Source organism: Enterococcus sp. DIV0436a (genome assembly GCF_051711605.1).
Lineage (GTDB): Bacteria > Bacillota > Bacilli > Lactobacillales > Enterococcaceae > Enterococcus_B > Enterococcus_B faecium.
In genome coordinates, this window is the sequence record NZ_JBIONA010000001.1 from 230685 (window position 1) to 346027 (window position 115343).

The 115343-nt window shown below is 35.5% G+C and carries 104 protein-coding genes, 2 pseudogenes and 1 other annotated feature (2 of these 107 cut by a window edge); of the genes and pseudogenes, 79 read left to right on the top strand and 27 right to left on the bottom strand.

The genetic code is table 11. The annotated features are described in order from the left end of the window. Both mvaD and mvk read right to left on the bottom strand, forming a co-directional pair. Window positions 1-550: the 5' portion of a diphosphomevalonate decarboxylase gene (gene mvaD, locus IGL15_RS01110; protein ID WP_002288232.1), read on the bottom strand. It extends 428 nt beyond the left edge of the window; 550 of the gene's 978 nt are visible here — the first part of the coding sequence; the start codon lies at window positions 548-550; the stop codon falls past the left edge of the window. Beyond that, a complete protein-coding gene (mvk, locus tag IGL15_RS01115; protein ID WP_002288231.1) occupies window positions 543-1487 on the bottom strand; it encodes a mevalonate kinase in 945 nt (314 codons plus the stop codon). The genes mvaD and mvk overlap by 8 nt, the downstream gene beginning before the upstream one ends. Before the next feature lie 315 nt (window positions 1488-1802). Between mvk and IGL15_RS01120 the strand changes: the two genes are divergently transcribed. Then, entirely contained in the window at window positions 1803-2462 is a 660-nt protein-coding gene (locus tag IGL15_RS01120) for a deoxynucleoside kinase (protein WP_002307422.1), read from the top strand. Between the two features lie 84 nt (window positions 2463-2546). Continuing rightward, window positions 2547-3452 (top strand): magnesium transporter CorA family protein, encoded by a 906-nt coding sequence (locus IGL15_RS01125; protein WP_002294163.1) that lies wholly within the window; start codon window positions 2547-2549, stop codon window positions 3450-3452. 1 nt (window position 3453) lies between these two features. On the opposite strand, the gene IGL15_RS01130 is transcribed toward IGL15_RS01125, so the two are convergent. Continuing rightward, window positions 3454-4086 carry a pentapeptide repeat-containing protein gene (locus tag IGL15_RS01130; RefSeq protein WP_002294161.1) on the bottom strand — a complete coding sequence of 211 codons (633 nt, stop codon included), beginning with the start codon at window positions 4084-4086 and terminating at the stop codon, window positions 3454-3456. 150 nt (window positions 4087-4236) lie between these two features. Beyond that, window positions 4237-4362, top strand: a sequence feature (ribosomal protein L20 leader region). A gap of 43 nt (window positions 4363-4405) precedes the next feature. Here IGL15_RS01130 and infC point away from each other — a divergent pair. The 6 genes from infC (at window position 4406) to IGL15_RS01160 (ending at window position 10044) form a co-directional block, all read left to right on the top strand. Continuing rightward, window positions 4406-4930, top strand: a complete 525-nt coding sequence (infC, locus tag IGL15_RS01135; RefSeq protein WP_002293357.1) for a translation initiation factor IF-3 — start codon at window positions 4406-4408, stop codon at window positions 4928-4930. Window positions 4931-5001: 71 nt separating this feature from the next. After that, a complete protein-coding gene (rpmI, locus tag IGL15_RS01140) occupies window positions 5002-5202 on the top strand; it encodes a 50S ribosomal protein L35 (RefSeq protein ID WP_002289309.1) in 201 nt (66 codons plus the stop codon). A 52-nt stretch (window positions 5203-5254) separates the two neighbouring features. Next, window positions 5255-5614 (top strand): 50S ribosomal protein L20, encoded by a 360-nt coding sequence (rplT, locus tag IGL15_RS01145; protein ID WP_002293355.1) that lies wholly within the window; start codon window positions 5255-5257, stop codon window positions 5612-5614. A gap of 251 nt (window positions 5615-5865) precedes the next feature. Further along, window positions 5866-7203 (top strand): hypothetical protein, encoded by a 1338-nt coding sequence (locus IGL15_RS01150; protein ID WP_010777022.1) that lies wholly within the window; start codon window positions 5866-5868, stop codon window positions 7201-7203. A 47-nt stretch (window positions 7204-7250) separates the two neighbouring features. Further along, the gene (locus IGL15_RS01155) at window positions 7251-9380 is read left to right on the top strand and encodes a hydantoinase/oxoprolinase family protein (RefSeq protein ID WP_104765303.1); all 2130 of its coding nucleotides are present in this window, start codon (window positions 7251-7253) and stop codon (window positions 9378-9380) included. Beyond that, on the top strand, window positions 9355-10044 hold the full coding sequence (locus IGL15_RS01160) for a hypothetical protein (RefSeq protein ID WP_002289315.1): 690 nt from the start codon (window positions 9355-9357) through the stop codon (window positions 10042-10044). The genes IGL15_RS01155 and IGL15_RS01160 overlap by 26 nt, the downstream gene beginning before the upstream one ends. A gap of 407 nt (window positions 10045-10451) precedes the next feature. Here IGL15_RS01160 and IGL15_RS01165 read toward each other — a convergent pair whose 3' ends face one another. The 4 genes from IGL15_RS01165 to IGL15_RS01180 form a co-directional block, all read right to left on the bottom strand. Next, a complete protein-coding gene (locus tag IGL15_RS01165; RefSeq protein WP_002289316.1) occupies window positions 10452-11138 on the bottom strand; it encodes a GntR family transcriptional regulator in 687 nt (228 codons plus the stop codon). A gap of 135 nt (window positions 11139-11273) precedes the next feature. Continuing rightward, entirely contained in the window at window positions 11274-11468 is a 195-nt protein-coding gene (locus tag IGL15_RS01170; RefSeq protein WP_002315615.1) for a hypothetical protein, read from the bottom strand. 49 nt (window positions 11469-11517) lie between these two features. Then, window positions 11518-11958, bottom strand: coding sequence for an acyl-CoA thioesterase (locus IGL15_RS01175; protein ID WP_002289317.1), 441 nt, complete (start codon window positions 11956-11958; stop codon window positions 11518-11520). 3 nt (window positions 11959-11961) lie between these two features. Beyond that, window positions 11962-12807, bottom strand: coding sequence for an NAD(P)H-hydrate dehydratase (locus IGL15_RS01180; protein WP_002351294.1), 846 nt, complete (start codon window positions 12805-12807; stop codon window positions 11962-11964). Window positions 12808-12955: 148 nt separating this feature from the next. Between IGL15_RS01180 and pepV the strand changes: the two genes are divergently transcribed. Then, entirely contained in the window at window positions 12956-14374 is a 1419-nt protein-coding gene (gene pepV, locus IGL15_RS01185; protein WP_002294157.1) for a dipeptidase PepV, read from the top strand. Between the two features lie 56 nt (window positions 14375-14430). Here the strand turns inward: pepV and IGL15_RS01190 are convergent, their stop codons facing one another. Both IGL15_RS01190 and IGL15_RS01195 read right to left on the bottom strand, forming a co-directional pair. Further along, on the bottom strand, window positions 14431-15378 hold the full coding sequence (locus IGL15_RS01190) for a glycosyltransferase family 2 protein (RefSeq protein WP_002289860.1): 948 nt from the start codon (window positions 15376-15378) through the stop codon (window positions 14431-14433). A 222-nt stretch (window positions 15379-15600) separates the two neighbouring features. Further along, entirely contained in the window at window positions 15601-15951 is a 351-nt protein-coding gene (locus tag IGL15_RS01195; protein ID WP_002289862.1) for a PepSY domain-containing protein, read from the bottom strand. A gap of 199 nt (window positions 15952-16150) precedes the next feature. On the opposite strand from IGL15_RS01195, the gene pepA reads away from it, so the two are divergent. The 4 genes from pepA to ytpR all read left to right on the top strand — a co-directional run bounded on the left by pepA (window position 16151) and on the right by ytpR (window position 19342). Further along, window positions 16151-17230 (top strand): glutamyl aminopeptidase, encoded by a 1080-nt coding sequence (pepA, locus tag IGL15_RS01200; protein ID WP_104765302.1) that lies wholly within the window; start codon window positions 16151-16153, stop codon window positions 17228-17230. 142 nt (window positions 17231-17372) lie between these two features. Beyond that, on the top strand, window positions 17373-17693 hold the full coding sequence (locus IGL15_RS01205; protein ID WP_002287837.1) for a thioredoxin family protein: 321 nt from the start codon (window positions 17373-17375) through the stop codon (window positions 17691-17693). Between the two features lie 21 nt (window positions 17694-17714). Further along, window positions 17715-18179, top strand: a complete 465-nt coding sequence (locus IGL15_RS01210) for a universal stress protein (protein WP_002287838.1) — start codon at window positions 17715-17717, stop codon at window positions 18177-18179. Between the two features lie 557 nt (window positions 18180-18736). Next, window positions 18737-19342, top strand: a complete 606-nt coding sequence (gene ytpR, locus IGL15_RS01215; RefSeq protein ID WP_002325235.1) for a YtpR family tRNA-binding protein — start codon at window positions 18737-18739, stop codon at window positions 19340-19342. Between the two features lie 163 nt (window positions 19343-19505). On the opposite strand, the gene IGL15_RS01220 is transcribed toward ytpR, so the two are convergent. Next, on the bottom strand, window positions 19506-20795 hold the full coding sequence (locus tag IGL15_RS01220; RefSeq protein ID WP_002319485.1) for a S1C family serine protease: 1290 nt from the start codon (window positions 20793-20795) through the stop codon (window positions 19506-19508). A 426-nt stretch (window positions 20796-21221) separates the two neighbouring features. Here IGL15_RS01220 and rlmH point away from each other — a divergent pair, with 426 nt between their 5' ends. Together rlmH and IGL15_RS01230 are read left to right on the top strand one after the other, a co-directional pair. Continuing rightward, complete coding sequence (gene rlmH / locus IGL15_RS01225) at window positions 21222-21701, top strand: 23S rRNA (pseudouridine(1915)-N(3))-methyltransferase RlmH (RefSeq protein ID WP_002287841.1); 480 nt, start codon at window positions 21222-21224, stop codon at window positions 21699-21701. Window positions 21702-21737: 36 nt separating this feature from the next. Beyond that, window positions 21738-22502, top strand: coding sequence for a hypothetical protein (locus IGL15_RS01230; RefSeq protein WP_096705433.1), 765 nt, complete (start codon window positions 21738-21740; stop codon window positions 22500-22502). A gap of 399 nt (window positions 22503-22901) precedes the next feature. On the opposite strand, the gene IGL15_RS01235 is transcribed toward IGL15_RS01230, so the two are convergent. Beyond that, the gene (locus IGL15_RS01235; protein ID WP_002323245.1) at window positions 22902-24074 is read right to left on the bottom strand and encodes an IS256-like element IS1542 family transposase; all 1173 of its coding nucleotides are present in this window, start codon (window positions 24072-24074) and stop codon (window positions 22902-22904) included. Window positions 24075-24498: 424 nt separating this feature from the next. Continuing rightward, complete coding sequence (locus tag IGL15_RS01240) at window positions 24499-26316, bottom strand: AAA family ATPase (protein WP_096705434.1); 1818 nt, start codon at window positions 26314-26316, stop codon at window positions 24499-24501. 204 nt (window positions 26317-26520) lie between these two features. On the opposite strand from IGL15_RS01240, the gene IGL15_RS01245 reads away from it, so the two are divergent. The 6 genes from IGL15_RS01245 (at window position 26521) to IGL15_RS01270 (ending at window position 30297) form a co-directional block, all read left to right on the top strand. After that, window positions 26521-26829: a DUF960 domain-containing protein gene (locus IGL15_RS01245; protein WP_002334080.1), complete on the top strand. Its 309-nt coding sequence runs from the start codon at window positions 26521-26523 to the stop codon at window positions 26827-26829. Between the two features lie 26 nt (window positions 26830-26855). Then, window positions 26856-27155 (top strand): hypothetical protein, encoded by a 300-nt coding sequence (locus tag IGL15_RS01250; RefSeq protein ID WP_002333863.1) that lies wholly within the window; start codon window positions 26856-26858, stop codon window positions 27153-27155. A 173-nt stretch (window positions 27156-27328) separates the two neighbouring features. Further along, window positions 27329-27874: a DUF1643 domain-containing protein gene (locus IGL15_RS01255; RefSeq protein WP_002333864.1), complete on the top strand. Its 546-nt coding sequence runs from the start codon at window positions 27329-27331 to the stop codon at window positions 27872-27874. A gap of 154 nt (window positions 27875-28028) precedes the next feature. Continuing rightward, complete coding sequence (locus tag IGL15_RS01260; RefSeq protein WP_002324318.1) at window positions 28029-28325, top strand: hypothetical protein; 297 nt, start codon at window positions 28029-28031, stop codon at window positions 28323-28325. Beyond that, on the top strand, window positions 28318-29208 hold the full coding sequence (locus tag IGL15_RS01265; protein ID WP_002324319.1) for an EcsC family protein: 891 nt from the start codon (window positions 28318-28320) through the stop codon (window positions 29206-29208). The genes IGL15_RS01260 and IGL15_RS01265 overlap by 8 nt, the downstream gene beginning before the upstream one ends. An 81-nt stretch (window positions 29209-29289) precedes the next feature. Further along, window positions 29290-30297 carry a DUF4767 domain-containing protein gene (locus tag IGL15_RS01270; RefSeq protein ID WP_104817301.1) on the top strand — a complete coding sequence of 336 codons (1008 nt, stop codon included), beginning with the start codon at window positions 29290-29292 and terminating at the stop codon, window positions 30295-30297. A gap of 334 nt (window positions 30298-30631) precedes the next feature. Here the strand turns inward: IGL15_RS01270 and IGL15_RS01275 are convergent, their stop codons facing one another. Next, entirely contained in the window at window positions 30632-31861 is a 1230-nt protein-coding gene (locus IGL15_RS01275) for a hypothetical protein (protein WP_033627961.1), read from the bottom strand. A 107-nt stretch (window positions 31862-31968) separates the two neighbouring features. Between IGL15_RS01275 and IGL15_RS01280 the strand changes: the two genes are divergently transcribed. From IGL15_RS01280 to IGL15_RS01305, 6 genes are all read left to right on the top strand, one after another. After that, entirely contained in the window at window positions 31969-32802 is an 834-nt protein-coding gene (locus tag IGL15_RS01280; protein ID WP_096573302.1) for a replication initiation factor domain-containing protein, read from the top strand. 43 nt (window positions 32803-32845) lie between these two features. Beyond that, complete coding sequence (locus IGL15_RS01285; protein WP_002340116.1) at window positions 32846-33010, top strand: hypothetical protein; 165 nt, start codon at window positions 32846-32848, stop codon at window positions 33008-33010. Further along, window positions 32985-33251, top strand: coding sequence for a hypothetical protein (locus tag IGL15_RS01290; RefSeq protein ID WP_002340115.1), 267 nt, complete (start codon window positions 32985-32987; stop codon window positions 33249-33251). Before IGL15_RS01285 ends, IGL15_RS01290 begins: the two co-directional genes overlap by 26 nt. Before the next feature lie 266 nt (window positions 33252-33517). Beyond that, window positions 33518-34891: a recombinase family protein gene (locus IGL15_RS01295; RefSeq protein ID WP_104771064.1), complete on the top strand. Its 1374-nt coding sequence runs from the start codon at window positions 33518-33520 to the stop codon at window positions 34889-34891. Between the two features lie 3 nt (window positions 34892-34894). Continuing rightward, entirely contained in the window at window positions 34895-36532 is a 1638-nt protein-coding gene (locus IGL15_RS01300; protein ID WP_438766409.1) for a recombinase family protein, read from the top strand. 237 nt (window positions 36533-36769) lie between these two features. Beyond that, window positions 36770-38533 (top strand): DNA methyltransferase, encoded by a 1764-nt coding sequence (locus tag IGL15_RS01305; RefSeq protein ID WP_043952095.1) that lies wholly within the window; start codon window positions 36770-36772, stop codon window positions 38531-38533. A gap of 49 nt (window positions 38534-38582) precedes the next feature. Here IGL15_RS01305 and IGL15_RS01310 read toward each other — a convergent pair whose 3' ends face one another. Together IGL15_RS01310 and IGL15_RS01315 are read right to left on the bottom strand one after the other, a co-directional pair. Then, a complete protein-coding gene (locus tag IGL15_RS01310; RefSeq protein WP_052410490.1) occupies window positions 38583-39365 on the bottom strand; it encodes a DNA-methyltransferase in 783 nt (260 codons plus the stop codon). Beyond that, on the bottom strand, window positions 39366-42041 hold the full coding sequence (locus tag IGL15_RS01315) for a DEAD/DEAH box helicase (RefSeq protein WP_052410491.1): 2676 nt from the start codon (window positions 42039-42041) through the stop codon (window positions 39366-39368). Between the two features lie 513 nt (window positions 42042-42554). Between IGL15_RS01315 and IGL15_RS01320 the strand changes: the two genes are divergently transcribed. The 10 genes from IGL15_RS01320 to IGL15_RS01365 all read left to right on the top strand — a co-directional run bounded on the left by IGL15_RS01320 (window position 42555) and on the right by IGL15_RS01365 (window position 51409). Next, window positions 42555-43604: a dsDNA nuclease domain-containing protein gene (locus IGL15_RS01320; protein ID WP_052410492.1), complete on the top strand. Its 1050-nt coding sequence runs from the start codon at window positions 42555-42557 to the stop codon at window positions 43602-43604. Further along, window positions 43604-45292 (top strand): hypothetical protein, encoded by a 1689-nt coding sequence (locus tag IGL15_RS01325; RefSeq protein WP_043952096.1) that lies wholly within the window; start codon window positions 43604-43606, stop codon window positions 45290-45292. The genes IGL15_RS01320 and IGL15_RS01325 overlap by 1 nt, the downstream gene beginning before the upstream one ends. Window positions 45293-45591: 299 nt before the next feature. Beyond that, complete coding sequence (locus IGL15_RS01330; protein WP_002333860.1) at window positions 45592-46875, top strand: PD-(D/E)XK nuclease family protein; 1284 nt, start codon at window positions 45592-45594, stop codon at window positions 46873-46875. Window positions 46876-46905: 30 nt separating this feature from the next. Beyond that, window positions 46906-47523: a hypothetical protein gene (locus IGL15_RS01335; protein WP_002333861.1), complete on the top strand. Its 618-nt coding sequence runs from the start codon at window positions 46906-46908 to the stop codon at window positions 47521-47523. A gap of 108 nt (window positions 47524-47631) precedes the next feature. Further along, the gene (locus IGL15_RS01340) at window positions 47632-47940 is read left to right on the top strand and encodes a DUF960 domain-containing protein (protein ID WP_002333862.1); all 309 of its coding nucleotides are present in this window, start codon (window positions 47632-47634) and stop codon (window positions 47938-47940) included. Between the two features lie 26 nt (window positions 47941-47966). Then, window positions 47967-48266 carry a hypothetical protein gene (locus IGL15_RS01345; protein WP_002340122.1) on the top strand — a complete coding sequence of 100 codons (300 nt, stop codon included), beginning with the start codon at window positions 47967-47969 and terminating at the stop codon, window positions 48264-48266. A 173-nt stretch (window positions 48267-48439) separates the two neighbouring features. Then, complete coding sequence (locus IGL15_RS01350) at window positions 48440-48985, top strand: DUF1643 domain-containing protein (protein ID WP_104817299.1); 546 nt, start codon at window positions 48440-48442, stop codon at window positions 48983-48985. Window positions 48986-49140: 155 nt separating this feature from the next. Further along, window positions 49141-49437: a hypothetical protein gene (locus IGL15_RS01355; protein WP_002324318.1), complete on the top strand. Its 297-nt coding sequence runs from the start codon at window positions 49141-49143 to the stop codon at window positions 49435-49437. Continuing rightward, entirely contained in the window at window positions 49430-50320 is an 891-nt protein-coding gene (locus IGL15_RS01360; protein ID WP_002324319.1) for an EcsC family protein, read from the top strand. Before IGL15_RS01355 ends, IGL15_RS01360 begins: the two co-directional genes overlap by 8 nt. A gap of 81 nt (window positions 50321-50401) precedes the next feature. Further along, window positions 50402-51409 carry a DUF4767 domain-containing protein gene (locus IGL15_RS01365; RefSeq protein WP_104817301.1) on the top strand — a complete coding sequence of 336 codons (1008 nt, stop codon included), beginning with the start codon at window positions 50402-50404 and terminating at the stop codon, window positions 51407-51409. A 334-nt stretch (window positions 51410-51743) separates the two neighbouring features. On the opposite strand, the gene IGL15_RS01370 is transcribed toward IGL15_RS01365, so the two are convergent. Beyond that, window positions 51744-52973, bottom strand: coding sequence for a hypothetical protein (locus IGL15_RS01370; protein WP_033627961.1), 1230 nt, complete (start codon window positions 52971-52973; stop codon window positions 51744-51746). 107 nt (window positions 52974-53080) lie between these two features. Here IGL15_RS01370 and IGL15_RS01375 point away from each other — a divergent pair, with 107 nt between their 5' ends. From IGL15_RS01375 to IGL15_RS01420, 10 genes are all read left to right on the top strand, one after another. After that, window positions 53081-53914: a replication initiation factor domain-containing protein gene (locus IGL15_RS01375; RefSeq protein ID WP_096573302.1), complete on the top strand. Its 834-nt coding sequence runs from the start codon at window positions 53081-53083 to the stop codon at window positions 53912-53914. Between the two features lie 43 nt (window positions 53915-53957). Further along, entirely contained in the window at window positions 53958-54122 is a 165-nt protein-coding gene (locus tag IGL15_RS01380; RefSeq protein ID WP_002340116.1) for a hypothetical protein, read from the top strand. Then, the gene (locus tag IGL15_RS01385; RefSeq protein ID WP_002340115.1) at window positions 54097-54363 is read left to right on the top strand and encodes a hypothetical protein; all 267 of its coding nucleotides are present in this window, start codon (window positions 54097-54099) and stop codon (window positions 54361-54363) included. Before IGL15_RS01380 ends, IGL15_RS01385 begins: the two co-directional genes overlap by 26 nt. 266 nt (window positions 54364-54629) lie before the next feature. Continuing rightward, complete coding sequence (locus tag IGL15_RS01390; RefSeq protein WP_104770710.1) at window positions 54630-56003, top strand: recombinase family protein; 1374 nt, start codon at window positions 54630-54632, stop codon at window positions 56001-56003. Window positions 56004-56006: 3 nt separating this feature from the next. Beyond that, window positions 56007-57644, top strand: a complete 1638-nt coding sequence (locus tag IGL15_RS01395; protein WP_438766416.1) for a recombinase family protein — start codon at window positions 56007-56009, stop codon at window positions 57642-57644. A 459-nt stretch (window positions 57645-58103) separates the two neighbouring features. Further along, window positions 58104-61322 carry a type I restriction-modification system endonuclease gene (gene hsdR / locus IGL15_RS01400; protein ID WP_438766418.1) on the top strand — a complete coding sequence of 1073 codons (3219 nt, stop codon included), beginning with the start codon at window positions 58104-58106 and terminating at the stop codon, window positions 61320-61322. Window positions 61323-61411: 89 nt separating this feature from the next. Then, window positions 61412-62851: an N-6 DNA methylase gene (locus IGL15_RS01405; protein ID WP_104873968.1), complete on the top strand. Its 1440-nt coding sequence runs from the start codon at window positions 61412-61414 to the stop codon at window positions 62849-62851. Further along, window positions 62848-64203, top strand: a complete 1356-nt coding sequence (locus IGL15_RS01410; protein ID WP_438766421.1) for a restriction endonuclease subunit S — start codon at window positions 62848-62850, stop codon at window positions 64201-64203. The genes IGL15_RS01405 and IGL15_RS01410 overlap by 4 nt, the downstream gene beginning before the upstream one ends. A 433-nt stretch (window positions 64204-64636) precedes the next feature. After that, complete coding sequence (locus IGL15_RS01415) at window positions 64637-65188, top strand: PD-(D/E)XK nuclease family protein (RefSeq protein ID WP_002299296.1); 552 nt, start codon at window positions 64637-64639, stop codon at window positions 65186-65188. A 70-nt stretch (window positions 65189-65258) separates the two neighbouring features. After that, the gene (locus tag IGL15_RS01420; RefSeq protein WP_002351288.1) at window positions 65259-66428 is read left to right on the top strand and encodes an IS256 family transposase; all 1170 of its coding nucleotides are present in this window, start codon (window positions 65259-65261) and stop codon (window positions 66426-66428) included. A gap of 110 nt (window positions 66429-66538) precedes the next feature. Here IGL15_RS01420 and IGL15_RS01425 read toward each other — a convergent pair whose 3' ends face one another. Next, window positions 66539-67741, bottom strand: a complete 1203-nt coding sequence (locus tag IGL15_RS01425) for an IS256-like element ISEfm2 family transposase (RefSeq protein ID WP_192182394.1) — start codon at window positions 67739-67741, stop codon at window positions 66539-66541. Window positions 67742-67871: 130 nt separating this feature from the next. Here IGL15_RS01425 and IGL15_RS01430 point away from each other — a divergent pair, with 130 nt between their 5' ends. The 6 genes and pseudogenes from IGL15_RS01430 to IGL15_RS01455 form a co-directional block, all read left to right on the top strand. After that, entirely contained in the window at window positions 67872-68120 is a 249-nt protein-coding gene (locus tag IGL15_RS01430; protein ID WP_002292290.1) for a GlsB/YeaQ/YmgE family stress response membrane protein, read from the top strand. Between the two features lie 199 nt (window positions 68121-68319). Continuing rightward, on the top strand, window positions 68320-68724 hold the full coding sequence (locus IGL15_RS01435; RefSeq protein WP_002292291.1) for an organic hydroperoxide resistance protein: 405 nt from the start codon (window positions 68320-68322) through the stop codon (window positions 68722-68724). A 192-nt stretch (window positions 68725-68916) separates the two neighbouring features. Further along, on the top strand, window positions 68917-69960 hold the full coding sequence (locus IGL15_RS01440; RefSeq protein WP_049142433.1) for a hypothetical protein: 1044 nt from the start codon (window positions 68917-68919) through the stop codon (window positions 69958-69960). A 14-nt stretch (window positions 69961-69974) separates the two neighbouring features. Continuing rightward, entirely contained in the window at window positions 69975-70538 is a 564-nt protein-coding gene (locus tag IGL15_RS01445) for a restriction endonuclease subunit S (protein WP_002294754.1), read from the top strand. Window positions 70539-71091: 553 nt separating this feature from the next. Beyond that, window positions 71092-72732, top strand: coding sequence for a membrane protein (locus IGL15_RS01450; protein WP_002294751.1), 1641 nt, complete (start codon window positions 71092-71094; stop codon window positions 72730-72732). Window positions 72733-72985: 253 nt separating this feature from the next. Next, window positions 72986-73300, top strand: a pseudogene (locus IGL15_RS01455) (hypothetical protein); the annotation flags it as partial. Window positions 73301-73604: 304 nt separating this feature from the next. On the opposite strand, the gene IGL15_RS01460 reads toward IGL15_RS01455, so the two are convergent. Then, window positions 73605-74165, bottom strand: a complete 561-nt coding sequence (locus IGL15_RS01460; protein ID WP_002294749.1) for a TetR/AcrR family transcriptional regulator — start codon at window positions 74163-74165, stop codon at window positions 73605-73607. A 141-nt stretch (window positions 74166-74306) separates the two neighbouring features. Here IGL15_RS01460 and IGL15_RS01465 point away from each other — a divergent pair. From IGL15_RS01465 to IGL15_RS01485, 5 genes and pseudogenes are all read left to right on the top strand, one after another. Then, window positions 74307-74921 (top strand): annotated as a pseudogene (locus IGL15_RS01465) (GNAT family N-acetyltransferase). Between the two features lie 189 nt (window positions 74922-75110). Then, window positions 75111-76991, top strand: coding sequence for a heavy metal translocating P-type ATPase (locus IGL15_RS01470; protein WP_104765330.1), 1881 nt, complete (start codon window positions 75111-75113; stop codon window positions 76989-76991). 78 nt (window positions 76992-77069) lie between these two features. Continuing rightward, window positions 77070-77297, top strand: coding sequence for a heavy-metal-associated domain-containing protein (locus IGL15_RS01475; protein ID WP_002294740.1), 228 nt, complete (start codon window positions 77070-77072; stop codon window positions 77295-77297). A 4-nt stretch (window positions 77298-77301) separates the two neighbouring features. Beyond that, window positions 77302-77844, top strand: coding sequence for a ferritin-like domain-containing protein (locus IGL15_RS01480; protein WP_002298699.1), 543 nt, complete (start codon window positions 77302-77304; stop codon window positions 77842-77844). Window positions 77845-78085: 241 nt separating this feature from the next. Beyond that, a complete protein-coding gene (locus IGL15_RS01485; RefSeq protein WP_010727259.1) occupies window positions 78086-78802 on the top strand; it encodes a DUF4767 domain-containing protein in 717 nt (238 codons plus the stop codon). Window positions 78803-78861: 59 nt separating this feature from the next. Here the strand turns inward: IGL15_RS01485 and IGL15_RS01490 are convergent, their stop codons facing one another. Beyond that, window positions 78862-81855: an LTA synthase family protein gene (locus IGL15_RS01490; protein ID WP_308722788.1), complete on the bottom strand. Its 2994-nt coding sequence runs from the start codon at window positions 81853-81855 to the stop codon at window positions 78862-78864. A 254-nt stretch (window positions 81856-82109) separates the two neighbouring features. Between IGL15_RS01490 and sstT the strand changes: the two genes are divergently transcribed. The 3 genes from sstT (at window position 82110) to truA (ending at window position 85043) form a co-directional block, all read left to right on the top strand. Continuing rightward, complete coding sequence (gene sstT, locus IGL15_RS01495) at window positions 82110-83330, top strand: serine/threonine transporter SstT (protein WP_002304113.1); 1221 nt, start codon at window positions 82110-82112, stop codon at window positions 83328-83330. 146 nt (window positions 83331-83476) lie between these two features. Then, window positions 83477-84112, top strand: coding sequence for a DUF998 domain-containing protein (locus IGL15_RS01500; RefSeq protein ID WP_002294730.1), 636 nt, complete (start codon window positions 83477-83479; stop codon window positions 84110-84112). Between the two features lie 190 nt (window positions 84113-84302). Further along, entirely contained in the window at window positions 84303-85043 is a 741-nt protein-coding gene (truA, locus tag IGL15_RS01505; RefSeq protein WP_104765329.1) for a tRNA pseudouridine(38-40) synthase TruA, read from the top strand. Between the two features lie 144 nt (window positions 85044-85187). On the opposite strand, the gene IGL15_RS01510 is transcribed toward truA, so the two are convergent. After that, entirely contained in the window at window positions 85188-86825 is a 1638-nt protein-coding gene (locus IGL15_RS01510) for a membrane protein (RefSeq protein WP_002297448.1), read from the bottom strand. A 145-nt stretch (window positions 86826-86970) separates the two neighbouring features. Here IGL15_RS01510 and IGL15_RS01515 point away from each other — a divergent pair, with 145 nt between their 5' ends. The 11 genes from IGL15_RS01515 to IGL15_RS01565 all read left to right on the top strand — a co-directional run bounded on the left by IGL15_RS01515 (window position 86971) and on the right by IGL15_RS01565 (window position 99246). After that, window positions 86971-88659 carry a hypothetical protein gene (locus tag IGL15_RS01515; RefSeq protein WP_010728044.1) on the top strand — a complete coding sequence of 563 codons (1689 nt, stop codon included), beginning with the start codon at window positions 86971-86973 and terminating at the stop codon, window positions 88657-88659. Next, window positions 88646-90280, top strand: a complete 1635-nt coding sequence (locus tag IGL15_RS01520) for a 6-pyruvoyl-tetrahydropterin synthase-related protein (protein ID WP_104765327.1) — start codon at window positions 88646-88648, stop codon at window positions 90278-90280. The genes IGL15_RS01515 and IGL15_RS01520 overlap by 14 nt, the downstream gene beginning before the upstream one ends. A 174-nt stretch (window positions 90281-90454) precedes the next feature. Continuing rightward, complete coding sequence (gene msrA / locus IGL15_RS01525) at window positions 90455-91288, top strand: peptide-methionine (S)-S-oxide reductase MsrA (protein ID WP_002338584.1); 834 nt, start codon at window positions 90455-90457, stop codon at window positions 91286-91288. 113 nt (window positions 91289-91401) lie between these two features. After that, a complete protein-coding gene (locus tag IGL15_RS01530) occupies window positions 91402-92358 on the top strand; it encodes an aldo/keto reductase (RefSeq protein WP_181045224.1) in 957 nt (318 codons plus the stop codon). A 288-nt stretch (window positions 92359-92646) separates the two neighbouring features. After that, on the top strand, window positions 92647-93345 hold the full coding sequence (locus IGL15_RS01535) for a FadR/GntR family transcriptional regulator (RefSeq protein WP_002331959.1): 699 nt from the start codon (window positions 92647-92649) through the stop codon (window positions 93343-93345). 149 nt (window positions 93346-93494) lie between these two features. Further along, window positions 93495-94811 (top strand): PTS sugar transporter subunit IIC, encoded by a 1317-nt coding sequence (locus IGL15_RS01540; RefSeq protein WP_002307860.1) that lies wholly within the window; start codon window positions 93495-93497, stop codon window positions 94809-94811. Between the two features lie 16 nt (window positions 94812-94827). Then, window positions 94828-96243 (top strand): glycoside hydrolase family 1 protein, encoded by a 1416-nt coding sequence (locus IGL15_RS01545; RefSeq protein WP_104765325.1) that lies wholly within the window; start codon window positions 94828-94830, stop codon window positions 96241-96243. 463 nt (window positions 96244-96706) lie between these two features. After that, window positions 96707-97027 (top strand): PTS sugar transporter subunit IIB, encoded by a 321-nt coding sequence (locus IGL15_RS01550; protein WP_002287582.1) that lies wholly within the window; start codon window positions 96707-96709, stop codon window positions 97025-97027. 25 nt (window positions 97028-97052) lie between these two features. Next, window positions 97053-97370 carry a PTS lactose/cellobiose transporter subunit IIA gene (locus IGL15_RS01555; RefSeq protein ID WP_002307863.1) on the top strand — a complete coding sequence of 106 codons (318 nt, stop codon included), beginning with the start codon at window positions 97053-97055 and terminating at the stop codon, window positions 97368-97370. A 28-nt stretch (window positions 97371-97398) separates the two neighbouring features. After that, window positions 97399-98652, top strand: a complete 1254-nt coding sequence (locus IGL15_RS01560; protein ID WP_002307864.1) for a PTS sugar transporter subunit IIC — start codon at window positions 97399-97401, stop codon at window positions 98650-98652. A 129-nt stretch (window positions 98653-98781) separates the two neighbouring features. Further along, entirely contained in the window at window positions 98782-99246 is a 465-nt protein-coding gene (locus IGL15_RS01565; protein ID WP_002299899.1) for a GNAT family N-acetyltransferase, read from the top strand. A 57-nt stretch (window positions 99247-99303) separates the two neighbouring features. Here the strand turns inward: IGL15_RS01565 and IGL15_RS01570 are convergent, their stop codons facing one another. The 5 genes from IGL15_RS01570 to IGL15_RS01590 form a co-directional block, all read right to left on the bottom strand. Then, the gene (locus IGL15_RS01570; RefSeq protein WP_002319496.1) at window positions 99304-99594 is read right to left on the bottom strand and encodes a YrhK family protein; all 291 of its coding nucleotides are present in this window, start codon (window positions 99592-99594) and stop codon (window positions 99304-99306) included. A 30-nt stretch (window positions 99595-99624) separates the two neighbouring features. Continuing rightward, window positions 99625-100758, bottom strand: coding sequence for an alcohol dehydrogenase catalytic domain-containing protein (locus IGL15_RS01575; protein ID WP_002299903.1), 1134 nt, complete (start codon window positions 100756-100758; stop codon window positions 99625-99627). Window positions 100759-101135: 377 nt separating this feature from the next. After that, window positions 101136-101459, bottom strand: coding sequence for a hypothetical protein (locus IGL15_RS01580; protein ID WP_438766437.1), 324 nt, complete (start codon window positions 101457-101459; stop codon window positions 101136-101138). Window positions 101460-101652: 193 nt separating this feature from the next. Further along, complete coding sequence (locus tag IGL15_RS01585) at window positions 101653-103347, bottom strand: oleate hydratase (RefSeq protein ID WP_002299871.1); 1695 nt, start codon at window positions 103345-103347, stop codon at window positions 101653-101655. 56 nt (window positions 103348-103403) lie between these two features. Beyond that, entirely contained in the window at window positions 103404-103532 is a 129-nt protein-coding gene (locus tag IGL15_RS01590) for a hypothetical protein (protein ID WP_002287569.1), read from the bottom strand. Here IGL15_RS01590 and IGL15_RS01595 point away from each other — a divergent pair. The 3 genes from IGL15_RS01595 (at window position 103531) to IGL15_RS01605 (ending at window position 104698) form a co-directional block, all read left to right on the top strand. Further along, a complete protein-coding gene (locus IGL15_RS01595; protein WP_002321251.1) occupies window positions 103531-103779 on the top strand; it encodes a hypothetical protein in 249 nt (82 codons plus the stop codon). The genes IGL15_RS01590 and IGL15_RS01595 overlap by 2 nt on opposite strands. Before the next feature lie 191 nt (window positions 103780-103970). Next, window positions 103971-104336 carry a DUF1622 domain-containing protein gene (locus tag IGL15_RS01600; RefSeq protein WP_002287567.1) on the top strand — a complete coding sequence of 122 codons (366 nt, stop codon included), beginning with the start codon at window positions 103971-103973 and terminating at the stop codon, window positions 104334-104336. Beyond that, on the top strand, window positions 104333-104698 hold the full coding sequence (locus IGL15_RS01605; RefSeq protein ID WP_002307868.1) for a DUF1622 domain-containing protein: 366 nt from the start codon (window positions 104333-104335) through the stop codon (window positions 104696-104698). The genes IGL15_RS01600 and IGL15_RS01605 overlap by 4 nt, the downstream gene beginning before the upstream one ends. A 91-nt stretch (window positions 104699-104789) precedes the next feature. Here the strand turns inward: IGL15_RS01605 and IGL15_RS01610 are convergent, their stop codons facing one another. Further along, window positions 104790-106217 carry a helix-turn-helix domain-containing protein gene (locus IGL15_RS01610; RefSeq protein WP_002287562.1) on the bottom strand — a complete coding sequence of 476 codons (1428 nt, stop codon included), beginning with the start codon at window positions 106215-106217 and terminating at the stop codon, window positions 104790-104792. Between the two features lie 468 nt (window positions 106218-106685). On the opposite strand from IGL15_RS01610, the gene tdc reads away from it, so the two are divergent. The 4 genes from tdc to IGL15_RS01630 all read left to right on the top strand — a co-directional run bounded on the left by tdc (window position 106686) and on the right by IGL15_RS01630 (window position 114267). Further along, window positions 106686-108521, top strand: a complete 1836-nt coding sequence (tdc, locus tag IGL15_RS01615; RefSeq protein ID WP_104765324.1) for a tyrosine decarboxylase — start codon at window positions 106686-106688, stop codon at window positions 108519-108521. A gap of 304 nt (window positions 108522-108825) precedes the next feature. Next, window positions 108826-110304: an amino acid permease gene (locus tag IGL15_RS01620; RefSeq protein WP_104765323.1), complete on the top strand. Its 1479-nt coding sequence runs from the start codon at window positions 108826-108828 to the stop codon at window positions 110302-110304. After that, window positions 110270-111601 carry an amino acid permease gene (locus tag IGL15_RS01625; protein ID WP_002287558.1) on the top strand — a complete coding sequence of 444 codons (1332 nt, stop codon included), beginning with the start codon at window positions 110270-110272 and terminating at the stop codon, window positions 111599-111601. The genes IGL15_RS01620 and IGL15_RS01625 overlap by 35 nt, the downstream gene beginning before the upstream one ends. A gap of 113 nt (window positions 111602-111714) precedes the next feature. Next, entirely contained in the window at window positions 111715-114267 is a 2553-nt protein-coding gene (locus IGL15_RS01630; RefSeq protein WP_104765322.1) for an HAD-IC family P-type ATPase, read from the top strand. A 6-nt stretch (window positions 114268-114273) separates the two neighbouring features. Here the strand turns inward: IGL15_RS01630 and IGL15_RS01635 are convergent, their stop codons facing one another. Beyond that, a protein-coding gene (locus IGL15_RS01635) for a helix-turn-helix domain-containing protein (RefSeq protein ID WP_104765321.1) crosses the window boundary here: on the bottom strand, window positions 114274-115343 show its 3' portion. It continues 370 nt past the right edge of the window; only the last 1070 of its 1440 coding nucleotides appear in the window; the start codon falls outside the window, past its right edge; its stop codon occupies window positions 114274-114276.

Consider the following 115343-nt stretch of genomic DNA (forward strand, 5'->3'; position numbering starts at 1 on the left):
CGTTGATCAAAACGAAAACCATTGCTAAATCGTCTTCGAAAGAATCGGAAGGGACTGGCTTAGCGTAAGAACTTAAGTCGTCATGGCCTTTTTCCCATTCGACGAAACCACCGAAAATACTTCGGCAAGCTGAACCAGACCCGCGTCGAGCAAATCTTGAAAGAGAGAGATCGTCTAATCCAAGCTTAAGAGCAGTATTACAAGCTCCTGCTAAAGCAGCTAGCCCGCTGGCAGAGGAGGCTAATCCAGCTGCGGTAGGAACGAAATTCTGACTGATTACTGAAGCTTTTAGTGAGAGGCCGGCTTCTTTACGAAAAAGGTCAAGAAACTGACTGACTTTTTTTGTTGCTTTTTCGTCTTGCAAGGTGCCATCTAGATAAAATTCATCTACCATATAGCTATCAGAAAAGATGACTTCTGTCTCTGTATAAAATGCATCCAATGTTAACGAAAGGCTGTTGTTCATTGGAAGGATGAGTTCTTCATTTTTCTTACCCCAATATTTGATTAGAGCAATGTTGGTATATGCGCGTGCTTTGCCTTTAAACATAGGTATGTACTCCTAATCCTTGTATCCAAGTTTCAGCAGCACCCGCATCTTCAAGTGCTTGACTGATTTCTTGGGCTTTTGTTTTTGTTTGTGCTAATGCAATCATACAGCCACCGCGTCCACCGCCAGTTAATTTGGCACCCAATGCCCCGGTATCTTTTGCTGTTTGGATCAATAGATTAAGAAAATCATTGCTGATTGTCAGCTTTTCCAGAAGTGATTGTGATTCATCCATTGTCTGTGCCAACGTTTCTGGTGAATTTTCAATGATTGCTTGTTTTGCTTGCTTCGTCAAGTATCCTAATTTTTGGATCATTTGTCCAGTTTCATGAGGCTGGGTTTCAAAGAGGTGAGCGACATCTTTGACGGCTTCTCTTGTTTGTCCTTTGATTCCTGTATCAGCGACAATCAAAAAAGCATCGATGTTCAAAGAAAAGTAGTCGAAAGGATGCCCTTTTGTAAAATAAATCGGCTGCAAGCTGCTAGTAGCGGCTGCATCGATTCCACTAGGATTACCGTGGGCGATTTTTTCCGAAAGCTGGACATTTTCTAATAGTATTTCACGAGACAAAGGAAATGCTAAGTAATCATAAAAAGCACGAGTGACTGCTGTGGCGACTGCAGCGCTTGATCCCATTCCACGTTCAGCAGGAATCGTGCTTTCAATGGTCAGTTGCAAGTTTTTTTGGATGTCATGCTGTTTTTTTAAGTGAATGAATAATTTTTTGATATTTTTTAATGCATGAGGAGCTTCGGCTAAATTTCCTGAATAGTAGGAAGAAACCAGTTGATCGTCCATTGCATCCAGCTCTTCAAGGAATGCGGTGACTTTTGTTGCATAGAAAGGAAAGGCAATCGCTGGTTCTCCATAAACAACCGCGTGCTCGCCCATCAATATGATCTTTCCGCTTGATTCTCCTTGGCCATAGTTTGCCATAATCTAACTCCTTCTCACGTAAAAGTGATTTTTAAGCAAAAAATAAAGCGCCCAAAACGAGTTGCGCTGCTTCACGAATTTTTTTGTCCACTAAGGGTCTCAAAAAACATTCCTCCTTTATTTTACTAAAACCATCTCAGAAGTAAAACTAAGAATACGTTTTCTAAAGAAAAAACACTTTTTTCTTAAGAATTTTTTGACTTTTTTTCTTCTTTGACTAGAAAAAAATACAATTGACACTACTAGATATTGGGGGTATATTTAAAAAGGTTGGAGTTAAACACAATATTTAGTGATGAAGTGAGCTGGAGGTAAATGAGCGTGATCGTTTTAGCAGGTACAATTGGTGCCGGAAAATCAAGTTTAACAGAAATGATGGCTGAACACTTTGATAGTCAGGCATTTTATGAATCGATTGATGATAATGAAGTCTTGCCCTTATTTTATGCAAACCCCGAACAGTATGCTTTTTTGCTGCAAATTTATTTTTTGAATAAACGTTTTGCAAGCATCAAACAAGCAATGAAAGATGACAATAATGTATTGGACCGTTCGATTTATGAAGATTCACTGCTTTTCCATCTAAATGCAGATCTAGGAAGAGCAACAGAAACGGAAGTTCGTGTGTATGATGAACTGCTGAAAAACATGATGGAAGAACTGCCCTATGCTGCCCATAAAAAACACCCGGATTTATTAGTTCATATTCGTGTATCTTTTGATACGATGTTAGAGCGTATCGAAAAACGTGGTCGTTCGTATGAACAATTGTCCTTTGACCCAAGTCTGTACGATTATTACAAAGAATTGAACAGACGTTACGATCAATGGTATGAAGAATACAAAGAAAGTCCAAAAATCCAAATCGATGGAGACCGCTATAATTTTGTGGAAGATCCTCAAGCAAAAGAAGAAGTCTTGAAGATGATCGAAGAAAAATTAGCAGAGATTCGCCAAACCAAAGTAGCCATTTGATTTACAGTTGCTCAAATAAAGGGTAAACCTTTATTTGAGCGACTTTTTTCTTTATACTGGAAACAAATGTCAGGAGGATAGAGTATGCGGGAAAAACACTATTTTAATCAAGACCGTAATTTTTGGATCAATGTACAGCAAAACGATGTGCTAGCTGTTAAAAACTTAAAAGAAGAATATGGCATTAGTGACGAGATGCTGACTTATTCTCTAGATAAAAATGAACGGGCGCGCGTAGAGTACGATTCTTTTGATGAAGCGTTACTGCTTGTATCAAATGTTCCGCACCAGCAAAAAGTCGATAATCATTATGAAACTAGTCCTATCGCTTTTATTTTAAAAGAAGACGGTTTGTTTACATTTACCACGCCGAATACCGAGTACGTGATTCGACTAATTCGATCGCTTTTGGAACGAATGCCAGACATGAGTGTATACAGTTTATTGTTTCGTACATTGTTTTTGATTTCTGATTCCTTTTTTCCTTTAATCGAGGAAGTAAATAGCGAACGTCAACGGCTCAACCTAAAGTTAAGGGAAAAAACAACGAACAAGAATCTGCTGCAACTTTCAGATTTAGAGATCGGTTTGGTTTACTTAGTTACAGGAACAAAACAAAATGTAGTACTTTTAGAACAAATCAAGGCATTGGCTATTTATCGCAAGTTGTCAGAAAAGGAAAAAGAAGAGTTGGACGATGCACTGATCGAAGCACGACAAGCAGTTGAAATGACGAACTTAGCTTCGCAGATTTTAGACCAGCTCTCTGGCACTTATAATAATTTGCTGAATAACAACTTGAATGACACGATGAAATTTTTGACGGTCTGGTCGCTGATCTTGACCGTTCCAACTATTGTGACAGGATTCTTCGGAATGAATCTCCAGTTACCCTTTACCCATTCCGTTTTCGGATGGGGAATTGCCTTGATCATCAGTTTGGTCTTATCTATTTGGATGCTTATTGCACTGTGGCGGCGGATTCGTTGATCTAGTCTTTGATCTGCAAACCAAGGGCTTGGGCGATCACAAGTGCTTGCTCTTGGTTGACGATTAGTCCCGCCAAAGAATCTTGAGATAAAGCGATTGCTGTGAAGAAATTAGTCGTAAAGTCTAATCCCTTCAGAGAAGTTCGAAACCAGTTCGAACCGGTTAACTGATTGTCAGACAAAAAAAGGTTTTTCCAAGTGACCTCATAAAATTCGCTGTCTTCTAATTGACAATGATCGAAGGAGACAGCTTTCAAGTTTGTACTACTAAAGGAAGCCATCGAAGCAATACAATCAGTGAAAGTACAGTCTCGAAGATAACTTTCGGCAAAATTCGTACCTGTTAATTTACATTGATGAAACACGACTTGGTGGAAACTGCCACCAATCCACTCCAGATTGGAAAAATCACATTTTTCAAAAATGACATTACTGCATTCAAAATGACGTAAAACTGTTTTTTGCATCGTAAGTTTTTGGATATGACTCTCTCTTAATACCATATTTTTGGCATCGAGATAGCTTTGGTCACCCCCGTTGATCAGAAGACCAGAGAAGATCTCCTCATCTTCTAAATAAAACTCTCCCTTTGTAAGAAGAGGAAGAGAAGGTGGAATAGGTTCGATTTTTTTCATGTGGGTTCACCTCGTTTTTCTTTAGTATAGCAAAGAAGCGGGAATCACTGCTAGAAAGTCTGCTAATCTAATCATTTTCAGAAAAGGAAGACAAACTGTATGAAAAACATTGACAAAAAGATTAGTTTTTGCTATACTATGATGGTTGAGAAATAAAAGCAGAAGCACCCGCTTCTCGCCTTAGTTGATAATGTCACTGGGCTAGATAGTTTTCACTGGTTCTATTAGGTGAAGTACACGCGGGTTCTGTAAGAGAACTCGTTTTTTTATTGCCGTTTATTCGGTAAGCTTTTCTTTCTCTCATAATATTTGGAGGTGAATGACCATAGCAAAGGATATGATGGTTAACGACGGCATTCGTGCACGAGAGTTACGATTGATCGGTTCAGATGGTGAGCAATTAGGAGTTAAGACAAAAGCAGAAGCATTGAATATTGCAGAACAAGCAAACTTGGATCTTGTGTTAGTTGCCCCTGGTGCGAAACCACCAGTTGCGCGAATCATGGACTACGGTAAATACCGTTTCGAACAACAAAAGAAAGACCGCGAAGCGCGTAAAAAACAAAAAGTGATCAATGTAAAAGAAGTTCGCTTAAGTCCTACGATCGACTTGAATGACTTCAATACAAAACTTCGTAATGCACGTAAGTTCTTGGAAAAGGGCGATAAAGTGAAAGCTTCTATCCGTTTCAAAGGCCGTGCCATTACCCATAAAGAAATTGGTCAAAAAGTCTTGAATCGCTTAGCTGAAGAAACTGCGGATATTGCAACAGTGGAACAAAAAGCGAAAATGGACGGACGCAGCATGTTCTTGACGCTGGCACCGAAAAACGACAGTAAGTAATTTGAATGACTAACTGGCTGTTGGACAGCCGATAGTCGGATAACGAAAGATTTTGAGGAGGAAATATAGTCATGCCAAAACAAAAAACACACCGCGGATCAGCAAAACGTTTCAAACGTACTGGTAAAGGCGGATTGAAACGCTTCCGCGCGTTTACAAGTCACCGTTTCCACGGCAAAACAAAAAAACAACGCCGTCAATTGCGTAAAGCAAGCATGGTTTCTAGTGGCGACTTCAAACGTATTCGCCAACAACTAGCAAAAATGAAATAAGAAGTACAAATAACAGAATCTGAAGATTTATTTTTATTAGGAGGAATTATACATGGCACGTGTTAAAGGTGGAACAGTAACTCGTAAACGTCGTAAAAGAGTGCTAAAATTAGCAAAAGGTTACTACGGTTCAAAACACACTTTATTTAAAACAGCAAAAGAACAAGTAATGAATTCATACAACTACGCATATCGCGATCGTCGTCAAAAGAAACGCGACTTCCGTAAATTGTGGATTGCTCGTATCAACGCAGCAGCTCGTATGAATGGCTTGAGCTACTCAAAATTAATGCACGGTTTGAAAGTTGCTGAAATCGACATCAACCGTAAAATGTTAGCTGACTTGGCTGTTAACGATGCAGCAGCATTTACTGCATTGGCTGACCAAGCAAAAGACGCTTTGGCTAAATAAGTTAAACAATTATAAAGAGGAAAGAAGATAACGAAAAGTTATGTTCTTTCCTCTTTTTTTATTTACAATCCTCCATCAAATGAAACAGGACAATAACGTATAAGTCTAAAATAGCATAATTAAGGTTTTTTAATTGAAAACTGAACATTTATGGTCATCCTTTAATGAAAGCGCTAACTACATAAGTTAGAATGAGTTTGACTGATATATTAGTTTGCTTATCAGAAAAACAAAATGGACGGAGGAATAACATGAGTGATATTATTATTGGTATTTTGTTAGTTATCTCATTCTTTTTCATGGTCTGGTACTGTGTAAAAGGCTACAACTTGATGGTCGGCTTTGCCATCATGGCTACTGTATGGATGGGATTAGCGCTAGTCGGAAACACGTTTTCACCAAACCCGGCGATGGAAGGGCAAGGAGTAATTGATGTGTTGACGCATATCTATACGACGGGGCCAGCTGAGTACGCCAAATCGATCTTGGTAAATGTCTTCTTTGGTGCCTTTTTCGGGCGTGTTCTAGTAGATAGCGGAATCGCAGCTACCCTGATTCGAAAGGTAGTTGAACTTGGAGGGGACAAGCCAAGAATCACGATGAGCTTACTATGTATTGTAACCGCTGTTATATTCATGTCGATGACAGGAATCGGACCAGTGATTTCTATTGCAGTTATTGTGTTGCCAATCTTGATGTCATTAGGTATTTCAGTACCGGTTGCACTGTTCTCATTTATGGGCTCGATTATGGCTGGAATCTTTGCTAATATCGTCAATTTCAAACAATATCAAACGATTTATGCTGGTTTCAATCCATCGGCTGAAAGCTATACTTATAATGACTATTTCCAAATTGGTATGATTGGGATGATTGTAAGCTTAGTTGTGGTACTAACGGTCGCTAATATATCAATGAACAAAAAGAAACGCTATGCAATGGCAGCAAACGTACCAGCTGAAGGTGGCGACGCACCAATGATCTCATGGTTAGCCGTATTATTACCAGTTTTAGGGGTCGTTCTTTTAGATCTTCCAATCATCTTAGGTTTTATTCTAGCAGGTATCTGGGCATTGCTGTTTACTGGAAAATTGCGCGGAGGTTATAAAGAAATCTGTCGTCAGTTTGCGAAATTATTTACAGATGGCGCAGTAGATGTTGCACCAATGGTTGGTTTCTTGATGACCTTAGCGATGTTCAATAATTCAGCTGCGTATGCTTCTCCTTATTTTTCAGCTATTTTTGGAGATTGGATACCGCAATCACCATTAGTCTTGGCAATCGTATTTGCTATATTGACACCACTAGGATTTTTCCGCGGTCCAATGAATCTAGTCGGTTCAGGCTCAGCTATTTTAGCTGTCGTATTAGCTGTTAATCCAACGATGTCGCCAGCCTTTTTGTTCCCGTTATTTGCAATCACAACGATTGCTCCTCAGCATTTAGATATTACACAATCTTGGGTTGCTTGGGGATTAGGTTATACAAAAGTAACTTCTCGAGAATATATGAAGAAATCCATCCCAACTGGTTGGATCATCGGAGCGATCTTATGCCTGATCACGTTCTTATTGTACGGGAACGCCTAGTAAACAAAACGTCGATAAAAACGATTAGATGAATGGAGGAAAAGAAAATGAAACGTTTTGTGCGAATGGGAATTGATGTTGGCGGTACACATACGAAAGCAGTCGCAATCGATAATGCGACGCACGAAATCATCGGAAAATCTTCAGTGAAAACAACCCACGATGATGTCCATGGAGTAGCCGCAGGTGTCGTTCAGTCTTTTCAAAATTGTTTGCGGGAAAATAATATCAGTCCAGAAGATGTTGTGTTTGTTGCACATTCTACCACACAAGCGACTAATGCACTGATTGAAGGAGACGTAGCAAAAGTCGGCGTAATCGGGATGGCAAAAGGTGGATTAGAAGGTTTTTTAGCAAAACGACAAACTAGATTGAACGATATCGATTTAGGGAATAAGAAAAAAATAGAGATTGTCAATGCATTCTTACCTGTCAAACACTTAAATGTAGACCGTGTTTCAGAAACGATTTCTTCTTTAGAAAGAGAAAGAGCGGAGGTCTTGGTTTCTTCTATGGCATTTGGAGTAGATAATGGGGAACCAGAACGAGTTGTTTATGAAGCAGCATCTGTGAAAGCGATCCCTACAACGATGGCTTCTGACATCACAAAATTATATGGATTGACAAGAAGAACTCGGACAGCAGCAATCAATGCATCTATTTTACCAAAAATGCTAGATACGGCAACCTCTACAGAAGATTCCGTACGAGAAGCAGGGGTCAATGTTTCTTTGATGATTATGCGCGGAGACGGCGGAGTAATGGAAATCAATGAAATGAAAAAACGACCTGTTTTAACCATGCTTTCCGGTCCAGCAGCATCAGTCATGGGCTCTTTGATGTACTTGAGAGCGTCTAATGGTGTTTATTTTGAAGTAGGCGGAACAACAACCAATATCGGGGTCATTAAAAATGGACGTCCAGCAATCGATTATTCAATTGTAGGTGGCCACCCAACATATATCTCTTCATTAGATGTTCGGGTTCTAGGTGTGGCAGGCGGTTCGATGGTACGGGCTAATCAGTCAGGAATCATCGATGTCGGTCCACGTTCTGCACATATTGCCGGTCTAGATTATGCAGTATTTACGGAGACAGAAAAAATCAAAGGTCCTAAGGTTGAATTTTTCTCTCCTAAAGAAGGAGACCCTGCTGATTACGTCAAGGTAGTGATGGAAGACGGAGAAGAAGTGACTATTACAAATACATGTGCAGCCAATGTCCTTGGATTAGTGCAAGAAGAACATTTTTCTTATGGAAATGTCCCATCTGCACGAAAAGCCATCCAAGCATTAGCTGATTATTGTCATACGACGGTTGAAGACATCGCAGAACAGATCATGGAAAAATCCTATGCTAAGATTGAACCGGTGATTTTAGAATTGGCAGACAAGTATCACTTGGAGAAAGATCAGATTTCTCTTGTAGGTGTAGGGGGCGGCGCTGCCTCATTGATTACTTACTTTAGTAATAAAATGGGTGTGAAATATTCGATTCCTGAAAACGCCGAAGTGATTTCTTCTATTGGTGTAGCACTTGCAATGGTCCGAGATGTTGTAGAACGTATCATCCCTTCGCCAAGTAAAGAAGATATACGATCGTTGAAAAATGAAGCGATGAATAAAGCGATTGAATCAGGCGCTACACCAGAATCGATCGAAGTCCACGTAGAAATCGATCCACAGACTTCAAAAGTAACGGCTATCGCTACTGGTTCTACGGAAGTGAAAGCAACCGATCTAACCAAGGAGATCACAACAGAAGAAGCACTAGAGCTTGCTGCAGAGGATATGCGATTAAATAAAAATGAAGTTTGCTTATTGGAAAATACACCTTTCTTTTATGTATGCGGCGAACAGAATCGTTCAAAAAATGCTGGAAGTCTTCGGATCATCGATCAAAAAGGATTTATCAAGGTCCAACGTGGACATGCTTCATGTATGAAAACAACTGCAGCCAATTATATGACAGCTGTCGAACAACTTTGGGAAGATATGGCAGTTTATCAAACTGAATTGATTGCCCGACCAGAATTTTATCTCTGCTTAGGAGCAAGAGTCTCTGATTTTACAGCGACGGATCTGGAACAACTACAGCTTTTGATGGATCTGGAAGTATCTACTATGGAACCGGAGGAAGAAGTGATCGTCGTTGCCGGAAATATCAAACAAACATAAGTTAGAAGAGTTACTAAACGAATTACAACAGATCCCCGAAGAAATTTGGGGATTCTACCAGTTTCGGCGAGATTTATTTTGGAAAAAGATTCCTTTGTCCAAGCAGAAAATTCTTATACAACAATCAATCGATTGTGGTATCGAAACGGCATGTAGCATCAAAAAAAAGTACCCTTTTGCCGATGTAGGAGAAATTTGTGAACAAATGGCTGTTCCAATCGTTTCCTGTGAATCAGAGCAAATAAACGAACGAATCACTTTTGCAACTTATGCAGAAGATGAAGGGATTCGATTGATGACGGAGCCGTTAGAAAAATTAAAATGTTCAGGACTAGCTTCGATCTCTAAAGAAACAGCGCAAGCTTTGATTATTGGACATGAACTATTTCACCACATCGAAGCTTCTGTTAAGGGAATTTATACGCAAAGCGAAAAAATTGTGCTGTGGCGGTTGCCTTTTTATACACATCAATCAAACATTCGTGCATTGAGCGAGATAGCAGCGATGAGTTTTTCAAAAGAGATGAATCAAAGCGATTTTTCGCCTTATGTATTAGAGGCAGTCTTACTTTGGCCATATAATGAAATTCGTAGCCAAGGGATCTTAGAAGAAATAAAAAAAATAGAAAAAAGATGTACGGAGTATGATTTAGATTACAAATAAAGAGACTGTGACAAAAGTCGTGTCACAGTCCTTTTTTTCCGAATAAACGGTGTTCTCCTGTCAACTCCTCGGTCACAAGTCAAAATATTCAACAAACATGAGAAGCTGTTTTTTGAAATTGTTCCTTGTGACTCGGAGATGAACGGCAGGCTCACGACCTCTTGGAAAACGGTGTTCAAAAGCTTGCATCTGCGGTAATAAGTCCAGCCAAGTTAAAAACATAAGAAGCTATTTTTACTTGGCTGTTCTTATTACTTGATGCAGGGCAGCTTTTTCACAACCTCTCAATAAACGGTGTGCAATCAGCTGACCCTCGGTATTAGCTCAAAAAAAACGGCAAAATATGAGGAACTATTTTGCCGTTTATTTCTCTAATACTCAGGTCAAAACGCTGATTCCAAAACCTCTTATTTGATGGGTCTGTCCTGAATATCTTCAAAATAATCGGGGTAATTATGAATCACGTATTCTTGCTCCTCGATAATCATATGTAAATGCATCGTGCAAAGAAATCCGACTTCATCAAAGTTATGATCAATCATTGATTGAAGCATTGTCTGATGTTCATCTAATACTCGACCCCAGTCTAATTCTGAAATCGTCAAACGTAACCATCTGAAACGGTTCAAGTGCGTACTATAACTTTCTAGCCAATCCCAAATTTCTCGTTTTCCAGCAATTTCATAACAAGTTCGGTGAAAATCAGTATCCAAATCAAAAAAAGCTTTTTTATTTTGAGCGATCACTGCCTGATCGGTTTGTTCTAGTATTTTTTCTAGTTTAGCTTGATCTTGCTTGGTCATTTTCGCACTGCATTCTTGCAGGATCGGTTTTTCCAACTTTTCCCGCGTATAACGGGCTAATGAAGCAGATCGGATATCGATTTTTGAAACATAAGTGCCGGACTGTGGAATGGTTTTTACAAGCTCTTGATTGCGCAGTTGGATCAGTGCTTCTCGAATCGGTGTACGCCCGATAGCTAGTTGTTCTTCTAACACTTTATCGGAGATTTTACTTCCAGGTGCTAACTCGGAATAAATGATTTGTTTACGTATAGATTCATAAGCTTGCTGTTGCAAATTATTGATAACCATTTAACCTTCCTTTCTATGCAGATATAATCTATTATAACATAAATCGCTTACAAATCGTGTGGGCATAAAAAAACAGTCTGCAAAAAAAGCCCTGATAGGCATGCCTATTAGAGCCTCGAAAAGAAAAATATTGAATCAATCTGGTCGTACCTCTTGGATCGGTTTGACACGACCGCCGATTCTTTTAGCAAAAGCTTCGGATTCTTTTTTGTCTTTGAAAATGAGCAGATTGTCTAAGTTTTTTTCCCGAGTGCGACAGCCAGTTTTATCGATGTAACCGTGCATTACTTTAACGACATACATGGGGATCACCTGCTTTTTTCTTTTCATTATACGAACTACTCGACACAATACAAGAAAAATGCTTAGACGGTCTTTATTAAGAATTTACATCATCCAAAGAAGCGTACGCTTGGAATAACTGATCTAACTCCGGATTGACTTTGCTCAGCTTCACTAATCGTTGCGAATCAGAAAGTAAAAAACAGTGTTTACTACTGCCAGTAGTTTTTAATTTTTTGTCTTCAGTTCCCACAATTTCGTAGCTAAAATCCAACCGTGTCCCCGTATACTTTTGGATAGTTGGATGGATGCTCACTTTTTCTCCGTAATGGATCATTTCTTTATAGCTGCAATTTACTTCCAGAACGGGGATGATGATCCCAGATTCTTCGATTTTTTTATAGGGAAACCCTAGATGTACCAATAAGGCTACCCGAGCCTCTTCAAACCAGCGGATATAATTGCTGTGATGAATAATCCCCATTTGATCTGTTTCATAATAAAAAGGTTCTCGCACATAACCTGTAAATTTCTCCATGACTCATGCCTCGTTTTCCATTGATTTTTTACAAAAATAATTCATCCATTTCGGAAGTGCTTCGCTGATTTGTGTCGGCAAAACAATATATTGTTCTTTTGCCAGCTGGTCTCCAATGAAACTATGAAGATAAACAGCTGCTGCAATCGTTTGGTCATTTTGAGGAAACTGGGCTAAAAATCCTGTGATCATCCCAGCTAAAGTGTCACCCATGCCGCCTGTTGCCATAGCAGCAGAACCTAAAGGATTGGTGTAGAAGTGCTGGTGACCATAAATTTTTGTCTCATGACTTTTCAAAACGAGCACAGCACCGATTTCCTGTTGCTTCTTTTTGTTTTCTTCATCCCGTTGTTCTTGTATCGGTAGAGAACTCAACCGTTGCCACTCCATTTGATGAGGTGTAAGTACAGTTTGTTCGGGATAGGGTAGCAAAAGATGATTAGCAGCAAGTAAACTTAAAGCAGAGCCATCAATCACCAGCCATTGTTCTTTTGATTGGTTTTCTAGTACTTGTTTGAACCGTTCCAAACTCTTAGAAGAAGTACCCAATCCGGGACCAATCAAGAGTACATCTGCTTGCTTTATTACGGAAAGAAACTGGTCAGTATCCGTCCAATCTACAATCATTGCTTCTGGCAGATGACTGTGAAGAGCACTCCGATTTTTTTCATCAGTTACTACAGTCGTGAGACCCGCTCCGCTGTGTACGGCAGCTAAAGCACTCATAATGATTGCTCCGCCATATTGTTCATTGCCGCCAATCAAAACGATACGTCCAAATGTTCCTTTATGTGAAATTTTTGGACGAGGTGTGATGACTCTTTTCACTAGTTGTTCGTTTATCAGCATCGAAAAACCTCCTTTTACTCATTATAGCGTATATTTTTTTTAGAGAAAAACAGATAAGAAAAGGAATTGTCAGATTTTTTGAACTATTTTTTTCTGTAATTTGTGGTATCATGAACACGAAGACTTAAATAAGTGGAGGATTAACTTTATGACAATTGATTGGCAAAAAGAAGTAGAAGCACGTAAAGAAGACTTGCTTGAAGACTTGAAAAATCTTTTACGTGTCAACAGCGAGCGCGATGACTCAAAAGTAACACCAGATGCACCATTTGGACCTGGACCTCGCGACGCATTGAAACATATGTTAGCTTATGGCGAACGTGATGGTTTTAAAGTAAAAAATGTCGATAACTATGCAGGGCATATTGATCTTGGCGAAGGAGACGAAACGCTAGGGATATTTGGACACATGGATGTCGTTCCTGCAGGAGATGGCTGGGACACAGATCCTTATGAACCAGTAATCAAGGATGGAAAGATCTTTGCACGCGGATCAAGCGATGACAAAGGTCCAAGTATGGCAGCTTACTATGCGATGAAGATCATTAAAGAACTTGACTTGAAACTATCAAAAAAAGTTCGCTTCGTAGTCGGCAGCGATGAAGAAAGCGGCTGGGGCGATATGGCTTATTATTTCGAACATGAAGAAGAACCAGATTTTGGTTTCTCACCAGATGCTGAATTCCCAATCATCAATGGTGAAAAAGGAAATGTTTCTTTAGCTTTACGCTTCAAAGGCGACAATGCAGGAGATTATGTCTTGAAATCTTTTGTTTCCGGACTTCGCGAAAATATGGTGCCAGGAACAGCAACTGCAGCACTTCAAGTACCAAGTGCAGATGCAGCTATCGCGATGGAAGAAGCATTTTACCAATTCATCGAAGCAAATCCAGTAAGCGGAACGATTGAAGCGGACAATACGTATGTAAAAATCGAATTAGTTGGTAAAGGCGCACATGGTGCAAGCCCACAATCTGGTATCAATGCAGGTTCTTTCTTGGCATTGTTCTTAGATAACTATGAATTCCTAGGATCTGCTAAACAATTTATCCATGTAGCAGCTGCTTATGTCCATGAAGATTTTTATGGAGAAAAACTAGGAGTCGCTTATGAAGATGAAAAAATGGGCAAATTGACAATGAATGCTGGACTATTTGCTTTTGAAGAAAATGGTACAGAGGAAGCGAACTTCATCAATATGAATTTCCGTTTTCCAAAAGGTGTAACAGTAGACGGATTGCAAAGTGACATCGAACAAACAGTGGGGCAAGAAGGCGCAACAGTTACTCGAGGTGCTCGCGTAATGGAACCACATTACGTACCAATGGATGATCCATTGGTGGCTACATTATTGCAAGTCTATGAAGACCACACTGGAGAAAAAGGCTACGAACAAATCATCGGTGGCGGAACTTACGGACGTTTGTTGAAACGTGGCGTTGCTTATGGAGCGATGTTCCCAGGATATACTGATACAATGCATCAAGCAAACGAATTTATGAGTCTTGATGACTTGTTCAGAGCAACAGCAATCTATGCAGATGCCATCTATCGTTTGGCGAAATAATTAATTAAAAAGAGGATCAAGAATTGCAAATTATTTTTGCAGTCTTGATCCTTTTTTTACTTTCTACTGTGGTATTCATGATAAACATGATATAGATTCAATTCATATTCTTTCTTAGCGTTCGTGACGACTGTATCCAAAATCAACCCTGTTACTAATGAAAGAAGTGCTAAAGTCATCAATCCAGTACTTAAAATCGCAGAAGGGATGCGTGTAATAAAGCTTGTCAGCATATATTCGCGAATCACAGGAATCCCCGTGACCAATCCAAATAAAAAGAAGAAGATGGTCCAAATCCCAAAGAAAAGCAAAGGCTTATAATCTTTAAACATTTTAATAATCATCATGATCACTTTGAATCCGTCAGAGAATGTATTCAATTTTGATTCGCTGCCTTCAGGACGATCACGATAATCGATTGGGATCTCAACGAACTTGAATTTTTTATCTAAAGCATGGATCGTCAATTCCGTTTCGATTTGAAAACCAGAACTCATAATAGGAAAACTTTTGACAAAGATACGATTGAATCCTCGATAGCCGGTCATGACATCAAGAATTTTTGTTTTATACATTCTAGTAATTGTATTTCTAACAAGGTTATTTCCAAAATCGTGGAAAGGTCTCTTATTCTCATCAAAGTAGGTTCCATTTGATAGGCGATCACCAATGACCATATCTGCTTCACCAGAACGTAATTTCTCGAGCAAACCATGTACAGCTTCTGCAGGATAAGTATCATCGCCATCTACCATTAAATAATAGTCGGCATCGATATCAAAGAACATTTGGCGGATCACATTTCCTTTTCCTTGACGAGGTTCTTTTTTTACGATTGCTCCACCTTGAACGGCCAATTCGTATGTTCGATCGGTCGAATTATTATCATAGACATAAATATCTGCTTCTGGTAATTCTCGTTTAAAGTCTGCAATGACTGTTGAAATTGTTGCTTCCTCATTGTAACAAGGAATCAGAACAGCAATTTTTTCTTGTTGTTCCATTTTTCACTCTCCTTAACTATAGAAAACAAAAGCTAAATTAAAAATACCTCATAATCAAAGGAAATGCTAGTTTTTCCCGCTAAATATCATTTATTTAAAAAGAAAATACTGGTATATATGTTTGGAAAGCTCTATCTAAAAAACCACCCACTACAAAAGAAGGACATGATACCTCTCTTTTGAATAGTGGGTGCGTATTCGTTCTCTCACTTTTTTGACGTATTAATCTGTTGCACCTTTTTTTCTTGAAATTTCTAATACGGTTCCTGTATGAGCATCTGCTAAAAATTCATAATAAACAGTTTCGCCATCTTCTATCCGAGAAAGACCTCCCCGATAAGCACTCGACCGAACGGCGAATTTCCTAATAGGTTCCTTTTCAAAAGAGATCCAAGAACCTTCGATTGCACCTTCTTTTAGAAAAGATGACTTGATATTTTCAAGTACTTGGTCTGCTGACAATACTTTTTTGCGATGATACCAAATCGTTGAAGCTACCCCGCTCAATAATCCTAGACCGATTCCAACTGCTAACCCGCCTTTAAAATAGCTTAGTTCGCTTTCTTCATACATGTGGACATACCTCCTTCTTCTCACTTGTTACTCCTTGTGCTTATTTTACCACACTCTCATATTTTCTTTGAAATAAATAACCGCTACCAGAAAAAATAAGCTATAATAAATACGATCGGTCTGCAGAAAAAATCATATTTTATCCGCAGATCAATATAAGTCTGAGAGGAGTTTAGTCTGAAATTTAGACGAATAGCATATGGAAGAAAAAACATTTCAACGAATCAAAGAGTTAACAGAATTACAAGGAACAAGCGGTTTTGAACAAGATGTTCGCGCTTATATGGAAAGTCATATGGAACCGCTGGTAGATGAGTTACAGTTAGATGGTTTGGGCGGCATTTTTGGTCTGCGCCATCATGAAGAAGCGGATGCACCCCGTGTAATGGTCGCAGCACATATGGATGAAGTCGGATTCATGCTGACACAAATCCAAGAAAACGGGCTTTTTAAAGTCGTACCTCTAGGCGGCTGGAATCCTTACGTTGTTTCTGCACAGCGTTTTACACTTAAAACCTCTACTGGTAAGAATTATCCATGTATTTCTTGTTCCGTTCCCCCGCATTTATTGCGAGGAACAAGCGGACAAAAATCAGTAGAAGTAACCGATATTTTGTTCGATGCTGGGTTTGAATCAAGAGAAGAGGCAATGAGTTACGGTGTCCTTCCAGGAGACACAATCGTTCCTTACGCTGAAACGATCAAAACAGCCAACGGAAAGAATATCATCAGCAAATCATGGGACAACCGCTATGGATGTACAATGGTATTAGAAGCTTTAGAAGCGTTGCAAAATGAAACATTAGGTCATACATTGATTGCAGGCGCGAATGTCCAGGAAGAAGTAGGCTTGCGTGGTTCTAAAGCTTCTGTCAATAAATTCAAGCCAGATCTGTTCTTTGCAGTAGACTGCTCTGCAGCAGATGACACAGTGACGAAAAATGGCACATTCGGACATTTAGGAGAAGGTACATTGATGCGTATCCAAGATCCAGGTTTGATCATGCTTCCTCGTTTGCGCGAGTACTTGCTGGATATCGCTGAAACAAACAATATCCCTTATCAATACTTTGTTTCAAAAGGCGGTACAGATGCAGGTGCTGCTCATACACAAAACGAAGGAATCCCAAGTACAGTGATTGGCGTAGTGGGACGTTATATCCATACGCATCAAACGATGTTCAGTATTCGCGATTTTGAAGCTGCACGAGAAATGTTGATTCAAACACTGAAAGGTTTGGATAAATCAACAGTGAATACGATCGTATACGGAAAATAATGCGATAGTGAAACTATAAAATCTGGCAAAAGATTGCTTTTGCCAGATTTTTTTTATAAAAAGAGGATCAATGTTTGTTAGTTCGAAAGAAAGGTGTATAATTTAATTGAAAAATACATAAACAGAAAGTAGAGGACAAAGAATGATTATCCCAAATAGTTTAGAAGAATTAGCAGGCTACGTAGAAACTGGAAAGAGTGTATTTTTCTTTACTGCCGGCTGGTGCGGAGACTGCCGTTTTATCAAACCGCAAATGCCTGAAATTGAAAATGACTTTTCTGATTGGCAATTTATTGAAGTAGATCGTGACAAGTACATAGATGTAGCCGCTGAATGGAACATTTTTGGTATCCCAAGTTTTGTCGTGATCCAAGACGGAAAAGAATTAGGTCGTCTAGTGAATAAAGATCGTAAAACAAAACAGGAAATCGAATCGTTCCTAGAAAGTGTAACAAAAGGCTGACATCTGTTAGGAGGGGTCAAGATGAATCAAGAATATAAGAACATTTTAGTAGGTATCGACGGTAGTGAACAAGCACTTGCTGCTTTCAAAAAAGCGGTAGAAGTGGCTCGCCGTAATAATGGGAAAGTATATGTAGCAAACGTAATCGATCAGCAATTTTATAACTTTATGGGCTATGCACCTATTGATCAAAATCTAGTCGATCAGCAAACTGAAACAGCCAAGGAAATGATCGAAGAATGTAAAGAATATGGGAAATCTGTTGATTACACAAATATAGAAGGAATTATTGCATATGGTTCTGTTCGTGAATCCATGGCAGTCAAATTGCCAAAAAAATATGAGATCGATCTAATCATGGTTGGGCAGTCAGGTCTAAATGCAGTCGAACGCTTTATGACAGGAAGTGTAGCCAGCTACGTGATACGTCATTCACCTTGTGATGTCTTGATCGTTTCTGACGAAGAAGAACAGCCAAGTAATTAAGCAAGTGGAACTTGTACGACCTTTTTAATCAATTAACTAAAACAGTAAAGGGACTGTGACAAAATTCTTGTCACAGTCCCTTGTTACGAATAAATGGTGTTCTCCTACCAACTCCTCGGTCACAAGTCACAATAGTCAACAAACATGAGAAGCTGTTTTTTGAAATTGCTCCTTGTGACTCGGAGTTAAACGGCAGGCTCACGACCTCTTGGTAAACGGTGTTCAATCAGCTGACCTTCGGTATTAGCTCAAAAAACGGCAAAATAGGAGGAGCTATTTTTATTTGACTGTTCTTATTACTTGATGCAGGGCAGCTTTTTCACAACCTCTGATACACGGTGTTCCAGAAGTAGCTTCTTCGAAAAATAAGCCGAAATTTCACAAAAATTCGAGAAGCAATTTTCGTAAATTCCTTCTTATTTCTTAAAGCTGACCACTTCTGTCACAACCTCTTCTATTTTGTGAAAACTAGGAAATAAAGCATGAAAAAAATCTCATGCAGTGAATGCAATTTTTTGTTAAGATAAATCTCAGCAAAGGATAATGGAGGAAAGAACATGATTTTTGCTTATAACAAAGCACACGTCGGAGACACCTTGATGGTTATCATAGCCGACGATAAAGGAACAGAAAACACCGTTGAACGCAAATGGAATGTTGCTCGGATCAAAGATGAACAAGGTCAAGTTGTTGCTTGGAACTTTTTCCATATCTCCGATCATCTAACAATCGAAGGGAACGGCCAAGTAAGCTTAACAGATGAAGAATTAGCGAAATTGAATCGATTGATCAAAGAAGCAGGATTCGAAGAACAGCTTGAAGCTGATCATGAACCGAAGATCGTTGTCGGGTACGTAAAAACATGCGTCCCACATCCTGATTCTGACCATTTATCGATTACTGAGACAGAAGTAGACAATGGTGCAGTATTGCAAATCGTTTGCGGTGCACCCAATATCGAAGCTGGACAAAAAGTTGTCGTTGCAAAACCAGGAGCTATGATGCCAGATGGAATGATGATCTGGCCAGGAACTTTGCGAGGGGTAGATAGCTATGGAATGATCTGTTCCGCTCGTGAATTGCATTTGCCAAATGCTCCAGCAAAAAAAGGAATCTTAGTATTGCCTGAGGATGCCGTAGTCGGAGAAGCATTTCCAAAATAAAGAGGTTGTGAGTCTGCCGTTTCACTCTGAGTCACAAGGAGCAATTTCAAAAAACAGCTTCTCATGTTTGTTGGATCTTGTGACTTGTGACCGAGGAGTTGGCAAGAAAAATATAGTTTATAAAAAGAGGTTGTGACAAGTCTTTGTCACAACCTCTTTTTTATTAATTTTCACTATTTTGATTTTGTTTTAATGCCGATTGATCGATCGTCAATTCAACAGTAGTTGTTTTTTCTTTCGAGCCTTCATAGTAAGTGATTTTGACAGAATCTCCCACTTTTTTCTTATACAAAGCAGATTGAAGTTCTACACCAGAAGAAACTTCTTTGTCATCGATCTTAGTAATGACGTCGTATTGTTTCAATCCAGCTTTTTCAGCCGGTGTAGCTGTTTGGACATTTGTCACGATGACACCGTTAGTTACAGATGAAGGAATCTTCAAGATTTGTTCTTGTTGCTGAGTAGAAACGGCAGATAAGTCGACCATTGTGATACCTAGAGCTGGACGTGTCACTTTTCCGTCTTTTTCCAGTTGATTGATGATATTCACTACATCGTTACTTGGAATAGCAAATCCCATTCCTTCTACGCTTACATTAGAAGTAGATTCAGAAGTACTTGCGATCTTACTTGAGTTGATACCGATAACTTGTCCTTCGATATTAACTAAAGGACCACCAGAATTTCCAGGGTTGATTGCTGCATCTGTTTGGATCGCATTGATATTGACTGTTTCGTTCGATTCATTCGTACTTGTCACTTGTCGGTTCAAGGAAGAAATGATTCCTGAAGTGACAGAATTTGCATATTCAGATCCTAGTGGGGAACCAATCGCAATCGCAGGCTCACCAACCTTCAGAGCACTTGAGTCACCAAAAGAGGCAACTGTTTCGACTTTGTCTGAATTGATCTTCAACACCGCTAAATCTGAATAAGCATCTGTTCCAACTAATTCAGCTTTTACCTTCGTACCGTCTTTCATCAAGACTTCAAGACCTTGCTGTCCATCTACTACGTGGTTGTTTGTGACTACATAAGCAGTATTTCCATCTTTTTTGTAGATCACGCCGCTTCCTTCACTATAAGCTTCCAAATTACTATCATCTGAGCTGCTACTTTCTTCTTGCTGCCCGAATAGTCCGCCAAAACCGCTTGATTGGTTTTGACTTTGTAAGTTGATAACAGAAACGACAGCGTCTTGAACTTTATCTACCGCTTTGGTGATATCAGAATCTACATTGACTTTGACATTTTCCACAACTGTTTCACCGGCAGAATTCTGATTGCCGCTTGTAGCAGTAGAACTATTGTTGCCAGTGCCCATCGCTGCATAAAAAATGCCAGCTGTCAGTAGTCCTCCAACGATCCCTCCAACAAGCCCCAGACCTAACTTACGCCAGAGGCTATTATTTTTATTTTTTTTCATCTTTGGTGTCACATTTTTTCTATCCATGTGTTCCTCCTCCAATTACATTCATTTATCTACTGTTAGTATAGTCTTATTTGTTGACTTTAGTCTACTTTGAGACTGTGAACTTTTTATGAAAAACTTTAGGAAAAATCATTGTTTTCAGATGAAAATATTTGATTTTCTTTTTCCACAGATACTGTGTAAAACTACGCGGATAGGATTGGAAAAATAAGGGATAAAACATATCCACAGCCTGTGTATAAAGTGGATAAATTCTTATAAAACGTATGTTTGCCTAATGAATGTGATGAAATAAGGTAAAATAACACTGTTTTCTGTGGATAAACCTGTGGATGTTGTGCATAACTGTTGGGGAAATCTTTTTAAAAAAATAGCCAAAACAAACATAGAGACGAAAAAATTGATTATAATAAACAAAGTGAGCATGAAGATCAAAGGAGAGAAAATATGAATATCAAAATTATTTCAGTAGGAAAATTAAAAGAAAAATACTTGATCCAAGGTATCAATGAGTATGTCAAACGGCTGAATGCCTATGCAAAAATCGAATTGATCGAAGTTCCTGACGAAAAAGCCCCGGAGAATTTAAGTGAAGCGCAAATGAGACAAGTAAAAGAAAAAGAAGGAGAACGGATCTTAGCGAAAATCAAAGAGCAAGAATACGTCTATGCCTTAGCAATTGAAGGGAAAAATCCCACAAGCGAATCTTTTGCTAAACAAATCGACCAATTAGGTATCCAAGGAAAAAGCCACCTTGTTTTTGTTATCGGCGGCTCTTTAGGACTCAGCGAAGCCGTCATGAAAAGAAGCAATGCTCAGATCTCTTTTGGCAAAATGACGTATCCACATCAATTGATGCGTCTGATCCTCGTCGAGCAAATCTACCGTGCCTTCCGGATCAATGCGGGGGCTCCGTATCATAAGTGATGAGATTTATAATATGTTGTAAGGAGAGTTATATAGATGAGTAACAATGAAATAACCCAAAATAAAATAGAAGAAAGATCTTTAGAACGAGTAAAAGAAGTGATTAGACAAAATGATTATCAATGTTATTTTGGTCTTAGTGTACCTGATATTAAAGAATTTAAAGAATTATTAAAAATAATAGAACCTAATCCAAGTTCCAATAAATTTCCTGATTTTATCTGTAGGAAAGGATTTTTAGAACATTTTGCTGTTACATCTTCTAGTGAAGGTAAAAAAGGGGCTATTCATAAGATAGAAAAGTCAAAATTTGAAAGTAAAAGTAGAAAAATAAGAAAGAATTTATCATCGAAAACACAAAAAGTTAAGAATGAATTTCTATATCCAGAACATTCTTATAAAGATTTAATTAATTCTTTTAAAAAAAATTTTGTCAATCATATTAAAAGTTTAGAAAAATATGACCCAGAAGAAAATATTGGAATTTTTTTGATTGATTATGCCGATGATGGTGCGTTATCAATGGCAGAATTGAGTTTAGAAGGTGTAAATGGATTGTATGCTGGAGATTTAGGAAGACAAGAGATATTAGATAGCTACCGATTATCTAGGGATAAGGAACTTCTTGATTGGTTATACAAATTTAAAGATAAAATTCAATACGTAATTTTTCTAACAAATACCAATGTAGAAATAATAAAAATTGATAACATTCCTAATGTTCAGACGCTATTACCATATAAGTATGCAATCAGCTCTAATTTTGGTGCTAAATTGACAGAATATTGGAGTCGAATTTAAAGATAAAATAATACCATCTATAAAAATAGATGTAATTAGTGAGCTTTTATATAGAGTATTTAATAAAGCTAAATACAAGAATAATTCTATTAATTGACTATAGTCTAATAGGAAATTTTTGTGTAAAAAAGAGTGGATTTCTCCACTCTATAAAAGACTAATTTTTTTAGGTGTTATATGATTTTAGCGATCTTTTTTATGAGTTTTATAAAAGGTTTAGTAGTTTCATAACTGGAATAATAAATAACGATCCAGAGAACAAACATTAATTAGGACACGAAAAATTTTTAATACTAATCTGCTTATTATGATTAATAATTAAACTATATCAATTGTATTTCCTAAATCAGTCAAGTCCATAATCCTGTGTAAAATACTATACAATGTTTTACCGGTCTCTCATTGATCAAACTTAATATATTTTCTTGTAGAACTGAGCCATTCGTCATGAAGGTCCATAAGGACAGCTCCAATTAATCGATTGGCAGACGTTCGGTTGGGAAAAATCCGAATAATCTTTTCTCTTCTGCGGACTTCCTGGTTCAGTCGTTCAAGAAGGTTGGTGCTTTTTAGCCGATTATGACTATTTCCGATAACCGTGTATTGAAAGGCATCTTCGAAGCCATTATCCAATATTTCGCAGGCTTTTGTATATTTAGGCTGGTCGATATATTCACCGACTAAGGCATTCTTAGCTGTTCGAGCGAGTTCAATATCCGTAAACTTAAAGATCGCTTTTACTGCTTCTCTAAACGGTTTTGAATTCTTTTTTGGAATGGAACTGAAGATGTTTCTTAAAAAATGGACCTGGCATCTCTGCCAACTTGCGTTGGTAAATGACTTACGAATCGCAGACACTAGGCCTTTATGGGCATCAGAAATGATGAGTTCTGTCCCCTTTAGGCCGCGTTCTTTTAAGTATTCAAAGAAGATGGACCATGTGTCATCACTTTCTTCATTTTGAATCATGAAGCCAATGATTTCACGGTCGCCACCTTCTGTTATCCCGATCGCAATATGGCAGCTTTTAGAAAGCACTCGATGGTCCTCACGGACTTTTATGTAGAGAACATCAGTCATCAGATAAGGATAATTCGTACCTGAGAGTGAACGGTTCTGCCATTCGTTGACCATCGGGTCTAACTGCTCAGTCAGGCTAGAAACAAAAGATTTCGATACAGATTTTCCACATAGCTCTTCAACAATCTTTGAAACTTTACGTGTCGAAACGCCCGAAACATACATCTCAAGCATTGAAGCGAGCAGTGCCTTTTCATTTCGCTGATAACGCTCAAACACCGTCGGTGAAAATTCACCATCACGTGTTCTAGGCACTTTTAATTCGAGTGTACCCACACGAGTCGTAAAGTCTCGCTCATAATAGCCATTTCTTTGACTCTGACGACTTTCTGAACGTTCATAGTCATCGGCTTGAATATATTCTGTTCGTTGATTTTCCATCAATTGGTTGAAAACAGTGGTTAAAATATTTTTAGAAACATCATCTTTTACCGAATGTTCAATAATACTTTGAACCTCTTCGTTGTTCAGTGTAAAATGTACTTGGGTCATGTAACGTCCTCCTGGGTATGTTTTTGTGGTTAAAAACATTGTACCGTAAAAGGGCTGTTACATGGCCTTTTATCTTTTACACAATTATATGGACTTTATCCCTAAATCAGCAAATAAACCTGAGAATACATTAAAGTTATTCATATACTAGTTTAAGTCATCGGTGTTCTGTTAGTTTCTGCGTGGGCTCTATCTTCCTTGAAGTATGTGTGTGGTCAAAAAAGTTTTTTTACATGTTCTTATTGATTAGCTAGATTTATCACATCAATTGGTGTTACATGATTTAATTGTTTAATCACTTCTGAAGTAATCTTTCATGGTTGGAATGTAAAATAATGAATAACTAATATTGATTGTGATACTGGTTCATCATAATAAGCAAGGGAGATGTATTGATGCTCCATTTAAATTTTTCATAGAGTGATTAAGTAAAATAATTTATAATTTCTGATACGATTTCTGTTAGTTCATATTTTATATCACCTAGTTCATTCACATATTTTTCTCTATCACGAATTTGCTCGAAAGACATTTTAGGCCAACAATGTTCTAATACTTTTCTTCCAATTTTATCGTAGTATGTTTTAGCTTCATGTTTTACATCATTGAAATCAGAAATCACGATTTCATTATTAAATAAACTAGGGTGAAGGTAATTTTCAATTTCTCGTTTTTTTGTAGTGAAAGCCAATATGTTTGAGTTGTTTAAATCTGACACAGTTTTCACATTTTTAGTACATTCATTTTCGGTTTTTCTGTCTGAATCAAGAAATACAGCATATTTTAAGCCTATCTGTTCAATTAATTTACGTGTTACCCAATCTTTTAAATTATTGCAACCACCAACAGGCATTATTACAATTCCGTGCTCCTCAAAGTTTTTTTCAATAAGACCATGTTTTTTTAAAACGGTAGTTAAATGTTCAAAAAAAACTATATCTGCTTTACCTTCCACTAACAATACACCTTTTGCATTTTTAGGAATTGATTCAGAAAGTACTCCTAATGTTTTAGCTACTTTTTTGTAGATATCTTCATTTTCCTGTTCAATAACACTAATATTTTGATCATTTTTTGTGATTAATCTTAGACTTTTTAATGGTAATAGTTCTCCTAAAGCCGGTGTGTGTGTAGTAATCAAAATCTGACAATTTTCTTTTTTTGATAATTCAATAAATGATTCAAGTAACATTCTTTGATGTGTAGGATGCTGTGAGGTTTCGGGTTCTTCAAAAGCATAAATGATATTATTTTTTCGATCATTTTCTGTTAATTTTCTTTCTGCTTCAGCTCGAAAAAAATTTAAAAGAATTAATCTTCTAACGCCACTTCCGCGCTTATTAATGGAAATGCCCATATCAGAGCGGATGGTTAACTTGAAAAGAGAATCGAATTTAGGTTCTGATTTAAATTCAGGTATTAAAGAATCAGATAAAGTTGGATCCATTTCTTTTAATTTTTCTAAAGTTATTTTTGCGGATTCAATTGCCTTTTCCTGTACTTCTTTTTTTATTATATTTATTTCTTTCTCTAAGCCCATTAAAGCTTTAGAAATAGCAATTTTCATCGGATCAGTTATTTCGTTATCACTATCACTACTTTTCCGGTCTGATTGAAATAATGCAAAAGTTGGTAAGTAGGTTTCAAGTGCTTCATAAATTTTTTTCGAGTCTTCTTTATTAGCAATTAGTTCGGTTTCTTCCAATTCTAAATTCGTACAGGATTGCCAAATAGCTTTTCGCATAGACGCATTGTTTCGTGCATCATATTTTTCTTCGCTAATATTTAATGCTTGTATTTTTTTGCGTAAATCAGTTTGTTTTAATAGCAAAAGATTATCATATCCAGATTTAGTTGGATGATTACAAACTATATATATTTCTTCTTTAGGTTTAGCATTTTTACAATTAAAAATTTTTTTTATATGCAACAAACCATCTTTATTTAACAAATATTCTTTTTTTAAAGTGGTTTCAGACCCTGAGTCAATGGTTAATTTAGTCGGATAATGAGAAAACAAGCAAGAGATTTCAATATTATCTTTCTTTTCATCGCATTCAATTGACAAATCTTCTTTTTCACAAGCAATCTTTTTATTGTTGAAAAAAATTTCCATAGCTTCTAATAATGTTGATTTTCCTGCGTCATTTTTTCCAATTAAAGCAGTTAGCTCATCTACGTTAAGTTTAGTTTCCTTCGAATATCCTCTAAAATTTTTTACAATTAACTGTACTAGTTTCATTTTTATCCTCCACATTAGTTTTATGTATTTATTATGTCATTTATTGTGAATTTGTAAACTATCGTTGTGATTATTTTTTCTTAAATTATTTTATATATAGAAAATAGAGAAATAAACCAAATTTTGTCTATATATTATATCCATGAAGTCCAATCTTCTTTATAGAAGATTGGGCTATTTTTTACGACAAAGGAGGGAAAAGAAATGTTTCAAAATAAAGGACAACGTTATGTCACAAAGGGAGTAATGGATAGTTTGCCGGTGGAATTACAAGCTTTATGTTGGAATCTAATCGATCAAAACGTTCAAAAGCAATTTCCTTTAGACTATCTTCAAATTTTTGAATTTTCTACGGAAAAAGGAAATCAAAAGTTGGTTCATCGTCAAGAAGAACCGGAAGAAAGAAAAGAGTATCTGATTTCACCTAAGCTTCGTTTGAAATCAGTGTCTCAAAAAATATGGGTCATTGATTCGGGTGAGTATCAAACGATGTTATTACCAGAAGAATACTGATATCTAAAAGAAAGGAGCGAAATGACTTGTTAGAAACGGCTATCGAAGTACTGGAAAAGTGTGCACAGCTAGTCACTACTCCTGAAGAGTGGGGCTATGAATCCGTTACGATGGAAAGAGAAGAAATTGAAATAGGTACGCTTCCTAAAGATGTTCATCTACCACGTTTAGTGATGACACATCTTTATATTTATTGCGCACCAGAAGATGGAAAAGACTATGTAGTTTATTTCATTACAGATATTACCAGCCAGCGAGAATTTGTTCGTGGGTTACTGGTAGAAGGACGATTGGTTTGGAGTCAGATTGAAGGAACGAATGAATAAGATCGATTATTTGAGAATGATTGCGAAATGTTTAGAAGATATCCTTACCGCGATTCATCAAATTCTGAGGAAAAAAGGAGAAAGAATATGAAATATTTACAGCTAGTAATGACACTTATAACGGCAATGGTAATTGAAGTGCTTGAACAAAAATTAGTATAGGAGAAAAAGAGATGATTGAAAAAGAATTAGTGACCACACAAACAGAAGTTTGGCGAGATCCTCATCATACCCATCGTTATGTTTTCAAACGACAATGGGCGATCAAAGGAAAAGAAGCGGAAGAAAAATTAGCGGTAGTCATTACCATTCGTCCAACAGATACAGAACCATTTACGAATGATTTGAGTATGTTGCTCATCGAAAAGAATATCCGACAATTGGGATTTACTGGTTTTATTGCCGTGAATCTTTTTTCGTATACAAAAGCGAAAAGTCCTCGGGTATTTTCTCGTGGCAATGATGAACAATCTTTGGAAATATTAACGACTGTTTTCACAGAAAAGAAAATCAATACCATTATTTTTGCTTGTGGTTCGATTACAGCGACGAGTCAAGTGGCTTATGAACAAGCAAAGACTATTTACGATCAATTGAGTGCGAAACAAAAGAAGATGACCAAAGTATTGATAAATGCAGAAGGTAAGTTATCCCACCCACTAAGTATTCATGTTCGTAATGAATGGCAATTGGCGGATCATTCTTTGTTATTTCAATAAACGAAAGTAAATATTTAATGTATATGTTTCTTTTTCTGTTATTTTACTTGTTCTTTTACAACTAAACAACTTGTAAAACCTCTTGTTATATGCATTATCAATGAAGGAATCAATATGATATTTTTAAAATGTCAGAGGAAATGGAGGTGAGCAAGTGAAAGTAGATGGGGAATGTTTGACGAGTTCGTATAAAAGTATCTATGAATTTTTTGAGGAAAAGGGACTAGACACGGATTTACTTTATCAGTTTTATATTGCTTTTCGTGGGCAACAGTTATCGTTTCCAATGAAAATGTATGACCGAGAATTAGTCGCTCAAAAAATTGAAACAATGGTACAAGAAAACCATTCCATTGATTCTAGGAAATTAACGGATCGGTATGGTTTTTCAACGAGATGGATTCAAAGTATTATCAGACAACAACAAAAGGAGCAACATGTACATGGCTAATGAAGAAACAGTAGGTTTGAGAATCATAGAAGAAGCATTCAAATTACCAATGGTCAAAGTTGATCGTCGAGCATTTTTGATTCAAACATTTCAAGGGAAAGTTTCTGATATTGAAGGACTCATAGAAAAGGGACCACAAGCATTTTTATCCAAAGAAATGCTAGATCGTGAAGCACAAAAATGTATTCAATCGATTACCTTGAAATCAAGTGCGGTATCGTTAGCAACTGGACTTCCAGGAGGCATTGCTATGGCAGCAACTATTCCAGCGGATCTCCTTCAGTTCTTTGGTTATTCATTACGATTAGCACAGGAAATTTCGTACATTTATGGATTTAAGGATTTAATGGGAGAGAATGGAGAGCTCAGTGAAGAAGCAAAGAATACGCTGATATTGTATTTGGGAATTATGCTTGGAGTAACTTCTGCAGGTTCTGCCGTACGAGCGATGTCTGGAAAGTTATCTACACAAGCATTGAAAAAGATTCCTCAAAAAGCATTGACACAAACGTTGTATTATCCAGTAATCAAACGAGTACTAGGTATTTTTGGTACAAAGTTAACTAAAAATACCTTCGCGAAAGGTATTTCTAAAGCAGTACCAGTTGTGGGAGGCGTTGTTTCAGGAGGCATCAATTACTTGTCTATGAAACCAATGGCAACAAAGCTTCAAACAGAGTTAGGGAAAAATGTAGCGTATACAGAAGAAAGTCTCCAACAAGATTTAGATATTTTAGAAGGTGAATTTGAAGAAGTGTCTTCTGATATCGCATCTTCTGATACAGTTCTTTCTCAATTAGAAAGACTTTCTCATTTGTTGGAAACGAATATGATTACAGAAGAAGAGTTTCAACAATTGAAGCAAGAGCTGTTAAAGAAATAATTATTTAGAAAAAGCAACCACTTATACGGGTGGTTCTTTTTCTTGAATGAATTCAAATTTATTATTAGGAGAAGAAACAGGATGAAAGCAAAACGATTATTCCTATTAGGCACGATTCTTTTACTTGGAGGATGTTCTACTGTCTCTCAAAACGAACAAAAGAAACAAGTGGATTCAACAACTCATGAAACTGAAACAACAAGAAAGGAATCTTCTACAAAAGAAATAGAAAAAACTACTCAAGAAACTAACACAACAGAGTCTAGTAAGGCAACGAGTTCAGATACGAGTGATTCTCAAATAAAACAAGAATTATGGGATACAAATAAAGCATCTCAATTAGCAACTTTTGTCCCACAATGGGGAAAGACATTAGGTCAAGAATATAAAAGCTACAATCCTCAGAACAATGTAAGTCTGTATGGTACGCCTTTACCAAGTGCAGTTATTGATGGAAATTGGAAAATGGCAATCAATGAAGCACCAGTTACTGTACAATGGTCAGAAGATGGAACTGGAAATGCAGGATTTAATTTAGTAGCAGTTTATTCTGATGTAGAAACTGGAGAATATTTAGGGCAGCATGTATATTTCTTTGGTTTTCAAAATGGACAACCTAAAGTTTATTTAACGCAACAAAATCAAGGCAATGATAAAAACTACATGTACTTCAATGAAACTCAGAACCAACAGTTAAAACAAGGTTTCAGTGATATTGTGAATGGACAAACTCCTCAAACTCCAGTAGTAGAAGAATCTACTCAACAAGCAACAACTACAACGACACAATCTACAAGTAGCTCAGCAATTTCAAGTTGGGAAGCTGCTAAAGAAACTGTACTAAATAATAAAGCGTTATGGATTTATGAGTCTCCAGATAAAAATGAAGCAAATACTAATATTATTGAATCCACCCAATATAGAAAAGATTTAATGCAAGATGAAAATGGAGAATTTTATCCAGTTGATATTTCTACTGATGATATTGGAAATACGGTAATGAATGGAGGAAAACAATTCCGTGTTTATACAGATGGAAGAATTTCTCAACGTGTTGGAATGACTAACAATTTTCAAATGATTAAATAATATTATAGACTGAGAATAGTAGTTTTAAAGAAATATGTACTGAAATATTAGAAACATTTCTGATGAAGTTACTAGTATAGAAAATAATTTCGTACTTACAGGGATTGAAGCGTGTATCAATGTATTGGTATGCATGGGTATAATCACATTTATCCTTAGAAAAAGTAATTAAGAGTGATAATTAAGAGCCCCTGCTAAATAAAACTTAGTAGGGGCTCTATTAAGTTTATTTGTAACATTAAAGTAGCTAAGCAAATGCATTATAAGTACCCTGATACCTTAATGTAATACTAGGTATATCAGTAAAGTATCAGCTAAGATAGTCAATTAATTATTACTCAGTTTCGGTTTCAAATAGATGCCTATCTAAGTCTATTTCTGGCGATAAGAGCTGCCATTCCCACAAATTTGAAGGCAAAATTAAAGTATTGAGATTTTTTGTTTTTGAGACACGGTAGTGAATGATTTCATTTGGAGATAAGGTCATTGATAATTTTGATTTAACAGTATGAATTTTATTTTTAAAGGAGCTCCAGAATTCGATATTCGAATGAATGATGCTCATATTTTTCTTATTAACAATGATATACGTTTTACTTTTTTCGGAAATTTCTTGACTCTTTCTAATCTTTTCTATTTCTTGATATAAATCCCCTGTTACTTTTTTAAATATCCCTTTTTTTTCCTTAGCAACATGTTTTAGCCCATCCCATTCACCATAATATAGAGAGTTACGCTTATTTTTTATATAGAGTGTGTAATAATTTCCATTAGGAAAAGGAACATCTTCCGGATAATCTAAATTTACTTCTATATACAGATTGGAATGATTGTTTTCCTCTTCTTGTTTTTCCACTTTCTCTTTTTCCTTCTCTTTCTCTTTTATTTTAGTGGGATCTAGTGGACAAGGAACAATTTTTTTAGTACTCCATAATTCGGCTAAAATAGAGGAAATATTCATTAGTGAGAGAGTTTCTGTCTCTTTTTTTAGAAGAGGAATTAAATACTTCTGTGGTGACCAACCAATTTGTCCAAGCTTAAAGATCCCATTATCATCAGTAATCGATTCTATTTTCTCTAATACAAATTGTGCATCGTTAGTTAATTTATAAGGCTTAGATTGTGTCATCATGAAATTAACTAACTCTGAAATTAAGTCCTTAGAGAATTCTTCATATTGAAAAAATTTCTTGATAGTGACGTCATCAAAGGTTATGGCGTATTTCATAAATTTATTAAGAAGTTCAATATAACCTACCTCGGAAAAAATTTTATTGTTTGCTGGTACATACTCTGGAGAATTTGTAATCCTGAAGAAATCAAATTCTTGCTTCGCCACGCTAGTAAAATTTCGTTTTCTATTTTTTATTTTATTCCATTCTGGTTTCGCGCAGTTTTGAAAAGCCGAATCAAAACTTAAGCTATTGTCACTTTTATAAGGTAATTCAAAAAATTCTTTAACGATTTCAACGAATTGAAATTCATAAAGTACATGAAACATAATAAACATCCTTTCAAAATATATATTGCCCACCAATTGCCCACCATCTGCCTGATGATTCAATACGATGACTGTGATTAAATTAAATTGTTCAAAATATAAGGTATATTGTTATTTTAACAGATACTTTTTCATATTTGAATACTCGGTAAAGAAAGGAGATTTATTTTATGAAAGAACAAGCTAGGAGTACAAAACATCCAACGCTTGTGATTGATTATGTAATGATTTCATTTGTTGAAGCAAACGTAGCTGAAGTTGGTAGATATTTATTTGACTATTCCATTATCGAAGAACTTGAACTATTGGAAAGTAGTATACGTGGCTTTAATAAAGTTCTTACAAATGGCTTTTTATTTCTCCATTATGAAAACAAGGGAGAGAAAGCAGTTGTCTTGCTAGAGATTCGTTCAAAAGGATGTCGATATCTAGAATGCCAAGTGAATCATCAATGGACACAGTTCTTTTTTAAACTAATGAAAGTAGGAGAAAATATTTCAATCAAAAGCTACAACATCAAAAGACTGGATATAGCAATTGATGGGTTTACTTCGGATACTTTAACTACAAAGCGAGTTCAACGATATCTCAATCAGAGGTTAGTTACGTCGCGCTTTCGTACATGCAGAACAATTCAAGAAACTAGAATATCCTCGTCTGACATAATCGGTGATAGTATCTATTTTGGAAAACGAGCGAGTGATATCTCGGTAGTCGTTTATGATAAAAAATTAGAGACGAAAACACAAGATATTTGGTTCAGAACAGAGTTAAGGTTTCGACATGACTGGGCAAATCGTGTTATTGCAACGTTGGTTGAAAATTCATCTGAGTTTTCCTCTTATATATCAAGCATTTTAAAACGTAATTTGCAATTTCGCTCTCATACGGAGAATTATTCAGAAGTGAGACGTAGAAATTTAGCAACTTGGTATGAAAGATATCTTGAATATATATGCCAACAAGAACTTCATTGTGGAAAAATGAAATTTCTAGCTTCATGAAAGTGGTAGTTAGCCAGTGACGTTACAGAAAGAAGAGGATTAAATGAATGATTTGAATTTCGATTCTTTAGTAGCAGAGCTATTAAAAGAAGAAAATGGTCAGTTTGTGGTGGACTTAAGTATCTATTTTTCAGAAAATACCCAAGGAAACAAGGGTGATTTATTAGAACAGGAGGAAGAGAATGAGAAGAAATACAAAGAAGGCTAAATTTTTTATAGCATTAGTCGAAAAATATCAAATGAGTCCTTTTTATTCGTTTGAGATACTTAAGGAGATTTATTTGTATAAGGTAACTGATAGAGAAGTTTCTGGTCTATTAAATGCTCTTAAAAATGATGAGCTACTGGAAACAAACCAGAAAAGAATAACAAGAAGCGGACGTGTTCAATATATATGGAAGCTTACGGAAAAAGGTATGATTGAATATCATCGTCTCATGGAATTATAACGATTGGAGGACTATTTTTTATGGAGGATTTTATTTTTGAATTAGCTATTGGGCTTGTTTTTTATTTCAACCAAAATGGAAAAGAGGCAGTAAATAAGAAAGAAGAATAAACTTGGTTTAGGAATTGGAACTGATTGAACGTTTTGCATATTTTAAGTATTTAGGAAAGAAAACGATTCTTAGTCGATTTTCTTTCCTTTTTGATCAGTGAATATTTTACTGTAAGTACTTAAAGTTATAGAAATGGCTAGGAGGAGGAATCAAGCATGCGTGTGGCTTGTTATGATCGAACGTCTGTTTACGAAGAGGCGAAAATCAGTAATGACGCTCAATATGATGCAGTGAAAGAGTATGTTTTAGAGGAATATGAACAAATTCCCCAACGATTTTCAGATAAGGGAGAATCTGGGGGACAAGCGGATCGTCCAGCTTTTCGACAGCTTAGAGCTTGGGTTTGTGCGTCAGAAGAAGAGGGGGTGATCTATGTCTGGCGTTATGATCGATTGGCACGTCAAGCCAAAATAGCCTTAGAATTTATTGAGTTGTGCCAACAACATCAGGTTCAAGTTTATTCGATTTCTGAACCTCTTCCTGCTTCTTTCTCGCACGCGTCAACGAATAAACTATTTGTGCAATTATTGTTCACTTTTGCAGAACAACAACGAAACGTCATTATTGAGAATGTTCGTGCCGGACTTGCCTATAAAAAACAACAACGGCAATATTTGTCTTCTGCGGTTCCATATGGGTATCGTTTAGTGAATGGGAAAATCCAACAAGAAGCACATGAAGCAAAAGTTGTCCGCCATATCTTTCAACTTTATGTAACCCAAAATTATGGCTACAAAAAACTGTGTCAACGATTGACGCAACAAAAGCTCTTCTTCCGCGAACGTCCTTTTCAGCCCTATCACATTTATAGTATCCTAAAAAATCCATTGTACTATGGTGAAATCAAAGGAGGATCTTTGGGGAAGTATCTAGGAACCTTTGAACCGATTCTCTCAAAAACAACTTTTTTACAAGCTCAAGAGATTCGACAATCCAGACGTACAGCTAAAAAAGATACGTATCCGTACTTATTACGTCAAAAAATTCGGTGTCCCTTCTGTGGTCGTCATCTGAGTTCGAAGTATCAATGGAATACAAAGAAGACGAAGACGCTTCATTATTATCATTGTACCGACCGAAGCTGCCAAGGAATCTTTCTTCGGGCAGAAAGGGTTGAGTCAGAAGTATTGGAAAAGGTACAGACGTTTTTCCAACACGAAGGTGTTTATCAGGCTTTGATTGCCCAATTGACGCAACAGTTAGCCGAAAAGCGAAAAGATGAAAAACATAAAGTAATCCAACAAAAGAAGCAAGAAGCACGATGGCTCAAGGCATTTGAAGAGGGCAATTGTTCACTAGAAGAACTTAAGCAACAACTGCAAGCTCTTCAAAAGCCGATGTCTACTTCTTCGTTTCTTTCACTTCAACAGTGTGAAGCAAAAGTGAAAGAATGGCTTCAACTAAAAGACCTCTCTAGTCGACAATTGTTATGTGACCATGTTTGTCGGATTGAGGTAACAAAGGAAAAAACAGTCTGTGGGATTTACTTCCGACAACTGACACAAAATATTTTAGAAGGGAACGAATGATCTATGGAAACGACACTAACCAAACGAGTCGCATTATATATTCGAGTGAGTACACAAGAACAAGCTTTAGAAGGACACAGTATTCAAGCACAAGAACAAAATGGACGACAGTTTGCCGAACGGATGGGCTACGAAGTAGTAGAAGTTTATGCGGATGAAGGAATCAGTGGGAAATCCATAAAAAATCGGTTCGCCTATCAACGAATGATGAACGATGCTCGGAACCATCGTTTTGATCTACTAGTGATTTGGAAATTGACCCGTCTCGGACGCAATATGTTAGATGTCTTACAAACCGTCGAGGAACTATTGCGATATGATGTGGGGTTACATTCGATCTCGGAACAATTTGACGTGACCACTTCGACAGGTAAACTGATGTTACAACTTCTTGGGAGTTTCGGTGAATTTGAACGCAACCAAATTGCGGAGAATGTTCAAATGTCAATGCAAAGCTTAGTGAAAGATAAAAAGCGTTATGCAGGAGGACGACGTTTAGGCTATGTCAGTGGTATTGACGCGAATGGTCAAAAACAATTGGTCATTGAACCAGAAGAAGCGAAAATTGTTCGTCTGATCTATGCAAAATATTTAGGCGGAGCAGGGTATCGAGCGATTGCCAATTTTTTGAATCGTCAAGGATATCAAACAGTCAAAAAGAATGCTTTTTCTACCACGGCAGTCAAAGATATCTTACGTAATAAAATTTATGCAGGGTATTTAGAATATGCGCGCTACATCAATTGGGAAACCAAACGACGGAAAGGAAAGAATCCGAAACCGATTTTAGTGAAAGGAACCCATGAACCGATTATTTCGGAAGAAGATTATCAAAAAGTACAAGAACGCTTTGCTTTAGAAGGAAAACAACCCAAATGGAACCATACAGGTGAAAATGTATTGACGGGGTTGTTACGTTGTCCAGAATGTGGGGCACCGATGGCAGCGAGTAATGTCACAAATACCCTAAAAGATGGCACAAAGAAACGGATTCGATATTATTCTTGTTCAGTTTTTCGAAATAAGGGAGCAAGTGTGTGTCATGCCAATTCGATTCGTGCCGAACAAGCGGAAACATTTGTCGCCGACCGATTAAAGGAAATTATTCAGCTACCAGAAGTTCTTCCCCGATTGGTGGCAGCGTTAAATGAAGAAATAGCGCGACAAAGCCAACCATTGGAACAAGAACTCGTGGTGTTACTGGAACGAAAGGAAGAATTGAAGACTAAAATTGAAAAATGGGAAGCTGCTTTGGAAGATAGTCCTGAATTGTTTCCGATGTTAAAAGACCGCTTAGACGAATTGACTGAAAAACGACGACAGTTGCACATTCGAGAAAATGAAATCTTAGGGATCTTTCAACAACAAGGAGAGCCGATTCAAGTCAAAGATGTCCAACGGATATTGACTAGTTTGGATCGTTTTCTTGCCCAGAGTGAGAAGAAGCAAGTCAAAGCCTTGTATCGTACCTTTGTTGAGAAAATAACCTTTGATCCTAACCATAAGGAGATATTGGAGATTACAATGAAATTCACGCCTGCCGTGGTACAACAATTGAATGAGCAATATCAAATAGCCGTATCCAAAACAAAGGATACGGCTATTTTTGTGTTAAAAACACCCTTTACGTTAACGATCTAGTCTAGGTTATATCAAACAACGTTAGAGGGGCGCTAACGCTTCTCTAGCGATTTGAAATCGTTAGAGAAGTAGTTAGGGAGGTGCGTATCGAAAATAGGTAATAATTAGCTTGACTTCTTTATTGATAATCAATTAAAGTAGGAATATTAGAAATCAACTTATAAAATAATTCGTGTTACCACAAAGAATTGATAGTATTATAGAAATTTTTCAATTCTATTAAGTAGGAGGTCTATAATGTTAATACCAAATGATTTTTTTAGTACGGAACTTAAAAGTAATGGAATACGTGGAACTGAGAGTTTTGAAGGAATGAATGATTCTGATAGACAATCTAATACCATTTTTAAATCTATTGCTTACCCAAGCAAAATTTATTATCCTAATATTCAAAAATTCATTCGTGAGTACACGAATGAAGGAGCAGTAGTCCTCGATAGTTTTTCTGGCAGTGGGTCTACTGGAATTGCTGCTGCAATTGAAAATAGAAAAGCTGTTTTAATAGATGATAGTCCATATGCAAATTTTATTCAAAAGAATATTTTTAGTATTCTAGATTTGAACAAAATTGAAGCAACATATAAAAAAATAATCAATGATTTAAAACCGGATATTGATATGATTTACAGAACTAAAAGTAAAACTGGCGAAATTGGTGTTTTACAAACTATTATTTCCTCTAATATTTATAGATGCCCTAACTGTAACAATGAGATAAATTTGAATAATAATGAAACAGGCGTTAGATCAGAATATATGTGTCCGAATTGCGAGACCAAAATCAACATCGCTGAACAATCAATTAAAGACTTGAAAATTGAAAGTAGACGCCCTGTTGAAGTCATCCTCAAATACAACGATCCCAATACAAAAAAATTAATCAAGGAAAATAGGGAAGTGTCTCAAGAAGATATTGAGGATTGGGATAATAATGTTGCTATCGTAATGGAAAAGTATCCTGAATTATGGGAACCGGATGAAAAAATCGTGTATAATAGGAGCTATCCTCGGGTAGGTGGCTGGCCAGGATTTCCTATACATTCAAAAGTTGGGGCGTTATTTTCAGAAAAAAATTTGCTTGCCCTTAAGATTATTAATAACTATATAGAAACAAGAATTGATGATAGTGAGACAAAACTTTTTTTCAAATTTGTCTTTACTGAATCTTTATTTAGAAGTTCAAGTCGTTTATTTAAATCTTCGGGTATTAAAAACGTATATCATATTCCACCAATTGGTAAAGAGCAAAATGTTCTTACAGTGTTTGAGAGGAAGTATAAAACCCTCTTAAAATGCGAACGATTTATTGATGAATTGATAACTCCGAATCAAAAAAATAATATTATATCGATTAAAACGAATGCTCGAGAACTTCCTTTTGAAAATAATTTATTCGATTACGCTTTTATTGATCCGCCATATGGTGGAATAGTACCATACGCTGAACTCAATTTATTTTATTCTGCATGGTTGGATGAAAAAGAAGATTTAGAAAATGAGATAAATATTCCAATGGATTACGATAAAAAGCAAGAATGGGCTGAAGCTTGGGGAACTATGATAGAAGAAGCATTTTCTGAGGTGTTTCGAGTACTTAAACCTGGAGCTTACTTTACTTTAGTATTTCAGTCAAAATTTGACACAATATGGAATGTACTTAGAGATGTTATGATTAATAGAATTGGTTTTGAATTTGTTGATTTCGTTGGGAATGAAAGAGGAACAACATTTCATACCAATAGTATTAATGATACTAATCCAAAGAGTGCCTATATCACTTATATGAAACCTATTAATGTTTCTAAAAAAGTTATGAGTCAACAGTCAGTATTTGATTTAATTCCTAAAAATTATTTAAACGAAGAATATACTTTTAGAGAATTACAGGATACAATTATTACTTTAGTTCATAAACATAATCTTCAAGAAATTCCATCTGATAGGATGATAAAAAATTGGATCGATGGTAAAGCAACGATAAAAAATAATGACAATAACTAAAAAAAGAAAAACCTCACAAGACACTTCTAGCTTTGTGAGGTTCTTTACTCTATAAAAAATCATCTAAATTGAAAAAAGTATTATCAAAATGTTTTTTTAAGTAATCTTTTGCTAATGGGTCAGTATCACATAAAATTGCAGATCGTTTCTCCTCTATTGCAACTATTCCTGTTACACAAGAACCGGCAAAAAAGTCTAATACTTGTCCGTTTTCAGGACTTAAACCTCGAATAATTCGTCTTATTAATTCTTTAGGCTTTTGTGTAGGATGACCTACTCTTTCTTTGGAATTTCCATTTAACCGTCCGATTTCCCATACATTCGTGGGATTTTTCCCCTTTTCTATAGTTTCAGGATTCAATCGTTTATCCTTTAGATACAAAGTTTTAGTTTCCTCGTTATATGGAACCCTGACGGCATCTAAATCAAAATAGTAATTTTTATTTTTAACAATCCAAATGATTTCCTCATGCCTATTTGCAAAAAAACGTTTTGCTGAAATTCCGTTTTTATAATACCAGACGATAGTATTTGCAATGTTGAATTTTGTATTATGACGGATATAGTGAATGAGTTCATATAAATCACCAGTTTTTTTTCCTTCAAATTGAGTGCCTCCAAAAATTATACAGTTTCCGTTTTTTTTGAGTACTCTATAGGCTTCAGTTATCCATAGTTGTGCCCAACTAATATAATCTGTAAAGATATCCCAGTCGGTTAAACTAATATTATATGGTGGATCTAGCAGGATCAAATCTACTGATTCGTTTGGGAGCGTTTCAAGAACATTAAGGCAATCGTCAATAATAAGTTTTATTGTATTTTTATGCATTTAGAACTCCTCAAGAACTAGAACATCGTCTTTAGTAAATAAGAAATTATCAGTTCCGAATTTAGGGCCAAATAATTCTTTCATATTTTCTAGTTCTTCTGAAATATTAAAACTACGAGGTGCTTCAGCTAATTTTTTTCTTTTTGAAAGTTCTTGCTTAGTTTCATTCCCATTTAAGATGAGAAGCTTTTTGTATACTGCAAACTTATTTAAAACTAGTTCAGAATGCTTTATTTCTAAAATTCCAATGCTTTCGGCTAAATTATTTAAGAATGGAACTCTTCTCCTACTTCCTTCTAACGAAGGGATTTCAATCCCATTAGATTCTATGAAGGATAGTACATAAGGGGATTGAAAAAAATTTTTATAAAGGTTATTCTTTGAAATTATTTCTGTTTGGAGTTCTCTATAAAAAACATGTAGTAATTGTTCAAAAGCATCAAAATTTAATAGAATACTAAACCAAAGTTTTTTAGCATTAGAATTATTGTCAAGAAACTTAGCGATCTCATTGTTAAAATAAGATTCATTTTTTTGCATTCTCCAAGATAGTGGTTCAGTTAAGTTAATGTTAATTTTTTGTAATAGTGGCTTAAATTCGCCTACTAAGTCTTTTCCTGTATTTGTTAAAATAAGATCATTTGACTTTATTTTCCGTGCATCTTCTAGAAGTCCTAATTCCATGAGTGCTTGAATTTTATATTTAGATTGCCTTTGTAGAGTGCTTGTTCGGCGATCTTTACTCAAATCACCAGTCATTCGAATATATTTTTCATCAATTAATGAACCTTCTCTTTTTGATATTGAAAGGTGGTGCAAAATATACATGATATGACCTAGTGAAGTCCCTTGAGGATAGTGATAACTTGATTCAGTTAGTTCATTTAATTCATTTAGAAATTGATGCCAACTTCCAAAGTGTCTATTTACAAATGAGATAGGTATTAGACTCTCGCTTTTCCAATCTTCGATATTAACACGTTTGCCAGAGAGCTTGTCCTTAATTGAATAATATTCTTCTTTCAAATCTTCTTTTGTATACGTCGTAGCATTCAAATCTTGTTGGGTCATTATTTGTTCTACTCTGTCATCAAAGTTAACATTAATATGGTCACCATAATCATAAAATACTTTTCCAGTGAACTGACCATCTTCGTTTTTGGCTTTAGAAGCACTTTTGGATAACCATTCACGTATCTTGTTTGCTTTATGATAATTACCAATAAAATCTAAAACTATGACTTTTTCTTTTCCAGTAGCTAATCTTAAACCTCGACCTAGTTGCTGTGTAAATACGTTTTTACTTTCAGTAGGGCGTAAAAATAGTAGACCTCGAACATTTGGAATATCTACACCTTCGTTAAACATATCTACGGTAAAAGCAATATTATATTCATTGTTCCTAAAGTCTTCAATTAATCTTGTTGCATCAGGTTCACCTGAATTTATGGAAACAGCCCTTATACCGTTATCATTAAAAAGCTGTGTCATTCGATTTGCATGATCTATTGACACACAAAATCCAATTGCTTTATCTCCATTAATGTATTTTTTATATTTTTCGAGGATAGCTCTATTTCTGCTTTGTATATTGAGCACTCTATCCAAATCTTGAACATCATACTTATTGCCGTTAAATTTAATTTTTGAATAATCAATATCATCAGTTAATCCATGGTATTCTATATCAACAAGAAATCCAGCATCTATGGCATCGTGAAATGTAAATTCAGCTATTTTTTGATAATCAAATAATTCCATTATATCTTTTCGATCATTTCTATCTGGTGTGGCGGTCATACCTAACATAAATTTAGGATTAAAATACTCAAATATTTTTTTGTATGATTTTGCTTGTGAATGATGTACTTCATCAATAACAATGTAACTAAACTCATTCGGTTCAAATAGGGAAATGTTTTTGGAACTGACTAAAGAATCTTTTGATGCAAAGAGAATTTTTGATGACTTAATATTATCCTTTTCTTTACCATCAAGTTTTCCGAGTAATACATCTCCCCCCCATATCTTGGAATAGGCCTTCATAGCTTGGCGAAGTATTTCTAAGTTATGAACAACAAAAAGGCCTCGACTTTCTGGATCTTGCTCAGATAAGAACCTTTTCATATCCATTGCCGACAGGTATGTTTTACCAGTACCTGTTGGCATTATAATGATGCCTTTCCTTTTTCCAATAGAGCGACTGAAGTCAATATTTTTCAAGGCTTGTTTTTGTATTCCGTTTGCTTTTATTGGCACAGATGGTAGAAGATCAGGTCTGTATTTTTCAATTGCATTTCTAATAGTTTCGAAAACGTAGTTCCGTTTAGTGGAATCTTGTAATTGCGTATAGGAGAATCTAAGAATATACCAGTTATTGATAATCAACTCATTTTGTCGAAATAAGCTATCATCAAATTCTTCTGAGGATATTGCTCCTTCAGCATGATAAGATTCTCCGTCTATTTCAAAGGCTATTTTATTTAGACCTTCGTCATGAAAAGCAAAATCAATGCGTCGTTGCTTTCCAGATTGATCAATAAAAGGTTCTTGTGCCTTTAAAAATTTCAATTTATCATTGCCAATGATAGGAATTACAAACTCTTCAACAAACAATTTTTCACTTTGTTGAGTTATACCATTTTCATCAAAATACTTTTTTAGTTCACTATTCATTTTTTCCCCCTAGAAATAGATAATTGAACACACGTATATATCTAATTTTTATTATTTTTGGATCGATTGATTAATGTAAAAAAATAAAAAGCCCCAACGCCACATTTAATGATTAGAGACTTATATTAATGAAGTCGAGCACTTCTTCCTGTATTATAAAACTAATTCTACGTAAAAAAAAGTTTATTATAGAAAAGTTGTGTTTAATCTATAAATAGTATTATGAGATCTCTAGAACTATGGAAATAGTATTTTAAGGTGCTTCTATTTATATTGTAATGATGCTTTTCAAACCATCAATACAGAAATTTCTAGATATAATAAATTGAAACATACGGTTTAATTGAAAAAATATAAATGAGGATAAAAGTGTATTGTTCACTTAAATAGTGAGTGGTAAAAAATTTAATTTTACAGTAGGGGTCTCATATAAATTTTAAGAGAATTATAATGCAATACAGTATCGTGGTATAATATCAATGATATTGTATTTTATCATGGAGGGGCGAGCAAATGACACGTGGAAATTATATGACTTATGAAGCTGATGAAGCTGGTTCCAGAAGTAAAAATAGATTTAAATTTGAAGTTTTTTGGGGGTTAAACAAATTTCTAGATGTATTTCTCGAATCTCAAGAGTTTACTATGGTTTTTGACTATGTCTGTGATATTGAGTTACATTACGATGGTTCATATGAATTTTATCAAGTAAAAACCTCCTCAGCCAAATCTTATACTACTAGTAAATTAACAACAGTTGGTAAGAAAAAAAAATCAATTATTGGTACACTTTATAAAATTCGGTCAAAAGAAATTAAGGAAGGTAGTAAATTGTCTAAGCTTGCTATAGTATCAAACCTTCAATTTAATGATCCATTAGCTAATGCTCAACCAAATGCTGAGCTTGCTTTTACTCAAATTAGCGATAAAAATAAAGAAAAAATTCTTTCTTCTCTTAAAAAAGAATTTAATGATGAAGAAATAAACCTTAAAGATATCTTTTTTATTACGACAGATTTACCCATACACAGTTACAAAGAAACTATGATTGGTAAAATTAATACCTTTTATAATGAAATATATGAAGATGATATTATTAAGCCAGCCGCATTGTTGAATGTTTTGGCAGAAGAAGTTCAACTAAGAGCAGACTTTGAAGGACAATTTGATTCATATAATGATGTTTTAGAAAAAAAAGGCTTGTCAGCTAACCGTTTTGAAGTTATTCTAGATAAGTATTCAGAACGTATGTTCTCCATGGCTCAGAAGTGTCGTGAAGAGATTAAACTAGTCATTAAAAATCCAGTAAGGCGTGTTGAATATTTCAAATACATACAAATACTCCTTTCTGATATTAAAAGAACTTTTCATTTAAGAGAGTTGATGAAAAGCATAACTGAAGATATTCAAGTTAAATTAATTGAGCTCGATGATGGTGAGACGTTTGACTTTGCTAGACAATATATAGAAATTACTGAAATAAAATTTCCGATTGAGTATAGTAAAAATGAAAAAGAGATATTCGCCTTAATAGCTCTAATAAAATTGGAGGAAATGATGTGATGAAGGACAATCGTTTAATTATTAAAAATGTCCAACTTTTTTTGACCGCCGAAAAAAAAGCTAAAAAGATAGAATTTACTGATGGAGTTAATATTTTGACTTCTAATCAACGAAATGGTAACAAAGTTGGAAAGTCATTAATTCTAAAAAGTATTTATCATGCTTTAGGAGCTGAAAGTCATTTAGACAAAGTATTACTTCTTGAAAAAATGGTTTTTATTGTGCAATTTAATGTTTCTGGTGTAAACTATAGTATTTTACGTTCTGGGAGTTTATTCAAACTGTTTGATGCTGAGAATGAATTAATCGTAGCGACAGAAAGTGCTTCGAAACTTGCTAAAATATTATATGATATCTATGGTTTCTCAGTCTATTTACCCTCGAGAAATGAGAAAAAATTAGAAATTGCTCCTCCTGCTTTTGCTTATATGCTTAATTATATTGACCAAGATCATATGCATGGCAGTTCCTTTGATTCGTTTAGAAATTTGAGTCAATTTACTAACTACAAGGAAAATTTACTATATTGCCATTTCGGTCTCTTTGATCAGAATTTTTTTGAATTAACTACCAACAAAGACAAACTAAGTGAGGAGTTAAGGAATAAAAATGATGAATTGAATGTTATTGGTAATATGCTTGATAAAATTAAAAAGGACATCCCGAAAGCTGTACCCGAGAATGTAGAAACTCTAAGAATAGAACTGAATCGTAGAGAAGATGAATATAGAAAAATATACAGTAACCTTAAAAAAATAAAAGATAAATTAATCAGGCTAAGAAATAGTCATGCAGAAATACTTTTTTCATTAGAAAATGTCAAATATCATAAGAGAATTGAAGATAGTGATTTGAGAAAAATTATGAAGGAGCACACGTGTCCTTTATGCAGACAAGACCTACATGATACTCTAGAAATTAGGGTAATCAAAAATATTAATCTTGAGGATCTCTCACAAACTAGTCTAGATTTACAAAAAGTACTATTAAAGACAGAAAAAGACATTGAAAAAGAAGAAGAAACATACTATAAATATTCGAATAAACTAAAAGAGTACAAAAAAATACTACGAGGATCAGTGAAAAATCAAGATGAAATCATTAAAATGCAAGGATATTCGGATTTACAGGCTAAACTTAATCAAGAATGGTCTGCTGAGCATAATAAGGTTTTAATATTGAAGGATAGAATTAAGTTTATTAATGAACAACTGGATGAATTCAAAAAGAAAAAGTCAAAAGTTAATGCTAGTTATTATCAATCAATGAAGCAAGATATAATAAAATTTGGTCTAGAAGAAATTACTGATAAGTCTATCCAAAATATTCGAAATGTAGTTTCTGCCACAGGGAGTAATACATCAGTAATTACTATAGTATGGTATTTTAATCTCCTTAAATTGAAGAATGAGTTCAATCCAGAAGCTATAAAATTTCCTATCATCCTAGATTCCCCGAACCATGGTGAATTAGATGACGAAAAGAAAGGAAAACTTTTCGAATATTTGTTTAATAATATTATGGATAATTCTCAGTGCATAATATCAACGTTAGGATTCAAGAGAAGTAACTTTGATAATGACTTAGAGCTCAATATTATAAATCTTGATAACCCCTCATATCAATTACTGACTCCAATTGAGTATGAAGAGAATAGAGAATTTTTGGAGTTATTAATTGAAAAATAATTATTTGGCTATGATTGAGTTACAATCATAGCTATTTTTATGAAATATTTCTAAGAATATCATTCACTCATGATACGCAGCTCCGTATCATAAATGATGATATTTTTTAAGAGAAAAAATTATCCCTATTTTAAATAATAGCAATAGGTAGTGGTTGGGAGAAATTTATAAATAACTTTGTTATTTGCTTTGGTAGCCAAGTAAGTTGCAAGAGAAAAATAGATACTGTTAAAAAGATAATGTAGACATAGAAACAAATACGTAAAATTTTAGTTAGAATGATGGCAAGGAGAAAAAATATGATAGATGAAAAAAAGTGTTTAAAAAATCTATTGGAGGATATGGATGATATTGAAGAAAGGCTATCTAAATGGACTGGGAAAGCAAATATATTTCAGATACTTAAGCTATCTAAAAATGAAATAAGACATAGTAATTTTTTAGCTTTTTTGTTTGCTCCAAATGAAACCCACAATTTATCTGATGAGTTTTTTAAAATGTTTTTGAAAAGGTATATAGATTCTAATGATGATACCAAAGCTGCTATCAATTATTTTGATGCTTTACTTAATAGCTATGAAGATTTAATTGTTTACAGGGAAAATAATAATATTGATATTTTATTGGTATCGGAAAAAAATAAAATAGTGGTGTGTATCGAAAATAAAATTCTGTCTTCGGAGTCTAGAGGGCAACTTAATAAATACCAGAGATATATAGAACGCAATTATTCTAGCTATAAAAAAATTTTTGTTTTTTTAACTCCAGATGGAAATGAACCCACAAATCCAAGTTGGGGCATAATTACTTACAAGGATATCGTTGAAATACTGGAGCAATTAATGCAAAAAAATAGTATGGAAAAGAAAGTATATTATTTGATAAAAGACTATGTTGATATTTTAAGGAGAGATGTCGGAATGGATGATGAAATCAAAGAAATCGTTAGAAAAATTTATCAACAACATAAAGAAGCATTGGATCTAATATTTGAAAATATACCAGATAATTTAAGTTTAATGAGTGAATTATACATTGAAGCTTTGGAACAGATTGCTAAAGAAAATGAAATAATTTTTGATCCCAAGTATAGCGGAAAATCTATAGTGAGATTCCAAATACCAGAATTCACTAATTTATTTCCAGATTTACCTTTGTCTCACCCAGGTGGATGGAGTAACCACAAAATGTATGCTTTCGAAATATTAAATAAAGGAGGAAATAGTGTCGGAAAGATAAAGCTCGTATTTACTGGTGAGATTCCAGAAGAATATAAAAAAATTGTTGAAGAATTAATGTTAACGACAGGAGTAAAAAAGAAGAAAGAAAATTGGAAATGGTGGAACGTTGCCGAATGGAAAATTAACAAAGTGAATATGAGATTTATTGAAGACCTTTATACAAAGTTAGAGAATGAAGGAAGGGATCAAGTTGTAAAAGAAATCAAGAAATCGCTTGAAAAAAATTTAAAGGATATAAAAGAAAAAGCCAGTGAATACGAAAAGATAAAAAATAATTTTATTCTGAAGTCAGAGAATAGTATAATAAATTTTGAGAAAACAAATGTAAATTTAATTGAATAGAAGTTCAGATACATTCTTTGGGAGGTAAGTATGAATATTAATGAAATTTGGCAATCAGAAGATGAAGAAATTTGGAAAAAAGCTTTAACAGAAGCTATGGTAGAAACTGGTAGAGATAATTGTATTGAAACAAAATTATCGAGGATTAATATTGATTATGTGAGTCAACTTGAAGTAGAAGATTTTTATGATTTTTTATACGATAGTTATTTCGTTTGGAAATATACGGCAAAAAATAGATTAGCTACTTCAAGATCACATTTTGAAAAACATAAAAATAATCTATCAGAGTTAAGTAAAATTCAAAAGGAAATTTTTAGTTTTGAATTACCTAATACTAAGTTGGGATTAATGTACGCTACACAAATCAACGGACTTGGTGTAGCTGGTGCATCAGGATTACTAGCGTTATTATTTCCAAGCTACTTTGGTACGGTGGATGAAATGGTTGTTCGAGCGTTATTAAAAACTGAAGAATTTAAAACTGATGAAAAAATAAAACAAATGAATCCACAAAATTTGAAGATAGAAGATGCAGTATATTTAATTGATATCTATCGTAAAAAAGCAAATCATTTAAATAAAATTTTTAAAACTTACAGCTGGACACCTAGAAATATTGACGTTATTCTATGGCATTTCCGGTAGTATTAGTTATCTGAAATAAATATAATTTCAATTATATATTATATCCATGAAGTCCAATCTTCTTTATAGAAGATTGGGCTATTTTTTATGGCAAAGGAGGGAAAAGAAATGTTTCAAAATAAAGGACAACGTTATGTCACAAAGGGAGTAATGGACAGTTTGCCGGTGGAATTACAAGCTTTATGTTGGAATCTAATCGATCAAAAGGTTCAAAAGCAACTTCCTTTAGACTATCTTCAAATTTTTGAATTTTCGATTAAAAAAGGAAATCAAAAGTTGGTTCATCGTCAAGAAGAACCGGAAGAAAGAAAAGAGTATCTGATTTCACCTAAGCTTCGTTTGAAATCAGTGTCTCAAAAAATATGGGTCATTGATTCGGGTGAGTATCAAACGATGTTATTACCAGAAGAATACTGATATCTAAAAGAAAGGAACGAAAGGACTTGTTAGAAACGGCTATCGAAGTACTGGAAAAGTGTGCACAGCTAGTCACTACTCCTGAAGAGTGGGGCTATGAATCCGTTACGATGGAAAAAGAGGAAATTGAAATGGGTACGCTTCCTAAAGATGTTCATCTACCACGTTTAGTGATGACACATCTTTATATTTATTGTGCACCAGAAGATGGAAAAGACTATGTAGTTTATTTTATTACAGATATTACCAGCCAGCGAGAATTTGTTCGTGGGTTACTGGTAGAAGGACGATTGGTTTGGAGTCAGATTGGAGGAACGAATGAATAAGATCGATTATTTGAGAATGATTGCGAAATGTTTAGAAGATATCCTTACAGCGATTTATCAAATTCTGAAGAAAAAAGGAGAAAGAATATGAAATATTTTCAACTAGTATTGACACTTATAACGGCAATGGTGATTGAATTGCTTGAACAAAAATTGGCTTAGGAGAAAAAGAGATGATTGAAAAAGAATTAGTGACCACACAAACAGAGGTTTGGCGAGACCCTCATCATACCCATCGCTATGTTTTCAAACGACAATGGGCGATCAAAGGAAAAGAAGCGGAAGATAAATTAGCGGTAGTCATTACTATTCGTCCAACAGATACAGAACCATTTACGAATGATTTGAGTATGTTATTAATCGAAAAGAATATCCGACAATTAGGATTTACTGGTTTTATTGCTGTGAATCTTTTTTCGTATACAAAAGCGAAAAGTCCTCGGGTATTTCCTCGAGGAAATGATGAACAATCTTTGGAAATATTAACGACTGTTTTTACAGAAAAGAAAATCAATACCATTATTTTTGCTTGTGGTTCGATTACAGCGACGAGTCAAGTGGCTTATGAACAAGCAAAGACCATTTACGATCAATTGAGTGCGAAACAAAAGAAGATGACCAAAGTATTGATAAATGCAGAAGGCAAGTTATCCCATCCATTAAGTATTCATGTTCGTAATGAATGGCAATTGGCAGATCATTCTTTGTTATTTCAATAAACGAAAATAAGTATTCAATGTATATGTTTCTTTTTCTGTTATTTTACTTGTTCTTTTACAGACTAAACAACTTGTAAAACCTCTTGTTATATGCATTATCAATGAAGGAATCAATATGATATTTTTAAAATGTCAGAGGAAATGGAGGTGAGCAAGTGAAAGTAGATGGGGAATGTTTGACGAGTTCGTATAAAAGTATCTATGAATTTTTTGAGGAAAAAGGACTAGACACGGATTTACTTTATCAGTTTTATATTGCTTTTCGTGGGCAACAGTTATCGTTCCCAATGAAAATGTATGACCGAGAATTAGTCGCTCAAAAAATTGAAACAATGGTACAAGAAAACCATTCCATTGATTCTAGGAAATTAACGGATCGGTATGGTTTTTCAACGAGATGGATTCAAAGTATTATCAGACAACAACAAAAGGAGCAACATGTACATGGCTAATGAAGAAACAGTAGGTTTGAGAATCATAGAAGAAGCATTCAAATTACCAATGGTCAAAGTTGATCGTCGAGCATTTTTGATTCAAACATTTCAAGGAAAAGTTTCTGATATTGAAGGACTCATAGAAAAGGGACCACAAGCATTTTTATCCAAAGAAATGCTAGATCGTGAAGCACAAAAATGTATTCAATCGATTACCTTGAAATCAAGTGCGGTATCGTTAGCAACTGGACTCCCAGGAGGTATCGCTATGGCAGCAACTATTCCAGCGGATCTCCTTCAGTTCTTTGGTTATTCATTACGATTAGCACAGGAAATTTCGTACATTTATGGATTTAAGGATTTAATGGGAGAGAATGGAGAGCTCAGTGAAGAAGCAAAGAATACGCTGATATTGTATTTGGGAATTATGCTTGGAGTAACTTCTGCAGGTTCTGCCGTACGAGCGATGTCTGGAAAGTTATCTACACAAGCATTGAAAAAGATTCCTCAAAAAGCATTGACACAAACGTTGTATTATCCAGTAATCAAACGAGTACTAGGTATTTTTGGTACAAAGTTAACTAAAAATACCTTCGCGAAAGGTATTTCTAAAGCAGTACCAGTTGTGGGAGGCGTTGTTTCAGGAGGCATCAATTACTTGTCTATGAAACCAATGGCAACAAAGCTTCAAACAGAGTTAGGGAAAAATGTAGCGTATACAGAAGAAAGTCTCCAACAAGATTTAGATATTTTAGAAGGTGAATTTGAAGAAGTGTCTTCTGATATCGCATCTTCTGATACAGTTCTTTCTCAATTAGAAAGACTTTCTCATTTGTTGGAAACGAATATGATTACAGAAGAAGAGTTTCAACAATTGAAGCAAGAGCTGTTAAAGAAATAATTATTTAGAAAAAGCAACCACTTATACGGGTGGTTCTTTTTCTTGAATGAATTCAAATTTATTATTAGGAGAAGAAACAGGATGAAAGCAAAACGATTATTCCTATTAGGCACGATTCTTTTACTTGGAGGATGTTCTACTGTCTCTCAAAACGAACAAAAGAAACAAGTGGATTCAACAACTCATGAAACTGAAACAACAAGAAAGGAATCTTCTACAAAAGAAATAGAAAAAACTACTCAAGAAACTAACACAACAGAGTCTAGTAAGGCAACGAGTTCAGATACGAGTGATTCTCAAATAAAACAAGAATTATGGGATACAAATAAAGCATCTCAATTAGCAACTTTTGTCCCACAATGGGGAAAGACATTAGGTCAAGAATATAAAAGCTACAATCCTCAGAACAATGTAAGTCTGTATGGTACGCCTTTACCAAGTGCAGTTATTGATGGAAATTGGAAAATGGCAATCAATGAAGCACCAGTTACTGTACAATGGTCAGAAGATGGAACTGGAAATGCAGGATTTAATTTAGTAGCAGTTTATTCTGATGTAGAAACTGGAGAATATTTAGGGCAGCATGTATATTTCTTTGGTTTTCAAAATGGACAACCTAAAGTTTATTTAACGCAACAAAATCAAGGCAATGATAAAAACTACATGTACTTCAATGAAACTCAGAACCAACAGTTAAAACAAGGTTTCAGTGATATTGTGAATGGACAAACTCCTCAAACTCCAGTAGTAGAAGAATCTACTCAACAAGCAACAACTACAACGACACAATCTACAAGTAGCTCAGCAATTTCAAGTTGGGAAGCTGCTAAAGAAACTGTACTAAATAATAAAGCGTTATGGATTTATGAGTCTCCAGATAAAAATGAAGCAAATACTAATATTATTGAATCCACCCAATATAGAAAAGATTTAATGCAAGATGAAAATGGAGAATTTTATCCAGTTGATATTTCTACTGATGATATTGGAAATACGGTAATGAATGGAGGAAAACAATTCCGTGTTTATACAGATGGAAGAATTTCTCAACGTGTTGGAATGACTAACAATTTTCAAATGATTAAATAATATTATAGACTGAGAATAGTAGTTTTAAAGAAATATGTACTGAAATATTAGAAACATTTCTGATGAAGTTACTAGTATAGAAAATAATTTCGTACTTACAGGGATTGAAGCGTGTATCAATGTATTGGTATGCATGGGTATAATCACATTTATCCTTAGAAAAAGTAATTAAGAGTGATAATTAAGAGCCCCTGCTAAATAAAACTTAGTAGGGGCTCTATTAAGTTTATTTGTAACATTAAAGTAGCTAAGCAAATGCATTATAAGTACCCTGATACCTTAATGTAATACTAGGTATATCAGTAAAGTATCAGCTAAGATAGTCAATTAATTATTACTCAGTTTCGGTTTCAAATAGATGCCTATCTAAGTCTATTTCTGGCGATAAGAGCTGCCATTCCCACAAATTTGAAGGCAAAATTAAAGTATTGAGATTTTTTGTTTTTGAGACACGGTAGTGAATGATTTCATTTGGAGATAAGGTCATTGATAATTTTGATTTAACAGTATGAATTTTATTTTTAAAGGAGCTCCAGAATTCGATATTCGAATGAATGATGCTCATATTTTTCTTATTAACAATGATATACGTTTTACTTTTTTCGGAAATTTCTTGACTCTTTCTAATCTTTTCTATTTCTTGATATAAATCCCCTGTTACTTTTTTAAATATCCCTTTTTTTTCCTTAGCAACATGTTTTAGCCCATCCCATTCACCATAATATAGAGAGTTACGCTTATTTTTTATATAGAGTGTGTAATAATTTCCATTAGGAAAAGGAACATCTTCCGGATAATCTAAATTTACTTCTATATACAGATTGGAATGATTGTTTTCCTCTTCTTGTTTTTCCACTTTCTCTTTTTCCTTCTCTTTCTCTTTTATTTTAGTGGGATCTAGTGGACAAGGAACAATTTTTTTAGTACTCCATAATTCGGCTAAAATAGAGGAAATATTCATTAGTGAGAGAGTTTCTGTCTCTTTTTTTAGAAGAGGAATTAAATACTTCTGTGGTGACCAACCAATTTGTCCAAGCTTAAAGATCCCATTATCATCAGTAATCGATTCTATTTTCTCTAATACAAATTGTGCATCGTTAGTTAATTTATAAGGCTTAGATTGTGTCATCATGAAATTAACTAACTCTGAAATTAAGTCCTTAGAGAATTCTTCATATTGAAAAAATTTCTTGATAGTGACGTCATCAAAGGTTATGGCGTATTTCATAAATTTATTAAGAAGTTCAATATAACCTACCTCGGAAAAAATTTTATTGTTTGCTGGTACATACTCTGGAGAATTTGTAATCCTGAAGAAATCAAATTCTTGCTTCGCCACGCTAGTAAAATTTCGTTTTCTATTTTTTATTTTATTCCATTCTGGTTTCGCGCAGTTTTGAAAAGCCGAATCAAAACTTAAGCTATTGTCACTTTTATAAGGTAATTCAAAAAATTCTTTAACGATTTCAACGAATTGAAATTCATAAAGTACATGAAACATAATAAACATCCTTTCAAAATATATATTGCCCACCAATTGCCCACCATCTGCCTGATGATTCAATACGATGACTGTGATTAAATTAAATTGTTCAAAATATAAGGTATATTGTTATTTTAACAGATACTTTTTCATATTTGAATACTCGGTAAAGAAAGGAGATTTATTTTATGAAAGAACAAGCTAGGAGTACAAAACATCCAACGCTTGTGATTGATTATGTAATGATTTCATTTGTTGAAGCAAACGTAGCTGAAGTTGGTAGATATTTATTTGACTATTCCATTATCGAAGAACTTGAACTATTGGAAAGTAGTATACGTGGCTTTAATAAAGTTCTTACAAATGGCTTTTTATTTCTCCATTATGAAAACAAGGGAGAGAAAGCAGTTGTCTTGCTAGAGATTCGTTCAAAAGGATGTCGATATCTAGAATGCCAAGTGAATCATCAATGGACACAGTTCTTTTTTAAACTAATGAAAGTAGGAGAAAATATTTCAATCAAAAGCTACAACATCAAAAGACTGGATATAGCAATTGATGGGTTTACTTCGGATACTTTAACTACAAAGCGAGTTCAACGATATCTCAATCAGAGGTTAGTTACGTCGCGCTTTCGTACATGCAGAACAATTCAAGAAACTAGAATATCCTCGTCTGACATAATCGGTGATAGTATCTATTTTGGAAAACGAGCGAGTGATATCTCGGTAGTCGTTTATGATAAAAAATTAGAGACGAAAACACAAGATATTTGGTTCAGAACAGAGTTAAGGTTTCGACATGACTGGGCAAATCGTGTTATTGCAACGTTGGTTGAAAATTCATCTGAGTTTTCCTCTTATATATCAAGCATTTTAAAACGTAATTTGCAATTTCGCTCTCATACGGAGAATTATTCAGAAGTGAGACGTAGAAATTTAGCAACTTGGTATGAAAGATATCTTGAATATATATGCCAACAAGAACTTCATTGTGGAAAAATGAAATTTCTAGCTTCATGAAAGTGGTAGTTAGCCAGTGACGTTACAGAAAGAAGAGGATTAAATGAATGATTTGAATTTCGATTCTTTAGTAGCAGAGCTATTAAAAGAAGAAAATGGTCAGTTTGTGGTGGACTTAAGTATCTATTTTTCAGAAAATACCCAAGGAAACAAGGGTGATTTATTAGAACAGGAGGAAGAGAATGAGAAGAAATACAAAGAAGGCTAAATTTTTTATAGCATTAGTCGAAAAATATCAAATGAGTCCTTTTTATTCGTTTGAGATACTTAAGGAGATTTATTTGTATAAGGTAACTGATAGAGAAGTTTCTGGTCTATTAAATGCTCTTAAAAATGATGAGCTACTGGAAACAAACCAGAAAAGAATAACAAGAAGCGGACGTGTTCAATATATATGGAAGCTTACGGAAAAAGGTATGATTGAATATCATCGTCTCATGGAATTATAACGATTGGAGGACTATTTTTTATGGAGGATTTTATTTTTGAATTAGCTATTGGGCTTGTTTTTTATTTCAACCAAAATGGAAAAGAGGCAGTAAATAAGAAAGAAGAATAAACTTGGTTTAGGAATTGGAACTGATTGAACGTTTTGCATATTTTAAGTATTTAGGAAAGAAAACGATTCTTAGTCGATTTTCTTTCCTTTTTGATCAGTGAATATTTTACTGTAAGTACTTAAAGTTATAGAAATGGCTAGGAGGAGGAATCAAGCATGCGTGTGGCTTGTTATGATCGAACGTCTGTTTACGAAGAGGCGAAAATCAGTAATGACGCTCAATATGATGCAGTGAAAGAGTATGTTTTAGAGGAATATGAACAAATTCCCCAACGATTTTCAGATAAGGGAGAATCTGGGGGACAAGCGGATCGTCCAGCTTTTCGACAGCTTAGAGCTTGGGTTTGTGCGTCAGAAGAAGAGGGGGTGATCTATGTCTGGCGTTATGATCGATTGGCACGTCAAGCCAAAATAGCCTTAGAATTTATTGAGTTGTGCCAACAACATCAGGTTCAAGTTTATTCGATTTCTGAACCTCTTCCTGCTTCTTTCTCGCACGCGTCAACGAATAAACTATTTGTGCAATTATTGTTCACTTTTGCAGAACAACAACGAAACGTCATTATTGAGAATGTTCGTGCCGGACTTGCCTATAAAAAACAACAACGGCAATATTTGTCTTCTGCGGTTCCATATGGGTATCGTTTAGTGAATGGGAAAATCCAACAAGAAGCACATGAAGCAAAAGTTGTCCGCCATATCTTTCAACTTTATTTGACTAAAAAATATGGCTACAAAAAGCTTTGTCAACGATTGACGCAACAAAAGTTCTTCTTCCGTGAACGTCCTTTTCAGCCCTATCATATTTATAGTATCCTAAAAAATCCATTGTACTATGGCGAAATCAAAGGAGGCTCTTTGGGGAAGTATCTAGGAACCTTTGAACCGATTCTCTCGAAAACAATCTTTTTACAAGCCCAAGAGATTCGCCAATCAAGGTGTACAGCTAAAAAAGATACGTATCCGTACTTATTACGTCAAAAAATTCGGTGTCCCTTCTGTGGTCGTCATCTGAGTTCGAAGTATCAATGGAATACAAAGAAGACGAAGACGCTTCATTATTATCATTGTACCGACCGAAGCTGCCAAGGAATCTTTCTTCGGGCAGAAAGGGTTGAGTCAGAAGTATTGGAAAAGATACAGGCTTTTTTTCAATACGAAGGTGTCTATCAAGCCTTGATTGCCCAATTGACGCAACAATTAGCCGAAAAGCGAAAAGATGAAAAACACAAAGTAATCCAACAAAAGAAACAAGAAGCACAATGGCTCAAGGCATTTGAAGAGGGCAATTGTTCACTGGAAGAACTCAAGCAACAGCTGCAAGCTCTTCAAAAACCGATGTCTACTTCTTCGCTTCTTTCACTTCAACAGTGTGAAGCAAAAGTGAAAGAATGGCTTCAACTAAAAGACCTCTCTAGTCGACAATTGTTATGTGACCATGTTTGTCGGATCGAGGTAACAAAGGAAAAAACAGTCTGTGGGATTTACTTCCGACAACTGACACAAAATATTTTAGAAGGGAACGAATGATCTATGGAAACGAGACCAACCAAACGAGTCGCATTGTATATTCGGGTGAGTACCCAAGAACAAGCTTTAGAAGGACATAGTATTCAAGCACAAGAACAAAATGGACGACAGTTTGCCGAACGGATGGGCTATGAAGTGGTAGAAGTTTATGCCGATGAAGGGATTAGTGGAAAATCCACAAAAAATCGGTTCGCCTATCAACGAATGATGAACGATGCTCGGAACCATCGTTTTGATCTACTAGTGATTTGGAAATTGACCCGTCTCGGACGCAATATGTTAGATGTCTTACAAACCGTCGAAGAATTATTGCGATATGATGTGGGATTACATTCGATCTCGGAACAATTTGACGTGACTACTTCGACAGGAAAACTGATGTTACAACTCCTTGGGAGTTTCGGTGAATTTGAACGCAACCAAATTGCGGAGAATGTTCAAATGTCAATGCAAAGCTTAGTGAAAGATAAAAAGCGTTATGCAGGAGGACGACGTTTAGGCTATGTCAGTGGTATTGACACGAATGGTCAAAAACAATTGGTCATTGAACCAGAAGAAGCGAAAATTGTTCGTCTGATCTATGCAAAATATTTAGGCGGAGCAGGGTATCGAGCGATTGCCAATTTTTTGAATCGTCAAGGATATCAAACAGTCAAAAAGAATGCTTTTTCTACCACGGCAGTCAAAGATATCTTACGTAATAAAATTTATGCAGGGTATTTAGAATATGCGCGCTATATCAATTGGGAAACCAAACGACGGAAAGGAAAAAATCCGAAACCGATTTTAGTGAAAGGAACCCATGAGCCGATTATTTCGGAAGAAGATTATCAAAAAGTACAAGAACGCCTTGCTTTAGAAGGAAAACAACCCAAATGGAACCATACAGGTGAAAATGTATTGACGGGGTTGTTACGTTGTCCAGAATGTGGGGCACCGATGGCAGCGAGTAATGTCACAAATACCCTAAAGGATGGCACAAAGAAACGAATTCGGTATTATTCTTGTTCAGTCTTTCGGAATAAAGGAGCAAGTGTGTGTCATGCCAATTCGATTCGTGCCGAACAAGCGGAAACATTTGTCGCCGACCGATTAAAGGAGATCGTTCAGCTACCAGAAGTTCTTCCCCGATTGGTGGCAGCGTTAAATGAAGAAATAGTGCGACAAAGCCAACCATTGGAACAAGAACTCGTGGTGTTACTGGAACGAAAGGAAGAATTGAAGACTAAAATTGAAAAATGGGAAGCTGCTTTGGAAGATAGTCCTGAATTGTTTCCGATGTTAAAAGACCGCTTAGACGAATTGACTGAAAAACGACGACAGTTGCACATTCGAGAAAATGAAATCTTAGGGATCTTTCAACAACAAGGAGAGCCGATTCAAGTCAAAGATGTCCAACGGATATTGACTAGTTTGGATCGTTTTCTTGCCCAGAGTGAGAAGAAGCAAGTCAAAGCCTTGTATCGTACCTTTATTGAGAAAATAACCTTTGATCCTAACTATAAGGAGATATTGGAGATTACAATGAAATTCACGCCTGCCGTGGTACAACAATTGAATGAGCAATATCAAATAGCCGTATCCAAAACAAAGGATACGGCTATTTTTGTGTTAAAGACACCCTTTACGTTAACGATCTAGTCTAGGTTATATCAAACAACGTTAGAGGGGCGCTAACGCTTCTCTAGCGATTTGAAATCGTTAGATGAGTCGTTAGGGAGGTGCGTAACTCAAAAGATAACAAATAAATCTTTTTTTATCTTTTCTTAATGAATTGATATGCTAAAATAAAGGAAACTATACTTATAAAGAAAAAGAAGTTTTTAAACTCACTGAATAACAAGAAAGTAGATGAGCATTAAAAATCTTTCCTATCAAATGTTACTTTCTTGAATAGAGTAACAATTAGTAATTTAAACATAAAAACTTCTGATGAATGGGTTTGGTTCTAAAAAAAGCAAATGATAGTTGTTTGATACACGTTTTATTCAAGTGATATCATCATTAATTAAAAATTTCTTTCCTTATAGAATACAATATTCAGACTTGAAACTATTATTGTATCAAGATAATTAAAATTTTTTTGTGGAGGTGTAGTTGTTGAAAACAAATTTTTCATATTTTACAGTTGAATGGGAACTATTTAAAAATCTAGGAGAAAGTGCAGAACAGAGCGTTTATCGTGATCCGAATGCTGCGATTGTTAAGATAAGATCACTAGCTGAAAAAATGACGGATGCAATTTTTAAATTAGAGGGTATTGATCCTTGGGGGCTAAAAAGTCAAGTTGAGAAATTAAATACTTTGCAAAATAAAGATGTTTTGCCTGACGAGTTGGTGAATGTTTTTCACATGATTCGAAAGACTGGAAACAAAGCGGCTCATGATGGAAGTTATGGAACTACTAGTGAAGCAATCGACATGTTACAGATGGCATTTTATATAAGTTGTTGGTTTATGGAAGTCTATGTTTCATACGATTTTAATTCACCTAAGTTTAGTGTTCCAATTGATAATGAAAAAGAACAAGCCGAAAGAATTCGTATACTTGAACAGCAACTTCAAGAACAAGAAAAAAGATTTAAAGAGCAACTTGAAAAAGTGTCTGTTTATCCAGTTGAAGACGATAAAGAGAATAGAAATGCGCGACGATATCGTTCTAGAAAATATGCGCAAAATTATCCACCGAATGAAAAACAAACCCGCATTTTAATTGATGAACAGCTTAGGAATGCAGGATGGGAAGCTAATACAGATGAGTTAAATTACAAATGTAAAAAAACAATGCCTGAAAAAAATAGAAAAATGGCAATTGCTGAGTGGAAATGTGGGACTGGATATGCAGATTATGCTTTATTTGACGGATTGACGTTGGTGGGAATCGTTGAAGCAAAGCCTTATGGAAAAGATATTGCAGGAGACTTGGTACAGTCCAAAGAATACGCCCGTGATGTGCAAGTATTAGCTGGAATTAATTTAGTAAATGAACAATCGGAGTATAAAACACCCTTTGTTTATTCAACAAATGGGCGTCCTTACTTAAAACAATTAGCTGAAAAATCAGGTATTTGGTTTTGGGATGCTAGAACTCCGAAAAAAGCATCTTATGCTTTAGAGAGCTGGCATTCGCCAGAAGATTTAAGAAAAAAACTTGAAGTTGATGAAATTACAGCGAATAAGGAGTTAAGTGAAGATAAGCAATATCCAGATTTTGCTAATCGTTATTATCAGATCGAAGCTGTTCAAGCAGTTGAAAAAGCTATCGAAAGTGATCAACGTCGAATGTTGTTAGCTATGGCGACAGGAACTGGTAAAACAAGAACGGCATTGTCTTTAATGTATCGATTGATTAAATCAAAGCGAGTACGACGAATTCTATTTTTAGTAGATCGCACCTCTCTTGGAAAACAAGTAGCAGATGCATTAAAAGATACAAAAGTTGAGAATCTATCATTATCTGATATTTACGATGTTAAAGAAGTTTCTGATATTAAACCTGAAGATACTACAAAAATTCAAATCGCAACAGTTCAAGGAATGGTACGGCGCTTGTTTTATCAAGAGGAAGGAGAAAATATTCCGTCAGTTGGTACTTATGATTTTATTGTTGTTGATGAGGCACACCGAGGTTATACTGAAGATAAAACCATATCTGAAGAAGAAATTACTTATTTCAATGAAAAAGAATATATCAGTCAATATCGTAGAGTTATCGACTACTTTGATGCATCTGTTTTAGGTTTAACAGCTACTCCAGCACTTCATACTACTGAAATATTTGGGAAGCCAATTTACACGTATACTTATACGGACGCTGTGGTTGATGGTTATTTAGTAGATCATGACCCTCCATATAAATTTGAAACAGAGCTTTCAAAAAATGGAATAAGATTTAATGAAGGACAAGAAGTTACTTTATGGGATCCAGAAACACAAAATATTGATAAAACCTTGTTGGAAGATGAACTAAATTTTGATGTGACGGCTTTTAATAAAAAAGTTATTACAGAATCTTTTAACAGAGTGATTCTATCTAGTTTAGCTGAACATATAGATCCGGAGGAAAATGGGAAAACGTTAATTTTTGCGGCTAACGATAGTCATGCAGATATGGTTGTACGTTTGCTGAAAGAAGCTTATGAAAAAATTGGTATTCCTGTCGATGATGATGCAATCGTGAAAATTACAGGTTATATTCGACATCCTAATAAAGAGATTAAACGATTCAAAAACGAAAAATATCCCAAAATTGTTGTGACAGTTGATCTATTGACAACAGGAATTGATGTGCCGGAAATTAGTAACTTAGTATTTTTACGAAGAGTTCGATCACGAATTTTGTACGATCAAATGTTGGGGCGCGCAACTCGTTTATGTCCAGATATTGGGAAAACCTCTTTTAAAGTCTATGATGCGGTACATTTGTATGATACATTACAAGAGATTACTGATATGAAGCCTTTAGTAGCTAAACCAAATCAAGCGGCTATGGATATCTATGATGCAACTATTAATGCGGAAAATGATGAAGCATTTTGTTTCTATAAAGCAGAGTTAATTGCCAAGTTACAACGAAGAAAACAATGTTTATCAGAAAAAGCCAAAGTGGAAATCAGTGAGTTGAATCAGGTTGAATCTCTTGATCAATGGTTACAAAGTATTAAAATGATGAGCAAAAAAGAACTTGAGATGCAATCAGAAAATATTCAGCGAATGGCAGAGTATAAGACAAGTGAGCAAACAATGTATATTTCAGAAGCGCCGGATGAGTTATTGTTTGTGGAACGAGGATATGGTGAAGGAAATGAAAAGCCGAGTGACTATTTAAATAGCTTTAATACATTTGTTCGTGAAAACATCAATTTGATACCTGCACTACAAATTGTGGTTAATCGTCCTAAAGACCTAACACGAGAGGATTTGCGTACAATCGAGTTAAAACTCAGAGAAAAACGCTATGATGAAACCTCTTTACAAACTGCCTGGAAAAATGCAAAGAATGAATATATTGCTGCAGATATTATTAGCTTTATTCGACAAGCGGCATTAGGCAGTCCATTAGTTGATCATGAGACTAGAATCAAAAATGCAATGCATAAAGTTTATGGAGTAGCTGATTGGACACCGATGCAAGAAAAATGGTTGAAGCGAATTGAAGAACAACTGTTACAGCAACCTGTCTTAGGACCGGATGCTCAAACTGCTTTTGATGATGCGGGAGTTTTTCAACAAAACGGAGGATACAAACGAATGAAAGCCGTGTTTGGTGATCAAACCAATTCGATTGTAGAAACGATTAATGAAAATTTATATGCTTAATTTTCTTAGAGTCATCTAATTGATGACTCTTTTTGTTATAATGGGACTATTGAATTTGTATCTTTTTTAGGATATTCAGGAGGAAAATAATGACAAATACAGAAATTGTTGCCAAACTTTGGAATATGGCAAATGTTTTACGTGATGATGGGATCAGTTATCAAAATTATGTAACAGAATTAACCTATCTACTATTTTTAAAAATGATGAAAGAACAAAATACAGAAGATGTTATTCCTAATGGGTACCGTTGGGATGATTTAACTAGCAAAGAAGGGATTGAACTAAAAACTTTTTACAAGCAATTGTTATTAGACTTAGGTAATTCCAAGGTTACTAAGGATAAGCGGTTAAACATGATTTATGCAGATGCAGCGACTCATATTGATGAGCCAGCTAATTTAGAAAAGATTATTAAGGATATTGATAAACTAGACTGGTATTCAGCAAAACAAGAAGGTCTAGGTGATTTATATGAAGGATTATTGGAGAAAAATGCCAATGAAACCAAATCAGGTGCTGGACAATATTTTACACCTCGAGTGTTGATTGATGTAATGGTGAAACTAATGCATCCAGAACTTGGGGAGCGATTAAATGATCCGGCAGCTGGAACTTTTGGATTTATGATTGCTGCTGACCACTATCTAAAAGAAAAATATGATGACTTTTTTGATTTGAGTCCAGAACAATTTAAGTTCCAAAAAACAGAAGCCTTATCCGGTATGGAATTGGTACAAAATACCCATAGACTAGCTTTAATGAATGCACTTTTACATGATATTGAAGGACGTTTAGATCAAGGGGATTCTTTATCTTCGAATGGAAAGTGGATGAAAGATTTTGATGTTGTGTTGACTAATCCACCATTTGGGACAAAAAAAGGCGGTGAACGTGCTACAAGGGATGATTTAACGTATGAAACCTCTAATAAGCAATTAAATTTTTTACAAACAATATATAATTCGCTGAAGACAAATGGAAAAGCTCGGGCAGCAGTTGTTGTGCCAGACAATGTGTTATTTGCTGATGGTGTGGGCGAATCAATTCGTAAAGATTTGTTAAATAAATGTAATTTGCATACTATTTTACGCTTGCCAACTGGCATCTTCTACGCTCAAGGAGTACAAACAAACGTACTATTCTTTACACGTGGTGCGACAGAAAAAGACAATACGAAAGAAACATGGATTTACGATATGCGCAGTAATATGCGCTCATTTGGGAAACGTAATCCTCTGAGCGAAAAAGATTTTGAAGAATTTATTGAATGTTATCAAATAGGCGATTTTTCGAAACGTAAAGAAACATATAGTGCAGATAATCCTAATGGACGTTGGCGCAAATACTCGATTGAAGAAATAGAAAAACGTGCAAATACCAGCTTAGATATTTTCTGGATGGAAGAAGAAAAAGAAGGTCCTGATTATTCTGTCTCAGAACTCTTAGATTTAATGGAACAAAAATCAGTTGCTATTTCTGAATCAGTTGCGAAGTTACAAGAACTTTTAGGAGATGTAGTGGAATGATTAACACAAAAGCACTACGGGAAAAAATACTTGATTTAGCAATGCGTGGAAAGCTTGTTGTACCAGACTTAACCAAAGAAAAGACAGATATTTTTGAAACAGAAAAACAGGGTTATCTTCCTCAAAATTGGGTTTTGACTAGTCTAAGTAATGTAGCCACTTTACTTAACGGTAGAGCTTATAAAAAAAATGAGTTATTAAGTAATGAAAGACTTACGCCAGTTTTAAGAGTTGGAAATTTATTTACTAATTCTCAATGGTATTACTCAGATTTGAATTTAGATAGTAATAAGTATATTGATAATGGTGATTTAATTTATGCATGGTCTGCCTCTTTCGGTCCACGTATTTGGAATGGTGGCAAGGCGATTTACCATTATCACATCTGGAAAATTTCCTTGCGTTTTGAGGAATCAAAAAAGTTTATGTACTATTTTTTATTAGATAATGCTAAAAAGGTTAAAAAAAATACAACAGGTTCAACAATGGTTCATATCACTAAAAGAAAAATGGAACAAATGAAAGTACCTTTTCCTCCATTAGAAGAGCAAAAACGGATTGTCGCTAAAATTGAAGAACTATTCGCTTTAATCGATATAATCGAATCAAACCAACTGGAATTCAAACAATTAGCTGAACAATTAGACAAAAAGGTTCTTGATTTAGCAATGCGTGGAAAGCTTGTTCCGCAAAATCCAACAGATGAACCAGCATCAGTATTGCTTGATGAAATAAAAGAAGAAAAAGAACAGTTAATAAAGGATAAAAAAGTCAAGAAAGAAAAGCCATTACCTGAAATTAGTAAAGAAGAAATTCCTTATGAAATTCCTGATAGTTGGGAATGGGTAAGACTTGTGGATATAGGGAGCATATTCTCTGGTGGAACTCCTAAAACTACGATTAATGAGTTCTGGGAGAAAGGAACAATCCCTTGGATAACACCTGCTATTATGGGAAAAAGCAAATCTAAGATCTTCAATTCAGTAGCGCTTAAGCATATAACCGAACAAGGATTAAATGCTTCGTCAGCTCAACTAATTCCAGGTAGTTCAATTGTTTATTCTAGTCGCGCGCCAATTGGTCATATAAATATTGTTCCATATCCTTATAGTACTAACCAAGGCTGTAAATCAGTTACCCCAATTAAAGTAGACGTTGATTATCTATATTACTGTTTAGTTTTTAGAACACCGGATATTAAAAAGAGAGCATCTGGAACAACATTTAAAGAAATATCTGGAAAAGGCTTTAGTATGACGGTTGTTTCAATTCCTCCTTTAGCAGAACAAAAACGGATTGTCGCTAAAATCGAAATGATAAGAGAATCAATTCAAAGAATAGATTTTGAATGAATATGATAGACCTAGCATCATTTTATACTAGATGGTGCTAGGTCTATTATTTAGATTTTATGGAATGCAATTGATCTGTTCTAGTTTTTTAATACTATTACGAATATAAAAAAATAGTTTGATTCTTCTAACATGAATGACCTTCTAGAAGTGGAAATGTATAAAAGATTTATTTTATGAAGTTTTTCTAATATCATTCACTCATGATACGCAGCTCCATACCACAAATAATGATATTTTTTAAGAGAAAAAATTATCCCTATTTTAAATAATAGCAATAGGTAGTGGTAGGGAGAAATTTATAAATAACTTTTTTATTTGCTTTGGTAGCCAAGTAAGTTGCAAAAGAAAAATAGATACTGTTAAAAAGATAATGTAGACATAGAAACAAATACGTAAAATTTTAGTTAGAATAATGGCAAGGAGAAAAAACATGATAGATGAAAAAAAGTGTTTAAAAAATCTATTGGAGGATATGGATGATATTGAAGAAAAACTATCTAAATGGACTGGGAAAACAAATATATTTCAGATACTTAAGCTATCTAAAAATGAAATAAGACATAGTAATTTTTTAGCTTTTTTGTTTGCTCCAAATGAAACCCACAATTTATCTGATGAGTTTTTTAAAATGTTTTTGAAAAGGTATATAGATTCTAATGATGATACCAAAGCTGCTATCAATTATTTTGATGCTTTACTTAATAGCTATGAAGATTTAATTGTTTACAGAGAAAATAAGAATATTGATATTTTATTGGTATCGGAAAAAAATAAAATAGTGGTGTGCATCGAAAATAAAATTCTGTCTTCGGAGTCTGGAGGGCAACTTAATAAATACCAAAGATATATAGAACGCAATTATTCTAACTATAAAAAAATTTTTGTTTTTTTAACTCCAGATGGAAATGAACCCACAAATCCTAGTTGGGGCATAATTACTTACAAGAATATCGTTGAAGAGAGTGTAAAATATTTTGTGTAAATAGAAAAAAGGAAGTCCCTTCTGTAGAATAGAGTTACCACAACACATTCACAGAAAAGAGGACTTCCATATGAACGATTTTACTACAGAAATTATGGAAACACTAATCAATAAAGGTGATTTAGATGAATTATTTCGATGTCATTTAGAATTAGCTGTTAATTCATTATTGCAGGCTGAATTAACAGCTTTTCTTGATTATGAAAAATATGATCGTGCTGGGTTCAATTCAGGTAATTCCCGTAATGGGAATTATTCACGTTCATTCAGAACAGAGTATGGAGAATTAAATTTGGTGATTCCTAGAGATAGAAATGGTAAGTTTTCTCAACAAACTTTACCTGCTTATAAAAGAACCAATGACTCTTTAGAAACCACTATTATTCAGCTATTTCAAAAAGGAATTACTATGTCTGAAATCTCTGAATTGATTGAAAAAATGTACGGGCATCACTATACGCCACAAACCATTTCAAATATGACTAAAATAGTTTCTGAAGATATTATTGCCTTTAAAGAAAGGTCCTTAGAATCCAGATACTCTGTCATTTTTATGGATGCTACTCACATTCCTTTAAAAAGACAAACTGTTTCAAAAGAAGCAGTTTATATTGTAATTGGCATTCGATTAGATGGAACCAAAGAGGTTCTTGGGTTTAGTCTTGCTCCAACTGAATCTGCTTATGTTTGGAAAGAGATTCTTCAAGACCTAAAAGACCGTGGTTTAAAAGAGGTTTTATTAGTCGTAACTGATGGTTTAAGTGGCATTAACGATAGTATTCATAGTGTTTATCCAAATGCTCAATTTCAACAATGTTGTGTCCATATATCTAGAAATATCGCTCATAAGGTTCGTGTTAGTGATCGACAAGAAATCTGTAGCGATTTCAAATTAGTTTATCAAGCAAGTTCAAAAGAAGAAGCAAATAATCAAATAAGGTTTATGATAGATAAATGGAAAAAGCAGTATCCACGAGTGGTTAAATTGCTCATGAATCCTGCTATATTAACCTTTTATAATTTCTCTCCGTCAATCAGAAGAACTATTTATTCAACTAATTTGATTGAAGGTTTTAACAAACAATTAAAGAAATATACCAAAAGAAAAGAGCAATTTCCTAATGAAGAATCTCTGGAGAGATTTCTAGTATCTCAATTCAACAACTATAATCAAAAGTTTCTATGCCGAGTTCATAAAGGTTTTAAAGAAATACATGATACATTAGAATCAATGTTTTAACTTGATCAACAGAATGGGCTTTTCCATTTACACATAATTCTTGACGCAACCTATTCTGGGGAGCGTCAATAATTTTGTGTAAATAACTCGTCCTTCTGCAAAATAATGGGTTACTCAGTAAACATTGAAGCTAATGTATCCGTCACTTGTTGGAAGCCTTTATGGCTTCTATTTAAGAATTTTTGATTGTATGTATCAAAGATGGATACTAGGAAACGCTCTAGTGATTCTTCATTTTGAAACTGCTCTTTTCTGCGGCTGTATTTCTTGATTTGTTTCTTGAAAGATTCGATTAAATTAGTTGAGTAAATGCTTCGGCGGATACCAGGCGGAAACTCATAAAAAGTCAATAAATCTTGATTTTTTATCAGTGACTGCGTCACTTTAGGATAAGTTTTCTGCCACTTCTCAATCATACTCCCTAAAAAGGTATTTGCCTCTTCCTTTGAGCTAGCTTGATAAACAGCCTTAAAATCATCACAGATTTCTTTTCGATCTTTGACACATACTTTATGAGCAATATTACGGGAAACGTGAACACAGCAATGTTGGTATTTAGCTTTAGGATAAATCTGGTGAATCGTATCTTTCATGCCTTTTAAGCCATCGGTAATAAACAGTAAGACATCATGAACCCCTCTGGAGTAAATGTCCTGTAACAACTCATTCCAAACGTAGGTCGATTCAGTCGGAGCAATCGCATAACTTAGTACTTCTTTAGTGCCGTCTTCTCGTATACCAATGGCAATATAGATTGCTTCTTTGGAGACGGTTTGCCGTTTTAAAGGAATATAAGTAGCATCCATGAAAATAGCGACATACTTATCATTTAGAGTTCTAACTTTAAATGCATTTACTTCTTCAGTCAGCACTTTAGTCATGTTGGACATGGTTTGGGGCGTGTAGTGATGCCCATACATTTTCTCAATCAAGTCTGCGATTTCCGACATGGTAATACCTTTTCGGAAGAGGTGAATGACGGTCTCCTCTAAGGTATCATTCGTCCGTCTATAAGCAGGAACAGTCTGTTGCTTGAACTCGCCGTTGCGGTCGCGCGGAATCTGGAGATGAAGTTCCCCGTACTCGGTCTTGACCGTACGGTCATAGGAGCCGTTACGAGAATTACCCGTGTTAAAACCAATGCGATCGTACTTTTCGTAATCGAGGAAAGCCGTTAACTCCGTTTTGAGAAGCGTATTGACAGCTTTTTCCAAATGGACACGGAATAATTCATTCAAATCGCCTTTGTTCGCTAGAGTCTTTAGAATTTCTGTAGTAAAATCGTTCTTATGGAAGTCCTCTTTTCTGTGAATGTGTTGTGGTAACTCTATTCTACAGAAGGGACTTCCTTTTTTCTATTTACACAAAATATTTTACACTCTCTTAAGAAGAAGCGTAACATAATATGTGTAATAAATATTTCACAGAAAGAAAGAGAAAATTATGCATTGGTTATGGGTATTAATCGTAGGAGCTATTATCGGTTTGATTGCCGGAGCAATTACAAATAAAGGTGGATCAATGGGATGGATCGCTAACATCGTTGCAGGTTTAGTTGGTTCAGCAATTGGACAAGCATTGTTAGGTAGCTGGGGTCCTCAATTAGCAGGAATGGCTTTGATTCCTTCTATCATTGGTGCGATCATCGTTGTTGCTGTAGTATCATTTTTCTTGGGACGTTCAAGAGGTTAATCGTCAAATATATCAGCAATTTTACCTATTATCTTAAGGAGCAGCTTTTCGCTGCTTCTTTTTTTGTATAGATAAACTGCTTCTATCACTGATCATCGATGTTGTCTAACTGATGTCGCCGAATGCAAGCATTACCTTTGTCAGATTAAAAAATACTCGTTACACTTAATATAGAACGACGAAAGAAAGGATGATCTCAATGAAAAAAATGTACGAAACAGCAATGATCAATCGTGGAGGCCGTGATGGCGAGGTTGAGGCACCAAACGGAAGTATGCACATGAAGATCGACCGCCCAGGAATCCATAGTGAAGGGACAAATCCGGAACAACTTTTTGCGGCTGGATACGCATCTTGCTTCAACGGCGCGGTTCAACACATGCTGGAAGAAAATAATCTTGAGTCTGATTCTGAAGTCAAAGCACGGGTATCTTTATTTCAATTAGAAGATGGGGGCTACCAAATCGGGGTTGTTTTAGAAGTTTCTTTGCCAGGACTTGAGAAGGACCAAGCAGAGAAAATCGCAGAAGAAGCCCACGCATTTTGCCCATACTCTAAAGCAACAAGAGGCAATATTGATGTGGAAGTGACTATAGTAGAATAAGGGATTCTTAATGTTACTATAAATGAGATTATGAAAGATCCTATAAAGAAACGCTAGTAAAAGAAACGCTAGTAAAAGAAACGCTAGTAAAAGAAACGCTAGTAAAAGAAACGCTAGTAAAAGAAACATGTAGTTACGGTAATTAATAGCGGTATATGTACGATTGATCGAATAGAACAAGGAGGCAAAAAAATGACACAGCGGGTAGCAATAATGATTTTAGTGTTGCTGGTCATTGGCCTCCTTGTTTACTATGTCCTAAAGTTTAAGCATTGGAAGCAGCAACGGATACATCAGGATATTGAAAAAAAGTTAAAACGGTATCCTATTGTTCAAGCAGCTTGGGAAAAGGCTGAAGCAAAACAATATAACATTCCTGGATTAACAGAAACAAGAATGGTGGTGCCGGAAACCGGCGAAAATGAGGTTTGTCAATGGATGACGCCGCAAGGGTTGGCTTTTTCTCAAGATTTTGTGTTTATTTCTGCCTACTGCTATGACCATCAGCATCATTCTATTATTCATGTACTGGATAGAGAAACAGGACAGCCGATCAAACTGCTGATTTTACCTAAACGGCCACATGTAGGGGGCTTAGTATATGATACAAAACGGGAACTTTTATGGTTGACAATCACAGGATCTGCTACTGGACGAGTAGCCGCTTTACGTTTGATCGATATCTTAGCAGATACATCTGAAGAGACGGGACAGCCAATCTCTTATTGGCTGACAACTGATCTCTCAGAGATTCCACAAGCATCGTATTTGACTCAAAACAATGATCAACTGGTATCTGGCAACTTCACACTAAAAGGTGAAGGACAGTTGACTTTCTATCTATTGCCGACGATAGCTGAAATGAAAACAGCAATTCGCCGCAAAGACAAAATCCAACCAACCGTGACAATGAGCAGAAAAACATCTGATAAGATTCAAGGTGTGGCTTTTTATGGCCATTATCTCTTAGCCAGTCGTTCTTATGGTCCTTATACCTCGGAACTCTTAGTGTCCGAGCGGGACTCTCCTAGCCGGATCCTAAAACGAATCAAATTTCCACCGTATTTGGAACAAATCGTTGTTGTAGAAGATCGTCTAGCAGTATTGTTTGAAAGTGGCGCCGCAGCGTATCGCGAGAAAGCCAATCCTGTGTTAGCCAATGTTTTATTACTAGACTTAGCAACGTTGCTTCATGCAAATAAGCGTCCCAAAAAGATTGCTGCAACTAAAAAATAGTCGGACAACTCAAGATGATCACTGTTGTTCATAAAGAACGACAAGAAAAATCATCTAGCGATGTTCGACTATGGGTTTATTTAGGAAGTATTTCTACTAAGATTCAATATGGCTATACAGATTCGGCGAAAAAACAAGGCAATGTTAAGTTTTTGAGAATCACAGATATACAAGAGGGACGTGTAAATTGGTCCAGTGTGCCTTACTGTGATATTAGTAATTCTAAACTAGTTGATTTAAGATTGGAAGAAAATGACATTTTGATAGCAAGGACAGGAGGAACTATGGGAAAAAGTTTCTTGGTTAAGGAAATAAGTGAGGAATCTGTTTTTGCTTCTTACTTGATTCGAATTAGGTTAGTTGAGAAATTATTATCAGAATACGTAGACTGCTTCTTAGACTCGCCATTATATTGGAAGTTATTAGAAAAAATTTCTTACGGAACTGGGCAACCAAATGTAAATGGTACAAATTTATCTAAACTACTTATACCATTACCACCTTTAGAAGAACAACAACGCATGACTACTAAAATAGAAATGATAAGAAGATCTATTCGTAGAATCAATTTTGAGTAAATATAACGGACCTAGCATCCATTTTATACCAGATGATGCTAGGTCTATTATTTATATTTTATGGAATTTAATTGATTTGTTCTAGTGTTTTAATATTATTACGACAGTAAAAAAATAGTTTGATTCTTCTAACATGAATGACCATCTAGAAGTGGAAATGTATAAAAGATTTATTTTATGAAGTTTTCCTAATATCATTCACTCATGATACGCAGCGCCTTATCATAAGTGAGACAAGAAGAATGAAAGATAGTAAAGTAGTAGTAAATAGTCATATCCAAGAAAGCGGATATGGCTGTTTTTTTATGAAAGATGTTTGTTTCGCTAAAGAGATAGCAATCCACGCTCGGTAAATATAAGAGCCACATAATTAAGCTTTGAACTCATTAGTTAAGCAATTCGATGTCGGAACAATTCTTGGTGTTCAGACCATTACCTCCCTCTCTTATAATTTTAGTGCTTTTTTAAGTGAGAGTAAAAATAAATAACGATTTATTTAAAATTTAAGTTATACTAGATAAAGCAATCCATGAAAGGAGTATATAATTAAGTAATGCAAGTAAAGAAAAAAATAATATTATCCATTCTCCTAGCAATTATTGCTGGACTTTATTCAATCAATTATTTTAGAAATGTTCATACTATTTCTACATCGGGGGATATTGCCTTCCATTTTGCTAGAGTCAAAGGGTTATCTTCAATTTTTTCTGGTCCAATCAATTTTACGACGTTTAATCATTATGGGAGCGGAGTGAATTATTTTTATCCCTACTTGACCTTTTTTCCGGCAGTCATTTTTTATTGGATAAGTAATAATTTAATCGTTAGTTATATCTTATATGTTTGGCTATTGAATGTTTGTACTATCATGCTGATGTTTCATTATGGACTAAAATTTTTAAAAAGAATCGATGCGGCTTTTATATTTAGCTGTTTATATACATTTTATGGGTACCGTACGATTGATATTTATCATCGTTCTGCTATTGCTGAAGCGATTGCACTTACGGTTATACCGATAGTTATGTATTATGCTTACGCACTGATTTATGAGAAAAAGCCATGTGCAATTCCATTAGCAGTCAGTATGAGCTTACTCATTTATACACATGTTCTTTCCACTTTTATGAGTGTAATAGCCGTTGGCTTACTAGTCTTAGGCGGCTTTGTAGTAAGTGAAACAAGAAAAAAAGAAAGCATCCGGTTGATTGTGGAGTTGTCAAAGGCAGTAGGAATGACGATTCTTTTAACAGCATACTTTTGGTATCCGATGTTCCGACAAATCATGGTTCAATCGATTAATGAGCCAGATAAAACGACCTTACAACACCAAGCATTAAATGTCTCGGATAGTTTGATTGGTGCGATGAATAATGACCTGACAACCTTTACGGTAGGAATCATTGGTATTATTTCTTTGATCTGTCCACTCTTCTTTTTTAAAGGATTTAATCGCAAAGAAAAAGTGATTTACCTTAGTGCGGTAGTCTCTTGGCTCTTATCCACCAAATTTTTTCCATGGTCTTTATTACAAAATACACCCATTCAAATGATTCAATTTCCTTGGCGAATCTTAGGCTTTCAAGTACTGTTTGGCTCGTTGATTTTATCGTTCGTTTTCATGAAGAGCACATCAGCTAAGCAAAGAAAAGTAGTTAATATAACGGCAATTGTTTTATTGCTGTTGGCTGTATCTGCTGCAACAAAAGCAAACTATGAACATAAAGTTGTCACTCAGAGAGATCACTTGGTAATGAATCAAGAAAATCTTATTCGTTACACGACACTCCTTCCCGGAGGACTTTATGACTATGCACCCACGGAAGCATTACAATACAAAGAACATTTGCAGAATCATGAAGTAAGAATTGGCAAGGAATGGCATACTATGCCTTATCAAGTGATGGATTCGAAAATAGTCTATACAGTACATGAATCTAAAGGACAAAAAATAACGCTTCCTGTATTTGATTATTGGGGGACAGTCGCAAAAGTAAATGGACAAAAAAGAGAGATTGATAATAGTGAAGGACTAGTGTCGATTGAAGGAACACAAGGAGAAACAATCATTGAAGTTTCTTCCATTTATCCTCCAACTATGAAGTTAGCTTTTTTAATTAGTTTATGTAGTTACCTCTTTCTTTTAATTAGTTTTCTTATCAGGAAGTTACAACATATAAAAATAATGATCTGATTACATTTTTTTCAATATTAGCTTACTAGAGAATAAGAAAAAGTAAGTAATAAACCAAATTTAAACTTTATATTATAATAATGAAGCTTAATCTTCTTTATAGAGAATTGGGCTATTTTTAATGGCAAAGAGGGGAAGAAGATGTTTCAAAACAAAGGACAACGCTATGTTGTAAAAGGAGTAAAGGAATCTTACTGGAATCAAAAATCTTTATTGAGAAAATTATCTTTGAATCTAAGCACAAAGAAATGAAGGTACACTAGATAGCAATGAAGATATCTTTGTCATTAAACGTCGCTATTTTACACAAGTAAGTGATGATTTGATTCATGTCTTTTCCAATGAGTGGTTTGTTTCTGAGAAAAAATTACATGCTTCTAATCTGCAATATATGCCAGGTGAAGATCCAATTCCTAATGTGAAAGCAATTATCAACAGTAAGGATTACGAAGGATATAAAGCTAAACATCCAGAAGCGAAGCCATTTAAATACCCACAAGAAATGAAGCAAGCATGGCGCAAAATGTTAGATGATGAGCTGATTCCCCTTGAAAATGAATTGAGGTAAACGAGAAGAATTCAATAAACTGGATGATAAAAATATAATATGACTATAAATTGGTTACAGCTTCAACCTATAAGTTGTAATAAATTAGCCTAAAAGTAATTTATTAATGATGAGGTGAATTTGATTGGTACAACAAGATATATCACTTAGAGAGGGAGAAGCAGCACTACAAACTACTTTTCAATAAGTAGGAATTATAGAAATTTTACTCAAAAAATCTTCAGTAAACAATTTGGCTAAATAAGATTCAGTTGTTATACGAGAAGGTTACGGTTCTTCTTAACTAAGCTTAGTATGTTTTTATTCAAGGCATGATTTTCTCTATGTGATCATTCAGTTTCTGTAAGAGTTCTAATAATTCTTTTTTGGAGTACTTGTAATTGCTTTCTACCCATCGATTGAGAACAGATAGACAACCTTGGACGTGGTACGTAGTGAAGAATCTCATTTCTTCTGTGATAATCGTTTTCTTGTCTTCATATAGCCATATGTTCAGATAGTTTTCTTCAATAACTTGTTTAACTTTCTTCTGAAACGAAATATCACCATGGTTGAGGATAAATAAGCGATATAAAAAAGTATTTGCGTAAACATAGTCAATCAAGCGAGTGTATAGTTCCTCATAGCTATGGGCTGGATCATAAGAGAGAATTTCATTTAGATCCCGAAAAAAGTTGCTTTCTAATTGATCATATAGATCATAGATATCCTTATAATGTGTGTAAAAAGTCGAACGATGTACATCTGCCGTTTCTGTTAGTTCGCGTATAGTGATTGCTTGAATCTTTTTATTTACTAATAATGTGGATAGTGCTTCAGCCAAAGCTTTTTCTGTTTTTTTGACGCGTCTATCTGTCTTTTTCATTTACCTATCTCCTTATCCGACATATCAAAGCAAAGCTGTCGCTTAATCGACAATCTTATAGATGATTGATTATAGATAGTAGACACTGTGTCTATTATAATGTAAGTATAACACAATCATTGAAGTTGTGGAGGCGAAATGATGAAACTAACTTTTAAACCCTTAGAAAAGAAAGATTACAAAAAAGCTATCTATTTTGCTGTTGAAGGAATGAACTTTGATAGATATATGGAAAATGAACTTCTGCTGAATCTTTACGGAAGATATTTTTTGTATATGGAGTTGAATCGAGCTACTCAAATTCTTGCTTTGTATGCAGAGGACGAGTTGGCAGGTGTTTTGCTGGCGGAGATAAAAGGAGAAAAAAAGAAACATCGTTCTTTTGGACAGCAAATATATGTTAAGATATTCGATTTTTTACAAAATATATTTGCTAAAGAAAGTAAAAGAGCTTACGAGACAGCAAATGAACAAATGCTTGCAGCATATTTAAAGAAGCATTCACCAGATGGAGAGATCATTTTTTTAGCTGCAAATCCTGATTTGAAAATAAAAGGCATCGGTACCAAGTAGCTAACAGAATTTGAAAAAAGAGAGAAAGGAAAAGAAATATTCCTTTTTACAGATAGTGGCTGTACGTATCAATTCTATGAACGACGTGGATTTGAAAGACTAAAGGAAAAAATTAGCAAGATAAAAATCTTAGATAAAGAAATAGATCTCCGATGTATGCTGTACAGGAAAATCATTCAATGAAAATTTCGATAGAAACGACAATAGTTGGCAAGATCACTTTTAGTGAGTCTTCTTGCTAACTATTTTTTGTAGTATATTCTACCAAAAGAAAACCGCCTTTTTGACTAAACTTGATAGTGGTCAATTTTTTATGATGGATAAGTCTCTATACTTAGTCTCGTAAGAACGAAAAGGAAAAGAGGGAGAAAGATGAAATTTCAAAAGTGGATCCAAGAGCACCGAAATCATATCACCGCCTTATCAGCTGTGTTGATTATTTTTGGTTTTATCGGAAAATTTACTGGATTTGTCTTGTTCTATAACATTGTTCTAGCCATAGCTTCTGTTATTGCGGTCATACCTATTATGATCCACGCGTATCAGGCAGTAAAAGTCAAAGTTATCTCAATTGATTTACTCGTTACTATTGCTGTGCTTGGTGCCTTTATGATCGGAGAATACAAGGAGTCAGCTATCGTTACATTCTTGTTTTTGTTTGGTAGCTATCTGGAACAAAAAACATTGACCAAAACGCGGGAATCAATCAAGGCTTTGACCGAGATGGCCCCATCGACTGCTAGTGTTGTCCAAGAAGATGGAACGACTGAAGAAGTGGAAATCGATGACGTGGAAGAAGGCGATATCGTCTTAGTAAAAACTGGTGGAGCTATTCCTGTGGACGGTCGAGTCATTGACGGAAAAGGTTATGCGGATGAAGCCGCAGTGACTGGTGAATCACGACAAGTCGTCAAAATCAGTGGAGATGAAGTCTTCTCTGGAACGATTTTAGCAGATGGCTATATGACGATCGAAGCAACTAAGGTCGGAGATGATACGACCTTTGCCAAAATTATCGAATTAGTAGAAGAAGCACAAGATACCAAATCCCATGCGGAAAAATTCATTGATCGATTTTCTCAGTATTATACTCCAACCGTTTTACTTGTTGCGTTGCTTGTTGGTCTGATCAGTCGTGATTTTCGTTTAGCAATCACTGTTTTGGTTCTTGGTTGTCCTGGCGCTTTAGTCATTGGTGCGCCTGTTTCGAATGTAGCAGGAATCGGTAATGGAGCGAAACGGGGCATCTTAGTCAAAGGCGGTGAAGCAATGGATACTTTTTCCAAAATCGATACTTTTGTCTTTGATAAAACCGGTACATTGACCAAAGGAACTACTGCTGTATCCACTATCAAGAACTATACAGAGGATGAAGGGGACAGCTTAGCTTTAGTGGCTCGATTAGAAACGTTATCCGATCATCCTCTGGGGCGCGCCGTGATCCATTATGCTCAGGAGAAAGACATTGATTTTCAACAATTAGCAGTCAAAGATAATCAGACAATCAAGGGACAAGGAATCACAGCTGAGATTGATGGTCATACAGTTTGTGCGGGCAACACCAAATTGATTGCCGCTCACAAACTTTCTCTCACACCAAAGCAAGTACAAGATTTACATCAATTACAACAAACAGGCAGCTCGGTCATTATTGTAGCAATCGACAAAAAAATCACTCAAATCATAGGTGTGTCAGATGTGATTCGACCAGAAGTCGCTGAACAATTAGCTAAGTTGAAACAAGCAGGAGCAAAACAGTTAGTGATGCTGACAGGTGATAATCAGATGACTGCTGATTATGTAGCTGATATGTTAGGCATTGATGAAGTCCATGCTGAATTATTACCAGACGAAAAGGTTCAATTTGTGAAAAAATACCAAGAACAAGGATTGCGCGTTGCTTTCATTGGAGATGGAATCAATGATTCTCCCTCTTTGGCTGCGGCTGATATCGGGATTGCTATGGGATCAGGAACGGATGTCGCTATCGAAACGAGTGACGTTGTCTTGATGCAATCTAGTTTTGGATCGTTGGTTCATGCCTACCGTTTGGCTAAGAAAACTGTTTTGAATACCCGTGAAAATGTAGTGATTGCCATTGGTGTCGTCTTATTTTTACTCATCGGCTTATTTGCCGGGTTTATTTACATGGCTAGTGGGATGTTCGTTCACGAAGCTAGTATCTTGATCGTTATATTTAACGCGATGCGCTTATTGTATTTTGGACACGAAAGCAAAGAAGAAAAATCGTAAAACTTGATAAGAATCAATTTTTTTATGGAAGCTGTAATCTAGAATAAGACTATCAAGAAAAAGGAAGGAAGAACTACGATGAAAAAAATTATTATGCAATTAGATACACTAGCTTGTCCAAGCTGTATGCAAAAAATCGAACATGCGGTTTCTCAACAGCCTGGGGTAAGCAATACGAAAGTTTTGTTTAATGCGAGCAAAATCAAAGCAAACTTTGATCCAGATGAAGTCCACCCTGAACAATTAGCTGCAGTTGTGGAAAAATTAGGTTATGAAGTCCAATCAGCAAAAGTAAAAGAGGCGTAAATCAATGAATATAGTGGAAGAAAAATTTGCTCAAGAAACAAAACAAGCAGATATCGACCATCATAAACCAACTGCTGGCGCCATGGTGGGGCATGTATTAGCAAATTTTAAATTAGAAGAAATGAAATTGATCCAAGCACAATTGTATGTTTTGGGTACATCTTCGCAAGAATTAAGTACCCTTTTTTCAGAATATGCTGATCAAGAAGCGAGATGGTTCAATAAAATCTCTCATGAGTTAGTGATTGATAATGAAATCGTTCCGTCTACTTTAGAAGAAGTCATGCGTTATGGAAAAATTTACGAACATGGTCAAAACAAATATTTACCAGCCTCAACAATGTTGGAAAACTTTGCAAAAGATTTTGATTTCCAAAATATGTTTATCACACGGGCAATCAAGTTAGCTGAAAAAGAAGAAAAATATGGCTTGCAACAATTACTCGTTGAACTTTTAAGTTTCAATAAAGAAATCATCTACCAAGTACAAAGACTCCAAGGAAAAACTGTCCGACAAGATTTGGATGAGGAAGACGATGATGACTAAAAGTCTATGTTTCTTCAAATACAAATATAAAGCGTGAGAAAAACAGGAAAAAAACACGAAGTTTTGTCTTGAAAATAAAATAAAAAGAAGCACCCGCTGATGTTGTCTATAAGACATCAGCGGGTGCTTCTTAGTTTTTAAAAGGTTTAAAAGATGGATGAGAAAATACAAAAAATCAATAAAATCACATTGCTTATTTGATAGAATAAAGAAGTGGGAGTAATCGAAAGGAGTTTTTTAATTGAAAAAAAGGATTTTAGTAACAATTGGTCTAGCTTTTTTGTTAGCTGGTTGTACCAACGGGAATGAATCGAAAAAAGAATCAACAAAAGAAACAGCGAAAGCAACAATTGCAACTACTACAACAACTAGCACAGAGAGCAAGTCAACTGCAACAAGTACAGAAACAGCAGATACCTCTACTTCGTCAGAGTCTTCCAAAACGACTGAAACAACTCAAACATCTACTTCAAGTTCTTCTGTAGAGGCTTCATCTTCCTCTTCAGAAAGCAGCGAACAAGTCGAACAAACACTGTGGAATGCAGACAAAGCCGCACAATTAGAGGCATTTATGACCAAATGGGGCCAAACAATGGGACAACAATACAAAAGTTATACGAATCAAATGAGTGTGGACTTATATGGTCTTAAAGTCCCTCAAGCTATTTTGAACGGGGAGTGGAAGATGGCTATTGGTGGAGTGCCTGTTTCTGCAGAATGGTCAGAAAGTGGGACAGGTCAAGCAGATTATCAAATCACAGCCGTCTATTCCGATGCAGAGACAGAACCATATCTGAAAAAGCACGTCTATCTATTCGGGTTTCAGCAAAATCAGCCAAAAGTATTGGTGACACAACAAAATCAGGGGAATCCCGATAATTATCTTTACTTTAACGAGACAGCGAATAATGAATTGAAAAATGGCTTTAATCAAATCGTTTATGGACAAGCAAATTAATGAGATAAACAAGGGGTTGTGACATGTCTTTTATCACAACCCCTTGCTCAGTTTATTTGTTAGTCTTTTATTTTTTGTGTCGCCCATGTTGCACTGTACTGGTTACCTGCAACAAGATCATATTGTATCAGACGATAATCTTCTAGAATTTCTTTTTGTTTCTCAGTTAAATTTTTTTCTTGGATAATTTGACTATCCTCTGTAACAAAGACCTGTTTTCCATTAAAACGATTAGACAAGCTTTCTGTAGGATCAATTGTTAATGCAGGTAGATGATTAGATACTTCTGTCAACAACGCATAGTAAGGAGTTACTTTGATATTCGCATGCTCAAGAGCCATAGCACCAAAGTTATTAGGAGCAACAACTTCTTTATTTAACGTAGCTGCTTGTTCACGACTATACTTGTTGTTATAAATGAAATAATCTGTCTGGTGCTGTTCTAATCCATATTTTTTCGAATCATTCCCACTATAGATTGCGGGTAAATGGTCACCATAAAAAACAAAGGTAATCGGTTTATCGATTTTGTCGATTTCTTGGATGAATTTTTTTACTGCTGTATCGGTATAGTGAAGGCCTTGCATATAAGTTTGTAATTCTTTTCTTCTATTAGGAATGACAGCAGTTCCTTCAGCAGTGTAGTTCAATTCACTATAGTAATCATCATAAGGCATATGGTTTTGCATAGTGGATAATTGGATGAATTGCGACGTTTCTGTATTGCTTTGTAAAGCTTTCAAGGTTTCTTTGTATGCTGAATCATCCGATATGCGTGGGCTTTGTTCTATTTTATCCGTATAAGTTAATTTATCCGGACTGTCTAAATAATAGAACCTGTCAAAACCAAATTTATCAAACACTTGTTTTCTGCGATAAAGAGCAGCTGTAAAAGGATGGATGGCTATTTTTTCATCGAATAGATCGGTAATATTTGGACTTATTTTCTGACGCTCCACTAGCTGGGTATAAGGTGTAACTAACGAAGCAGACAGGTTACTGATACTCAAGCCTGTCAGTCCTTCCCATTCCATGTTAGCTGTTCCGCCACCATAACCGACGGATAACATCAATCCTCCTGTTCCTTCTGTTATAATGCTTTTGATGTAAGGAATAGGGTCTGTAGGTACTGTCAGATTAGGGACACGTGCAGGATCACTGAAGCTTTCACTTAAATTGAGAACGATCGTCTGATTGTTTAACCAGTCACTTCTTGTTTGGTTGATTTCATCTGCCTTTGTGTTGTACTTTTTCATTATTCCATTAATTTTTTCTTTCGAATAGCCAGCAGGTTCTTCCATGATTTTAATGTCGATATTGTTTAGGAATTGAATGACTGGTCCGTTATCTTTTACGGCGCCTTGCTGGTTAAAGAAAGTCTTGTTTACTTTAAATAAATTAAACAGCAAGAAAGAAGGCGAATTTTTGTGATTAATGAAAAAGACACCCGAAAAACATCCTAATAATACAGCGATACTGATAAATCGACGTTTCCAATGAATCTTCAAGGAATACTGTTTTTGTAGTCTACGTTGTACAATAATACTAGTAATCAATAATAGGAGAAAGATCAATCCGCCCACGATTAATAAGACTGGGCTAACCATCGATAATAGTTCTGACAATCCGGTCAGCATTTTTAAATCTGAAGGAAAGACAGGCTCTTCCCGCATTTCCATTTTGATTACTGTCGAAATAGTGAGCAGTAAGTTAATGATCAAGGTAGCAGTCAAGGCGTACCAAAAACGATTGGAAATCAACAATAGTAAGAAGAAAAATCCCATAATAATGATGATTGTCAGGATCATGGGTGCTTGTCGCTGAGTAAATATTTTTAAGGCAACCTGGATAGTTTCTTTCCAACCTTCTTTTGGTTCTAAAACGAAAATCTGCACGAAGGTAAAGCAGTAAAAAAATGCTGCAACTAAAAAATAACTTTTATGAACAAAAAGCCAATGAATTCTTTTTTTCCAACGCTGAGTTAATTGTTCAATCGAATCAAAAGCGAAGTATTCGATAAAACGATGAATGAAACGGATTTTTTGTATATAAAATAAAAAGATAACTAGGAGGGACACTGCTAATAAATAGTAAATAAAAAACTGCCCGATATTTATCAGCCATGCCTTCCCTGAGTTTGGAAATTCACGTTTCATAAATGTAGATACGCGATAAGAAACTAAAGGGAAATTACATATAACTTGAGTGACAATCAAAAATACAGCAAGAAAATTTCCTCTTCCTTTTATACCTAATTTATCAGATAGCATTTCTAAAAATAAAAACGAAGAGAAAGTATAATACATTGCGAAGAGAGAATATGGTTTAGAAAACCTCAGCGCTGTATCTGTATTTCCTCTGATGATGAGTGAAATTTGTGTCATCAAAATAATCAAACCGAATAAAACAATCAAGCTGATAAATACTTGAGGAAGCTTATAGCGGACCTTTTCTTTCCAGTTCCATTCTTTCAAACCATAACCCATTAAAAATAAATAAAAAATCCATAAAATACTCTGTCCATTCTGTAATGCAAACGGGTCTTTATTAAATAGAGTAGAGCAGCCAACTAATCCAATTGTTAAAAATAATAGTAGATATTTAATTGTTGTTTTCGATAATTTATTTAAAAATCCAACTGTATAAGGAATACTACAAAAAAGCAAAGTACAAGAAACAGCATAAGTAAAGTAATTCTGACTGATAGGTGTTAGGATAAGCCAATAATCACGAATATTCAAGCTGCCAGCTTGTACGTAAAAAAAGATATTGCAAGCTAGTGTGGCTGTTAGGAATATAAAGGCAAAACGACTTAAATAATGTAAAACTTTTAAACGGGCGATTTTTTGATATTGGTAACCCATGTAAAGTGGGATCAAATTTGTACCAATAACAACGGAAGTTTGTAAAAATGTATAGATGTAGAATCGACCAGGGTTTGTTGCATATGTAGGAATAGTGACTGCTGAAATCAATATACGCTGTAAAATCATCATTATACAAGCGACAAAGATTGTCAGGAAGCCATAACTCTCCTTCTTTATTTTTTTCAAGAATAAACACCTCACAAAAAAATTGGACAAAAACATAAGAAAACGTTTCCTGAGAAGTTGCCCATTAATAACATCCTAACTTAGAATATCTCAAAAAACAACGTGTAGACAGAAAAAGTGCAAAATTAGCAAGTAATGGATGTTTGTATTGTTAGAATTTTTAGAAAATTATACCTTTAGTTTCTTTGCATAAAATGATACAATGATTGTTAAAATTGTGAAAGGGTGGTCATTTGTTAGAGAAGTTTTTGGATATGTCGTTAGTTCAACGTATTGTTGTTGGTATTTTAGTCGGAATATTGTTTGGTATCTTTTTCCCCACATGGACATTTATTTCAATATTGGGGACGTTGTTTGTCAGTTGCTTGAAGGCAATCGCACCTATTCTGGTTTTTTTCTTGACGATGGCGTCAATTGCCAAGCATAAAATTGGGAATAAGACATTCGTGAAGCCTATTTTGATCTTATATTTAGTGGGAACATTGCTTTCTGCACTTGTAGCAGTTATTGTAAGTTCAATTTTTACTGTTCCTATTACTTTACAAGAAACAGTATCTGAAAAAGCACCGCAAAGTTTGGAAAGTGTTTTATCTACTATGTTGACGAATGTCACACAAAATCCTGTTCAATCTCTTATTGATGCGAATTACCTTGGCGTCTTATTCTGGGCTGTATTGTTGGGACTAGCTTTTCGAGCACGTTCAGAATCGACAAAAGAGTTGGTGGATCAGATATCTATAGCGTTGTCACAAGTCGTACAAGTGATTATTGCATTTGCTCCGATAGGGATTTTAGGATTGGTTTATCAATCAATTGCTACGACTGGAATCGCTGGATTGGCAGAGTATCTGCAGCTTTTACTTGTTTTGATCGGTACGATGCTGTTTGTCGCATTAGTTGTGTACCCATTCCTCACGTTTTTGTTTATTAAAGAAAATCCCTATCCATTGATTTTCTTTTGTTTGAAAGAAAGCGCACTTCCCGCTTTCTTTACCCGAAGTTCTGCCGCAAATATCCCGATAAACATGATGTTAGCTGAAAGATTGAAATTGACAAAAGAGTCTTATTCCATATCGATCCCGTTAGGTGCTACGATCAATATGGGCGGTGCCGCGATTACCATTTCCTTGATGACGTTGACTGCTGTACATTCTTTAGGGATTGAAGCACCTTTTGTTTTGAAAGTCCTTTTATGTATTTTGTCTGCTTTAGCTGCTTGTGGAGCTTCAGGTGTTGCGGGCGGTTCACTGTTATTGATTCCATTAGCATGTAGTTTGTTTGGTATCTCTAATGATGTCGCGATGCAAATCGTCGGTATTGGATTTATTATCGGTGTTATCCAGGATTCAATGGAAACTGCCTTAAATTCGTCAAGTGATCTGTTGTTTACTGCAATAGGAGAGCTAGGCGCGCGTAAAAGAAGTGGGGAAAAAATCAAATTGAAAGATTGTTTAGATGGATTAAGTGAACGTTGAACGTTAGATATTTAGTATTTTTAAAATGATTCGAGTTTTTAATGAGTTATATAGATGTTCGTGTAAATAGAGGTTTCTGTTAAATCAAGATAAAGTCGTTTATAATAACAATTAAAAGCATAGGTAATTGTTATTGGAGGCGTATCATGGATTTTTTACGTAAATTTGGTTTTTTCTTTTTATTATTAGGCGTGCTGAGTGATTTTTTGACTCCGTACGTATTAGGATTGTATTATCCTGAATTAGATCAAATGAAGAGCGTGATCAGTGTATTTGGAGAGGTTTCCAGTCCTGTAAGAAAAGCGTTTCTTATTTGGTCTGTGGTTTCAGGGATCTTTTTCATCCTGTCATTGCCTGCATTGTATGCTGCATTTGTAAGTACATCTCGTGTGTTAGCTACCCTAGTTACAGCAGCCATCGCGTTCTATGGTATAGGTGATTGTATCTTTACAGGTTTGTTCAGTATCAATACCCATGAATCTTCGTGGAATGTCTCGACATGGGTCCATAATATCGGATCAGGTTTAGGTTACAGTGGTTTTTTATTGTTTCCAGTTCTTCTTTTCTTGATCTATCGAAAAAATGGGCAAATGGACGTAAGCCACTTATACCTTGGACTGTCTGTGATCAGTTTGCTTTTTGCGGCGATTTATGGACTGGCAAGAATTCCTTCTATAAATTCTTGGCCATTACTGAATAAAATAGGTTTTTGCCAAAGAATCAGTTTTTTCTTTAATTATGTGCCCATTGCCTGGTTGAGTATCTTGCATCTCAAACAGTAAAACTTGAGCCGTCAAATTGAACAGTCAGCGGATACTTCATCCGGTGGCTGTTTTTTGTTTTTCTGAAATATATATTTCCACAGTTTTCTTGTATAGCTTCTGTCTTAGAGAAGCAAGGAGCTATATTTTGTGCTACAATCTTAAAAAGGTAGAGAGAAGACCAAATGGAAGACAGAGGAGCCACTAAAATATGAGAAACATCAAGTTGACAATCGAATATGACGGAAAAAGATATTCAGGATGGCAAAGACTTGGAGATGACGATAAAACCATTCAAGGAAAAATCGAAAAAGTATTGCATCAGATGACAAATGAAGAGATAGAAATTATTGGATCAGGAAGAACAGATGCTGGCACCCATGCGCGAGGACAAGTAGCAAATTTTAAAACAAACACAGAAATTGGACTGGCAGAAATGATCGACTTTATGAATCGTTACCTTCCGCGGGATATTGTCATCAAAAGAATCGAAGAAATGCCTGAGCGCTTCCATTCAAGATATAATGCGGTGGGCAAAAAATACAGCTATTATGTTTGGAACAACGTGATTCCTTCAGCATTTGAGCGAAACCACAGCTTTTATTTCCCTCAAGAGTTGGATATGGACAAGCTGAATGCAGCTTGCGAAAAATTAGTGGGTACACATGATTTCATTGGTTTTTCTGCATTGAAAAAATCAAAAAAATCCACAGTGCGTACGATTGATGAATTATCTATCGAACGAAAGGGAGAAATGCTTCATTTTACTTTTGTCGGAGACGGATTCTTATATAAAATGGTGCGGATTATCATGGGGACATTACTAGAAATCGGCACAGGTACCATGCCGATAGAAACAATCGATGAAATATTTGAAAGCAAAGTGCGGCAACATGCAGGAGAAACCGTCCCTGCACAAGGTCTGTTTTTGGATGAAGTTTATTATCGATAAAAATACTTTGATAATGGATGAAATGCATGTTTCACAGTATAAATATCGATGTTAAATAATGTATGAAGCAAATTAAAGAAATATAAAAAAAGACTTTTTAGCCTGTTTATGTGTACAGCTAAAAAGTCTTTCTTAAATAAAAATCTAGTGAGAATGTTGTACTTCTCTTCTCGGTTGTTTTTGTTTAGAAAAAGTAAATCGATAAAGTAAAAATAAAATCAAAGTAACGATAGATAAATATCTTGAAGCAATTGCTAGTTTTGTGTACTGATAAGTAATAACGACTTTATTTATACCTGGAGGAATAGTTAATTCAGTTGTGCCAAACTTAGATAATTTTGTTTGTACTAGTTTGCCATTAATAGAAGCCACTTGCCCTTTATAACGATAAATAGGTGTCGTCAAGACAGTATTTTTATTATTCGAATTATCTAATTCAATTGTAAGTTTGTTACTCATAAAATGAGTTGTTGGATTTATTTCCTGGTTACCTAGTAAATATTGATCATTATTAATCATATCAGGATGATAGATTGACTCTTTGTTTGCATAATCAGTATGATTGTAATTTTCAGCTATAGCAACAGCGTCTTCAGGTGCTATAAGTGTTAATGAATCTTTGTTAGCATGGATAGAATTGCTTACTCCTGAGAGATGCAATATTAGTGCAAGAAACGTAAAGACCATTATTTTCCATGAATTATTTTTAGTAGAAAAAATATAATAAATCACTATACTCATCGTATAGGCTATAAATAAAGAAGAAAAACCATTTAACCGCCAGACAAATTGTAGACTCTTAACTGGTGTATGGTTAAAAAGTTGCCAAGGAAATAAATTGGTTGAACAAAAAAGAACAAATACACCAAGAAAGAAAATAAATAAATCATCAGCAGTTAATTTTTTTATAAAAATAAAAGCACCAATCAATCCGAGAAATAAGAATAATCCAATAGTATAGTTGTTATAGTTATTATTTAAAATATGTGTCAGCATATCACTAGGAGCCATACCACTTAATTCTTTTCCCAGTGGGACTTTCAATTCTTGTGCTCTAGATTGTTGAATAAAAGGAATTAAGAATCCCGCACTTAAAAAAAAGGTGAGGGCGGTAGCTTTTAAAAGACTTAAGAGTCTAGCGATTTTTTGGTCCCAAAAATAAAAAGAAAGAAACAACGTTCCTCCAATAAATACAGAAACCATAGCGACAGAAAGTAAATGAGTATACACTACTAGCGTCATGCCAATAGACAACCAGTACCATTTTTGGTAATCTCTAATATAAATTTCGTAACACCCCATTAGTATCAAAGGCAAAAATGTTAAAGCGACAGCTTCTCCCAATGAAGCACGATGGAATATGTCAATGGCACGATAGGCGGAAAATGTATAAATAATCGAAAATAACAGCGAAATATAACGATTGTTTTTTATTTGTTTCATAGAAAAATAAGAAACGACCATTGTTAAAAAAGTGATAAAAAAATAGTAGATATTATAACCTAAAACAAGATTTCCCATCATTTTATAAAATAAAAAAGCTGGATAAAGAGTAAGCCATGGATAAAAAATATTCATCATTGTTCCATGATGATCGAAGTTATTGAAGTTTACTGGAGAACTCCATACATTATCTAGTCCTATGATTCGAGATAAATGAAAGTAAGTATCCTGATTGACACTATGATAGATTCCCTTAGACATGAATAGAGGGATGACGTAAGCAAAACTTAGAAATAACATAAAAATGATATCTATTATTTGGTTTTTGTTTTTTTTCATTTTTTTCTCCTATTTAAAAGTAATAAAAATTGATTCTTTTCTAGTATATCATACTAGTGCTATGAAAAATTTAACGCAAAGCTTATTAAAAAAAGACAATTCTAGTATACTGAAAATAGAATTAAAAAAGGAGAACAACAAATCTATGAAAATAAGTAAAAAAGCATTTCTTTTAGTAGTTCTTATCTTACTTAGTACTTTATATTCAGTAAATTTTATGAGAAATGCTCAAGAAATTTATACAACAGGTGATTTATCTTTTCATCTTTCACGAATCAAAGGGTTATCTTCTATTTTTGAAGGGCCAATCAACTATACAACATTTAACAATTATGGAGATGGACTGAACTATTTTTATCCTTTTCTTACAATAATTCCTGCAGTCGTTTTTTATGGAATTTCAAATAACTTAATATTAAGTTATGTTCTATATATTTGGTTATTAAATATTTGTACGATTCTGATTAGTTTTTATTATGGAGAAAAGTTTTTTAAAAAGATAGATGCTGCTTTTTTATTTAGTTGTTTATATACTTTTGCAACTTATCGAACAGTTGATATCTATTATCGATCCGCAATTGCAGAAGCAATCGCTCTTACGATTATCCCAGCTGTTTTATATTATGCTTATGGATTGATATTCAATAGAGAAAAAAAAGTCATCGCTTTATCTGTCAGTATAAGTCTACTTGTGTATACTCATGTCTTAACTACACTATTGTGTAGTGCATTGATTGCTTGTATGATTATAGTTCGTTTGTTTTTAAGCAAGCAAATAAAAAACGATATAAAATTTGTGGTCGTGAATTTAGTAAAGGCTGTTTTTTTGACTTGTGTATTAACTAGCTATTTTTGGTATCCTATGTTGCAGCAGATGAATTATCAAGAAATACACAGTCCCTTCAAAACAGATTTGCAGCTAGAAGCACTTTCTATTTCAGATAGTATCATTCAAGCGTTAAATAACGATATTACAACATACACTATGGGGTTATTAGGATTGGTTGCGTTGATTTTTCCTTTATTCATACTGAAAGAAATGGAGAAAAAAGAAAAAATCATCTATATTGGCGTAGTTTCTACATGGGTATGCGTAACTAATTTATTTCCATGGTTTTTGTTTCAAAAAACACCGATAAGCTTGCTCCAGTTTCCTTGGCGTATCTTAGGTATCCAAATCTTTTTTTCTTCAATGATCATAACGCTTGTTTTTATGAAAAAGACTATGAATAAAAAATATTCATGGTTAATCATTGGCGCTACTGTGGTGTTTCTACTCGTCACGTCTATAGCAGCAAAAGAAAATTACGCAAAAGTTATCCAATCAAAACACGGTCATATTGTTATCAATGAAGAAACACTCCCACGTTATACAACATCAGATATGGGAGGATTATACGATTACGCCCCAACAGAAGCGATAAAAGAAAGGCCTCACTTAGAAAAACATGAAGTAAAAGTAGGAGAATCGTGGGAAAAAGGGAAGTATAAAGCTGCAGATAATAACATTACTTACACAGTGGCAAGCAACAAAAAGCAAAAAGTGACAGTACCAGTATATGCTTATTTAGGTACACAGGTAAAAGTAAACGGTAAAGTCGTAAATGACTCTTATAAAAAACATGGCTTAGTGAATGTGGATGTAAATGCTGGAGAAAATAAGATAGAAATTACAACAAAATATACTCCAACTGCTCTCATGGCTTTATGGATCAGTATTCTGACTTATTGTTTAGTGGTGTATTCAAGTTTTAAACGATTTGCACCTAATAAGTTGAAAGATTCTCGATATGTGACTAAAAAGGAGATAAACAAGAAGAATGAAAATAAATAAAAAAGTAGTAATATTGAGTGGATTAATTATAGTTAGTAGTATATATTCTTTCATCTTTTTCAAAAATACACAGAGTATTTATACCACTGGAGATCTTTCTTTTCACTTATCTCGAATCAAGGGGTTATCGACTATTTTTACCAGTCCGATTAATTATGAGACATTCAATTATACTGGATATGGTGTAAATTATTTTTATCCCTTTCTGACTTTTTTTCCAGCTGTAATGTTATATTGGATGACAAAAAATTTGATTGTAAGCTATATTATTTACGTTTGGTTATTGAACTTGTGTACAACACTCGTAGCTTATCATTATGGCGAGCGGTTTTTAAAACAAAAAAAAGCGGCATTTTTATTTAGTTGTCTCTATATTTTCTCTGCTTATCGGACAGTAGACATCTACTATCGTTCCGCAATTGCCGAAGCTATCGCAATAACACTTGTTATCCCTGTATTATTTTATGCTTATCAAATCATCTCTGGAAAAGAAGAAAAGTATCCGTCTGTAAAGCTAGCATTGAGTATGAGTTTGCTAGTGTACAGCCATGTACTATCAACATTAATGAGTACAGCATTAATTATCATTTTTATTTTTATTCGTTTGGTTTCTAAAGGTTTCAAGAATGCAGATTTTATTGCTATATTTAAAAAATTATTTAGTGCGGCAGGAATGACATTGGTTCTGACGAGTGCTTTTTGGTATCCGATGTTTGAACAAATGCTTTACCAAAAAATCAACAAACCTAGCGTGACAAATTTATATGCTCATGCATCTAATGTGTTCGATAGTCTGACTGAAGCTATGAACAACGACTTAACTACTTACTCAATGGGACTAGTTGGTCTGTTATCTTTATGTATTCCCCTGATTTTATTTAAAAAATTAACAAACATAGAAAAAAAGATTTATTATGGTACGTGTTTGACTTGGCTAGCTACAACTAGTTTGGTGCCATGGTATCTTCTGCAAAATACGCCAGCCAAATTGTTACAATTTCCTTGGCGGATCTTAAGCTTGCAAATAATATTCTCTTCTCTGATATTAACGATGATATTTTTCAAAAATAGAAGATACAATAAGACAAGAGAACTATTTTATTTATTTATGACTGTTTTGTTATTAATCACTTTAACTGTTTCTAGTAAAAAAAATTTCAATCAAAAAATAATTTCTCAGCCGGGACATATTGTTGTAAACAAAGAAACAGTAGAGGCGTATACCACTAAAGGAATGGATTATTTTTTATATGATTATTCTCCTATCGCTTCATTGGAGAATAAGGAGCATATAATAAAACACGAAGCAAAGATTGGCAGTCAATGGGTAAACCTTCCTTATAAAACAACTGGTAGTTCTATCATATATAGAGTAACTAATGAGAAGAGCCAAGTAATCACACTTCCTGTATATGCTTATTTAGGAACGAATGTAGAAATAAATCATCAACCTGTAAAGGAGCAGGTGAATGCTAATGGATTGGTACAAATAAGCGGAGTCGAAGGAGTTGCTGATATTAAAGTAAGCACAAATTATACAGTAACGACTATTATTTCTTATCTTGTTACATTAACTGCATATTTATGTTTATTTTTTAAAATAGTTTTCCATAAAAGGTAAATTAACTTTTCATTTATAAAATAAATTGATTAAAAAGGAGAATCTGTCGATAAGGATTCTCTCTTTTTTATACGAAAAATCTGTAGGGGGATGAAGTAATCGCTTATTTCCTCACTTTATGATAAATTACAGCTAAAGTCACTAGCTTGTCTTCTTCGGAAAGGAGGAGAATCTATGGATGAGGAACAAATATTCATTCAAACACTTTATAATCTGATTTTGAATCCGAATACACGAGATTGGGAACGAAAAGTATTGATTCAGACAAAGAATGACACAAGAGAAAATATATCCGTTAAAGAACAGTTATCAAAACTAGAAGCAACACTACGTCCATTAGCTATCCGAATGAATCTGACGCCTGATGTAATGGACTTTTATTTATTGATTACGGAAGGATTTGATAAGGAGCAAAAATATGACTTTTCCAAGCATGCCATGCAAGATGCTGACTATCAAGAACGTGCAGTATTTGCAGGGGGATGTTTCTGGTGTATGGTCGAGCCGTTTGAATCGAAAAAAGGGATCCTATCTGTTTTGTCAGGATACACGGGCGGACATGTTGAAAAACCAAATTATGATCAAGTAAGTGGTGGTTACACAGGTCATGTGGAAGCTGTGGAGATCATTTATGACACAAGAGAAATAAGTTATAGCGAGTTGCTGACAATCTATTGGCAAATTACTGATCCCACAGATACATTTGGACAATTTCAAGATAGAGGGAAGCAATATCGTCCAGTGATTTTTTATCAAGACGAACGACAAAAAGAATTAGCGGAACAATCAAAACAGAAACTAGACAGTTCAGGAACTTTCCACCAACCAATCGTCACAAAAATCGAACCAGCCGGTACGTTTTGGCCAGCAGAAAACTATCATCAGCAATTTTACAAAAAACAACCGAAACGTTATAAAAAAATCCAGCAAGCACGTAATCAATTTCTGATCTATCAACGAGTAAAAAACAAATGGCAAAAAAATATACGAAAAAATCATTTTGAGTAACTCCTTTTCTTTAAAATGTAGTAAACTAAAAATAGAAAACAAGAAAGCGTTTTAAAAAGATTTGATGAGGAGGAGAAAAATTGTATATTGCAGATAGTGCACGTTATGAAAAAATGGAATATCGTAAATCCGGTCATTCAGGTTTGAAATTACCGATTCTATCTCTCGGATTATGGCAAAATTTTGGTGATTATGATCCTATCCATAATCAAAGAGAGATTTTAAGAGGCGCATTCGACATGGGAATTACCCATTTCGACCTTGCGAATAATTATGGAGGCCCTGCTGGAGCTGCAGAGAAAAACTTTGGGCGTATTTTTAGAGAAGATTTTCAAGCCTACCGTGATGAAGTGATTATTTCTAGCAAAGCAGGTTATCATATGTGGGAAGGGCCATATGGGGAATGGGGCTCTCGTAAATCCATCATTTCAAGTTGTGACCAAAGTCTCCAAAGAATGGGGCTAGATTATGTTGACATCTTCTATCATCATCGCCCAGACCCTGATACACCTTTGGAAGAAACAGCAGAAGCTTTGATGCAACTTGTAAGACAAGGAAAAGCATTATATATTGGTATATCCAACTATAATGGAGAAGATACAAAAAAAATGACTGAAATTTTAAAAAGAAAGGAAGCACCGTTCATTATTCATCAGATGCGCTACAATATGTTTTCTCGTGCACTACTAGAAGACGATCTATCTCCAGTATTAGAAGAAGAAGGGCTAGGGGCAATCACGTTCAGTCCGCTTGCTCAAGGGTTGCTGACAAATCGTTATCTACATGGTATTCCTGAAGATTCTAGAGCACATCGTAAGGAAATACCATTCCTTTCAGAAGAACAAGTTGGATCAACTCTGGAAAAAATCAAAGCACTGCAAACAATCGCCGTATCACGAGGACAATCATTAGCGCAAATGGCCCTTGCATGGAATTTGCGACAAAAATCTGTTACAAGTGTACTGGTCGGAGCAAGTCGGTTAAGGCAGTTACAAGAAAGTGTTCGAATGATGGATAATTTAGATTTCTCACCAGAAGAAGAATTGAGAATCGACCAAATTCTAGAATAGAAACGATGTAATCAAACTTTTTATCCATATATTAAAAAAAACAAAAGATGACATCAAGAATCGAATGAAGATCGTCTGTTATTGAACATCATATTTTTTGTCGTTCAAAATAAAAATGATCGAAGGCTAGGAGTGAATTTTATCCTAGTCTTTTTTATGGTAAATATCTTCTTCGTTTGTATGTCTATGAACGGATTAATCAATTTTGTATACAAAAAATCATCAGATGATTCAAACGTGTTATAATAATTACGAAAAAATACATCAGATGAAAAGGAGGTATGTGGTTTGGAAGAAAATAAAACCCTAGTAGAAGTAACTACTGACAAGATCCTTAGATATTTAAAGGAAATGCAGTTGCAAGTAGGAGATAAACTGCCGAATGAATATGAATTGTCCGATTATTTAGAGGTGGGGCGAAGCACGGTGCGAGAAGCTGTGCGGGCTCTAGCTTCCAGGAATATCCTTGAAGTTCGGCAAGGAGCGGGGACATTTGTCAGTGATAAGCGAGGGATTGCCAATGACCCACTCGGTTTTTCTTTGATTGAAGATCAGGATCGGATGATACGAGACTTATTTGAACTGAGATATTTATTGGAGCCTAAGATGGCAGGTTTGGCAGCGGAATATGCAACGAAGAATCAAATCGTCCAAATGAAAAAATTAACGCAAAAGATTGAAACTTCTTTTCGAGAAGGCACACAAGAACATGTTCAATTAGACATCGATTTTCATACGATGGTTGCAGAAGCTAGCGGAAACGTAGCCTTGCTGCATATTATCCCAATCATTAATGAATCAATTGCTTTGTTTAATAAAAATTATGATATCCAGCATCTGAAAATCGAGACGATCGATATTCATACAGAGATCGTTCAGGCCATCGAAAGGCGGAATGCACTTGCTGCGTTTGATGCAATGACTGTCCATATGGCAATAAATCGGAGAGAATTACAGAAAATAATAGGAGAAAAAGAAACTAATTGACAGTTCATCTGATGTATTTTATGATAAATACATCAGATGAATTTTTGTTTTATATTTGGTAAAAAAGAGGAGTAAATAGTTTCTGTTCACCAAAATGTAAGCGCTGACTAATAGTCAAAAAGAGATGACGTCAAGGAGAAGAAGCAGGAATGAGGGGATCTGGAATGAGTTTTATGGATAAATTAGCCAATGTTTTAGGGAACGTGGCAACGAGAATCAATAATTTAAGGTATATCATGGTGATAAAAAACGCATTTGCTGCATTGATTCCGGTAATTATTACGGGTGCTTTTGGCACGTTGTTTTCAGCAATGGTCTTTGATTCGGAAAATGGCTTAGCACAGATAAGTTTTTTGCGTTTTTTAGAAGAATTAAAACCTATCGCATCTGCCATCAGCTATGTCACACTAAGTTTCTTGACCATCTATGCTGTTTTTCTGATAGGGATCGAATTAGCCAAGCTGAATAAAGTGGATGGTGTATTCCCTGGTATCATCGCAGTGATGTCTTATTTATCTGTTAATCCAACTGTTTATGAATTAGTGAATGAAAATCAGACTGTTATAGTAGAAAACGTATTGGCTAAACAATATACAGACACGAAAGGGTTATTTTTGGGAATGTTGGTCTCCATCCTTTCTATTGAACTTTATTGCTGGTTGAGGAAACAGAAGAAACTACAGCTGAGAATGCCTGATACCGTGCCAACGAATGTTTCTGCTAGTTTTTCTGCTTTATTCCCCACGATTCTGACTGTATCGGGTATCGCGGCTGCGGGATTTATCATCAAAGAACTTACAGGAATGTACCTTTATGATATCATTTACAATGTCGTACAACGCCCATTAGAAGGTGTCGTACAAGGGTTACCGGGTATTTTGCTATTGATGTTTATTGCGCAAGTCTTTTGGGTGATTGGTATCCATGGAAATCAAATGGTGAAGCCGATACGGGAACCGTTGCTTTTAGCGGCAATTGCTGTAAATACGGAAGCTTTTGAAGCTGGAAAAGAAGTACCGAACATTATTACTATGCCATTTTGGGATATGTATATGAGTATGGGCGGGTCTGGAGTCACGATCGGTTTACTGATTGCAGTATTGTTAGTTGGAAAACGGGAAGATATGAAACAAATCACCAAGTTATCCCTTGCTCCTGGGATCTTCAACATCAATGAACCAGTTATTTTTGGTATGCCGATCATGCTGAATCCAATTTTAGCTATTCCGTTTATCTTAACGCCTCTTATCACCGGAACGATTGGTTATTTTGCAACCGCTTTAGGATTTGCGGCGAAAGCAGTTGTAATGGTCCCTTGGCCGATGCCGCCGATCGTCAATGCTTATCTGGCAACAGCAGGAAATATCGGTGCAGTTATTACGCAACTTGTTTGTATTATTGTTTCTATTTTGATCTATCTGCCATTCGTAAAAGTAGCAAATCGTGTGGAAAATGATGGGGTCTAAAAAACAGGAGGAAATCATGAAAATTACTATTCCAAAAAATTTTATTCTTGGTGCTGCATCTTCTGCTTGGCAAACGGAAGGTTGGAAAGGAAAAAAAGAAGGACAGGATTCGTTTATAGATAGCTGGTATAAAAATGAACATTTTGTTTGGCATAATGAGTATGGCCCAGCCGTAGCAACTAATTTTATGGAACAATACCAGCAGGATGTGGATCTGATGAAATCCATCCATCTGACACATTATCGGACTTCTATCAATTGGGCTCGTTTTTTTACTGATTATGAGAACTGTATAGTAGATGAAGAATATGCTCAGCATATAAGTGAAATGATCGACTCTTTGATCGAAGCAGACGTAGAACCGATGATTTGTTTGGAACATTATGAAGTCCCAGCTTTTCTTTTGGAAAAATATGATGGCTGGTCTTCAAGAAAAGTAGTTGATTTTTATGCTAAGTATGCTCAAATTGCCTTTGATCGTTACGGTGATAGGGTAAAAAACTGGTTTACATTCAACGAACCAATCGTTCCCCAAACGCGTTGCTATTTGGATGCTGTTCGCTGGCCGCATGAACAAAACACAAAAAAGTGGATGATGTGGAATTATCATAAAGTTTTAGCAACGGCTAAAGCAGTAGAGATTTACCGCAGCGAAAATTATGGTGGAAGGATTGGCTGTATTTTAAATCCTGAAATGGTCTATGCTCGATCCAATTCTCCAGAAGACCAAAAAGCTGCTTATATGTATGATTTGTTTTATAATCGAGTATTTTTTGATCCGATGGTAAAAGGGTACTACACAGAAGAGTTCCTGGAGTTGTGTCAAAAACAATCGATTTATTTCGATCCTGCAACAGAGGATTTAGAAACGATTCAGCATCATACAGTAGATTTCCTTGGAATCAATCAATATTATCCTAAACGCGTTCGCGCCCCTCGTTATCAATGGAATGAAGAGACACCTTTCCATCCAGAACGATATTATGAGGTCTTTGATTTACCTGGGAAGAAAATGAATAATTCCAGGGGATGGGAAATCTATCCGAAAATCATGTATGATATAGCCATGTATCTAAAAGAAAATTATCATAATATCCCTTGGCTGATAACAGAAAACGGTATGGGAAGAGAACATGAAGAACGGTATATGGATGAGAAAGGAATCGTGCAAGATGATTACCGTATCGAATTTATCGGACAGCATTTGCGTTATTTGATCAAAGCAACAGAAGAAGGCGCAAATTGCGAAGGCTATATGTTATGGGCATTCACTGACTGTGTGTCACCAATGAATGCATTTAAGAATCGATATGGATTAGTTCGAATCGAATTGAACGATGAACGAAGCAGAACATTGAAAAAATCTGCTTCGTGGTATCAGACTTTGATTGATAAGAGAGAATTAAGCTTGCCTGATGAAGCCTATAAATAACTAGAATTTTTTCGAAGATATTGATTGTATTTGCTGGTTATTTGAAATAAAAGAGGTTGTGAATCCAGCGTTTTGAGCTAATACCCAGGGTCAGCTGATTGAACACCGTTTATTGAGAGGTTGTGAAAAAGCTGTCCTGCAACAAGTAATAAGAACAGCAAAGTAAAAACAACATCTTATGTTTTTAACTTGGTTGGACTTATTACCGCAGATGCAAGCTTTTGAATACCGTTTATTCGAAAAAAGTTGTGACAAGTTTTGTGTCACAACTTTTTTTGTGCACGTTAAAAGAAAAAAGGTAATAAAAATTAATTTGTGTGTTTAGTGTGCGCTTTCTTTTTTAGTGTGTATGCAACTTGGTATAGACCTTAAATGTGATGATATCAACTTTTTAAAGCGCTTTTAAAGTTGGCACGCTACTTGCTTATATACAAGTGTAAGTATAGAAAGGAACGTGTTTAAAATGGAAAAGAAAACAATCATGCTTGTATGTTCAGCTGGAATGAGTACAAGTCTCCTAGTCACAAAAATGCAAAAGGCAGCAGAAGCAAAAGGAATGGAAGCAGACATCTTTGCTGTATCTGCTTCAGATGCGGATAATCAACTAGAATCTAAAAATGTAGACGTTTTACTTTTAGGACCGCAAGTACGCTTTATGCAAAATCAATTTGCTGAAAAGCTAGCACCTAAAGGCATTCCTTTAGATGTAATCAATATGGCTGACTATGGCATGATGAATGGTGAAAAAGTACTCGACCAAGCAGAAAAACTAATAAACAAATAATAAAAATTATCGGAGGATACAATAAATGGAAGATCAAAAAAATCTAGAAGCCGTCATGGGTCTGATCATGTTTGGCGGAAATGCAAAAAGCGATGCAATGGAAGCGATTGCTGCTGCGAAAAAAGGTGATTTCAATTTAGCAGATGAAAAAATCAAAGATGCAGAGGAATCTTTAGTCCAAGCACATCACTCTCAAACAGAGATGCTGACACAAGAAGCACAAGGAAATCACGTTGAAGTCACGCTTTTGACGGTCCACAGTCAAGATCATCTGATGACATCTATAGCTTTTACAGATTTAGCAAAAGAGATCATTGATCTGTATCGTCGATTGAACGCGTAATCTACAGTAAAGAAAAGAGGGAAGATTTATGGATAAATTTGTTGCATTTATGGAGAAACATTTTATACCTGTAGCATCAAAAATTGGTGCACAACGGCATTTAGTTGCGATTCGGGACTCATTTATGGTGAGTATGCCGTTAATGATCTTAGGAGCATTAGCAGTAATGATCAATAACTTACCGATTCCCGGGTTCCAAGAATTGATGAACTCAATTTTTGGTGGTGAATCATGGAAAGGATTCGGGGCTGCTGCTTGGAACGGTACATTTGCCATTCTTTCTGTCTTGATTGCTTTCTTGCTTGCTTATCATTTAGCTAACGGCTACCGAAAAGACGGTGTTTCCGCAGGTGTGATTTCTTTAGGCTCTTTCTTCGCTTTAGGCGGAGCATTAGGTATGAGCTCAAACGGTTTGTTTATTGCTATTATTGTTGGGATTATTTCAACAGAAATCTTTGTACGTTTAAGCGGAAATGAAAAATTGATCATCAAAATGCCTGATGGTGTGCCACCGGCAGTTGCAAAAGCATTTGCTTCATTACTACCAGCAATGATCACTATCTCTGCGTTTGCTTTAGTTGCTGCAATTTTTGCTGCATTCGGTGTTGATGATATCGTAGGTTCTTTCTATACAGTGGTCCAAGAACCATTTATGGGACTTGCAAACTCTTATCCATCTGCCTTACTGCTTGCATTTATCACACCATTCTTATGGTTCTTTGGTTTACACGGAGCGAATATGGTCGATCCTTTGATGCAAACAATCAATGCGCCAGCCATTGAAGCAAACGTTAATGCAATCGCAGCTGGACATAGCGCACCGTTTATCGTGAACAAACCTTTCTTTGACAGCTTTGTCAACTTAGGAGGAACAGGTGCAACTTTAGGTTTACTGTTAGCTATTTATTTAGTAGGACGTAAAAACAAACCATATATGGTTGTAACAAACTTGTCGATTGCGCCAGGTGTCTTCAATATTAATGAACCAACGATGTTTGGGTTACCTATCGTGTTGAACCCGATCATGTTCATTCCATTTATTTTGACACCAATGGTCTTAGTTAGTGTTGCTTACTTTGCGACTTCTACAGGTTTAGTGCCAGCAGCTACCGTTATGCCTCCATGGGTAACTCCACCAATTATTGGCGGTGTATTGGCAACAAAAAGTATTGCAGGTGGTGTACTAGCCGCTATCAATTTGGTTCTTTCTATTTTGATCTATCTACCGTTCGTCAAGGTAGCTACGATCCAAGAAAGAAGAAAAGAAGCTTTAGATGCTTGATTAATCAAAAAACGGAGAACAAGTGATTGTTTTCCGTTTTTTTTTACATCACTATTGTTGTCATTGCTAATTTTCATAAAGACTTGTATAATTTTTGTAAACGTTTTATTTTAGTCGGAGGTTTAAACATTGGTTACATATAACTGGATCAAATTAAGAGAACACCCAGAATTAGTAAAACAAAGTGCGAAGTGGTTTTCATCAAAATGGGGAGTTCCTGCTGTTGTGTATGAGGAAAGTATTCGTACTGGAATCGCTAATAAGGAAAGTATTCCTCAATGGTATGTGGTCTTAGATGAAAAAGAAACCATCGTCGGAGGAGCGGGCGTTATTGAAAACGACTTCCATAACCGCCCTGATTTGACACCAAATCTTTGTGCCCTGTTTGTTGAACCGGAAAAGCGTAAGCAGGGGATAGCCAAGCGGATATTAGCGGAAATCAGAAAAGAAATGCATCAACTTGGGTACGAAAAACTTTACTTAATTACAGATCATACCACGTTTTATGAACGATACGAGTGGACATTTTTGACAATGGTCAAGGAAGAAAGTGGGACGACCGCTCGTCTGTATCAAAGTGATACGATAGGGTGAAAAAAGAGGCATGAGATTTGAAAAATTCTCATGCCTCTTTTTTTTTGCTTGTTCTCTTCATTGCTTTTTTTCGTCGTAAATAAAAATGTTCCTTACGATTCTGAGAATAGGACGAATCGTCAAGAAAATAGCACCAGCCAAATAAAAATAGGTGCCATATCGATCGGGGATTTTAGTTAAGGAAGCAAGGCTTCCAAAAATATAGAAAATCCCGGTTAATAAATCGACAGCCAGTGAGATCAATGTGTAACGATTTTGGAAATAGAAGCGGAAGCGACGTCCTCGTATTTCGATATCTTCTTCTTTTCCTATTTCGATCTCATGGGTATTTCGTTTGATTTTGGGCATAAAGAAAATCACCTGTATTTTTTACTGAATTCAAGGTTTCAAAACAACTTTTATATTTTTATCTTCTTTTTTGTCAAAGATCTCATATGCTTGTGCTGCTTCTGATAGTGGCAGCGAATGAGTAATGATTTGTGTAGGATCGAATAGTCCTTCTGCAATCATTTCGTAAATTTTTGGCATTAGATGGATAATTGGTGCCTGTCCATGCTTGACAGCGATATCCCGCATAAAAAATTCTTGCAGCGGGTAAGAAGAAGCTGGAGTCATATAAACACCAGTTACTTGGACTGTTCCAAATTTTTTGACAGCTTGCGATGCCATCTGTAATGGAGAGATTGTGCCGCTTTGTAAGCTTACTAAATTTTTCGCTTTTTCTTTGACAGGCTCTAATCCGTCCATTCCTACACAATCGATAATGACATCTGCGCCACCTTTAGCCAGTTCATACAATTCTGTTCCAGCTTGTGCCGTGTCTTCTAAGAAATAAGTTTCCACCCCATTGTAATTAGCCGCTTTATCTAGACGGTGCTGTACTGGATCTACTGCGATCACGCGCTCTGCTCCAGCCATAACAGCGAATTTTTGAGCGAATAGACCGACTGGACCAGAACCTAGAATCACAACTGTATCGCCTTTTTTTACTCCTGCGTTTTCAACGCTCCAATAAGCTGTGGGCAAAATATCTGATAGAAATAAAACTTTTTCATCAGGAAGATCATTATCTGGTACAACAAATGAAGTAGAGTCTGCATAAGGAACTCTTAGATACTCCGCTTGACCACCCCAATGATTACCGTTCAACTTGCCAAATCCGAAAAGCCCGCCATATAACTGATCTGGATTTGATTCATCACATTGGCTTTCCATGTGATTCAGGCAGAAATGACAATGACCACAACTAATATTAAAAGGGATAACCACACGTTGCCCTTTTTTCAATGTTTGAACTTGAGATCCCACTTCTTCAACGATTCCCATTGGTTCGTGTCCTACAACATACCCTTTTTCCAAAACTGCTTCACCATGATGGTAAAGATGCAGATCGGAGCCGCAAATGGCTGTTGCTGTGATACGGATGATTGCATCTGTTGGTTCTAATATTTTTGGATCATCTACGTTTCTGATTTCCATTTTCTGTTTTCCTTGCCAAGTGACTGCTTTCATTGGAGATGCTCCTTTCAGATTCATAAAATTGTCTGCATTATTAGTACTACAGATAATTTCATTTTAAAGGAGATCTTACCTTTTTGATAATGAAACGCTTTTTTTCTTAAATGAAACATTCTATAGTCTTATGTATTTGTGTTCGGAGAGGTGTGTTTCCGATTTTTTAGTGTAATGGTAATCATTGAAATAGTTGTATCCGTTAGATGATGTTGGATTGGCAAGAGAGTAAACGTTGAAAAAATAGTTGTTTTCAAAAAGAAACAGACATAAATAAAAAGAGGTTATGACAGAAGGGATCAGTTTCTCGGTATTAAGTCAAATTTATGCAAAAACGTGAGGAACCATTTTCACAAAATTTTTCTTCATACTCGAAACTAAACGACTTTTTCATAACCTCTTGGTAAACGGTGTTCAAAAGCTTGCATCTGCGGTAATAAGTCTAACCAAGTCAAAAACATAAGAAGCTGTTTTAGCTTGGCTACTCTTATTACTTGATGCAGGGCAGCTTTTTCACAACCTCTTGGTAAACGGTGTTCAAAAGCTTGCATCTGCGGTAATAAGTCCAACCAAATCAAAAACATAAGAAGCTGTTTTAGCCTGGTTGTTCTTATTACTTGATGCAGGGCAGCTTTTTCACAACCTCTTGGTAAACGGTGTTCAAAAGCTTGCATCTGCGGTAATAAGTCTAACCAAGTCAAACATAAGAAGCAGTTTTAGCTTGGCTGTTCTTATTACTTGATGCAGGACAGCTTTTTCACAACCTCTTGGTAAACGGTGTTCAAAAGCTTGCATCTGCGGTAATAAGTCCAACCAAGTCAAAAACATAAGAAGCAGTTTTAGCTTGGCTGTTCTTATTACTTGATGCAGGGCAGCTTTTTCACAACCTCTTGGTTATTCAAACATTTTTTTTGCGGCACGAGCTAGAGTAGGAATATCTTTGTCGTAACGCGGTGTTTTGACAAGACGGGACATAGGAATACCCGCAAAATGGAAAGCAGCGATTTCTCCAGAACGTACAGCACTTTGTTCAGTAAAGATCATCTGATAAGGCTGCTCGACAAATTCTCCTGTAAAGGCCAGATTGGTCGAATGTTTAGGAATGACTTTTGGCCGATCGCTTTTGGCACGATTATTGAACAACGCGGAAGCATAAGGCATATAGACAGGGATATTATTTATCACGCTGTCGAAAATTTCTGTTTCTTTTTCACGAATATTTACTGGTCCAGGATCTACTTTTGAAAGTTGTCCGATCAGTTCTTCTAACATTTCTTTTCCATTCATTTTAATATACTGTTTATCCACAAATTCGCCACGTCGTCTTGGATAAAGGAAATAACCCCAAATAACTGTTTCATTTGGTTTCTGAGACGTAAAATGCGGTTGATGATGCACGACGATAGACATATTGACATCTTTTTGGCCTAACGGCGTGATCGGTGTGGTTGAAATAAATGAATTCAAGGCATTTCCTGGTTCTTGAGTCGTGATACGGGTGATTTCATTCAACAACAAATGGTTTTTCGTCGTCAGGGTAAAGCTGACCCATTCGCTTGCATCTCGATCAGCAAAGAATTTGTCAGGATTTCCCAAGTTGTAGAAACGTTCACTGGCTTTTTTCCAGAGACTAGAAGCTGCACCATAATCCATATTTTCTACAGCTGGTGTTTCGTAATCTCCTAAAGTAGCTGAATCTGTAATGGACCCATTAGTGAAAATAACTGCTGTATCTTCATCGACCACAACGTGTTCTTCTTCTTGAGTCAGTGTATTGGTCATTTTCAAACCAGTCACAGTGATTTCATCTTGCATCGGTGTTTCTTTGAATTCCCAGTCAGTGACACGGCGGTTCAAAATGATTTTGCATCCTTGTTCTTTCAAGTACTCGATCAAAGGAAGCATAATACTTTCGTATTGATTGTAACGTGTTCGATTGACGCCCACTAGATGTTCGATTTGAGTGAATTCATAAATCATTTGATGCATATAGCGACGCAATTCTTGAGCAGAACTACGTGTTCTGAAAGCAAATGTTGTTTCCCACATAAACCAGAAGTTTGTTTCAAAAAAGTGTGGATCATCTTTGAAATATTCTTCGATAGTGATATTGTCTAGTTTTTCTTCTTCTGAATCAGGCATAGCAATCAGTTTAGTCAGAAGAATACGGTCTTTATTATTGAATCCCAGTTTTCCGCCATCAATGATTCCTTTGCCACCTTCCATCAAACGTGCTTTGTCAAAGGTTCGGTGTTTTGCATCAAAATCTCTCGTATCTTCTTCAGCAGTCATCCCTGGCTCAGTAACAGAAGGTATTCGACTTAACAGATCCATCAAATCTACATAGGTACGGTAATTAAGCATGCGACCGCCTCGAGCAATATAGCCTTTTTGGTTTTCTAATGGATGGTTTTTATTCCAATATTCATCCACTACAGTGTCGGTCGGTGCACCATCATTTGAACCGTGATCATCCAATGAATAAAAGGTGATCTGATCCCCTTTCCATTTGCCTTCTTGAATCAAATAAACAGCCGCTGCCATATTGGCAATACCGGCACCAATCATTATTGCTTTACTTTTTCTCATTGTGATTCCTCCAATGTCTTCCAAGTATGTCCGTAGTGATTCAACTAAATAGGATGCTAGATTGATTCGAATTCATCATATAAATGACTGTCATCTTCGAATAGTCCTGTCTTTTTTCCTAGATATGCAGCGCCAAGGGCAAGCAAACCTAAACCGATGCCGACTTTGATTAATTTTTTACTCATGAAAAACGCCTCCTTGTTTTCTCTTTCTATATCCAAGGATAGTTCGTTTTTATTAGAATGCCAAATGATAGGACGAGAAGAAAAAGGAAATTTTGACAAAAAAGAAGAAGTGTCTGATTTTCCTGTAAATAAAAATAGGGTAGGTAAGAAGAAAAGATTTGAGGAGGTGTATGGTTCTATTTTTAGAAATTTGGGTACAAAAAAAGCACCGAGACAGTGCTTCTTTGAAAAGCTGATGACGGACTAAGCCTTATTTTAACTTGCTACGTTGTTTTGGATACTTCCACGATTTATGGATGGGGGGAGAAAAATGGGAGAGTGAAAAAGAAAAATTTAAGCGAACCGTTATCATTAGAACAACTTTTAAATAGACGAACAAGGTAACTTTCTTTTACAATAAAAGAATAGGAACAAATTAAAAGAAAGTAGGTAGCGTATATGTTTCGCTCAAATTTAATTGAATTTCTAGAATGGATCATTGCTATTTTAAATATTTGTTCTATCGGTATCTTAATTGTCGGGATCGTTCTTGTTCTATTCAAACTTTTTGATTGGTCTCATGTCAAGAAAAACTATGCAGAACGTAATACTCGTAATGCAGATACAAGAAAACTGCTAGCAAGTTATATTTTGTTAAGCTTGGAGGTACTAGTCGTTGCTGATATCATCGAGTCAGTTATCAAGCCGACTTGGACAGATATTTTGAAGCTTGCACTTATTATTATCATTCGAACAGTCATTTCTTATTTCTTGAATCAGGAAATAGAAGACAAAGAAAAACAAAGAAGAGGAGAGGTAGGATGACGACAGAGTTGATGCAGTTTCTTCTTCCATATTTTGAAAAACTTGTACTGGGACTTGATATCTTTGCTATCTGTTTATTGGTTTGGGGTGTTTGTCTATCAATCAAGGATTTTTTGAAATATTTATTTGTCCATACAAAAGTACAAAACGACCGAGTCAGCGAGAACAATGCTATTAAAAAGATGTTGGGAGGCTATATACTTCTAAGTTTGGAAATTCTTGTTTCAGCGGGGATCATCGAATCGATTATCAAACCTACCTTGCAGGATATTTTCCAACTAGCGGCGTTGGTAGTTATCCGAACCATCATTTCTTATTTTTTAAATAAAGAGATCGGACCCGTAGATGTCCAAAATAAGTGAGGTTGTGAGCCTGATGTGTATCAAGAGATTGTTACAGAAATGGGCATCTTCAACAAATAAGAGGCTGTGACATGATTTTTGTCACAGCCCCTTATTTGTTTTGCACAGCTGAAATGATAGCTCGATCGATCGTATTGATCGAAATAGGAATAATATTTTCATATTGGACCGCATCTGGTGTATATAATGTACGTTCACATAATACCCGGTTTGAGGACTGCTGCGCATACTTCTTTATATCAGATATACTTGAATAAATTGTTGGTGCAACTTGAAAATCGAAAGTAGTTACAGCTTCCAAGGCTTCCCGATAAATCAGATAATGAACATCCGAATTTGTGACGATATAGATAGTCAGATGTTCTTTTGTCAGACGGAGAATTCCGCTCAATTCGATCACAAAAGCCCGCATGCAATTAGGATTCAACCGTAGATCATAAGGTAACTGGCTGGACCAGCTGGAAAAAATTGTCTGGACTTCTTTATATAAATTTGTCTGTTCCTCATTTAAAAGATAAAATTTTTCTGGCATGAATAATTGATAGTTATCCCAAGCCGAACGCATCAGATGAATCAGCGCACGTTCGAATGGTTGGTTTCCGAATAATTCTTGATTGAAGTGAGATTCAAAGGTAGCAACTAGTTCTTTTATTTCGGGAGTATTGTCAATAAACACTTGGTGTAGCTGTTGAAAGTCTTCCGCAATCAACTGATAAGAATGGAAACCATAATTACAAAGATTGAATAGTGTCAAAATAAAGGCGAATTCTTCTTTTTTATAATAGGTTTGGAAATCAGTGTTTTCCCATGCTGATTCGACATAATTGTAAATAGGACGTTTTTTGATTTCTTCGATAAATTTTGAATCTATTGTCACAGCACACACTTGCTGGCGTAGGAAACTGATAGCAAAACCAATCGATAAGATTTCTTTATTTTCTTTATCATAAAATCTGCCACTATTTTCCGTTACGGATTCAATGAAACGATCGGCACGTTCAAAAAACGATTCAGGTAGCTCCCAAGAATTAAAACCGCCTAAACGATACGACACATTAAGAAGCAGCAGACGTCTTTCCATTTCAGTGAATCGAGGGGAGTAGCGGTCGATTTCGATCCCGCAGTCATTAAAATAAGCTAATACTTGTTTTTTTAATGAATAAGCTTTGCTGACAGAGATGAATTCACATTCAGTTAATTGAAGATAATCAGGTTCATCTTCTTCCAAATAAAGCAGACAAGTTTTTAAAAACAACGAATTTTGAGACAATTGCTGCATGATCTTGCATCGAGGTATATGTTCTGAAAAATATAAAGTGTAACGGTCCTTTTCCCGATGTGTATAAGCGATCTGTTCTTCAAATTCTTTTTTTATGTTATTGATATCATTGAGCAAAGTGGTTTTGCAAACATGCAGGAGGTTGGAGAGCTTTTCTAGATTGACTTCTTTATTTACATAGAATTGCCCACATAAAAACAGCTGTCTTAAAATATTTTTCTCAATATATTCTTCAATCATAGTAGAGCCTCCGCCTTGTATTTTTTTGCACAATATGGGAAATATTATGACATGTTTTCTTTTTGAAATCATCAGTTAATTTCTGAAAAAGCATATAAATGCCGTTAAAAAAGGTTTTTTATGTTATAAAATTTGGAAAACAGATAATTCTATTAAAAAATAAATTGTGAATTTTTAACAATATAAAAAAATAAAAATATGTTTAGTGAATGAAGGACAGTCATTTTATTTGTTTGTTCGTTTTTTTTAGGTTATCTATTTTAGAAGACTGATTTATTGAAAAATTGTTCGTTTTTTTGCGTTGAATTATCAGAAAAATCCGACTTTATTTATTTTTGTTTGTAAAAATCTACGTGGATTTGATGTTATAAAAAAAATTTCTCATTTTTGGCGCTATAGTGAAGAGGTGTTACAGATAAACACATGTATCTGCGAGACATTGACCAACAAAATATGGAGGGAAGAAAAATGAAAGATATGGATATCAAGGCCGTCTTTATAGGCGACAAAGCTGAAAATGGACCAGTTTATAAAATGTTGTTGAACAAGATGGTAGATGAACATCTTGGATGGAGAGAAAATTATATTCCTTCAGATATGCCTGCAATTAGCGAAGGAGATAAGCTCACTCCAGATTATCTAGCCACCCGCGACCATATGATAGAGGTCTTGGATGAAGTCAGTCAGCGATTACGCGCAGGATCGATCCCATGGCATTCAGCAGGCCGTTACTGGGGACAAATGAATGCTGAAACATTGATGCCTGCTTTATTAGCTTACAACTATGCGATGCTGTGGAACCCAAATAATGTTGCATTGGAATCTTCTATGGCAACTTCGCAAATGGAAGCAGAAGTAGGACAGGATTTTGCTTCATTATTCAATATGACAGACGGATGGGGACACATTGCAGCAGATGGTTCTATTGCTAATCTTGAAGGATTATGGTACGCCCGCTGCATCAAATCGATTCCTTTAGCTGTCAAGGAAGTGCTGCCTGAAAAAGTGAAAAAAATGTCTGAGTGGGAACTTTTGAATTTATCTGTTGAAGAAATTTTGGAAATGATCGAAAGCTTTACGGACGAAGAAATGGATGAGGTCAAAGCAGCTTCTTCCCGTAGCGGAAAAAATATCCAAAGATTAGGGAAATGGCTGGTCCCTCAAACAAAACACTATTCTTGGATGAAGGCGTTAGATATTTGCGGAGTCGGCTTAGATCAGATGGTTGCTATCCCAGTTCAAGAGGATTATCGAATGGATATTAATGCTTTGGAAAAAACAATTCGTGAATTAGCTGAACAAAAAATCCCAATTCTAGGTGTGGTTGCTGTCGTAGGAACGACAGAAGAAGGTCAAGTAGACAGTGTAGATAAAATCGTCCAATTAAGAGAAAGGTTAAAAGATGAAGGGATCTATTTCTATTTACATGTTGATGCCGCATATGGCGGCTATGCGCGTTCACTGTTTCTAAACGAAGCAGGAGAATTTGTGCCGTATGCTTCCTTAGCTGAATTCTTTGAAGAACATCATGTTTTCCACCACTGCGTAACGATTGACAAAGAGGTATATGAAGGGTTCAGAGCTATTTCAGAAGCGGATTCTGTCACGATAGATCCTCATAAGATGGGCTATGTCCCTTATGCTGCTGGAGGAATCGTAATCAAACACAAAAATATGAGAAATATCATTTCTTATTTCGCGCCATATGTGTTTGAAAAATCAGTAAAGGCTCCAGATATGTTAGGAGCTTATATTTTGGAAGGATCAAAAGCTGGAGCAACCGCCGCCGCCGTCTGGACAGCACATCGTGTATTGCCATTGAATGTGACCGGATATGGTCAATTGATTGGGGCTTCAATCGAGGCAGCTCAAAGATTCAGAGAATTTCTCGATCATCTGACTTTTACTGTTAAAGGAAAAACAATCGAAGTCTATCCATTGAATCATCCTGATTTTAATATGGTCAATTGGGTATTCAAAGAACAAGGCTGTACAGATTTGAACGCTATCAATGAATTAAATGAAAAAATGTTCGATCGGTCTTCTTATATGGATGGCGATGTTTATGGTGAACGGTTTATTACTTCTCATACTACATTTACACAAGGAGATTACGGTGATTCTCCGATTCGTTTTATTGAAAGAATGGGTCTAACGAAAGAAGAATGGAAAAAAGAACAGAAAATCACTCTGCTACGTGCGGCTATCATGACTCCTTATTTGAATGATGATCGAATTTTCAATTTTTATACAAAGGAAATCGCCAAAGCAATGGAAAAGAAACTAAACGAAATCATCCAATAGAACTGATTTTTGTGTGAAAGAATAACAAGAGACATATGGAGAACAGACAATTATTTGCTTCATCAAAACAATTGTATTTCCCCCTGTTTTTCATATATTCCTCGCCAAGATATTCTTTTTTATAAAACGTTCTATAAGTTGGATCGTTCGTTTCATGTATCAAACCCAGTTCACTAAGATCGTTCAATGGATGTTTCGGTGATACTGGGTTTTGTACTGAATCGATGAAACCTTGTTATTTCTGTTCTTGAACAAAAATAAAAGAAAACAAAAACATATGTCGCTATTGAAAGAAGGAATAAAGATGAAAGATACTGGTTCATCAAAACAAATCACGACCATGACCTTTATCGGAATGACCTGCGCCCTTGTAGCAAGTGTACGAAATATTCCAGATGTAGCAGCAACGAGCTGGACGATGATTTTTTACATGCTGGTTGCAGTATTATTGTACGCTTTTCCAATCTCATTGATCTCTGGTGAATTTGCCGGAATGTTTCCCCAAAAAGGTGGTCCAGAACTTTGGGTATCGAATGCTCTGGGAAAAAAATGGGGATTCGTTGTCTCATGGCTGTTATGGGTCCAAATGTTTCCTGGGATGGTGATGGTCGCTTCAGCACTCGCTCCGTTGTTTGGTAATATTATCGATAATGTGCCGCTTGGTTTGAACAGCAAATTTACATTAGTTGTTATTTTAGTCGTTTATTGGATCATCATTTTTTTGAATTTGAAATTTGATATGGCAAAAATCGGCGGAAAAGTCGGTGTTTGGTTAGGATTGTACGTGCCTTTGACGATGATGCTCTTATTAGGGTTTGCTGCGTGGATCAAAGTTGGGATCGTACCAACCGGAACATTAGGCAGTTTTTCATGGGACAAATTAATACCAGATACTACGACTGCATCCTCATTTGTTTATTTTGCGCCGATCATGTTTATTTTTACTGGTATCGAAATGTCCTCTGTGTATATCACTCGGTTGAAAAATCCAGTTAAAACGTATATTCGCGGAGTATTTGCCGCGTTAATTTTTATATTTTTCGTCAATATTTTGAATGCTTTAGTTGTAGCAAATGTCGTACCAAAAGGACAAATGGAATTGAATAATATCGCGCAATCTATTTCGATTTATTGCCAAATTCTTGGTTTGCCACATCTTATTGTGAATCTGTTTAGTTTACTTGTCTTCATTGGTGTAGCAGTCCAATTATCTGCTTGGGCCTCAGGACCAGCAAAGACAGTGACAGAAAGTGCTAGAAAAGGTGCGTATCCACCAAAATTCAATTTTTGGAAGACGAATCAATTTGACGTATCCAAATCCGTTATTTTGACTCAGTCTGTCATTATCTCAATCTTTGCACTTTTTTATTTGCTGATTCCTGGCGTCAATCAAGCATTTTTGATGCTCGTAAATTCAACTACTGTTATCTACTGTATCGTCTATGTCATCATGGGGATCGCAGTTTTGAGATTGCGTTATACACATGCAAAGTTGAATCGACCATTTAGAATTGGAAAAAAAGAGAAAAAGAGCAATCTTGGAGTTTGGACTGTCGTTATTGTTTTATTTGCGGCAATCGGATTTTCTGTCGGACTGACGATGAAAGCTGGAACATGGATCAATCTAATTGCAGTCACAGCCATCAGTGTCATTTTGTTTGTAGTACCACTCTGTATTGAAAAAATAAAGAAACCTTCTTGGGAACAGGAAGTCGCCATGCTGCTTGAAAAAGAAAAAGGTGAACTTGATGGAAAAACCGGCAATGAAACGGACTCTAACTAATCGAAATATCCAGTTAATCGCATTAGGTGGCGCAATTGGAACAGGATTATTTTTAGGTTCAGCAAAGGCAATTGCATCAGCAGGGCCAGCTGTTATTCTCGTTTATTTGATATGCGGTTTGGCTATTTATGGTTTGATGCGGGCCATGGGTGATTTATTTTTAGCAAATAGTACATTTAACTCTATCAGTGATTTCGTTGACTATTATTTAGGCAAAAAGTGGGCATTTTTTGTCAATTGGACTTATTGGCTTTGCTGGCTTGGAGCTGGACTTGCGGAATTAACAGCAATAGGATTGTATATCCATTTCTGGTTTGTACATGTACCAGCTTTGATAAGCGGAGGTAGCGCACTAATGATCTTAATGGCAGTCAACCTTGTTGCAGTCAAGTGGTTTGGTGAATTGGAATCTTTTTTCTCAATCATCAAGATCTTGGGGATTTTCCTTTTTATCTTATTGGGTATAGGATTGAGTGTCTCAGATTTTCATACCCAGTCTATCGGAATCAAAGAAAATTTTGGACAGATCGATGAATTACTACCGTTTGGCTTTGCTGGAATGGTAGTCTCATTTCCTATGGTTTTATTCAGTTTTGCTGGAATTGAAATGATCGGCTTAACCGTTGGCGAGACAAGTGATCCGCAAAAGAATTTGAAAAAAGCAATCAACTGTCTGCCTTGGCGTATTCTCTTTTTCTATATAGGAACGATTTTGTCGATTTTATTTGTTGTTCCATGGCATTGTTTAGATTTAAAAGAAAGTCCTTTAGTGACTATGCTGCAAGTGATCCATTGCCAAGGCGGAGCAGCAATTGTCAATCTAATGATTTTGGTTGCTTCTTTGTCCTCAGCAAATAGTGCAGTCTACAGTACTAGCAGGATTTTATATCAAACAGCAAAAGAGAAAAGTTTGCCCCATTGGTTTTGTGCGCTTTCTAAGAAAGGCGTACCTTTACACGGTATTTTAATTACAGGAATGTTATTTTTTGCCGGTCTTTGTCTACATTTTTTTGTAGCTGATAGTCGATTGTTTTTTCAGCTTTTGGCAGGCATGACAACGAGTTGTTTTCTATTTGTGTGGTCTTCGATCTTGTGTGCACATGTTCAATTTATTAAAGAAAAGAAACGGAACACTACACAAAGATATAAAGATCTTGCTTTGTTGGTGTTTTTTACTTCAATTGCTTTCAGCTTGTTATTCGAAAGCACGACACGCTTTATTCCTTTTTTATTGGTTATCTGGTTTGTATTCTTAAATTTTGTATATAAAAGAATAAGCAATAGAAATATCAGTTAGGCCCAGATACATTCTGCAAAACGAATTATTTCAGACCTCCCTGAAATAATCGATACGCCTGAAAAAACTTCCCTGCGTATAATAACAGTATCAATTAAACAGGAGGGGATAGGATGAACTGGTACAGATTGACGGTAGAAGATGTATTGAAAAACTATCAAACATCAACAGAAGGCTTGTCGCAAGAAGAACGACAGAAACGCCTGACTGATCAAGGATATAATGAAATAAAAGCAAGGCAGCAGACAAAACGATGGAAAAAAATAGCAAAGCACTTTACTGATCTGCTGATGATCGTGTTGATCATTGCCTCTTTTTTGAAATTTGCTTCTAGTGAATATATTGAAGGAAGTATTATTTTATTCGTAGTGATCGTCAATGGACTCGTTAGTTACTGGCAAGAAAGAAAAGCGGAAGAATCATTGAATGGTTTGAAGCAGCTGATGGGACAAGAAGCGATAGTACTATCAGACGGGATGCAAGAAAAAATCCCTGCGAAAGAACTGGTAAAAGGAGATGTCATTGTCTTACGTGCCGGAGATGTCGTTCCAGCAGATATCCGATTAATCGAAGCACATGATTTATTAGTGGAAGAATCGATTTTGACGGGAGAATCAGAAGCATCTGAAAAAAGTCATGCCGTTTTGACAGAAGAAGAATCGATCGGCGACCAGAAAAATATGGCTTTTTCAGGAACGCTTGTACAATCTGGTTCTGCAGTCGGTGTCGTTGTAGAAACAGGAAACACGACAGAAATCGGTAAAATCAATCAAGCATTGCAATCGGTCGAACAACAAACGACGCCTCTGATTAAAAAAATCAACCGATTAAACAAACAAATTTTTCAAGGCATTCTTTGTTTGAGCCTATTCTTAGTTATTTTTACGACATTTCGATATGGTATGGATTGGCATATCCTTCTTTCGGCTATGATCGCTTTGGTGGTGTCAATGGTACCCGAAGGATTGCCAGCTGTTTTGACCATGATCCTATCTGTCGGAGTAAATGAAATGGCAAAAGAAAAGGCAATCATCAAAGGACTGCCTTCTGTAGAAACATTAGGTTCTATGACAGTGATCTGTTCAGATAAGACAGGGACATTGACAAAAAATGAAATGACAGTTGTGGATATAGCAGCAAAAGAAGAAGCCTGCGTGTTGTCCATTATGAAAAACTGTCAGGAATTAAAAACAAAAGAAGAACAGAAAACAGAAAATTTAAGTGGCAATCCGACAGAACTTGCACTGATTCGACACACAGAAACAGCCAATCTGCCTTTGAAAAAAATAGAAGCAAAGATTCCGTTCAGCTCTGAATACAAATATATGGCAACGATGCATACGGAGGAAAAAGGAGCGGTGATTTACGTCAAAGGTGCGCCAGAAGTATTATTGGCTAAATCAACTCTTTCTTCTTCAGAACAAGAAGCATGGGGTCAAACAGCCACAGCGTTTGCGAAAAAAGGTCAGCGTGTTTTAGGATTTGCTTATAAAAAAGTAGATTCGAAACAGGAACTCACGCATGAGACTTTAACCCAATTAACTTTTGCAGGGATTGCCGGGTTGATCGATCCGCCAAAAGAAAGTGCAGTCAAAGCTGTAAAGGAATGCCAACAAGCAGGGATCTCAGTGAAAATGATTACGGGGGATCATAAAGACACAGCAAAAGCGATTGCGGAACAAATTGGCTTAAAACATACTGCTAAAGTTTTAGAAGGGATCGATTTGGATCTTATGTCTGATGAAGAGTTGATTCGACAAGTACCAAAAGTCGATGTCTTTGCTCGAACGACACCAGAACACAAACTGCGAATCGTGAAAGCTTTGCAGAAAAATGGAGAAATCGTCGGAATGACCGGAGACGGCGTAAATGATGCACCTGCTTTGAAAAGAGCCGATATAGGAATCGCTATGGGAATCAAAGGTAGTGAAGTAAGCAAACAGGCAGCTGATATGGTTTTAGGAGATGATAATTTCCATACGATCGCAAAAGCCGTAAAAGAAGGTCGGCGCATTTTGGATAACTTGCAAAAGACCATCAATTTCTTCTTACCAACTGCATTAGCTCAAGGATTGATCTTAATTTGGGCGCTGATACTGAATCGCCCGCTACCTTTGTCCCCAGTACAGATTTTATGGGTCAATATGGTAACGACAATCACTTTATCTTATGCATTAGGGTTCGAGTCGCCAGATCCAGAAATCATGAAGCGTCCACCGAGAGATCCAAAGCAAGGAATCCTATATGGTTATCATTTGTTTCGGATCATCTATGTCGCACTACTGATCATGGTTCCTGCCTATTTATTGGCTATGCAATTTGAAGGGCAAAGCTTACAGCAAACCATTCTTCTGCAAAATATCGTCTTAGCTCAAGCTGTTTACATGATCAATTGCAGAGAGTTGTCCAAGCCGTCATTGAACCAAGGTCTTTTGCAAAACAAATCGCTTTTTCTTTCATTGGGTATCCTTGCTTTATTGCAGGGGATGGTTATTTTTCTGCCAATCGGCCAGCAGCTGATCGGTACAGTAAGTTTAACGATGACACAACAGTTATTGATTGGGGCAAATGTGATTCTTCTATTCTTGGTTGTAGAAATAGAAAAAGGGATCATGAATAAACTGTTTCGCAAAAAAGAAAAAACAGCTAGAGAATACAGTCGCTAGCCGTTACTATAAAAAAGTTTTGAAAGTGAGTTCAGTCAAACGATTGAGCTCATTTTTCGTAGGAATAGAAGAAATGTATACGATAGGGATATCTAGAGAATCCAGCGGGAAATTGGAAATCAAGATATCTGTTTTTTCGAAAGAAATAGTGGAAAGATCGGTTAGTTCGATAGGTAAGAAGCAGACACGTTTTCCTAGATAATCTTTTAATTCCTGCTGCAAGAACGCCTTCCATGAAGGTTCTCCTTGGAAAATAAAATAGACATTGAACAAATTCGGTTTGATAGAAAAAATCGTTTGTTGGATCAGTAAAGACAAGAGCTGGAGAAAGTAATTTGGTTCATTGATTTCCATTTCTTTTTTTAGATCGTTCAGTAAATTCTCTTTCTGTTGATACAAGTGTGCATATTGCTGATCATACGTCTCTAAAAAACGATGGTATTGGCGTTCCAAAGGTTCAATCAGTATCGGCGATTCATGATATTTTAATACGAGGAGAGCCAAGTTATCAGTCAGAGACGTTTTTTTTAGCTGATCAAGAGACAGCTCTAAAGCTAATTCCTCTACAAACGTTTCGATGCGTTCGAAAAATGGAGAATGATGCAGGCAGCGAGCGGTTTCTTGTCCATAGTTATTGTTGTAATTCCAACTTTCCAGAAAGCAGAAAGAAGCAAAAGAAAGCTCAGTGTCTTTGAGATAAATACCTTCCGTTAAATACAATTTTTTCAATGCAGAGTCATACAGGGAGGAGAGTGTACTGTTGATATGGATAGAAGAATCTAATCGGCAATTCGCTTTTATACGGATCGTATTGATAAAGAACCAACATGTTCCAAAAATCTCTTCTGTTTCAACCGCTAGCTCCGTTCGATTTATTGTTTTTAAAAATTGAAAATAAAGGGATTCATGAATCGAATAATCTTCGAAAAAATAGTTGTTATGAGTAAAAGGAATCAGCAGTCGATGATAGAAAGTGCGAATCGCACGCTCTTTCCCAAGAATAGAAGCGGTATATTTCGTCAAATCGATCTGCAAGTCGTAACTTGCTAAACGCTGATTGATTTTAGTCACATGTC

What these genes read in the sequence shown, in the direction of transcription:
- mvk (WP_002288231.1), bottom strand. Translation starts at nt 1,487, where the DNA reads ATGGCAAACTATGGCCAAGGAGAATCAAGCGGAAAGATCATATTGATG.
- IGL15_RS01120 (WP_002307422.1), top strand. Translation starts at nt 1,803, where the DNA reads ATGAGCGTGATCGTTTTAGCAGGTACAATTGGTGCCGGAAAATCAAGT.
- IGL15_RS01125 (WP_002294163.1), top strand. Translation starts at nt 2,547, where the DNA reads ATGCGGGAAAAACACTATTTTAATCAAGACCGTAATTTTTGGATCAAT.
- IGL15_RS01130 (WP_002294161.1), bottom strand. Translation starts at nt 4,086, where the DNA reads ATGAAAAAAATCGAACCTATTCCACCTTCTCTTCCTCTTCTTACAAAG.
- infC (WP_002293357.1), top strand. Translation starts at nt 4,406, where the DNA reads ATGACCATAGCAAAGGATATGATGGTTAACGACGGCATTCGTGCACGA.
- rpmI (WP_002289309.1), top strand. Translation starts at nt 5,002, where the DNA reads ATGCCAAAACAAAAAACACACCGCGGATCAGCAAAACGTTTCAAACGT.
- rplT (WP_002293355.1), top strand. Translation starts at nt 5,255, where the DNA reads ATGGCACGTGTTAAAGGTGGAACAGTAACTCGTAAACGTCGTAAAAGA.
- IGL15_RS01150 (WP_010777022.1), top strand. Translation starts at nt 5,866, where the DNA reads ATGAGTGATATTATTATTGGTATTTTGTTAGTTATCTCATTCTTTTTC.
- IGL15_RS01155 (WP_104765303.1), top strand. Translation starts at nt 7,251, where the DNA reads ATGAAACGTTTTGTGCGAATGGGAATTGATGTTGGCGGTACACATACG.
- IGL15_RS01165 (WP_002289316.1), bottom strand. Translation starts at nt 11,138, where the DNA reads ATGGTTATCAATAATTTGCAACAGCAAGCTTATGAATCTATACGTAAA.
- IGL15_RS01170 (WP_002315615.1), bottom strand. Translation starts at nt 11,468, where the DNA reads ATGAAAAGAAAAAAGCAGGTGATCCCCATGTATGTCGTTAAAGTAATG.
- IGL15_RS01175 (WP_002289317.1), bottom strand. Translation starts at nt 11,958, where the DNA reads ATGGAGAAATTTACAGGTTATGTGCGAGAACCTTTTTATTATGAAACA.
- IGL15_RS01180 (WP_002351294.1), bottom strand. Translation starts at nt 12,807, where the DNA reads ATGCTGATAAACGAACAACTAGTGAAAAGAGTCATCACACCTCGTCCA.
- pepV (WP_002294157.1), top strand. Translation starts at nt 12,956, where the DNA reads ATGACAATTGATTGGCAAAAAGAAGTAGAAGCACGTAAAGAAGACTTG.
- IGL15_RS01190 (WP_002289860.1), bottom strand. Translation starts at nt 15,378, where the DNA reads ATGGAACAACAAGAAAAAATTGCTGTTCTGATTCCTTGTTACAATGAG.
- IGL15_RS01195 (WP_002289862.1), bottom strand. Translation starts at nt 15,951, where the DNA reads ATGTATGAAGAAAGCGAACTAAGCTATTTTAAAGGCGGGTTAGCAGTT.
- pepA (WP_104765302.1), top strand. Translation starts at nt 16,151, where the DNA reads ATGGAAGAAAAAACATTTCAACGAATCAAAGAGTTAACAGAATTACAA.
- IGL15_RS01205 (WP_002287837.1), top strand. Translation starts at nt 17,373, where the DNA reads ATGATTATCCCAAATAGTTTAGAAGAATTAGCAGGCTACGTAGAAACT.
- IGL15_RS01210 (WP_002287838.1), top strand. Translation starts at nt 17,715, where the DNA reads ATGAATCAAGAATATAAGAACATTTTAGTAGGTATCGACGGTAGTGAA.
- ytpR (WP_002325235.1), top strand. Translation starts at nt 18,737, where the DNA reads ATGATTTTTGCTTATAACAAAGCACACGTCGGAGACACCTTGATGGTT.
- IGL15_RS01220 (WP_002319485.1), bottom strand. Translation starts at nt 20,795, where the DNA reads ATGGATAGAAAAAATGTGACACCAAAGATGAAAAAAAATAAAAATAAT.
- rlmH (WP_002287841.1), top strand. Translation starts at nt 21,222, where the DNA reads ATGAATATCAAAATTATTTCAGTAGGAAAATTAAAAGAAAAATACTTG.
- IGL15_RS01230 (WP_096705433.1), top strand. Translation starts at nt 21,738, where the DNA reads ATGAGTAACAATGAAATAACCCAAAATAAAATAGAAGAAAGATCTTTA.
- IGL15_RS01235 (WP_002323245.1), bottom strand. Translation starts at nt 24,074, where the DNA reads ATGACCCAAGTACATTTTACACTGAACAACGAAGAGGTTCAAAGTATT.
- IGL15_RS01240 (WP_096705434.1), bottom strand. Translation starts at nt 26,316, where the DNA reads ATGAAACTAGTACAGTTAATTGTAAAAAATTTTAGAGGATATTCGAAG.
- IGL15_RS01245 (WP_002334080.1), top strand. Translation starts at nt 26,521, where the DNA reads ATGTTTCAAAATAAAGGACAACGTTATGTCACAAAGGGAGTAATGGAT.
- IGL15_RS01255 (WP_002333864.1), top strand. Translation starts at nt 27,329, where the DNA reads ATGATTGAAAAAGAATTAGTGACCACACAAACAGAAGTTTGGCGAGAT.
- IGL15_RS01265 (WP_002324319.1), top strand. Translation starts at nt 28,318, where the DNA reads ATGGCTAATGAAGAAACAGTAGGTTTGAGAATCATAGAAGAAGCATTC.
- IGL15_RS01270 (WP_104817301.1), top strand. Translation starts at nt 29,290, where the DNA reads ATGAAAGCAAAACGATTATTCCTATTAGGCACGATTCTTTTACTTGGA.
- IGL15_RS01280 (WP_096573302.1), top strand. Translation starts at nt 31,969, where the DNA reads ATGAAAGAACAAGCTAGGAGTACAAAACATCCAACGCTTGTGATTGAT.
- IGL15_RS01285 (WP_002340116.1), top strand. Translation starts at nt 32,846, where the DNA reads ATGAATGATTTGAATTTCGATTCTTTAGTAGCAGAGCTATTAAAAGAA.
- IGL15_RS01290 (WP_002340115.1), top strand. Translation starts at nt 32,985, where the DNA reads ATGAGAAGAAATACAAAGAAGGCTAAATTTTTTATAGCATTAGTCGAA.
- IGL15_RS01295 (WP_104771064.1), top strand. Translation starts at nt 33,518, where the DNA reads ATGCGTGTGGCTTGTTATGATCGAACGTCTGTTTACGAAGAGGCGAAA.
- IGL15_RS01300 (WP_438766409.1), top strand. Translation starts at nt 34,895, where the DNA reads ATGGAAACGACACTAACCAAACGAGTCGCATTATATATTCGAGTGAGT.
- IGL15_RS01305 (WP_043952095.1), top strand. Translation starts at nt 36,770, where the DNA reads ATGTTAATACCAAATGATTTTTTTAGTACGGAACTTAAAAGTAATGGA.
- IGL15_RS01310 (WP_052410490.1), bottom strand. Translation starts at nt 39,365, where the DNA reads ATGCATAAAAATACAATAAAACTTATTATTGACGATTGCCTTAATGTT.
- IGL15_RS01315 (WP_052410491.1), bottom strand. Translation starts at nt 42,041, where the DNA reads ATGAATAGTGAACTAAAAAAGTATTTTGATGAAAATGGTATAACTCAA.
- IGL15_RS01320 (WP_052410492.1), top strand. Translation starts at nt 42,555, where the DNA reads ATGACACGTGGAAATTATATGACTTATGAAGCTGATGAAGCTGGTTCC.
- IGL15_RS01325 (WP_043952096.1), top strand. Translation starts at nt 43,604, where the DNA reads ATGAAGGACAATCGTTTAATTATTAAAAATGTCCAACTTTTTTTGACC.
- IGL15_RS01330 (WP_002333860.1), top strand. Translation starts at nt 45,592, where the DNA reads ATGATAGATGAAAAAAAGTGTTTAAAAAATCTATTGGAGGATATGGAT.
- IGL15_RS01335 (WP_002333861.1), top strand. Translation starts at nt 46,906, where the DNA reads ATGAATATTAATGAAATTTGGCAATCAGAAGATGAAGAAATTTGGAAA.
- IGL15_RS01340 (WP_002333862.1), top strand. Translation starts at nt 47,632, where the DNA reads ATGTTTCAAAATAAAGGACAACGTTATGTCACAAAGGGAGTAATGGAC.
- IGL15_RS01350 (WP_104817299.1), top strand. Translation starts at nt 48,440, where the DNA reads ATGATTGAAAAAGAATTAGTGACCACACAAACAGAGGTTTGGCGAGAC.
- IGL15_RS01360 (WP_002324319.1), top strand. Translation starts at nt 49,430, where the DNA reads ATGGCTAATGAAGAAACAGTAGGTTTGAGAATCATAGAAGAAGCATTC.
- IGL15_RS01365 (WP_104817301.1), top strand. Translation starts at nt 50,402, where the DNA reads ATGAAAGCAAAACGATTATTCCTATTAGGCACGATTCTTTTACTTGGA.
- IGL15_RS01375 (WP_096573302.1), top strand. Translation starts at nt 53,081, where the DNA reads ATGAAAGAACAAGCTAGGAGTACAAAACATCCAACGCTTGTGATTGAT.
- IGL15_RS01380 (WP_002340116.1), top strand. Translation starts at nt 53,958, where the DNA reads ATGAATGATTTGAATTTCGATTCTTTAGTAGCAGAGCTATTAAAAGAA.
- IGL15_RS01385 (WP_002340115.1), top strand. Translation starts at nt 54,097, where the DNA reads ATGAGAAGAAATACAAAGAAGGCTAAATTTTTTATAGCATTAGTCGAA.
- IGL15_RS01390 (WP_104770710.1), top strand. Translation starts at nt 54,630, where the DNA reads ATGCGTGTGGCTTGTTATGATCGAACGTCTGTTTACGAAGAGGCGAAA.
- IGL15_RS01395 (WP_438766416.1), top strand. Translation starts at nt 56,007, where the DNA reads ATGGAAACGAGACCAACCAAACGAGTCGCATTGTATATTCGGGTGAGT.
- IGL15_RS01405 (WP_104873968.1), top strand. Translation starts at nt 61,412, where the DNA reads ATGACAAATACAGAAATTGTTGCCAAACTTTGGAATATGGCAAATGTT.
- IGL15_RS01410 (WP_438766421.1), top strand. Translation starts at nt 62,848, where the DNA reads ATGATTAACACAAAAGCACTACGGGAAAAAATACTTGATTTAGCAATG.
- IGL15_RS01415 (WP_002299296.1), top strand. Translation starts at nt 64,637, where the DNA reads ATGATAGATGAAAAAAAGTGTTTAAAAAATCTATTGGAGGATATGGAT.
- IGL15_RS01420 (WP_002351288.1), top strand. Translation starts at nt 65,259, where the DNA reads ATGAACGATTTTACTACAGAAATTATGGAAACACTAATCAATAAAGGT.
- IGL15_RS01430 (WP_002292290.1), top strand. Translation starts at nt 67,872, where the DNA reads ATGCATTGGTTATGGGTATTAATCGTAGGAGCTATTATCGGTTTGATT.
- IGL15_RS01435 (WP_002292291.1), top strand. Translation starts at nt 68,320, where the DNA reads ATGAAAAAAATGTACGAAACAGCAATGATCAATCGTGGAGGCCGTGAT.
- IGL15_RS01440 (WP_049142433.1), top strand. Translation starts at nt 68,917, where the DNA reads ATGACACAGCGGGTAGCAATAATGATTTTAGTGTTGCTGGTCATTGGC.
- IGL15_RS01445 (WP_002294754.1), top strand. Translation starts at nt 69,975, where the DNA reads ATGATCACTGTTGTTCATAAAGAACGACAAGAAAAATCATCTAGCGAT.
- IGL15_RS01450 (WP_002294751.1), top strand. Translation starts at nt 71,092, where the DNA reads ATGCAAGTAAAGAAAAAAATAATATTATCCATTCTCCTAGCAATTATT.
- IGL15_RS01460 (WP_002294749.1), bottom strand. Translation starts at nt 74,165, where the DNA reads ATGAAAAAGACAGATAGACGCGTCAAAAAAACAGAAAAAGCTTTGGCT.
- IGL15_RS01470 (WP_104765330.1), top strand. Translation starts at nt 75,111, where the DNA reads ATGAAATTTCAAAAGTGGATCCAAGAGCACCGAAATCATATCACCGCC.
- IGL15_RS01475 (WP_002294740.1), top strand. Translation starts at nt 77,070, where the DNA reads ATGAAAAAAATTATTATGCAATTAGATACACTAGCTTGTCCAAGCTGT.
- IGL15_RS01480 (WP_002298699.1), top strand. Translation starts at nt 77,302, where the DNA reads ATGAATATAGTGGAAGAAAAATTTGCTCAAGAAACAAAACAAGCAGAT.
- sstT (WP_002304113.1), top strand. Translation starts at nt 82,110, where the DNA reads ATGTCGTTAGTTCAACGTATTGTTGTTGGTATTTTAGTCGGAATATTG.
- IGL15_RS01500 (WP_002294730.1), top strand. Translation starts at nt 83,477, where the DNA reads ATGGATTTTTTACGTAAATTTGGTTTTTTCTTTTTATTATTAGGCGTG.
- truA (WP_104765329.1), top strand. Translation starts at nt 84,303, where the DNA reads ATGAGAAACATCAAGTTGACAATCGAATATGACGGAAAAAGATATTCA.
- IGL15_RS01510 (WP_002297448.1), bottom strand. Translation starts at nt 86,825, where the DNA reads ATGAAAAAAAACAAAAACCAAATAATAGATATCATTTTTATGTTATTT.
- IGL15_RS01515 (WP_010728044.1), top strand. Translation starts at nt 86,971, where the DNA reads ATGAAAATAAGTAAAAAAGCATTTCTTTTAGTAGTTCTTATCTTACTT.
- IGL15_RS01520 (WP_104765327.1), top strand. Translation starts at nt 88,646, where the DNA reads ATGAAAATAAATAAAAAAGTAGTAATATTGAGTGGATTAATTATAGTT.
- msrA (WP_002338584.1), top strand. Translation starts at nt 90,455, where the DNA reads ATGGATGAGGAACAAATATTCATTCAAACACTTTATAATCTGATTTTG.
- IGL15_RS01530 (WP_181045224.1), top strand. Translation starts at nt 91,402, where the DNA reads ATGGAATATCGTAAATCCGGTCATTCAGGTTTGAAATTACCGATTCTA.
- IGL15_RS01540 (WP_002307860.1), top strand. Translation starts at nt 93,495, where the DNA reads ATGAGGGGATCTGGAATGAGTTTTATGGATAAATTAGCCAATGTTTTA.
- IGL15_RS01545 (WP_104765325.1), top strand. Translation starts at nt 94,828, where the DNA reads ATGAAAATTACTATTCCAAAAAATTTTATTCTTGGTGCTGCATCTTCT.
- IGL15_RS01550 (WP_002287582.1), top strand. Translation starts at nt 96,707, where the DNA reads ATGGAAAAGAAAACAATCATGCTTGTATGTTCAGCTGGAATGAGTACA.
- IGL15_RS01555 (WP_002307863.1), top strand. Translation starts at nt 97,053, where the DNA reads ATGGAAGATCAAAAAAATCTAGAAGCCGTCATGGGTCTGATCATGTTT.
- IGL15_RS01560 (WP_002307864.1), top strand. Translation starts at nt 97,399, where the DNA reads ATGGATAAATTTGTTGCATTTATGGAGAAACATTTTATACCTGTAGCA.
- IGL15_RS01570 (WP_002319496.1), bottom strand. Translation starts at nt 99,594, where the DNA reads ATGCCCAAAATCAAACGAAATACCCATGAGATCGAAATAGGAAAAGAA.
- IGL15_RS01575 (WP_002299903.1), bottom strand. Translation starts at nt 100,758, where the DNA reads ATGAAAGCAGTCACTTGGCAAGGAAAACAGAAAATGGAAATCAGAAAC.
- IGL15_RS01585 (WP_002299871.1), bottom strand. Translation starts at nt 103,347, where the DNA reads ATGAGAAAAAGTAAAGCAATAATGATTGGTGCCGGTATTGCCAATATG.
- IGL15_RS01595 (WP_002321251.1), top strand. Translation starts at nt 103,531, where the DNA reads ATGAAAAACGCCTCCTTGTTTTCTCTTTCTATATCCAAGGATAGTTCG.
- IGL15_RS01590 (WP_002287569.1), bottom strand. Translation starts at nt 103,532, where the DNA reads ATGAGTAAAAAATTAATCAAAGTCGGCATCGGTTTAGGTTTGCTTGCC.
- IGL15_RS01600 (WP_002287567.1), top strand. Translation starts at nt 103,971, where the DNA reads ATGTTTCGCTCAAATTTAATTGAATTTCTAGAATGGATCATTGCTATT.
- IGL15_RS01605 (WP_002307868.1), top strand. Translation starts at nt 104,333, where the DNA reads ATGACGACAGAGTTGATGCAGTTTCTTCTTCCATATTTTGAAAAACTT.
- IGL15_RS01610 (WP_002287562.1), bottom strand. Translation starts at nt 106,217, where the DNA reads ATGATTGAAGAATATATTGAGAAAAATATTTTAAGACAGCTGTTTTTA.
- tdc (WP_104765324.1), top strand. Translation starts at nt 106,686, where the DNA reads ATGAAAGATATGGATATCAAGGCCGTCTTTATAGGCGACAAAGCTGAA.
- IGL15_RS01620 (WP_104765323.1), top strand. Translation starts at nt 108,826, where the DNA reads ATGAAAGATACTGGTTCATCAAAACAAATCACGACCATGACCTTTATC.
- IGL15_RS01625 (WP_002287558.1), top strand. Translation starts at nt 110,270, where the DNA reads ATGGAAAAACCGGCAATGAAACGGACTCTAACTAATCGAAATATCCAG.
- IGL15_RS01630 (WP_104765322.1), top strand. Translation starts at nt 111,715, where the DNA reads ATGAACTGGTACAGATTGACGGTAGAAGATGTATTGAAAAACTATCAA.